General features: G+C 62.3%; 108 protein-coding genes, 3 tRNA genes, 1 other RNA gene and 1 pseudogene (2 of these 113 cut by a window edge). 46 read left to right on the top strand and 67 right to left on the bottom strand.

Annotated elements, in window-relative coordinates; translation table 11 throughout:
• The 4 genes from recG to sciP all read right to left on the bottom strand — a co-directional run.
• Positions 1-771, bottom strand: the start of a protein-coding gene (gene recG / locus AC2FNS_RS05090) for an ATP-dependent DNA helicase RecG (RefSeq protein ID WP_496711171.1). It extends 1,320 nt beyond the left edge of the window; the window shows 771 of its 2,091 coding nt (coding positions 1-771); it begins with the start codon at positions 769-771; the stop codon falls past the left edge of the window.
• Positions 768-2,894 carry an NAD-dependent DNA ligase LigA gene (gene ligA / locus AC2FNS_RS05085; RefSeq protein ID WP_496797599.1) on the bottom strand — a complete coding sequence of 709 codons (2,127 nt, stop codon included), beginning with the start codon at positions 2,892-2,894 and terminating at the stop codon, positions 768-770. The genes recG and ligA overlap by 4 nt, the downstream gene beginning before the upstream one ends.
• Before the next feature lie 121 nt (positions 2,895-3,015).
• Positions 3,016-3,732, bottom strand: coding sequence for a response regulator transcription factor CtrA (gene ctrA, locus AC2FNS_RS05080; RefSeq protein ID WP_496711123.1), 717 nt, complete (start codon positions 3,730-3,732; stop codon positions 3,016-3,018).
• Between the two features lie 85 nt (positions 3,733-3,817).
• Positions 3,818-4,111: a CtrA inhibitor SciP gene (gene sciP / locus AC2FNS_RS05075; protein WP_496711124.1), complete on the bottom strand. Its 294-nt coding sequence runs from the start codon at positions 4,109-4,111 to the stop codon at positions 3,818-3,820.
• 130 nt (positions 4,112-4,241) lie between these two features.
• On the opposite strand from sciP, the gene mnmA reads away from it, so the two are divergent.
• Positions 4,242-5,387 (top strand): tRNA 2-thiouridine(34) synthase MnmA, encoded by a 1,146-nt coding sequence (mnmA, locus tag AC2FNS_RS05070; protein ID WP_496711125.1) that lies wholly within the window; start codon positions 4,242-4,244, stop codon positions 5,385-5,387.
• Here the strand turns inward: mnmA and AC2FNS_RS05065 are convergent.
• From AC2FNS_RS05065 to AC2FNS_RS04980, 18 genes are all read right to left on the bottom strand, one after another.
• Positions 5,381-5,965, bottom strand: coding sequence for a hypothetical protein (locus AC2FNS_RS05065; RefSeq protein ID WP_496679958.1), 585 nt, complete (start codon positions 5,963-5,965; stop codon positions 5,381-5,383). The genes mnmA and AC2FNS_RS05065 overlap by 7 nt on opposite strands.
• Entirely contained in the window at positions 5,965-7,122 is a 1,158-nt protein-coding gene (gene lpxB / locus AC2FNS_RS05060; protein WP_496711127.1) for a lipid-A-disaccharide synthase, read from the bottom strand. The genes AC2FNS_RS05065 and lpxB overlap by 1 nt, the downstream gene beginning before the upstream one ends.
• Entirely contained in the window at positions 7,122-7,916 is a 795-nt protein-coding gene (locus AC2FNS_RS05055) for an LpxI family protein (RefSeq protein ID WP_496803789.1), read from the bottom strand. The genes lpxB and AC2FNS_RS05055 overlap by 1 nt, the downstream gene beginning before the upstream one ends.
• 4 nt (positions 7,917-7,920) lie before the next feature.
• Positions 7,921-8,706 carry an acyl-ACP--UDP-N-acetylglucosamine O-acyltransferase gene (lpxA, locus tag AC2FNS_RS05050; RefSeq protein WP_496679955.1) on the bottom strand — a complete coding sequence of 262 codons (786 nt, stop codon included), beginning with the start codon at positions 8,704-8,706 and terminating at the stop codon, positions 7,921-7,923.
• On the bottom strand, positions 8,703-9,176 hold the full coding sequence (fabZ, locus tag AC2FNS_RS05045) for a 3-hydroxyacyl-ACP dehydratase FabZ (protein ID WP_496679954.1): 474 nt from the start codon (positions 9,174-9,176) through the stop codon (positions 8,703-8,705). Before fabZ ends, lpxA begins: the two co-directional genes overlap by 4 nt.
• Before the next feature lie 72 nt (positions 9,177-9,248).
• Entirely contained in the window at positions 9,249-9,833 is a 585-nt protein-coding gene (locus tag AC2FNS_RS05040; protein WP_496679953.1) for an OmpH/Skp family outer membrane protein, read from the bottom strand.
• Between the two features lie 5 nt (positions 9,834-9,838).
• Positions 9,839-12,199 (bottom strand): outer membrane protein assembly factor BamA, encoded by a 2,361-nt coding sequence (bamA, locus tag AC2FNS_RS05035; RefSeq protein ID WP_496711129.1) that lies wholly within the window; start codon positions 12,197-12,199, stop codon positions 9,839-9,841.
• 124 nt (positions 12,200-12,323) lie between these two features.
• Positions 12,324-12,452 carry a hypothetical protein gene (locus AC2FNS_RS05030; protein ID WP_496688350.1) on the bottom strand — a complete coding sequence of 43 codons (129 nt, stop codon included), beginning with the start codon at positions 12,450-12,452 and terminating at the stop codon, positions 12,324-12,326.
• Positions 12,453-12,540: 88 nt separating this feature from the next.
• Complete coding sequence (gene rseP / locus AC2FNS_RS05025; RefSeq protein WP_496711130.1) at positions 12,541-13,893, bottom strand: RIP metalloprotease RseP; 1,353 nt, start codon at positions 13,891-13,893, stop codon at positions 12,541-12,543.
• A gap of 4 nt (positions 13,894-13,897) precedes the next feature.
• The gene (gene dxr / locus AC2FNS_RS05020) at positions 13,898-15,070 is read right to left on the bottom strand and encodes a 1-deoxy-D-xylulose-5-phosphate reductoisomerase (RefSeq protein ID WP_496711131.1); all 1,173 of its coding nucleotides are present in this window, start codon (positions 15,068-15,070) and stop codon (positions 13,898-13,900) included.
• Complete coding sequence (locus AC2FNS_RS05015) at positions 15,070-15,852, bottom strand: phosphatidate cytidylyltransferase (RefSeq protein WP_496688344.1); 783 nt, start codon at positions 15,850-15,852, stop codon at positions 15,070-15,072. Before AC2FNS_RS05015 ends, dxr begins: the two co-directional genes overlap by 1 nt.
• The gene (uppS, locus tag AC2FNS_RS05010) at positions 15,849-16,580 is read right to left on the bottom strand and encodes a polyprenyl diphosphate synthase (protein WP_496688342.1); all 732 of its coding nucleotides are present in this window, start codon (positions 16,578-16,580) and stop codon (positions 15,849-15,851) included. The genes AC2FNS_RS05015 and uppS overlap by 4 nt, the downstream gene beginning before the upstream one ends.
• 9 nt (positions 16,581-16,589) lie before the next feature.
• Positions 16,590-17,153: a ribosome recycling factor gene (gene frr, locus AC2FNS_RS05005; RefSeq protein WP_496688340.1), complete on the bottom strand. Its 564-nt coding sequence runs from the start codon at positions 17,151-17,153 to the stop codon at positions 16,590-16,592.
• A gap of 180 nt (positions 17,154-17,333) precedes the next feature.
• Positions 17,334-18,329, bottom strand: a complete 996-nt coding sequence (acuI, locus tag AC2FNS_RS05000) for an acryloyl-CoA reductase (protein ID WP_496711132.1) — start codon at positions 18,327-18,329, stop codon at positions 17,334-17,336.
• Between the two features lie 102 nt (positions 18,330-18,431).
• Positions 18,432-19,535, bottom strand: coding sequence for a dimethylsulfoniopropionate demethylase (locus tag AC2FNS_RS04995; RefSeq protein WP_496679940.1), 1,104 nt, complete (start codon positions 19,533-19,535; stop codon positions 18,432-18,434).
• Positions 19,536-20,063 carry a DinB family protein gene (locus AC2FNS_RS04990; protein ID WP_496711133.1) on the bottom strand — a complete coding sequence of 176 codons (528 nt, stop codon included), beginning with the start codon at positions 20,061-20,063 and terminating at the stop codon, positions 19,536-19,538.
• Positions 20,063-20,692 carry a DUF1326 domain-containing protein gene (locus AC2FNS_RS04985; RefSeq protein WP_496711134.1) on the bottom strand — a complete coding sequence of 210 codons (630 nt, stop codon included), beginning with the start codon at positions 20,690-20,692 and terminating at the stop codon, positions 20,063-20,065. The genes AC2FNS_RS04990 and AC2FNS_RS04985 overlap by 1 nt, the downstream gene beginning before the upstream one ends.
• 17 nt (positions 20,693-20,709) lie before the next feature.
• Positions 20,710-21,447, bottom strand: coding sequence for a DUF2182 domain-containing protein (locus AC2FNS_RS04980; protein WP_496711135.1), 738 nt, complete (start codon positions 21,445-21,447; stop codon positions 20,710-20,712).
• A 111-nt stretch (positions 21,448-21,558) separates the two neighbouring features.
• Here AC2FNS_RS04980 and AC2FNS_RS04975 point away from each other — a divergent pair, with 111 nt between their 5' ends.
• The 8 genes from AC2FNS_RS04975 to AC2FNS_RS04940 all read left to right on the top strand — a co-directional run bounded on the left by AC2FNS_RS04975 (position 21,559) and on the right by AC2FNS_RS04940 (position 27,880).
• Positions 21,559-22,290 carry a FadR/GntR family transcriptional regulator gene (locus AC2FNS_RS04975; RefSeq protein ID WP_496688332.1) on the top strand — a complete coding sequence of 244 codons (732 nt, stop codon included), beginning with the start codon at positions 21,559-21,561 and terminating at the stop codon, positions 22,288-22,290.
• Positions 22,291-22,418: 128 nt separating this feature from the next.
• Positions 22,419-23,819 (top strand): selenium-binding protein SBP56-related protein, encoded by a 1,401-nt coding sequence (locus tag AC2FNS_RS04970; protein WP_496711136.1) that lies wholly within the window; start codon positions 22,419-22,421, stop codon positions 23,817-23,819.
• A 13-nt stretch (positions 23,820-23,832) separates the two neighbouring features.
• Positions 23,833-24,483: a hypothetical protein gene (locus AC2FNS_RS04965; protein ID WP_496711137.1), complete on the top strand. Its 651-nt coding sequence runs from the start codon at positions 23,833-23,835 to the stop codon at positions 24,481-24,483.
• Positions 24,484-24,547: 64 nt separating this feature from the next.
• A complete protein-coding gene (locus AC2FNS_RS04960) occupies positions 24,548-24,910 on the top strand; it encodes a DUF4345 family protein (protein WP_496711138.1) in 363 nt (120 codons plus the stop codon).
• Positions 24,911-24,945: 35 nt separating this feature from the next.
• Positions 24,946-25,293, top strand: a transfer-messenger RNA (tmRNA) gene (gene ssrA / locus AC2FNS_RS04955).
• A gap of 102 nt (positions 25,294-25,395) precedes the next feature.
• Positions 25,396-25,827, top strand: coding sequence for an ester cyclase (locus AC2FNS_RS04950; RefSeq protein WP_496711139.1), 432 nt, complete (start codon positions 25,396-25,398; stop codon positions 25,825-25,827).
• Between the two features lie 252 nt (positions 25,828-26,079).
• Entirely contained in the window at positions 26,080-27,333 is a 1,254-nt protein-coding gene (gene chrA / locus AC2FNS_RS04945) for a chromate efflux transporter (protein ID WP_496803788.1), read from the top strand.
• Between the two features lie 76 nt (positions 27,334-27,409).
• Entirely contained in the window at positions 27,410-27,880 is a 471-nt protein-coding gene (locus tag AC2FNS_RS04940; RefSeq protein WP_496797597.1) for an SspB family protein, read from the top strand.
• 24 nt (positions 27,881-27,904) lie between these two features.
• Here the strand turns inward: AC2FNS_RS04940 and AC2FNS_RS04935 are convergent, their stop codons facing one another.
• Positions 27,905-28,426: a hypothetical protein gene (locus AC2FNS_RS04935; RefSeq protein ID WP_496679923.1), complete on the bottom strand. Its 522-nt coding sequence runs from the start codon at positions 28,424-28,426 to the stop codon at positions 27,905-27,907.
• A 249-nt stretch (positions 28,427-28,675) separates the two neighbouring features.
• On the opposite strand from AC2FNS_RS04935, the gene fumC reads away from it, so the two are divergent.
• Genes fumC through AC2FNS_RS04915 form a run of 4 tightly spaced genes read left to right on the top strand, consistent with a single transcriptional unit; the run spans position 28,676 to position 31,127 of the window.
• A complete protein-coding gene (fumC, locus tag AC2FNS_RS04930) occupies positions 28,676-30,070 on the top strand; it encodes a class II fumarate hydratase (RefSeq protein ID WP_496711142.1) in 1,395 nt (464 codons plus the stop codon).
• Positions 30,070-30,246, top strand: a complete 177-nt coding sequence (locus AC2FNS_RS04925; RefSeq protein WP_496679919.1) for a DUF4169 family protein — start codon at positions 30,070-30,072, stop codon at positions 30,244-30,246. The genes fumC and AC2FNS_RS04925 overlap by 1 nt, the downstream gene beginning before the upstream one ends.
• Positions 30,243-30,473, top strand: a complete 231-nt coding sequence (locus tag AC2FNS_RS04920) for a ribbon-helix-helix domain-containing protein (RefSeq protein ID WP_496711143.1) — start codon at positions 30,243-30,245, stop codon at positions 30,471-30,473. The genes AC2FNS_RS04925 and AC2FNS_RS04920 overlap by 4 nt, the downstream gene beginning before the upstream one ends.
• Before the next feature lie 51 nt (positions 30,474-30,524).
• Positions 30,525-31,127: a DNA-3-methyladenine glycosylase I gene (locus tag AC2FNS_RS04915; protein ID WP_496711144.1), complete on the top strand. Its 603-nt coding sequence runs from the start codon at positions 30,525-30,527 to the stop codon at positions 31,125-31,127.
• Between the two features lie 2 nt (positions 31,128-31,129).
• Here AC2FNS_RS04915 and AC2FNS_RS04910 read toward each other — a convergent pair whose 3' ends face one another.
• From AC2FNS_RS04910 to AC2FNS_RS04895, 4 genes are all read right to left on the bottom strand, one after another.
• Positions 31,130-32,011: a fructose bisphosphate aldolase gene (locus AC2FNS_RS04910; RefSeq protein ID WP_496711145.1), complete on the bottom strand. Its 882-nt coding sequence runs from the start codon at positions 32,009-32,011 to the stop codon at positions 31,130-31,132.
• A 72-nt stretch (positions 32,012-32,083) separates the two neighbouring features.
• A complete protein-coding gene (locus AC2FNS_RS04905; protein WP_496803787.1) occupies positions 32,084-33,433 on the bottom strand; it encodes a cytochrome P450 in 1,350 nt (449 codons plus the stop codon).
• The gene (locus AC2FNS_RS04900) at positions 33,430-34,644 is read right to left on the bottom strand and encodes a hypothetical protein (protein ID WP_496711147.1); all 1,215 of its coding nucleotides are present in this window, start codon (positions 34,642-34,644) and stop codon (positions 33,430-33,432) included. Before AC2FNS_RS04900 ends, AC2FNS_RS04905 begins: the two co-directional genes overlap by 4 nt.
• Before the next feature lie 78 nt (positions 34,645-34,722).
• The gene (locus AC2FNS_RS04895; protein ID WP_496679909.1) at positions 34,723-35,475 is read right to left on the bottom strand and encodes a cytochrome c biogenesis CcdA family protein; all 753 of its coding nucleotides are present in this window, start codon (positions 35,473-35,475) and stop codon (positions 34,723-34,725) included.
• 105 nt (positions 35,476-35,580) lie between these two features.
• Between AC2FNS_RS04895 and AC2FNS_RS04890 the strand changes: the two genes are divergently transcribed.
• A complete protein-coding gene (locus AC2FNS_RS04890; RefSeq protein WP_496679907.1) occupies positions 35,581-35,814 on the top strand; it encodes a sulfurtransferase TusA family protein in 234 nt (77 codons plus the stop codon).
• Positions 35,815-35,858: 44 nt separating this feature from the next.
• Here AC2FNS_RS04890 and AC2FNS_RS04885 read toward each other — a convergent pair whose 3' ends face one another.
• The 6 genes from AC2FNS_RS04885 to purC all read right to left on the bottom strand — a co-directional run bounded on the left by AC2FNS_RS04885 (position 35,859) and on the right by purC (position 44,052).
• Positions 35,859-38,615 carry an Rne/Rng family ribonuclease gene (locus AC2FNS_RS04885; protein ID WP_496711148.1) on the bottom strand — a complete coding sequence of 919 codons (2,757 nt, stop codon included), beginning with the start codon at positions 38,613-38,615 and terminating at the stop codon, positions 35,859-35,861.
• A gap of 502 nt (positions 38,616-39,117) precedes the next feature.
• On the bottom strand, positions 39,118-40,452 hold the full coding sequence (locus AC2FNS_RS04880; RefSeq protein WP_093961984.1) for a sigma-54-dependent transcriptional regulator: 1,335 nt from the start codon (positions 40,450-40,452) through the stop codon (positions 39,118-39,120).
• A 13-nt stretch (positions 40,453-40,465) separates the two neighbouring features.
• A complete protein-coding gene (locus AC2FNS_RS04875) occupies positions 40,466-42,238 on the bottom strand; it encodes a sensor histidine kinase (RefSeq protein ID WP_496711149.1) in 1,773 nt (590 codons plus the stop codon).
• Between the two features lie 36 nt (positions 42,239-42,274).
• Positions 42,275-42,943 carry a phosphoribosylformylglycinamidine synthase subunit PurQ gene (gene purQ, locus AC2FNS_RS04870; RefSeq protein ID WP_496711150.1) on the bottom strand — a complete coding sequence of 223 codons (669 nt, stop codon included), beginning with the start codon at positions 42,941-42,943 and terminating at the stop codon, positions 42,275-42,277.
• Between the two features lie 33 nt (positions 42,944-42,976).
• Complete coding sequence (gene purS, locus AC2FNS_RS04865; protein WP_149775174.1) at positions 42,977-43,207, bottom strand: phosphoribosylformylglycinamidine synthase subunit PurS; 231 nt, start codon at positions 43,205-43,207, stop codon at positions 42,977-42,979.
• A gap of 89 nt (positions 43,208-43,296) precedes the next feature.
• Positions 43,297-44,052 (bottom strand): phosphoribosylaminoimidazolesuccinocarboxamide synthase, encoded by a 756-nt coding sequence (gene purC, locus AC2FNS_RS04860; protein WP_496679897.1) that lies wholly within the window; start codon positions 44,050-44,052, stop codon positions 43,297-43,299.
• A 188-nt stretch (positions 44,053-44,240) separates the two neighbouring features.
• Here purC and AC2FNS_RS04855 point away from each other — a divergent pair, with 188 nt between their 5' ends.
• Positions 44,241-44,558 carry a DUF1476 domain-containing protein gene (locus tag AC2FNS_RS04855; protein WP_496711172.1) on the top strand — a complete coding sequence of 106 codons (318 nt, stop codon included), beginning with the start codon at positions 44,241-44,243 and terminating at the stop codon, positions 44,556-44,558.
• 118 nt (positions 44,559-44,676) lie between these two features.
• Entirely contained in the window at positions 44,677-45,690 is a 1,014-nt protein-coding gene (gene bmt, locus AC2FNS_RS04850) for a betaine--homocysteine S-methyltransferase (protein ID WP_496679895.1), read from the top strand.
• A 3-nt stretch (positions 45,691-45,693) separates the two neighbouring features.
• On the opposite strand, the gene AC2FNS_RS04845 is transcribed toward bmt, so the two are convergent.
• The 10 genes from AC2FNS_RS04845 to AC2FNS_RS04800 form a co-directional block, all read right to left on the bottom strand.
• Entirely contained in the window at positions 45,694-46,470 is a 777-nt protein-coding gene (locus AC2FNS_RS04845) for an enoyl-CoA hydratase-related protein (RefSeq protein ID WP_496711151.1), read from the bottom strand.
• Positions 46,471-46,542: 72 nt separating this feature from the next.
• A complete protein-coding gene (locus AC2FNS_RS04840) occupies positions 46,543-46,998 on the bottom strand; it encodes a cytochrome c-type biogenesis protein (protein WP_496688303.1) in 456 nt (151 codons plus the stop codon).
• Complete coding sequence (locus AC2FNS_RS04835; protein ID WP_496711152.1) at positions 46,995-48,959, bottom strand: heme lyase CcmF/NrfE family subunit; 1,965 nt, start codon at positions 48,957-48,959, stop codon at positions 46,995-46,997. The genes AC2FNS_RS04840 and AC2FNS_RS04835 overlap by 4 nt, the downstream gene beginning before the upstream one ends.
• A 74-nt stretch (positions 48,960-49,033) precedes the next feature.
• Positions 49,034-49,609, bottom strand: coding sequence for a holin family protein (locus AC2FNS_RS04830; RefSeq protein WP_496688301.1), 576 nt, complete (start codon positions 49,607-49,609; stop codon positions 49,034-49,036).
• Positions 49,600-50,211 carry a holin-associated N-acetylmuramidase gene (locus AC2FNS_RS04825; RefSeq protein WP_496711153.1) on the bottom strand — a complete coding sequence of 204 codons (612 nt, stop codon included), beginning with the start codon at positions 50,209-50,211 and terminating at the stop codon, positions 49,600-49,602. Before AC2FNS_RS04825 ends, AC2FNS_RS04830 begins: the two co-directional genes overlap by 10 nt.
• A gap of 129 nt (positions 50,212-50,340) precedes the next feature.
• Positions 50,341-50,787, bottom strand: coding sequence for a cytochrome c maturation protein CcmE (gene ccmE, locus AC2FNS_RS04820; RefSeq protein ID WP_496679880.1), 447 nt, complete (start codon positions 50,785-50,787; stop codon positions 50,341-50,343).
• Positions 50,788-50,794: 7 nt separating this feature from the next.
• Complete coding sequence (gene argC / locus AC2FNS_RS04815; RefSeq protein WP_496711154.1) at positions 50,795-51,823, bottom strand: N-acetyl-gamma-glutamyl-phosphate reductase; 1,029 nt, start codon at positions 51,821-51,823, stop codon at positions 50,795-50,797.
• A 95-nt stretch (positions 51,824-51,918) separates the two neighbouring features.
• The gene (locus AC2FNS_RS04810) at positions 51,919-52,728 is read right to left on the bottom strand and encodes a glutamate racemase (RefSeq protein WP_496711155.1); all 810 of its coding nucleotides are present in this window, start codon (positions 52,726-52,728) and stop codon (positions 51,919-51,921) included.
• 8 nt (positions 52,729-52,736) lie between these two features.
• Positions 52,737-53,615 carry a lysophospholipid acyltransferase family protein gene (locus tag AC2FNS_RS04805; protein WP_496711156.1) on the bottom strand — a complete coding sequence of 293 codons (879 nt, stop codon included), beginning with the start codon at positions 53,613-53,615 and terminating at the stop codon, positions 52,737-52,739.
• A 76-nt stretch (positions 53,616-53,691) separates the two neighbouring features.
• Positions 53,692-57,111 carry an indolepyruvate ferredoxin oxidoreductase family protein gene (locus AC2FNS_RS04800; RefSeq protein ID WP_496803786.1) on the bottom strand — a complete coding sequence of 1,140 codons (3,420 nt, stop codon included), beginning with the start codon at positions 57,109-57,111 and terminating at the stop codon, positions 53,692-53,694.
• A 169-nt stretch (positions 57,112-57,280) separates the two neighbouring features.
• Here AC2FNS_RS04800 and AC2FNS_RS04795 point away from each other — a divergent pair, with 169 nt between their 5' ends.
• The 6 genes from AC2FNS_RS04795 to grxD all read left to right on the top strand — a co-directional run bounded on the left by AC2FNS_RS04795 (position 57,281) and on the right by grxD (position 65,069).
• The gene (locus tag AC2FNS_RS04795) at positions 57,281-58,189 is read left to right on the top strand and encodes a LysR family transcriptional regulator (protein WP_496679870.1); all 909 of its coding nucleotides are present in this window, start codon (positions 57,281-57,283) and stop codon (positions 58,187-58,189) included.
• Between the two features lie 260 nt (positions 58,190-58,449).
• Positions 58,450-60,723 (top strand): mechanosensitive ion channel domain-containing protein, encoded by a 2,274-nt coding sequence (locus tag AC2FNS_RS04790; RefSeq protein WP_496679867.1) that lies wholly within the window; start codon positions 58,450-58,452, stop codon positions 60,721-60,723.
• A gap of 84 nt (positions 60,724-60,807) precedes the next feature.
• Positions 60,808-61,881: a BamA/TamA family outer membrane protein gene (locus AC2FNS_RS04785; RefSeq protein WP_496711158.1), complete on the top strand. Its 1,074-nt coding sequence runs from the start codon at positions 60,808-60,810 to the stop codon at positions 61,879-61,881.
• An 88-nt stretch (positions 61,882-61,969) separates the two neighbouring features.
• Positions 61,970-64,129, top strand: a complete 2,160-nt coding sequence (gene purL / locus AC2FNS_RS04780) for a phosphoribosylformylglycinamidine synthase subunit PurL (protein ID WP_496803785.1) — start codon at positions 61,970-61,972, stop codon at positions 64,127-64,129.
• 138 nt (positions 64,130-64,267) lie between these two features.
• On the top strand, positions 64,268-64,504 hold the full coding sequence (locus tag AC2FNS_RS04775) for a BolA/IbaG family iron-sulfur metabolism protein (protein WP_149775191.1): 237 nt from the start codon (positions 64,268-64,270) through the stop codon (positions 64,502-64,504).
• 202 nt (positions 64,505-64,706) lie between these two features.
• Complete coding sequence (gene grxD, locus AC2FNS_RS04770) at positions 64,707-65,069, top strand: Grx4 family monothiol glutaredoxin (RefSeq protein WP_496711160.1); 363 nt, start codon at positions 64,707-64,709, stop codon at positions 65,067-65,069.
• 9 nt (positions 65,070-65,078) lie between these two features.
• Here the strand turns inward: grxD and AC2FNS_RS04765 are convergent, their stop codons facing one another.
• From AC2FNS_RS04765 to AC2FNS_RS04755, 3 genes are read right to left on the bottom strand one after another with little or no spacing between them, the layout of a single operon-like run.
• Complete coding sequence (locus AC2FNS_RS04765) at positions 65,079-65,420, bottom strand: MliC family protein (protein ID WP_496711161.1); 342 nt, start codon at positions 65,418-65,420, stop codon at positions 65,079-65,081.
• A gap of 2 nt (positions 65,421-65,422) precedes the next feature.
• Positions 65,423-65,818 carry a cell division protein ZapA gene (locus tag AC2FNS_RS04760; protein WP_496679855.1) on the bottom strand — a complete coding sequence of 132 codons (396 nt, stop codon included), beginning with the start codon at positions 65,816-65,818 and terminating at the stop codon, positions 65,423-65,425.
• Entirely contained in the window at positions 65,818-66,606 is a 789-nt protein-coding gene (locus tag AC2FNS_RS04755; RefSeq protein ID WP_496688286.1) for a hypothetical protein, read from the bottom strand. The genes AC2FNS_RS04760 and AC2FNS_RS04755 overlap by 1 nt, the downstream gene beginning before the upstream one ends.
• Positions 66,607-66,841: 235 nt before the next feature.
• Between AC2FNS_RS04755 and tkt the strand changes: the two genes are divergently transcribed.
• Entirely contained in the window at positions 66,842-68,863 is a 2,022-nt protein-coding gene (gene tkt, locus AC2FNS_RS04750; RefSeq protein ID WP_496679851.1) for a transketolase, read from the top strand.
• A 57-nt stretch (positions 68,864-68,920) separates the two neighbouring features.
• Here the strand turns inward: tkt and AC2FNS_RS04745 are convergent, their stop codons facing one another.
• A complete protein-coding gene (locus AC2FNS_RS04745; RefSeq protein WP_496711162.1) occupies positions 68,921-69,892 on the bottom strand; it encodes a DUF808 domain-containing protein in 972 nt (323 codons plus the stop codon).
• A 182-nt stretch (positions 69,893-70,074) separates the two neighbouring features.
• On the opposite strand from AC2FNS_RS04745, the gene gap (AC2FNS_RS04740) reads away from it, so the two are divergent.
• The 3 genes from gap (AC2FNS_RS04740) (at position 70,075) to gap (AC2FNS_RS04730) (ending at position 72,388) form a co-directional block, all read left to right on the top strand.
• Positions 70,075-71,076, top strand: a complete 1,002-nt coding sequence (gene gap, locus AC2FNS_RS04740) for a type I glyceraldehyde-3-phosphate dehydrogenase (RefSeq protein ID WP_496711163.1) — start codon at positions 70,075-70,077, stop codon at positions 71,074-71,076.
• Between the two features lie 71 nt (positions 71,077-71,147).
• Positions 71,148-71,291, top strand: a complete 144-nt coding sequence (locus AC2FNS_RS04735) for a hypothetical protein (RefSeq protein WP_005983416.1) — start codon at positions 71,148-71,150, stop codon at positions 71,289-71,291.
• Between the two features lie 92 nt (positions 71,292-71,383).
• On the top strand, positions 71,384-72,388 hold the full coding sequence (gene gap, locus AC2FNS_RS04730; RefSeq protein WP_496711164.1) for a type I glyceraldehyde-3-phosphate dehydrogenase: 1,005 nt from the start codon (positions 71,384-71,386) through the stop codon (positions 72,386-72,388).
• Here gap (AC2FNS_RS04730) and coaD read toward each other — a convergent pair.
• The 3 genes from coaD to AC2FNS_RS04715 all read right to left on the bottom strand — a co-directional run bounded on the left by coaD (position 72,380) and on the right by AC2FNS_RS04715 (position 74,357).
• On the bottom strand, positions 72,380-72,871 hold the full coding sequence (gene coaD / locus AC2FNS_RS04725) for a pantetheine-phosphate adenylyltransferase (RefSeq protein WP_496679842.1): 492 nt from the start codon (positions 72,869-72,871) through the stop codon (positions 72,380-72,382). The genes gap (AC2FNS_RS04730) and coaD overlap by 9 nt on opposite strands.
• Positions 72,872-72,954: 83 nt before the next feature.
• On the bottom strand, positions 72,955-73,392 hold the full coding sequence (locus AC2FNS_RS04720) for a CBS domain-containing protein (RefSeq protein ID WP_496679841.1): 438 nt from the start codon (positions 73,390-73,392) through the stop codon (positions 72,955-72,957).
• Between the two features lie 62 nt (positions 73,393-73,454).
• On the bottom strand, positions 73,455-74,357 hold the full coding sequence (locus tag AC2FNS_RS04715; RefSeq protein ID WP_496688282.1) for a LysR family transcriptional regulator: 903 nt from the start codon (positions 74,355-74,357) through the stop codon (positions 73,455-73,457).
• Between the two features lie 102 nt (positions 74,358-74,459).
• Here AC2FNS_RS04715 and AC2FNS_RS04710 point away from each other — a divergent pair, with 102 nt between their 5' ends.
• The gene (locus tag AC2FNS_RS04710) at positions 74,460-75,959 is read left to right on the top strand and encodes a CoA-acylating methylmalonate-semialdehyde dehydrogenase (protein ID WP_496803784.1); all 1,500 of its coding nucleotides are present in this window, start codon (positions 74,460-74,462) and stop codon (positions 75,957-75,959) included.
• A 192-nt stretch (positions 75,960-76,151) separates the two neighbouring features.
• Positions 76,152-76,748: a L,D-transpeptidase gene (locus tag AC2FNS_RS04705; RefSeq protein ID WP_496711165.1), complete on the top strand. Its 597-nt coding sequence runs from the start codon at positions 76,152-76,154 to the stop codon at positions 76,746-76,748.
• A 60-nt stretch (positions 76,749-76,808) separates the two neighbouring features.
• Here AC2FNS_RS04705 and AC2FNS_RS04700 read toward each other — a convergent pair whose 3' ends face one another.
• Complete coding sequence (locus AC2FNS_RS04700; RefSeq protein WP_490360983.1) at positions 76,809-77,285, bottom strand: fasciclin domain-containing protein; 477 nt, start codon at positions 77,283-77,285, stop codon at positions 76,809-76,811.
• A 72-nt stretch (positions 77,286-77,357) separates the two neighbouring features.
• Positions 77,358-78,209: a class I SAM-dependent methyltransferase gene (locus AC2FNS_RS04695; protein ID WP_496711166.1), complete on the bottom strand. Its 852-nt coding sequence runs from the start codon at positions 78,207-78,209 to the stop codon at positions 77,358-77,360.
• A 141-nt stretch (positions 78,210-78,350) separates the two neighbouring features.
• Here AC2FNS_RS04695 and AC2FNS_RS04690 point away from each other — a divergent pair, with 141 nt between their 5' ends.
• Positions 78,351-79,466, top strand: coding sequence for a carboxylate-amine ligase (locus AC2FNS_RS04690; RefSeq protein ID WP_496797415.1), 1,116 nt, complete (start codon positions 78,351-78,353; stop codon positions 79,464-79,466).
• Positions 79,467-79,469: 3 nt separating this feature from the next.
• Here the strand turns inward: AC2FNS_RS04690 and AC2FNS_RS04685 are convergent, their stop codons facing one another.
• Complete coding sequence (locus tag AC2FNS_RS04685; protein ID WP_496711168.1) at positions 79,470-80,327, bottom strand: hypothetical protein; 858 nt, start codon at positions 80,325-80,327, stop codon at positions 79,470-79,472.
• 176 nt (positions 80,328-80,503) lie between these two features.
• Between AC2FNS_RS04685 and AC2FNS_RS04680 the strand changes: the two genes are divergently transcribed.
• From AC2FNS_RS04680 to AC2FNS_RS04665, 4 genes are all read left to right on the top strand, one after another.
• Positions 80,504-81,646 carry an acyl-CoA dehydrogenase family protein gene (locus AC2FNS_RS04680; RefSeq protein ID WP_170338796.1) on the top strand — a complete coding sequence of 381 codons (1,143 nt, stop codon included), beginning with the start codon at positions 80,504-80,506 and terminating at the stop codon, positions 81,644-81,646.
• A 7-nt stretch (positions 81,647-81,653) separates the two neighbouring features.
• Entirely contained in the window at positions 81,654-82,688 is a 1,035-nt protein-coding gene (locus AC2FNS_RS04675) for an enoyl-CoA hydratase/isomerase family protein (RefSeq protein WP_496711169.1), read from the top strand.
• A gap of 3 nt (positions 82,689-82,691) precedes the next feature.
• Positions 82,692-83,564 carry a 3-hydroxyisobutyrate dehydrogenase gene (gene mmsB, locus AC2FNS_RS04670; protein ID WP_496727571.1) on the top strand — a complete coding sequence of 291 codons (873 nt, stop codon included), beginning with the start codon at positions 82,692-82,694 and terminating at the stop codon, positions 83,562-83,564.
• A 102-nt stretch (positions 83,565-83,666) separates the two neighbouring features.
• Entirely contained in the window at positions 83,667-84,056 is a 390-nt protein-coding gene (locus tag AC2FNS_RS04665) for a hypothetical protein (protein WP_496797416.1), read from the top strand.
• A 12-nt stretch (positions 84,057-84,068) separates the two neighbouring features.
• Here the strand turns inward: AC2FNS_RS04665 and uvrA are convergent, their stop codons facing one another.
• The 3 genes from uvrA to AC2FNS_RS04650 form a co-directional block, all read right to left on the bottom strand.
• The gene (uvrA, locus tag AC2FNS_RS04660; RefSeq protein ID WP_496797417.1) at positions 84,069-86,927 is read right to left on the bottom strand and encodes an excinuclease ABC subunit UvrA; all 2,859 of its coding nucleotides are present in this window, start codon (positions 86,925-86,927) and stop codon (positions 84,069-84,071) included.
• Between the two features lie 179 nt (positions 86,928-87,106).
• Positions 87,107-87,183: transfer RNA gene (locus tag AC2FNS_RS04655), tRNA-Asp, on the bottom strand.
• Between the two features lie 50 nt (positions 87,184-87,233).
• Positions 87,234-87,310 (bottom strand) — tRNA-Asp (locus AC2FNS_RS04650).
• 447 nt (positions 87,311-87,757) lie between these two features.
• Here AC2FNS_RS04650 and AC2FNS_RS04645 point away from each other — a divergent pair.
• Positions 87,758-89,608: a M10 family metallopeptidase C-terminal domain-containing protein gene (locus AC2FNS_RS04645; protein WP_496797418.1), complete on the top strand. Its 1,851-nt coding sequence runs from the start codon at positions 87,758-87,760 to the stop codon at positions 89,606-89,608.
• A gap of 222 nt (positions 89,609-89,830) precedes the next feature.
• Positions 89,831-89,905: transfer RNA gene (locus AC2FNS_RS04640), tRNA-Val, on the top strand.
• Between the two features lie 141 nt (positions 89,906-90,046).
• Here the strand turns inward: AC2FNS_RS04640 and lon are convergent.
• The 3 genes from lon to AC2FNS_RS04625 all read right to left on the bottom strand — a co-directional run bounded on the left by lon (position 90,047) and on the right by AC2FNS_RS04625 (position 94,772).
• Positions 90,047-92,455: an endopeptidase La gene (gene lon / locus AC2FNS_RS04635; protein WP_496803783.1), complete on the bottom strand. Its 2,409-nt coding sequence runs from the start codon at positions 92,453-92,455 to the stop codon at positions 90,047-90,049.
• Positions 92,456-92,666: 211 nt separating this feature from the next.
• Complete coding sequence (gene tgt / locus AC2FNS_RS04630) at positions 92,667-93,797, bottom strand: tRNA guanosine(34) transglycosylase Tgt (protein WP_496713149.1); 1,131 nt, start codon at positions 93,795-93,797, stop codon at positions 92,667-92,669.
• 63 nt (positions 93,798-93,860) lie between these two features.
• Positions 93,861-94,772 carry a nucleoside hydrolase gene (locus AC2FNS_RS04625; RefSeq protein WP_496713151.1) on the bottom strand — a complete coding sequence of 304 codons (912 nt, stop codon included), beginning with the start codon at positions 94,770-94,772 and terminating at the stop codon, positions 93,861-93,863.
• Between the two features lie 175 nt (positions 94,773-94,947).
• Between AC2FNS_RS04625 and AC2FNS_RS04620 the strand changes: the two genes are divergently transcribed.
• The 3 genes from AC2FNS_RS04620 (at position 94,948) to AC2FNS_RS04610 (ending at position 96,573) form a co-directional block, all read left to right on the top strand.
• Positions 94,948-95,838, top strand: coding sequence for an SPFH domain-containing protein (locus tag AC2FNS_RS04620; RefSeq protein ID WP_496679807.1), 891 nt, complete (start codon positions 94,948-94,950; stop codon positions 95,836-95,838).
• Entirely contained in the window at positions 95,838-96,116 is a 279-nt protein-coding gene (locus AC2FNS_RS04615; protein ID WP_496713153.1) for an NfeD family protein, read from the top strand. The genes AC2FNS_RS04620 and AC2FNS_RS04615 overlap by 1 nt, the downstream gene beginning before the upstream one ends.
• A gap of 94 nt (positions 96,117-96,210) precedes the next feature.
• Positions 96,211-96,573, top strand: a complete 363-nt coding sequence (locus AC2FNS_RS04610; RefSeq protein ID WP_005983465.1) for an SUF system Fe-S cluster assembly protein — start codon at positions 96,211-96,213, stop codon at positions 96,571-96,573.
• A 204-nt stretch (positions 96,574-96,777) separates the two neighbouring features.
• Here AC2FNS_RS04610 and AC2FNS_RS04605 read toward each other — a convergent pair whose 3' ends face one another.
• Complete coding sequence (locus tag AC2FNS_RS04605; protein ID WP_496713155.1) at positions 96,778-96,945, bottom strand: hypothetical protein; 168 nt, start codon at positions 96,943-96,945, stop codon at positions 96,778-96,780.
• A gap of 194 nt (positions 96,946-97,139) precedes the next feature.
• Here AC2FNS_RS04605 and AC2FNS_RS04600 point away from each other — a divergent pair, with 194 nt between their 5' ends.
• Positions 97,140-97,505 carry a HesB/IscA family protein gene (locus tag AC2FNS_RS04600; RefSeq protein WP_149775221.1) on the top strand — a complete coding sequence of 122 codons (366 nt, stop codon included), beginning with the start codon at positions 97,140-97,142 and terminating at the stop codon, positions 97,503-97,505.
• Here AC2FNS_RS04600 and AC2FNS_RS04595 read toward each other — a convergent pair.
• Positions 97,502-98,416: an isopenicillin N synthase family dioxygenase gene (locus AC2FNS_RS04595; RefSeq protein ID WP_496713169.1), complete on the bottom strand. Its 915-nt coding sequence runs from the start codon at positions 98,414-98,416 to the stop codon at positions 97,502-97,504. The two genes, AC2FNS_RS04600 and AC2FNS_RS04595, sit on opposite strands and share 4 nt — an antisense overlap.
• Before the next feature lie 133 nt (positions 98,417-98,549).
• On the opposite strand from AC2FNS_RS04595, the gene tpiA reads away from it, so the two are divergent.
• Both tpiA and AC2FNS_RS04585 read left to right on the top strand, forming a co-directional pair.
• Positions 98,550-99,296: a triose-phosphate isomerase gene (gene tpiA / locus AC2FNS_RS04590; protein WP_496713159.1), complete on the top strand. Its 747-nt coding sequence runs from the start codon at positions 98,550-98,552 to the stop codon at positions 99,294-99,296.
• A gap of 64 nt (positions 99,297-99,360) precedes the next feature.
• Positions 99,361-100,167 (top strand): hypothetical protein, encoded by an 807-nt coding sequence (locus tag AC2FNS_RS04585; RefSeq protein WP_496713161.1) that lies wholly within the window; start codon positions 99,361-99,363, stop codon positions 100,165-100,167.
• Between the two features lie 42 nt (positions 100,168-100,209).
• Here AC2FNS_RS04585 and AC2FNS_RS04580 read toward each other — a convergent pair whose 3' ends face one another.
• From AC2FNS_RS04580 to AC2FNS_RS04560, 5 genes are all read right to left on the bottom strand, one after another.
• Positions 100,210-101,586, bottom strand: a complete 1,377-nt coding sequence (locus AC2FNS_RS04580; protein WP_496688260.1) for a TRAP transporter large permease — start codon at positions 101,584-101,586, stop codon at positions 100,210-100,212.
• On the bottom strand, positions 101,586-102,263 hold the full coding sequence (locus tag AC2FNS_RS04575) for a TRAP transporter small permease (RefSeq protein WP_496679794.1): 678 nt from the start codon (positions 102,261-102,263) through the stop codon (positions 101,586-101,588). Before AC2FNS_RS04575 ends, AC2FNS_RS04580 begins: the two co-directional genes overlap by 1 nt.
• A gap of 110 nt (positions 102,264-102,373) precedes the next feature.
• A complete protein-coding gene (locus AC2FNS_RS04570) occupies positions 102,374-103,375 on the bottom strand; it encodes a DctP family TRAP transporter solute-binding subunit (RefSeq protein WP_496713163.1) in 1,002 nt (333 codons plus the stop codon).
• Positions 103,376-103,646: 271 nt separating this feature from the next.
• On the bottom strand, positions 103,647-104,876 hold the full coding sequence (locus AC2FNS_RS04565) for a sigma-54-dependent transcriptional regulator (protein WP_496794998.1): 1,230 nt from the start codon (positions 104,874-104,876) through the stop codon (positions 103,647-103,649).
• Positions 104,873-106,606, bottom strand: coding sequence for a sensor histidine kinase (locus AC2FNS_RS04560; RefSeq protein WP_496713167.1), 1,734 nt, complete (start codon positions 106,604-106,606; stop codon positions 104,873-104,875). The genes AC2FNS_RS04565 and AC2FNS_RS04560 overlap by 4 nt, the downstream gene beginning before the upstream one ends.
• 47 nt (positions 106,607-106,653) lie before the next feature.
• Between AC2FNS_RS04560 and AC2FNS_RS04555 the strand changes: the two genes are divergently transcribed.
• Positions 106,654-107,835 (top strand): cytochrome P450, encoded by a 1,182-nt coding sequence (locus AC2FNS_RS04555; protein ID WP_496713170.1) that lies wholly within the window; start codon positions 106,654-106,656, stop codon positions 107,833-107,835.
• Here AC2FNS_RS04555 and AC2FNS_RS04550 read toward each other — a convergent pair whose 3' ends face one another.
• Positions 107,836-108,315 (bottom strand): Lrp/AsnC family transcriptional regulator, encoded by a 480-nt coding sequence (locus AC2FNS_RS04550; RefSeq protein ID WP_149775231.1) that lies wholly within the window; start codon positions 108,313-108,315, stop codon positions 107,836-107,838.
• Positions 108,316-108,477: 162 nt separating this feature from the next.
• On the opposite strand from AC2FNS_RS04550, the pseudogene cobA reads away from it, so the two are divergent.
• The 4 genes and pseudogenes from cobA to AC2FNS_RS04530 all read left to right on the top strand — a co-directional run.
• Positions 108,478-109,236: pseudogene (gene cobA / locus AC2FNS_RS04545) on the top strand (uroporphyrinogen-III C-methyltransferase); the annotation flags it as partial.
• Positions 109,236-109,550: a DUF2849 domain-containing protein gene (locus AC2FNS_RS04540; RefSeq protein WP_005983495.1), complete on the top strand. Its 315-nt coding sequence runs from the start codon at positions 109,236-109,238 to the stop codon at positions 109,548-109,550. The pseudogene cobA and the gene AC2FNS_RS04540, both read left to right, overlap by 1 nt.
• 66 nt (positions 109,551-109,616) lie before the next feature.
• Positions 109,617-111,281 carry a nitrite/sulfite reductase gene (locus tag AC2FNS_RS04535; protein ID WP_496713144.1) on the top strand — a complete coding sequence of 555 codons (1,665 nt, stop codon included), beginning with the start codon at positions 109,617-109,619 and terminating at the stop codon, positions 111,279-111,281.
• Positions 111,271-111,985: the 5' portion of a phosphoadenylyl-sulfate reductase gene (locus tag AC2FNS_RS04530; RefSeq protein ID WP_496803782.1), read on the top strand. The gene runs 47 nt beyond the window's last position; only the first 715 of its 762 coding nucleotides appear in the window; its start codon is at positions 111,271-111,273; the stop codon falls past the right edge of the window. Before AC2FNS_RS04535 ends, AC2FNS_RS04530 begins: the two co-directional genes overlap by 11 nt.

Raw genomic sequence — 111,985 nt, 5'->3', positions numbered from 1 at the left:
CTGCAAAGCGCCGGTGCCGACGCTGACGATCCCGCGCGACTTGCGCTCACGCTGCCGCGCCAGGGCAAGGGTCAGTTGGTGGGCGAAAAGCTCATCATAGGCCAGACGCTCGCGTGCGGGTGCGAATGGGGCAACGTCATCGGCACCGCGTGGATTGTGGGCGTCGCGGATCGCTTCGGGCCATCCCGGCCATCCCCGGCGCTGAACCAAGGCCGGGTCCGCCCATTCTGCAAGATCCGGCACCCGGGCCAGCGCGCTTTGCGCCGCCTTGAAGGCGGTTTTCTGCGTCACCCCCTGGGTCAAGTGATAGATCGGCTCGAATTCCGGGATGGACCCGGCCTGATCGATCGGCACGACATGATCGGGGTGAACCATTTGGGCCGTACCGTCAAACAGTTCCAGCTTTCCCGAAATCACCCGCCGCGCCCCTTCCGGCAGGATTTTCTTCAGGTAGTCGCCGCGCGCATGAAAGAACACGAGTTGGAAATCACTCTGGCTGTCCTGCACAAACACCCGATAGGCGCCGCCCCGGTTGCGCGGCGGACGATGGGCGCCCACGGTCGCCTCAACGGTCAGGGTCGCCGGCAGGTCAACGCCGTGGATCGTGTCACGTCTGCGCCTGTCGATCACCGCATAAGGCAAGGCGAACAGCAGGTCGCGCGGCGTCTCAAGCCCAATCTGCCCCAACAGACGGGCCGTCTTGGGCCCGACGCCGTCCAGCGTCTCGAGTCCCGCAAACAGCGGGAAGAGCTGCTCGGGGCGCCCGCTCATGCGTCCCCGATCAGGTGCAGCCATTCGTCTTCATCCAGGACCTTGACTCCAAGTTCGGCCGCCTTTCTGGCCTTGGACCCGGCACCCGGACCCGCAACCACGATATCGGTTTTCTTGCTCACCGAGCCGGACACCTTGGCCGCCAATGCCTCGGCCCGGGCCTTGGCCTCGGCGCGGGTCATTTTCTCGAGCGTTCCGGTAAACACGATGGTCTTTCCCGCGACCGGGCTGTTGCTGGTATCGGGCCGGACCGCATCCAGCACGTTCAACTGCGCCACCAGGTCGTCAATGGTTTTCCGCTCGGCCTCTTGCGCGAATGTCGAAACCAGGGTGCGGGCCATTACCTCGCCCACGCCATCGATACTTAGCAGTTCCTGCCATTCGGGGCCCTCAAAATCGGCGGCGGCGGTCATCGCTTTTTCAAACGCCTCCCACGAGCCATAGTGGTTGGCCAGCAGGTTCGACGCAGCCTCGCCCACATGCCGGATCCCCAGTGCAAACAGCAGCCGGGCCAGCGCAACGGTGCGCTTTTCGTCGATCGCGGCCCACAATTTTGCAACGCTCTGCCGGCCCCAGCCCTTGCGGTTGGCCAGTTTGTTCAGGTTCTTCGCGTCGCGTTGCTGCAGCGTGAAGATGTCCACCGGAGTTTTCACGGGCAGATCAGGATCTTCATAGAACATCTCGATCTGCTTGGCACCCAAACCTTCGATGTCGAAAGCCTTGCGCGAAACGAAATGTTTCAGCTTTTCAACGGCCTGCGCCGGGCAGATGACCCCACCTGTGCAGCGGCGCACTGCGTCGCCCTCCTCTCGGATGGCATCGCTGCCGCATTCGGGGCACTTGGTCGGAAACTCGAAAGGCACGGCCCAGTCGGGGCGTTTGCTCAGATCGACGTCGGCGATCTTTGGAATCACGTCACCGGCACGATAGACCTGCACCCAGTCGCCGACGCGGATATCCTTGCCATCGCGGATCACGTTACTCTTGGCGTCACGCCCGGCGATATAGTCTTCGTTGTGCAGCGTGGCGTTCGATACAACCACGCCCCCCACGGTCACCGGGTGCAGGCGCGCAACCGGGCTGAGCGCGCCAGTTCGGCCGACCTGAATGTCGATTGCTTCGAGCCCGGTCCAGGCCGTTTCGGCCGGAAACTTGTGCGCGATCGCCCAACGCGGCGTTGTCGAGCGAAAGCCCAACCGCGCCTGCAGCGCCAGGTCGTTAACCTTGTAGACCACGCCATCGATGTCATGGCCCAGTGTCGCGCGCTGCTCTTCGATCGCCCGGTAGTGGGCCAGCATCTCATCAACCGAGCGGCACAGTTGCGTCAATTCATTGGTGGCAAACCCCAAGGCGGCCAGCCGGGACAGGCCATCGACCTGGGTACGCCCCAGCGGTTCGGACAGCTCGCCCCAAGCATAGGCGAAGAACCGAAGTGGGCGCGAACGGGTGACTTCGGGGTTCAACTGGCGCAGCGATCCCGCCGCCGCGTTTCGGGGGTTTGCAAACAGCTTGCCCCCGATTTCAGTTTGTTTCTGGTTCAGCCGGGCGAAATCCTCATGCGACATGTAGACCTCGCCCCGGACCTCCAGGATCTCGGGCGCATCGGTGAGAGTTTTCGGAATGTCGCGAACGGTCATCGCGTTGGCAGTGACGTTCTCGCCTACCTCACCGTCACCGCGGGTCGCGGCCTGAACCAACGTGCCGTTTTCATAGCGCAGGGACAGGGACAACCCGTCAATTTTCGGCTCGGCGGTAAATTCAGGCACTTTGTCTTCTTGGAGCCCCAGGTATTTCTGGACCGACCGAACGAAGTCCCGCACATCCGCCTCGTCGAAAGCGTTGCCCAGCGACATCATCCGAACCGCGTGACGAACCTTTTCGAACCCGTCCGACGGGCGAGCCCCGACCTGTTCGCTCGGGCTGTCCGGGCGTTTCAGATGCGGAAACCGCGCCTCGATTTCCTGATTTCGGCGCTTCAGCGCATCATATTCCGCGTCGGAAATCTCTGGAGCGTCCTCACCGTGATACAAATCATTCGCCCGCGTCAACTCGGACGCCAGGCGCGCCAGCTCCTCCTTGGCCTGGTCTTCGGTCAGGTCTTGCACGGGAATCGGATTGCTCATGGCCTCGCCCTGTCATGTCTGGTTGGCACCAGTGATAGGGCGAGGCCATGGCCAGGTCCAGACGTGCTGAGCCGTGAGTGGAATTGCCGCCCTGGACCTCCGGCGGCGTGTTTGAGGCCGATCAGGCGCCGACGGCCAGGCGGTTTTCCTCGATGCCGTCCTTCTGGGGGTCGCGCAGCACGTATCCCCGCCCCCAGACCGTCTCGATATAGTTGTCGCCACCGGTGGCATTGCTGAGCTTCTTGCGAAGCTTGCAGATGAAGACGTCGATGATCTTCAGTTCCGGCTCGTCCATCCCGCCGTAGAGGTGGTTGAGGAACATCTCCTTGGTCAGGGTCGTGCCCTTGCGCAGGCTGAGCAGTTCTAGCATCTGATATTCCTTGCCGGTCAAATGAACCGCCTGCCCGTCCACCTCGACGGTCTTGGCATCCAGGTTCATCGCGATCTTGCCGGTGCGGATAATCGACTGCGAATGCCCCTTCGACCGTCGGATGATTGCGTGGATCCTGGCCACCAGTTCTTCGCGGTGGAACGGTTTCGTCAGGTAATCATCGGCCCCGAAACCGAACCCTTTGATCTTGCTTTCGGTATCATCGGCCCCCGACAGGATCAGGATCGGCGTTTCAACTCGGGCGATGCGCAGCTGGCGAAGCACTTCATGACCGTTCATATCCGGCAGATTCAGGTCCAGAAGGATCAGATCATAGTCATACAGTTTCGCCAGATCGATCCCTTCCTCGCCCAGATCCGTCGCATAGACGTTCAGGTTGGCGTGTGTCAGCATCAGTTCGATGCTTTTCGACGTTGTGGGATCATCCTCGACAAGAAGTATGCGCATTCTGCTGCTCCAGTTCAGGTCTGTTCATTCCGGTTTGATCCGAGCCTGACCACAAATGGTTAATCTGACGTTACCGTTGATTCATTTATTCGCTTTCGCCTTTAGGTTGTCTATATTTTTTTAAGGCCGTCACCTTCAGCGCATCGATTCCGTGTTCGGCCACCGCCGCAACCCAGCTGTTGAACTCCTCGTCGCTCAGCCCATAGCGTTTCTTGGCGTCCGACAACGTGATCAGGCCATACAGTACGCCGCGCACTACCATGGCCTTCCTAGAGGCGACCCACCGACTGGTATCGGGCGGCGGCAGATCGGCCCGCGACAGAACCGTTCCATCCGGCAGGGTTATCGACCTTGGTCCCTCAACTTTGTGCAAATACATCCTGCGACCCTTTTTCTTTTGTCACAAAGCTGGCGTCAGTCTACTTAATGCGGCGTGAAACCGCCTCTTGAGAGTGCGTAGAATTTTCTTATATTCTGCCGGTCTTTCTTAACCCGGACTGGAACAGCCCATGGCCCTCGACACCGAGACTCCTCTGAACTCGCTTGGCTTTGCCAAACCCCCGTCGGAAACGCGGGTGGTCGTTGCCATGTCGGGCGGTGTCGACAGCTCGGTCGTGGCGGCTTATCTGGCGGATCAGGGCTATGACGTGGTCGGTGTGACGCTGCAACTGTATGACCACGGGGCGGCGCTGGCCAAAAAGGGCGCTTGTTGCGCCGGGATCGACATCCACGACGCCCGCCGCGTGGCCGAGGAGCGCGGCTTTCCGCACTACGTTCTGGATTATGAAAACATCTTCAAGGACGCCGTGATCGACGAGTTCGCCGACAGCTATCTGGCCGGCGCGACTCCGGTGCCCTGCATCCGCTGCAATGAGCGCGTCAAGTTCAAGGATCTGCTGGAAACGGCCAAGGATCTCGAGGCCGACTGCATGGCCACCGGCCACTACATCCAGCGCAAGATGGGCCCCAATGGCCCCGAATTGCACTGCGCCGAAGATGCCAACCGCGACCAGTCCTATTTCCTGTTCTCGACCACGCCCGAGCAGCTGGAATTCCTTCGCTTTCCGCTGGGGCACTTGCCGTCCAAGGACGCGACCCGGCAAATGGCTGCGCAATACGGGCTGAGCGTGGCGGACAAGCCCGACAGCCAGGACATCTGCTTCGTGCCCAACGGCAACTATGCCAGCGTGATCGAGAAACTGCGTCCCGGCGCGGCCGAACCCGGCGAGATCGTTCACGCCGACGGTCGCGTTCTGGGTCAGCATGAGGGCGTGATCCACTACACGATCGGCCAGCGACGCGGCCTTGGCATCGGCGGGCTCTGTGAGCCGCTCTATGTCGTCAAGCTGGACGTGGACCGCAAACAGGTCGTCGTCGGCCCCAAGGAGATGCTGGCCACCCGCACCATCCCCGTGCGCGAGATCAACTGGCTGGGCGACGAACCCTTTACTTCGCAAAAGGAATGGCATGTCTCGGTCAAGGTACGTTCGACCCGCCCCCCGCGCGAGGCGATCATTCGCCCTCTGTCGAACACTACTGCCGAGGTCGAATTGCTGACGCCAGAGGAAGGTGTTTCTCCTGGGCAGGCCTGCGTGTTTTATGAAACCGGGGGCAGCCGCATTTTTGGCGGTGGCTGGATCTGGCGCGGTTACTGAACCGCGTCGGTCCACGAGTTGCTGAGGATATAAAGCCCGGCGCAGATCATGACATAGGGCACAAAGTATTCCAGGCGTTGTGCCAGACGTCCCGTCATGATCTGGGCGCGCCCACCGATCAGCCCCACAACCGCAAGAAAGAGAGCGGCCAGGCCGGCCCCTAGCACACCTGCCAGCCGGAAATCGGGGGTCGAGTCGGCCAGCAAGGGGGCGAGGACCGCAAACGTGTCCATCGAAAGACTTGTGAACACCAGCATGGTCACCAGTGCCGAGGCGCTGCCCGGCACAGCGGGGGCGGCCTGCGCCTTTGCACCGCGAAGCTGTCGAAAGGCTCCGAAAAGCCCCAAGGCCAGAGGGATGGTGCCGAGGTAGCCAGCCCGGTGCGGCACCACATCCTCGACCCCCAGTGCCAGCAGGAAGGCCACGCCGATCACCAGCCCCTGTGCCAGCAGGAACCCCAGAACGGCGCGCTGCGGACCGGTGACGATCATCAGGGCGACCAGAGCCATGAGGTTGTCGAGATTGGTCAGAACCTGTGCCATGAAGGCCGAGGCCGCAAAGACCACATGGTCCAGCATCACGGCTTCATCCGCTCCAACACCGCGCGTGCAGCTCGAAGACCGGGCGCTTCGCCACCGCGGCCGAGACGTTCCATCGTGACGGCCATTGCCTGCTCCTGCGCGCCCGGCGCGGCCGACACGGCGCCAAGCGCGGCGGCGATGGTTTCGGGCGTGCAATCATCCAGCAGGCATTCCGGCACCGTTCGGGTCTCGGATACGAGGTTGACCAGTGTGACCGTATCCAGCTTGACCATGCGCTCGGCGATCTTCTGGGTCAGCCAGGTCAGCTTGTAGGCAATCACCATCGGCGTAGATTGGGCCGCCAGTTCCAGCGAGACCGTGCCGGACGCGGCCAAGGCGATCTCGGCTGCGGCAAAGGCCGCGCGCTTGCTGGCCACCGCCTGATCCGTGTCGATGTTGCGGGGGTCCACCACGACCGGTTGACCCGGCCAGGACCTGACATAGGCGGCCACGGTATCGGCCACATGCGCGACCGCAGGAACCACCACCCGCATGTCGGGGCGGTCTTTCATGTATAGATCAAGCGCCGCGCCAAATACGGGCGCCAGCCGATCGACCTCGCCCCGGCGCGAGCCGGGCAAGGCCAGCAGGATCGGCGCGTCGCCAAGACCGTGATCGGCGCGGAACTGCGCGATCTGCGCGTCGGTTGCAACCGGCTCGCTGGCCACTGGGTGGCCGACGAAGTCGCACTCCATTCCGGCGTTTTCCATATAGGGCGGCTCGAACGGCAGCAGGGCCAGAACATGGTCGATGACCTTGGCCATCTTGTCCGCCCTCTTGGGGCGCCAGGCCCAGACGCTAGGCGCGACATAGTGCACGGTCCGTATGCTGCTGCGCGCCTTGACCTGCTTGGCCACGCGCAGCGAAAAGTCGGGGCTGTCGATGGTGATCAGAACGTCGGGCTGGGTGTCCAGAACGGCCTGAGCGGTTTCGGAGATGCGGCGCTTGAGGTGAAAGAACTTGGGCAGAACCTCGACCAGGCCCATCACGCTGAGCTCGGACATCGGAAAGCGGCTGACCAGACCCTGGGCCTGCATCAGCGGCCCGCCGACCCCGTCGAATTCGACATCCGGAACAAGGGTCTTCACCCCCTCCATCAGCGCACCGCCCAGACGGTCGCCCGACGGCTCACCGGCGACCAGAAACACCCGCATCACATTGCCCGCTCGTGCACGTGGAGAAACAAGCCCAGGCGGTCGCATTCCGCGATCACTTGGGGCCGGTCCAACACGATCACCCCGCCCTTTTCGACGACGATACCGGTCAGGCCAGCCGCAACCGCGCCGGTCACCGTGTCTGGCCCGATGGCGGGCAGATCGGCGCGCCGGTCCTGACCGGGTTTGGGCCCCTTGAACAGAATGCCGCCGCCGGCATCGGGGCGCGCAGCCAGCGACTGCAGCATCCACGCCGTACCGAATGCGCCCTCGACCGCCAGAACCTGCCCTTGATGCACCACGCAGGCCTGCCCGATATCGGCGGCCCCCATCGCCCGCAACACGCCGACGGCCCGGTTGGCATCGGCCAGCTCGGCCTCGGTCGGTTGCGCCTGGGTCAGGCATCCCAGAGGGGGCAGCAGGTCGGGCGCGATCTGGTGCGCGGCCTGCACCTGCAGACCGGCATCCTCGAGAACACCGATCACCGCCCGCAACGCGCCATCATCGCCCGACACCAGCGCCTGCTGGATGATCGGAACCAGCGGCGCGGTCTGCGCGTCGATGCGGCCCGGGTCGATTTTTGGGCGGCGCACCGCACCGGCCATGCAGATATTGGTCACGCCGCGCGCCTTCAGCTCGGCAATGAAACTGCCGAGATGCTCCAGGGGAAAGGTGATGTCGGGGCGCAACCTGTCGGGCTGGAACCCCTCAAGGGCGCAGATCAGCGGACGTTCGGCCAGATGCGAGACCAGTTCATCCGGCAAAACGCCCGTTCCCGCGATCAAGGCCAGCATCGGCTCATTTCCTCGGCGTCAGGAACGACCGGTCGGACTCGCCGGTCACGAATTCCACGATCCGGCGGACATAGTCGCTGTCGGTGTCGTCCCCCAGCCGCTTGACGCGGTCCAGGAACGTTCCGTCGCCTTGCGCCATCTCGCGGAACGCGGCACGCAGGGCCGAGATGTCCGCCCGCGGTACCCCGCGCCGCTTGAGGCCCACCAGGTTCAGACCTTCCAACTCGCCCCGCGGAGCTTGAACCAAGCCATAGGGGATGACATCGTTGGGCACCATGGTCAACGCGCCGATGATGGCGCCGCGGCCCACGCGCACCCATTGATGCAAGCCGGAAATGCCACCGATGATCACGTCATCCTCGATGATGCAGTGACCGGCGGCGCCGGAATGGTTCACCATGATCACCCGGTTACCGATCTGTACGTCATGGGCCACATGAACCCCGGCCATCAGCAAGCAGTCATCGCCGATACGGGTCACGCCGCCGCCGCCCTCGGTGCCGGTGTTGATCGTCACGTGCTCGCGGATGCGGTTGCGTTTGCCGATCTCCAGCCGCGTGTCCTCTCCGCCGAATTTCAGATCCTGTGGGATTTCACCGATTACGGCGAAGTTGAAGATTACGCAGTCCTCACCGATCGAGGTGTCGCCGGTCACGACCACGTGCGATTTCAACTCGACCCGGTCGCCCAGCCGGACCTTGGGGCCGATATGGCAGAACGGACCGATCACGCAATCCTGACCGATCTGCGCACCGTCTTCGATGATGGCACTGGGATGAATGCGGCTCATGCTGTCTTTTCCATGTCCCAATCGACATAGGCCGAGAACTCGGCTTCGGCCGCCACTTCACCGTCCACGGTCGCGCGGCCGCTGAACTTGAAGATCTTGCCGCCTTTCTTGCCGCGCACGGTTTCCACATGCATCTTCAGCACGTCGCCCGGCACTACCTTGCGGCGGAATTTGCACTTGTCGATGTTCATGAAATAGATCAGCAACTCGCTGTCGATCACGTCCATGCCGACACCCAGCATCACGCCAGCGGTCTGGGCCATCGCCTCGACGATTGTCACGCCGGGCATGATCGGCGTTCCGGGGAAATGACCCTGGAAATGCGGCTCGTTCATGGTGACGTTCTTGATGCCGACCGCCGACTGATAGCCGTTGATCTCGACAACCTTGTCAACCAGCAGGAACGGATAGCGATGCGGCAGGATCCGTTGGATCAGCTGGATGTCGGCGCTCTTGGTGTCCGTGGTCATGTTCCGGGTGTCCTGTTTTCGAGGTGTGGTTTCCGCGTGGTTAGCAATACCACCGTGCGAGAGCAAGCCGCGCTAGGGTTCGTCACGCTCTTCCAGCCCGGCACCGTCGCCGATGGCCGCGTCGATCCGCCGGATGGCCACATCGGTGATATCCGAGGCATCCGAGCTGAGAAAGACGTTCGCGCGTTCGATGATGATCGACGCCCCCGTATCGCGCAGCAGATCGATCAGAACAGGGCGTGACAGTTCGACAAACCTGACCCGCGCCTCTTCGCTGCGTCGCGACAGCGCATCCAGTTTGGCACGCTGGCTTTCGCGGTGCGACTGCACTTTCTGGTCGAACGCTTCGGCCAACGGTTGAAACTCGTCCGGGGTCAAGACGCTGCGTTTGTCGGTCAGCTCCTTTTCCTCGCGGCTCAGCTCGGCCACGATGCGTTCGTTCTCCTCGGCCAGTGCACGGCTTTCCGCCTCGATCTCGGCCCGGATCCGCTTGCCGAAGGCCGACTCGGCGAACATCCGGTCACTGGATATGGTCAGCACCCCCGATTGCGGAATGCCCAACTGCTGAGCCGATGCGGGGCCCGCCGCCAAAGCGAATGCCAAAATGCACAGGGCCCGAAGAGGGCCCTGCACTGTTCTGGATATGTGTTTCAGCATGAACGTCAGAACCGCGCCTGAATGGTGAAGTCAAAGTTCTGTTCTTTGTCGAAGTCTTCCTTGACCAACGCTTTCGAGAAGTTGAAGCGCAAGGGGCCAAACGGCGTATCCCACAACAGCGACACGCCTATGACATGGCGGAGCGACCCGTCGGCGCCGACGATATTGGCCCCGGTCGTGTCGACATTGTCGATGTCCCAAAGGTTGCCGACGTCATAGAAGACACCGCCGCGTAGGCCCAGTTCCTCGGGCAGGCCCAGCGGGAAATCGGACTCGAAGCGCGCCACCCAGTAAAGGTTGCCGCCGATCGCGTCGTCCTGGCCGTTCGACAGATCCCGTGGGCCCAGACCGGCCGGTTCGAACCCGCGGAAGATGTTGGGCCCCAGAACATAGCGGTCGAGGGTTCGGCTGAAGTCGTCTCCCTGCCAATGCAGGGCGCCGGCCTCGAACGAAGCGCGCAGGGTCATCTCCTCGTTCAGCACCTTGGTCTGGGCGATGGCGCGGGCGGAGGTCTTGAGGAACTTGTTGTCCCCGCCCAAACCGGCGGCATCCACGCCGACTTCGAACAACGCACCCGCGTTGGGGTTCAACCCGCCGATCCGACTGTCATAGACATAGGACAGGCCGAGCGAGCTGGTCGACCGCTTGCCCTGGGCGATTTCCGAAGCGATCACCGCCCCGTTCACCTGGCTGTCCTGCTGCGTCATCTCGCTGTCGTTCCAGTTGTAGCGCAGCTTCAGCGCCGACAGCTCTCCGATCGCATAGCTCAGCTGCGGGTTGAAGAACACGGTCTTGGTGTCATAGCTGGCAAAGCTCGAGTTCGTGGAGGACAAACCAAGCCCCAGATCGAAGCGCAGTTTGCGGCCCAGAAGATAGGGTTCGGTGAAATTCAGGATATACTGTTCTGAATCCTGCGCCGTCGACAGCGTCACACCCAAAGCCTGCCCTCGGCCCAAGAAGTTCCGTTCTTCGAGCCCGATCGCGATGCCGAACCCGTCCGAAACCGAATAGCTGCCGCCCAGGCTCAGCGAGCCGGTGGGTTGCTCCTCGACATCGACATCCACGATGACCTGACTGGGGCTGGACCCTTCGCGCGTATCCACATCGGCGACCGCAAAGAAGCCCAGCGCACGAATACGCTCGGCGCTCTGGCGGATTTCACGCGGGTTGAACGGATCACCCTCGACCGTGTCGAACTGGCGCCGGATCACCCGATCCAGCGTTGTTGTGTTACCTTCGATGTCGATGCGTTCGACGAAGATGCGCGGCCCCTTGGTCAGGACAAACTCGACATCCAGCGTCAGGTCGCGGTTGTTGCGGGTCACCCGCGGCTCGACCCGTAGGAAATCGACGCCGTTTTTCAGGCCCAACCGCTCCTGGCGGGTGATCGAATTCTCGATCAGCGTGGGCGAATAGGTCACGCCGGGCTTGATCTTCAACGCGGCTTGATAGGGCGCTGCGTCGACACCGGGAATCTCGCTGACGGTCGTCACCTTGCCGAACGAAAATTTCTGTCCTTCGGTGATATTCATCACCAGATAGAACGCATCCCGTTCGCGGGTAAATTCGACATTGGCGCTGTTGACGCGAAAATCTATGTAGCCGCGCGACAGGTAGAAATCACGCAGCACCTGCTTGTCGAACTCGATACGGTCGGCGATGAACGTATCGCCGCGCAGGAAGGTCCGAAGGATGTTGGCCTGTTTGGTTTCCAGCACGCGCCGAAGGCGGCGGTCGGAATAGGCGCGGTTGCCCACGAAGCTGACGCGTTCGATCTCGATCGTGGTGCCTTCGGCGACCTCGAACACCAGATCAACGCGGTTGTCGCTGCGACGGATGATGCGCGGAATGACGGTGGCGGATACCCTGCCCTGCGCCGAGTAGATCTCCGCGATCACATCGGCATCAGCCTCGGCCACCTGCGGGGTGAACACTCGGCGCGGCTGCGACGAAATCGCATCCAGCAGGACGTCATCCTTGACCCGCCGGTTGCCCTCGATGCTGATGCGGTTGATCGTCGGGTATTCCTGGACCTTGATCGCAAGCGTGCTGCCGCGCGGGGTTAGCTCGACTGTCTCAAAAACACCACTGTCAAGCAAACGCTGATAAGCGTCGTTCAGCTGGCCCGCCGTTACGGTCTGACCGGGCGTGATTCCCGTCCGGCTGATGATCGTCGAAGTTTCAATACGCCGGTTGCCTTCGACATCAAACGAATTGAACGTGTACGACTGTGCCCAGGCGGATTGCGAAAATACCGCAAGCCAAAGCGCTGAAACGAGGAAAAAACCCGATAGAAGCTGCCACAAAATGTTGGTTTCGGGCTCGACTGCACCGCAGGATATGCCCGCGTCTTCCCTGTATGCCATGTTTATCTCTGCCTGGTTCTGGGACTTTGAATTTGAGTACCGTTAATGGCACATCTTGTCAAAAGCCCAAAAGCAAAACGCGGCCGCAAGGGGCCGCGCAGCTAGAACCGGTGCTGGTAAAGAATCACAAAGAGGCCAGAAATGCCCCGCCCGCCAAGGCCAGCGCGGTGATGCCAAAGCTGAGCAGAAAATCCCAGTTCAGGACGAACAGGAAGTTGACCCCCTGATATGATTTTCGCAATGCACCTGTCATGATCTTCAGCCCGCTTCGTTGGAAACGAGTATCACCTACGTCGCAATTGAGGCGAATTTGCGGCGCCCGGAAGGCGCCGCTGCCTCAATCAGCAAAACAGATCGTTGCCGAGCGCGAAGATCATCAGGGTCAGGATCACTGTCACGCCGATGCCCATCATGATCTGGAATACCCGCTCGCTGGGCGGCTTACCCGAAACCGCCTCGTAGGCGTAGAACATCAGGTGGCCACCATCCAGCGCGGGGATCGGGAACAGGTTCAACAGGCCCACGGCGGTGGACAGCACCGCGATGAACGACACGAAATTCTGCGCCCCCTGGCTGGCCATGTCGCCCGAAGTTTCGGCAATGCCGATCGGCCCCGACATGTTGCAAGTGCTGATGGCCCCGGTGATCATGTGCCAGATGCCCGAAAGCGAGCCCTCGATGATTCGCCAAGTCTGTTGCAGGCCGGCACCTGCAGCCTCGAACAGCCCCGCCGGTTCGGTGGCCGGCTCCAGCATCAACCCGCCGACGATCCCGATCCGCCAATGGGTCTTGAAACCACCATCGGGCTGCGGTTCGTCGGTCCGGCGCGGGGCCAGCGCGAATTCAAGCTCGGCCCCATCGCGCCAGACATCCAGCAACAGCACCTTGCCGTTCGAGCTTTCGACCTTGTCCTTCAACTGATCGAAAGCAAAAATCGGCTCTCCGTCCACTGCGGTGATCACGTCGCCGGGCGCAAGCTGGATATCCATCGCCGCGCTTCGCGGTGCGACCCGGCTGATCAGCGGCGGAAACAGGTATGGCGCCTCGACATCGATGGTCTGTCCGTCGCGCTGAACGGTGTAGGTCAGCACGGGCTCTTCGGGCAGTGCATCGGTGAAATCGGTCCAGGCGTCCTCGGCGTCGAAATCCGGCACCGGGATTCCCTCGATCGCCAGGATCTCATCCCCTTCGCGCAGCTCTTGCACGGTTCCCGGCAGCGGTTTCAGCGTGCCCGCGGTCAAAGGTTCGCGGGTCACCCCCTGCGACCAGAAGATCGCCGCGAATACCAAAATCGACATGACAAAGTTAAACACCGGTCCGGCCGCCACCGTTGCCGTGCGCGCCCACAGCGGCGCACCGTGCATCGTATGACGCAGTTCTTCGGGGCTTTTACTGGCGATCTCGTCCATTGCCGCCGAATCCTTGCCCGACGCCGCGTTTGAATCGCCCAGGAATTTGACGTAGCCCCCAAACGGCAGCACCGCGATCTGCCAGCGCGTGCCGCGCTTGTCCACGCGGCTCCACAGAACCGGGCCGAACCCGATCGAGAACACCTCGGCATGGATCCCCGACCAGCGCCCGACGATATAGTGGCCGTATTCATGCACGGCGACGATCACCGACAGGGCCACGACGAAGGCAGCGATCGTGTAGATCAATCCACCAAATTGCGGGATCAGCGAGAGTATGTCCAAAAGTCTATCCTGCTCTTCTCAGTACGGCGTCATCCACCCATTGACGTGCCAGATGGTCCGCTTTCAACACGTTATCAAGGGTCATCGGGGCATCAATGAGGCCGCCTGCGTCCTCGAACCGGTCCAGAACCGCCGCCACCGCGTCGGACATGTCGAGAAATCCAATGCGCTGGCCTATGAAGTGATCCAGTGCACGTTCCTTGGCGGCGTTGAACACTGCACCAGACAGACCTCCGCGCGCCATGACCTCGCGCGCTAACCGCAGCGCCGGATAGCGCGCCGGGTCGGGGTCACGGAACCGCAACTGTCCCAGACGGGCCAGATCCAGCCGGGGTACCGGCAGCTCGCGCCGCTCGGGCCAGTGCAGCGCATAGCCGATCGCGTGGCGCATGTCGGGCGCGCCCAGATGCGCCATCACCGCCCCGTCGCGAAACCCGACCAACGCGTGAACGATCGATTCGGGGTGGATCACGACCTCGATCCGGTCGGGCGCGATACCGAAGAATTCCTTTGTTTCAATGACCTCCAGCGCCTTGTTGAACATCGACGCGCTGTCGATGGTAATACGCTGACCCATGTCCCAGTTCGGGTGGCTCGACGCCTGCTCGACCGTCGCCTGCGCCAGCCGCTCGACCGGCCAGTCGCGAAACGCCCCACCGCTAGCGGTTATGATGATGCGCTCGACCGCGGCCATGTCCTCGCCCACCAGCGCCTGGAACACGGCGGAATGCTCGCTGTCCACCGGCAGCAGGCGCGCACCATGCCGCCTTGCTGTCTCAAGCACCAGAGACCCGGCACAGACCAGTGTTTCCTTGTTGGCCAGCGCCAGCGTCGCCCCCTGTTCCAGTGCCGCCAGCCCGGGCGCCAGCCCCGCCGCGCCGACGATGGCCGACATCACCCAGTCGGCCGGACGCGCCGCGGCCTCGACCAGCGCGGTCGCCCCGGCCGCTGCTTCGATACCGCTGCCTTCCAACGCGGCGCGCAGGTCTTCCAACCTGTCGTCGAACGCGGTCACGGCGACCTGCGCGCGCAGGCGCCGGGCATCCTCGGCCAGTTGCCGGATATTCTCGCCACCGGTCACGGCCACAACGTCATAGACGGTCGGGTCCCGCGCGATCAGGTCGATGGTGTTCTGCCCGATGGAACCGGTGGCGCCAAAGATGGAGACCTTGCGCATCACATCTCTCCGGGGGCGTAGAACAGACTTGCAATCAGAACCAGCAGCGATGCCCCCATCATGCCGTCGAACCGGTCCAGAAACCCGCCGTGGCCCGGAATCAGGTCCGAACTGTCCTTGACTCCGAATTTCCGTTTGGTCGCGCTTTCCACGATGTCTCCCGCCTGGCTGGCCATCGAGGCCAGAACCGAGATCAGAACCAGCCCGGGCCCGAGGCTTGCATAAACCGCGAACGCGGCGCCCACCAAAGCAGCGGCCACCCAGCCGCCCACCGTACCCGACCAGGTTTTCTTGGGGCTGACCTTGGGCCAGAATTTCGGCCCGCCGATGGCCTTGCCCGCGAAATAGCCCGCCACGTCGGTGGCGACGACGACCGCGATCAGCCAGATCATCCAGCCAAAGCCCATGTTCTCGCGGATCGAGATGAATCCGAAACCCGCCGCCGCGATCCAGATCGCAAACAGAGCATAGATCCCGCGCGCGCGCCCCACCTGCCCGGCTCCGACCAGCGCCGGCGCGATCAGAACCGGCAAAGTGGCCACCGGCGGCAGATAGGTGGCCAAAAGAACCGCCACGGCGGTCAGCACGGATAATTGCACCGCAACTCCGGCCCGCTGCGGGTCAACCATGCGGACCAGTTCCCAGATCATGATACCGCAGGCCGCGGCGATGAAGGTCTCGAACCACAGCCCGCCCAGCCAAACCTCGACCGCGCCGATTGCCACCAGAACCACCGCCGACAGAACGCGGACGGTCAGATCGGACCAACGCCCGTCACTCATGCGGGGACGGCTCCGAACCGGCGTTCACGCGATCCGTAGCTTTTGCACAATCGCTCAAGCTCCGAGGCAGTGAAATCCGGCCACAGCGTTTCGATGAACTCGTATTCCGAATAGGCCGACTGCCACAGAAGGAAATTCGAGATCCGCGCCTCGCCACTGGTCCGGATCACCAGATCAGGATCGGGCAGAACCCGCGTATCCAGGTATTTCGGCAGCGTCTCCTCGTCCACGTCATCGGGGCACAGCTTGCCTTCGGCGACATCCCTGGCCAACCGTTTGGTTGCGCGAGCTACCTCGTCCCGGCCTCCGTAGTTCAGCGCCACGGTCAGATGCACCAGGTCGTTGTCGGCAGTTTCCCGTTCCAGCTGGTCCATCAGCTCGATCAGCTTGGCATCCAGCCGGACCCGGTCTCCAATGAACCGGACCCTGACACCGCTTTCGGCAAGCGTCCGGGTTTCCTTTATGATGTACCGTTTGAACAGGCTCATCAGGCCCGCAACTTCAACTTGAGTCCGCTTCCAGTTCTCGGTCGAAAAGGCAAAGATCGTCAGGTATTTGATCCCCAGCCCCGGGCAGGCTTCGACAACTTCGCGCACGCGCCGCGCCCCGGCATGATGCCCGTACAGACGCGGACGGCCACGGGCCTGAGCCCACCGCCCGTTGCCATCCATGATGATGGCCACATGGCGCGGCCCGCACAACTCGCCGATCAGGGGATCCTTGGGCATCTCCGCGTCTCAGACCTGCATGATTTCCGCCTGTTTCGCCTCAAGCGCGGCGTCAACGGCCTTGATCATCTGATCCGTCAGTTCCTGCACCTCGCTCTCCCAGAATTTCTGGTCATCCTCGGACAGGCCGTCAGCCTTGGCCTTTTTGATCTGGTCCATCCCGTCACGGCGCACATTGCGAATGGCCACGCGGGCATGTTCGGCATACTGGCCGGCCACCTTGCCCAGTTCGCGCCGGCGTTCCTCGTTCAGCTCGGGGATCGGCAGCATGATGATGGTGCCGTTCAGTTGCGGGTTGATGCCCAGACCGCTCTCGCGGATTGCCTTTTCCACCTTGCCGACCAGCGACTTGTCCCACACGTTGATGGTGACCATGCGCGGTTCGGGGACGTTAACGGTGCCCACCTGGTTGATCGGAGTCATCGACCCATAGGCGTCAACCATGATCGGATCCAGCATCGAAGCCGAGGCCCGGCCGGTGCGCAGCGACGCAAACTCGGTGCGCAGATTGGCCATGGCGCCCTCCATGCGGCGCTTCAGATCGTCGGTATCCAGTTCGAAGTCATCAGACATGCTGCTCACTCCCCTTATTCAGGTCTGTTTGCTAGGGTCATAAGCCATCGCAAATGGGATGTATAGCAATGATGATCGTCAAATGCCTCGACAGCAGGACACCGTTTGCCCCCGTACGTCGATACGTGAACAAAAACCGGCCCCAATGAGGCCGGTTCCGATTTGACGACAATCCGCCCGTCAGGCATTCACGTCCAGCACGACGCGACCCTTGACCCGGCCTTTCAGAATGTCTTCGCCCAGTTTTGGCAGATCCTTCAGCGTTGCCGGCTGGATCATCGAATCCAGCTTGTCCATCGGCAGGTCCGTCGCGATCCGTTTCCACGCGCGTACGCGATTGTCGTAGGGCTGCATCACGCTGTCGATTCCCAGCAGGTTCACCCCCCGCAGCAGGAACGGAATCACCGTTGCCGGCAAAGCCGCGCCCCCCGCCAACCCGACGGCGGCGACCGAGCAGCCATATTTCATCTGTCCCAGCACACGCGCCAGCATCGAACCACCCACTGCATCGACACACCCGGCCCATGTCTCGCTCTCGAGCGGGCGTTTGGTGGTCTCATTCAACTCCTCGCGCGGCACGATGGTCGCAGCGCCCAGAGATTTCAGATAATCCCCGGCCTCCGGGCGCCCTGTCACGGCCGCGACTTCGTAACCCAGATTCGCCAGGATCGCGGTCGCGACCGAGCCCACGCCACCGGCCGCACCGGTCACCAGAACCGGACCTCGATCCGGCGTCAGACCATGATCTTCCAGCGCCATGACCGCCAGCATCGCGGTAAAACCGGCGGTTCCCACCGCCATTGCCTGGCGCGTGCTCAACCCCTGCGGCAGAGGCACAAGCCAATCGGCCAGCGCGCTGGCTTTCTGGGCATACCCGCCCCAATGTGCCTCACCCACGCGCCACCCGGTCAACACCACCTTGTCGCCGGGTTTGTACCTGTCGTTCGAGGAGTCTTCTACCGTTCCCGCATAGTCGATCCCCGGCACATGCGGATAGTTGCGAACCAGACCACCGCCTTTGGGTGACATGCACAAACCATCCTTGTAGTTGACGGTCGAGTACTCCACGGCCACCCGCACATCCCCATGCGGCAGATCGTCTTCCGAAATCTGCTTGATCACCGGGGTTGCCAGCCCGCTTTCTTCGTCCTTCTCCATCACCAAAGCGTTGAACATGCTCACATTCCTTTCCTTCCTCTCGGCCAGACGACTTCTTCATCTGGCCCCAAATATCCCGGGGGAGTCGCGCAGCGACGGGGGCAGAGCCCCCTTCCCGACTCAAATCCAGAACTTCGCCTGCACGACTGCATCCCGCATGCCGTCCGGTGTCTCGACCTCAATCCGTGTTCCCGGATCCCAGTGGCTCAGCCGCAGCATACCGATCGACACGTTGGTTTGGAAATCCGGCGACCAGGTGGCCGAAGTCACCTGACCCACGCGCTTGCCGCCACCATATACCGGCCACGGCCGATCACATGGTGGCACCGCTTCACCCTCGATCGCGATCGGGCGGATTTGCTGAACCGGCCCCTCCTTGGCCACCCGCAAAAGCGCATCCCGCCCGATACAGCCAATGGCCGTATGCGTGTTGCAGAACTTGCCCAACCCGCACTCATGGGGCGTGTTGTCGTCAGTCATGTCATTGCCGTAAGACAGCAACCCGCCTTCGATCCGCTCGATCAGGTTGGGGCAACCCGCCCGAACCTGCAGGTCCTCTCCGGCGGCAAACAGGGCGTTCCACAAGGGCATGCCGATGTCGCCGCCCTCGACATAGATCTCGAACCCGCCCTGTTTGGAATAGCCCGACCGCGCAATCGCCAGATCACGCCCCTCGAACTGGAACATGTCGAACTTGAAGAACCGGATATCGCGCACCCGGTCGCCGAAGACCCGCGCCATCAGGTCATCCGACTTGGGTCCCTGCACTGCCAAGGGCGACACGTCCGGCTCGTCCACCAGAACATCCAGTCTATACCCGTTGGCCAGGCCCTTGACCCACAAAAGCAAGTCGCTGTCTGCGATCGAGATCCACCAGCGGTCATCCGCCAGTTTCACCGCCACGGGATCGTTCAGCATGCCCCCTGTTTCGTCCACGATCGGCACATAGTAGCATTGACCCGGCAACATGCCGCGCAGGTCGCGCGGGGTCAGCATCTGCATCAGCCGCGCCGCATCGGGGCCGCGCAGTTCGACCTGCCGCTCGCAGGCCACATCCCAGACCTGCACATGGGTCTTGAGATGCCGATAGTCGGCCTCCACGCTTTCAAACACCGTCGGCAGCAACATCCGGTTGTAGACGGTATAGCCTTTGACACCGGCCGCCTCGACCCCGTCAGAGAACGGCGTGCGCCGCAGCCGGCGCGACAAAGAAATCTGTGGCACTTAGACCTCCTCGGGCAAGAAAACGAGATCACTGACCGGCGCCTCAGAACCGGCCTCGGTCAGCATTTTGTGGATTTGTCCCCGGCGATGAGTTTGATGATTGAAAAAATGCATCACGCACACGGCGTAAGGCATTGTAATATTTTTCTCCTTCACCCCGGAATACCAGGTGAGCGACCCACTGATCGGCTCATCTCCCTGGGTGTCCGCCCAGACGCCTATCCGCGCGTCGATCGTTTCGCGCAGCGGCAGCCAGTGAGCCAGATCGGAGCACAGATGGCCGCTTTCTTGGATGCCGCCGCCTTTGCGGTGCGGGGGGCTGTCCGGGCTAGGACCCGTGCCAAACCGCGACATCCAGATCCAGTCGCCCCAAAGCAGATGGTTCGCCGTGCCCAGGATCGACCCAAAAAACGCGCCGCACTCCCGGGTCAATTCCACGGGCGAAAGCTTATGAAGAAAGCCCGCCAACTGGCTGTTTTGCCAACGGTTATAGCGGGCCATTCGCCGGGCAAAGGCGCCGGTGATCATTACCGGGGCCCGTGCCAGTCGATCTGACAGATCTCGGCGGAGCGGCCGTCGAAATCCCAGACCCGCCCAAAGGCGCGCACCTTGCCCTTTGTCGCGGTCGCCACTGTGATGTCCGGGCCCATCCAGTATTCGGTATTGGTGACGACGATCTCCTTGCCGTCCTTGCCCTCGACCGGGACCACCGCGCCCTGGATCTTCTTGCCGACCATCAGGCGGCGTTCCTTGCCTTCGGTTTCGAAATGCACCGGCGACCGCTCGGCCCCCAGGAACTCGCTGACCAGTACCGAGAACAGGCCTGTCGTACCGCGCGCCGCGCCCGAGAAGATGTTGACCAGCCCCTCATAGGCCGCCTCGGACGCGCGGTCGTCGATGAAGGCCGCAGCCTTCCAGTTGCCGCGCCCCATGTTGCCGGGGATTTCCAGGAACAGGCCCACGTTCAGACCCGACAGGTCCGCGTCGCCATATTGGCCCTCATCGATGCGGATGCCCGCCCAGGCCTGGCAGTAGCCCTCGGTCGGCGGATGCTTCCCAAGGCTGACCACGCAGGGGCAGAACACCGTGCAGTTGCAGTTCAGGATCAACTCGCCCTTGATGGTCCAGGGCACCGTGCCCACCGTATCCAAAGCCATGTCTGTCTCTCCTCTTGTCAGACTGTCGTAAACGCGACCCAGGCGGCCCCGATCAGCAACGCCACGCCCAGCGGGCGGGTCACCAGTCGGCCCAGGTCGGGCAATTTTTCGAAAACCATCAGCATCGTGGCCAGCCCCATGAAGGCCAGGTTCATCACGCCACCCACGAAGGCCAGCAGCATCAGCGCCCAGCAGCAGCCCAGGCACACCAGCCCCAGCCGCAGGCCATTGCGCCACGGGCCCTCGTCCCAATGCTGGATGAAGAAGGTCAGCGGATGACGGCACTTGCTCAGGCAGGCCTCTTTGATGGCTGAAAACTGGTACAGGCCGGCGACGGCCAGAAGGCCTGCGGACAGCAGCCCCGAAACGCTTTCGCCCAGCCCGTTCAGCGCGCCCGCCCGGTACAGCGCCATTTGCGCCAGCGCCGCCAGAACGGAAAAGCCCAGCCAGACCGTCAGATACCCTGCCAACAGATGCCCGAACCGAGTGCCGGGCGCGGCATGGGACAGGTCGTCATAGGTGGCAAAGGCCGGCAAAGCCGTCGGCGCCATCATCGCCGCCGACATCAACGCCCACATGGCCACCATCTTCAGCAGCCCTGCCGCATCAGGGGTTACCGTGCACAGGCTGCGCCAGAAATCCTCGCCGTATACCGCACCAAGGGCGCGCATCTCGGCCGGCACCGCCATCAGGTACAGCGCCCCCCAGGCCAACAGGATCGCGGCGAACAGGGCCAGCCAATGCGGTGCAGTCATGGCTCTTATCCGGTCCACGGTCACGGCCCTCCCTGCGACTCACTCCTTGCTTTTCAAATGTCAGACTTTTAAATGTCAGACAAATAAATTTTTCACGGTGACCCCAAGAAGATGAAAATCGACCCGCAGAAAAGCACCGACCTATCTGCGCAGATCGCCCAGGCCATCCGCGATGCGATCGTATCAGGAGAGCTGATCGTGGACGAGCGCCTGCCCTCGGAATCCGAGCTGGCGGATCAGTTCCAAGTGTCGCGTCCCACCGTGCGTGAGGCGCTTAAGCGGCTGGCGGCACAGTCGTTGATCCGCACACAGCGCGGCGCGACCGGAGGTGCGTTCGTCAACCGGTTGAGTTTCCAGGACGCCTATTCCCAACAGATCACGACTTCGACGCTGCTGCTGTCGATGAACGAGGTCAGCTTCGACACCGCCTGCGAGGCCCGCTATGCGTTGGAACGGGCCTGCGCGCCCCTGTCGGCGCAGCGGCGCACCGCAGATCAACTGGCCACCATGCGCGCGGAAATTTTCCGCCAGGCGCAACCCGGTTTGACGGATGAGGCCTTCTGCGCCTCGGACGTGGCTTTTCACCGGGCGCTGGTCGATGGTGCGGGCAACCCTGTCCTGTCCTATCAACTGGCCGGCGCGGTCGAGGCGATGCAGCCCCTGATGAACATGATCACCTTTACCGCCCGCTCGCGCGAGGAGATCATCCGCCTGCACAGCAAGATCGCCGACGCGCTGGAGGCGCAAGACGCCGAGACCGTCGACGCTGCGCTGGTCGAGCTGGAAACCTACACGCGCCACCTTGCCCATGACGTGGCTGAACGTCGGCGGAAACCGGCCTGAGCGCCGCTTGAATAATTCTTGACGCATCACATCAACGGAAAGGACACTCGGGCAGGCAGACCATCATCCGGCGGGAAGACCGGCACTCTCAATAAAAATTGATTTTCAATGACTTACGGGAGGACGTTATGAATAAAAGACCGGATCCGACATTTTATCCATCCGCCAAACTGGCCATGGAGGCCCCGCCCGAGACCCTGGCCTTCACGCTGATGCTCAGCCCTGATTTCTCGCAGCCCGACGGCTTGGCCGTGGTAAACGTCGACCCAACTTCGGGCGACTACGGCAAGATCGTTCACAAGGTGATGATGCCCAACAAGGGCGACGAGTTTCACCATTTCGGATGGAACGCCTGTTCCTCGGCCCTGTCGCCGCTGACCGGCCACGCCTTCCTTGAGCGCCGGTACCTGATCATCCCCGGTATCCGATCGAGCCGGATCTATGTCATCGACGTGAAGGACCCGCTTCAGGCCTATATCCACAAGATCATCGAACCCGAGGAAGTCTTTGCAAAAACTGGATATTCCCGCCCGCACACGATTCACTGCGGCCCCGAAGGCATCTATGTCAGCACCCTGGGCGGCGGCGGCGAGAAGGGCACTGACGGTCCACCGGGCATCTTCATCATGGACTGTGAAACCTTCGACATCATCGGGCGTTACGAGATCGAACGCGGCGTGCAGGACAAGCACTATGATTTCTGGTGGAACCTGCCGCGTGACTACATGGTCAGTTCCGAATGGGGCCTGCCGCCGCAATTCGAGAACGGCCTGCTACCCGAGGACCTTCTGTCGAACAAATATGGCCACCGGATCCATTTCTGGAACCTGCGCGACCGCACCAACATCCAGACCATCGACCTGGGCGAGAACCACCAGATGGCGCTGGAAATCCGGCCTGCGCACGATCCTGTCAAGGAATACGGGTTCTGCGGCGTGGTGGTCGACACCACCAACCTGCAGGGCGCGATCTTTACGTGGTGGCGCGACAAGAAAGGCAAGTTCCACGCCAAAAAAACCATTACGATCGACCCCCAACCCGCTGATCCTGCTGATCTTCCCGAACTTCTTAAAGGGTTCTCGGCGGTGCCGCCGCTGGTCACCGACATCGACCTGAGCCTGGATGACAAATACCTTTACGTCGCGTGCTGGGGTACCGGTGAAATGCACCAGTACGATGTCTCGGACCCGATGAAGCCCAAACTGGCCGACAAGGTCGAGATCGGCGGAATCGTCAAGAAGACCAAGCACCCCAACGGCAAGGACTTTGGCTATGGCCCGCAAATGGTCGAGATCAGTCGTGACGGGAAACGCGTCTATTGGACCAATTCGCTCTATTCCACCTGGGATGATCAGTTCTACCCCGGCGAGCGCGGCGCGGCGATGGTCAAGGCGGATGTCGGCAAAAAAGGCGGCCTGAAGCTCGACAGGAACTTCTGGGTCGAATTCCCCAAAGGTTATCGCGCCCATCAGATCCGGCTTGAGGGGGGAGACTGCTCCACCGACAGTTTCTGCTACCCTTCGGTCTGAATTGGACGTCTTGATGACATCGACGGCCGGCCTCTGGCTGGCCGTTTTGCTGAGCGGCGCCTATCACGGGCTGAACCCCGGCATGGGCTGGCCGCTGGCCGTGTCGGCTGCATTGATGGAGCAACGTCAATCCGCCTTGTGGCGCGCGTTAGCAGCCTTGGCGGGCGGGCATTTCTTGGCGATGCTGGGCGTACTGCTGCCCTTTGCGGTGATGACCATCCTCGTAGACTATCAGCGCGAAATCCGGATCGGAGCAGCCCTGATCGTGATCGCCATAGGCCTCTACATCGCGATCACCCGTCGGCATCCACGGTTCCTGGCGCGCGTGCCGCCCAGTAGGCTGGCACTGTGGTCGTTTCTGGTGGCGCTAGCGCATGGTGCGGCGCTTATGCTTGTGCCGATCTATCTGGGCCTGTGCGGACTGGACGAGCTGGATACCGGCCACAGAGCCGTGTCAGAGATCATGGGCACCAATGGCCTGCTGGTTCTGACGGTGGCCGCGGTCCATACCGGCGCGATGATGCTGGGTGGCGGCGCGCTGGCGTTCGCGGTCTATCGCTGGCTGGGCCTGCAATTCCTTTCGCGCAGCTGGTTCAACCTGGAAATGGTCTGGGCGCTCAGTCTGATCCTCGTGGGCGTGCTCGGCCTGTGGGCCGCAATCTGAGGTCTTCCCCCTGCCCCAAAACAGATTAGGTTCGATTGGCAGGCATTTGAAACGCGAGGCCCCCATGACCGGAACACTCAACATCATCGCAGCCCTTCTGACCATCGGCTTTGGCCTGTTCGGCTTTCTGGCTCCGGCCTGGACGGCAGCCTCGCTGGATCTTGCGCCCACCAACAGCACGATGGGCCTCAGTGAAATGCGCGCCTCGGTCGGCGGACTGTTCGTCGTGACCGGAATCGCGGTATTGTGGCTGAACCACCCGATGGCCTACGCGATGTTGGGCGTGATCTATGCGGGCGCGGCGCTGGGTCGGTTCGTGTCCGTTCTGCTGGACAATCCGCCCTTGGCCAAGGCGTTGACCTTCGGTGGTATCGAGCTGGTGCTGGCAATCTGGCTGATCGCCGCCAACCTGGCGAAGCCCGCGTGATCGGTTGAAAAAATCGCCATGATCCCGCGCCTTGGGGGTTTGCATCCGCAAAAATCCTCACCTATATAAGTCCTGTCCTTCGGGACTATGGACATAAACGCGCTCGTAATAAGCGGATCGGACCCGGGGGCGGTACCCGGCGGCTCCACCATATATCCTTCATTTGGGGATCATGGGGCCGAAACAGGATCGACGAACGTCTAAAGGGGTTAGCTTTGTCCCGGCTGTCTGCCACCGTTACCGGCGAAAACAGTACAATTGCAAATGACAATCGTGCTCCGGTTGCCGTTGCTGCGTAAGCAGTAACCAGACCGAAACTTAAGTCCTTGCGCCTAGCCGCGTAAGGCGGGGTTCGCAGGTGCCTGGCAACAGAAACCTGCACTTTCCCAACCATTTGTCTGCGGTTTTTGCGCTGATCCTAACGGTGTTCAGGGTTTCTTCACCTCTATGCGCAAGTCTCTCATAAGCTAGACAGGAAAGCTGGGATGACTCATGCAGAGATTCTTCGGGCCTGGTACTCGGAGGTTTGGGAAAAAGGCAATGTCAACGCGATCGACGAATATTTCGCGCCCGAAACGATGGCCGAAGGGCTGATACCGGAAATGCAGGTCGGCGTGGACGATTTCCGCGATCTGGTGATGGCCTTCCGTCATGTGCTGGGCGACATTCAGGTGGACCTGCCGAAAATCATCGAGAGCGGCGACTGGGCCTCGGCGGTCCTGCATGTAAGGACATCGCGTGCCGACAATGGTGCGCCGCTTGAGGTCACCGGACAGGTCATGGCGCGGTTCAAGGGTGACAAGATGGTCGAAGCCTACAATCAGTTCGATTTCGTGTCGCTGTTCGAACAACTAGGCCAGTTTCCGCAGGACACGCTGCCCGTATGCATGACCGGACAACGTCTCGATTGGGCCTGACCGGTTCTTGACCGCACAGGCAAAGCCCGCATAGCAAGGACCGAGACCGGCAACTCGCCCGCCCAGGCAGGGCGCGGATTGCCACATCTCGAAATGCGGAAGGGCGTGTTCCATGGCGGGGCCGGTGTTTGGGGATTACTATCAAATGCAGTGTCGAATTCCCCCGCCGAGCATGCGGCCTCTACTTGAGCACACGCGCCTGCGCACGCCGACCCTCGGCACTCCGGCAGTCGCCTCGGTCATGGCCTGCGGATGAGCCCCTCGGTCGCGGATCTTATCCGGGTGTTCGGCCGTATCGGAGTGTTGTCCTTTGGTGGGCCGGCCGCCCAGATCTCGCTGATGCACCGGGAACTGGTGGATCGCCGTGCCTGGCTGGATGAGCCGACATTTCTGCGCGCCCTGTCGCTGTGCATGCTGCTGCCCGGCCCCGAGGCGATGCAACTGGCCACATATGCCGGCTGGCGCCTGCGCGGCGTGCCCGGCGGGCTGATCGCGGGCGCGCTTTTCGTTTTGCCCGGCGCAATCGTGATCGCTGCGCTGGTGATGCTCTATGCCACCTATGGCGACCTGCCGCCTGTCCAGGCGGCTTTTCTGGGTGTCAAGGCGACCGTCATTGCAGTCGTGCTGCAGGCCGTGATCAACCTGTCGCGCAAGACCCTCTCGGGGCTGCAGTCTCGCGTTATCGCGGGGCTGGCTTTTCTGGCCATTTTTGCACTAAACCTGCCCTTCCCGCTGATCGTCGTATCGGCCGGTTGTTGGGGGTACTTTATGTCCCGCACGACACATCCGCCGTCCGATCCGGGTCGGCTCCCAGCGGAAAGACACGCACTGCGCACCGCCTTGGTCTGGATGACGCTTTGGCTTTTGCCGCTGGCTCTGCTGACGGCGTCGGGTCAGACGCTGCTGGCCGATCTGGGCTGGTTCTTTGCCAAACTAGCGGTTGTCAGCTTTGGGGGCGCCTACGCGGTGCTGTCCTACATGACCCAGACGGTGGTGGCGCAGCATGGCTGGATCTCGGCCGACCAGATGATCGATGCGCTGGGCCTGGCCGAGACAACTCCGGGGCCTCTGATCCTGGTGACGCAATTCGTGGCCATGCTGACCGGTCAGATCGCCGGTGGCCCCGGTTTGGCCCTGGCCGCAGGCGCGGTCGCACTTTGGGCGACTTTCGTCCCCTGCTTTCTTTGGATCTTCCTGTCGGCCCCATATCTGGATCACATCGCCCGGAACCCGCGCTTGTCCGGCGCCTTGAGCGCAATCTCGGCGGCTGTCGTCGGGGTGATTCTCAACCTTTCGGTGTGGTTCGCGCTGAACGTGATTTTTGCAGACGTGGCCCGATACGGCCTTGGCCCCATCTCAATCCCGATACCCGTTCCATCCAGCCTGAATTTTCAGGCGCTTGCACTGACAGTTTCCGCTGGGCTGTTGATATTCCGACTGAAATCTGGTTTCGGGGTCGCGTTGGCCGCCATGGCCGCAGCAGGTTTGGCCCTGCATTATCTTTGAACAATCCGGCGCTGCCGGGCCTTTCGTTTCCGCCCGAATCCCTTATGCTTGGGGCAACCACTTTCGAGGACAAGACATGTCGCAAGGCATCGACTACGGCAACCTAATGCACACCGCCATGCGCGGCCTGATCAAGACCGTTCTGCAACGGGTCTCGGAGTCGGGGCTGCCCGGGGCGCATCATTTCTTCATCACATTCGACACCCGCACACCCGGTGTTGAAATTGCCGACTGGTTGCGCCAGCGCTACCCGGATGAAATGACGATCGTGGTGCAGCATTGGTTCGAAAACCTGAGCGTCGATGACGACGGCTTTGCCATCACGCTGAATTTCGGAGATTCGCCCGAACCGCTGTATATCCCCTTTGCGGCAATCCAGACCTTCGTGGACCCGTCGGTCGAATTCGGGCTGCGCTTCGAGGGCCCCGAAGAAGACGAAGAGGAAATCGCGGCGACCGAAGAGGACTCGATCGAAGTCGAGGCCGAGGACAAGCCGCACCACGACGCCGACATCGTATCGCTGGACAGTTTCCGCAAACAGCCCTGATCGGCCGATTGTAGGGCTGAAACGCTATTTCCTGCGCAGGAACGTATCCACTGACCGCGCCTCGCGCCCGTCGCTGAAGCGCGAGAAGGACAGGTTCAGCCCGCCTTCGGCCAGCGTTCGGTCATATTGCTGCAGTTCATAGTCGCCTTCGTGGTCGATAAACAGGGAAAACACGGTCAGCGTGTCGCCGACTATGCGGCCCCATACGAAGGGTTCACCCTTCATTGGATCCAGCGGCACTTCGTGGCCGAACACGTTGCGTTTCATCGCCGCCGAATAGATCTGAGGGCGGTCCGACGGCCGGAAGTCAACCGAGAACGACTGCTCTTTCACCCGGCCATCCGCCTTATATGTCACTGTTGTCCAACTGACATTGAACCCGTCATCGGTTTCGGAGATGCGCACGCTCATGTCGCGCGGGGTCGCGGTTCCGTCCGCATCCACGACCTGGGCCGACCCGACATAGTCACCGACAAAGGGCCCGATATCCGCTGCGCCGGCCTGAACTCCGATCAGCATCGCCACGACAGCCGCCCAAACCCGCATCTGCGCAAACTGTGATTTTTTCAGCCCCAAACGAAACATCCCGACCTCTCCGTTTCCCGCCCTTCGCATTCTAGACACGCGGGCCACCGGCACAATGGCAGATGGGACGACCACCCGAAAGAAAAATGACGCACCTCGCCCGGCTATACCTTTTCTGCCCATCAGATTAAGGTGCGCGCAACTGGCCGATTGCGCCGCGGCGTGGCTGCGGCTAAACGGCATGCGACTGCATACCAGACGGAGTGACAGATGTCTCAGACCCGCACCGAATCCGACAGTTTTGGCCCGCTCGAGGTTCCGGCCGACAAGTACTGGGGAGCGCAGACGCAGCGCTCGATCATGAACTTCCCCATCGGCTGGGAGAAACAGCCCGTCGCCATCATCCGCGCGCTGGGCGTGGTCAAGAAGGCCTGCGCCATGCAGAACAAGGCAACGGGCAAGCTGGACGCACGCATCGCCGACGCCATCATCGAGGCCGCCGGAGAGGTGATCGAGGGCAAGTTCGACGACAATTTCCCTCTGGTCGTCTGGCAGACCGGTTCGGGTACCCAGTCGAACATGAACGCCAACGAGGTCATCGCGAACCGCGCGATCGAGATTCTAGGCGGCGTGATCGGTTCGAAGGACCCGGTGCACCCGAACGATCACTGCAACATGGGCCAGTCGTCGAATGACACCTTCCCAACCGCCATGCACATCGCCACCGCGATGAGCGTGCGTGACGTTCTGCTGCCGGGGCTGGAGAAGCTGGCCGCCGGGCTAGAGCAGAAGTCGGCAGAATTCAAAGATATCATCAAGATCGGCCGCACCCATACCCAGGACGCGACCCCGCTGACCCTGGGCCAGGAATTCAGCGGCTATGCCCACCAGATCCGTCAGGGCATCGCCCGTGTGAACGCAGCCATGCCCGGCATCTACGAGCTGGCGCAGGGCGGCACCGCCGTGGGCACCGGGCTGAACACCCAGAAAGGCTGGGCCGAGGCCGTTGCGGCCAACATGGCCGAAATCACCGGCCTGCCCTTCGTCACCGCGCCGAACAAGTTCGAGGCGTTGGCCGCCCATGATGCGATGGTATTCCTGTCGGGTACTTTGGCCACGGTCGCGGGCAGCTGCTACAAGATCGCCAACGACATCCGCTTCCTTGGCTCGGGGCCGCGCTCGGGTCTGGGCGAATTGATCCTGCCGGAAAACGAGCCCGGTTCGTCGATCATGCCGGGCAAGGTCAACCCGACCCAAGCCGAGGCGCTGACCCAGGTCGCGGCCCACGTCATGGGCAACGACGCCGCGATCAAGTTCGCCGGCAGCCAGGGCCATTTCGAGCTGAACGTCTACAACCCGATGATGGCCTACAACCTGCTGCAGTCGATCCAGCTGCTGGGCGACGCGACCGACAGCTTCACCGAGCGCATGCTGCTGGGTATCAAGGCCAACGAGGCGCGCATCGACAAGCTGATGAAGGAATCGCTGATGCTGGTGACCGCCTTGGCCCCCACCATCGGCTATGACAACGCCACCACGGTCGCCAAAACCGCGCACAAGAACGGCACCACGCTGAAGGAAGAGGCCATCAAGCTGGGCTTTGTCGATGAAGCGACCTTTGACGCCGTCGTGCGCCCCGAGCAGATGATCGGGCCCAAGGACTGATGGGCAAGCCGGTCAATCTGAACCGGTATCGCAAGGAAAAGGCGCGGGCCGAGAAAAAGGCCCGCGCCGACCGGAACGCGGCGGCGTTCGGGCGCAGTAAAGCGGAAAAGCAGCTGGACAAGGCCCGTACGGACAAAGCTCGCCGAGATCTGGAAAATCACGAGCTGGATGAATGAGCGGCCGGCCCGTCAAACGCTCGCTGACCCTCCAGGGGCACCGTACCTCGGTCTCGCTCGAGGATGAGTTCTGGCAGGCGTTTCGGGACATCGCCAAAGCAAAAGGTTTGCCGATCAATGTTTTGGCCTCGGAAATTGATGCCGTGCGCGACCCTGAGACCGGCCTGGCGTCGGCCATTCGTGTCTTTGTTCTAAACTGGTACCGGTCATCCGATCGCACCCCTTGATCTGATCCCCGTCGGTGTCTAGGCTGATTGTGAACAAAAAGGGTACACTTGATGCGCGATCTCGTGACCGGCCCGGATGGCCAACCGCGATGCGGCTGGTGTCAGGCCGCGCCGGAGTTTTTCGACTATCACGACAAAGAATGGGGCTATCCGGTGGATGACGACCAGCGCCTGTTCGAAAAGCTCTGCCTTGAAAGCTTCCAATCCGGCCTCAGCTGGCGCATCATTCTGGCCAAGCGCGAAAACTTCTGCAAAGCCTTTTCCGGATTTGATTTCAACGTGATGGCCGGCTTTTCTGAAGCGGATGTCGAGCGCCTGCTGCAAGATGCCGGCATCATCCGCCATCGCGGCAAGATCGAGGCGGTAATCAACAACGCCTGCCGCGCGCAGGAGCTGGTGGCCGAAACCGGCTCACTGGCGGCCTATGTCTGGAGGTTCGAGCCCGAGACTCCTCCTGCGCCGCAGACGGCGTCGACTTCGCCCGAGTCGGTCGCCATGTCCAAGGATCTGAAAAAGCGCGGGTGGAAATTTGTCGGCCCCACTACGGTGTTTGCCTTCATGCAGGCGATGGGGCTGGTGAATGACCACGCCAGCGGCTGCGCCATGCGCGAAAAAGCGGCGCAGATGCGCCGCTCATTCACCAAACCGGTCTGACCTCAGACCGAGGCGCGGTAGATCTTGTCGATATTGCTGCCCAGGGCCGCGTTGAACTCGGCATCCGACTGCTGTTTCGACAGCCCCTCGGTCAGCGCACGCGAGAAAGAGGCGATCATCTTGCCGTTCTGCGCCAGCAGGTCACAGGCCTCGTCGGTCGAATAACCGCCCGACAGCGCCACTACACGCAGAACACGCGGATGATCGGCGGCCTCGTCATACAGATTGGCCTTGCTGGGCAGTGTCAGCTTCAGCATGACGTCCTGCCCCTCGACCAACTCGTCGAGGTTCTTGAGGATTTCGGCTTGCAGGATCTCTTCGGCTTCGGCCTTGGTGTCCGACTTGATGTTCACCTCGGGCTCGATGATCGGGACCATGCCGGCCGCGATCACCTCGCGAGCCACGTCGAATTGCTGTTTCACCACGGCGGCGATGCCCTCGGCATTGGCCTCGTGGATGACCGAACGTTCCTTGGTGCCGAACACGCCTTCGGCCTTGGCCAGCGTCTCGGCCAGGCCCGGGATGGGCTTCATCAGCTGCACACCGTTGGCGGTGTCCTCTAGCCCTTTGTCAATCTTGAGGAACGGCACGATGCCTTTGATCGACCACAGGTAATCGGCCACCTTGCGGCCCTCGATTTCCTCGCCCAGCGTGCGTTCGAACAGGATCGCGCCGATCACCTTGTCGCGGGTGAAGTCATCGGCCAGGATGATCCTGGCGCGCATCTTCTGGATCTCGGCAAACATTTCCTCGTCCGAGCCATAGTCGGACGGCTGCACCCCGTACAGCGCCAGCGCCTTGGGCGTCGAGCCGCCGCTCTGATCCAGAGCCGCGATGAAGCCCGCACCGTTGATCATCTGTTCGCGCTGTTCAGCCTTGGACATAACACTTTCCCGTTCAGTAATGATTCCGCCTTTCCAATCGCATACAGCATGGCGCGGGGCGATGATAGTTTGTTAGCGCTCAACCACGCGCAGCCAGATTCCGTCGCGCGACCGGACCGTCAGATGCGCCGCCGGTACCGGGGTGCGGCCCTCAACAGGTTCGAACCGGTACCGGCGCAGCAGGATCGACAGGATCAACGGCCCCTCAACCATCGCAAACCCCGCCCCGGTGCAGACGCGCGGCCCGGCCGAAAACGGGATGAACGCCGCACGCTGGCAGGCTTTGCCGTTTTCGGTCGCCCAGCGGGCCGGGTCAAAGCCGTCGGGGTCTTCCCACAGCCGCTCATGGCGGTGCAGATGCCATGGGCTGAGTACGATCTGCGCGCCCTTGGGCACGTCGCGGTCGCGGAAGCGTTCGGGGCATGTGGCCTCGCGCACCATCATCGGCACCGGGGGATAGAGCCGCAGCGCCTCGCGGAACACATCGCGGCTGATGCGCAGTATGGACATGCTGGCAAAGCTGATTTTGTCCTGCGCGCCAGCTTCCTCGGCCACGCGTTCCTGCCAGTCGGGATAGGCGGCCATCAGGTACAGCGCCCACGCCAAGGCCGAAGCGCTGGTTTCGTGCCCGGCCAGAAAGAAAATGGCGACCTGGTCGATCATCTCGTCGGTGTTGAAACACTGTCCGGTTAGGGGGTCGGGCGTGGTCATGATCTTGGTGGCCAGATCGTCGGGCGCAGTGCCGGCGGCGATCTGCGCGGCCCGCTCGCGGGTCAGGCGGGCGATCAAGGCGCGGATTTCGGCCGCCGCACCGCGGGTCTTGCGCGCGTGGAACCGGGGCACCCAGTCGGGCAGCGGCACGAAAGCCGCAAGGTTCAGCAGCGGTTGCTGCCGCTGATAAGCGCGGAATTTCTCGAACACCTGTGCGGCGATCTCGTGCTCGATCGGCACTGAGAACAGGGTCCGAAAGATCACATCGGCGGCGGCATGGCTGGTGACCTCCTCGATCTCGACCGGTACGCCTGTCTTGTCGCGCAGGCGTTCGGCGCAAGCCTCGGCCGAGGCCAGCATCGCGGGAAAGGTCTGTTTCAGCCGTCCGCCCTCGAAGGCCGGGTCGATGATGCGGCGCTGGCGCTCCCAGGTCGCACCATTGGTCAGGAATACCGATTGGCCTAACAAGGGTCGCAGGCCTTCGCTGATCCGGCCGGATTTCGGGAAATCCTGGGGGCGGTGTTTCAGAACCCGGTCGATCAGTTCGGGCTGGTTGATCAGATAGGACCGGAAGAATGGGGTCCGGAACTCGGCCATCCAGGCGCGGTACAGGCGTTGCGGCTGGGCCGACAGGATGTCACGCCGGAACAGACGCAGGTATTGCCACAGCGATACCTTGTCAGGTCTGACGGGCGGCTTGGGCGGGGTCATGCGCGCACCGTTCGGTATTTGGACACCGCCCGCTCGATCCGCGACTTCGACGGGGCACGCTCGGCGAACCGCGCGCCCAATGTCTGCGGCCCGGCGGTGATGCGGAAATAATCATAATCGCCCGGCCGGTCGAACGCGCAAAGATACTGGAAATGTAGACGGAAGAACCGCCAGCGCAAAGCTCCCCAGCGTTCGGGCGACAGGGTTTGCGTGAAAGCGGCTGACAAAACCAGCGGCCAGCGTTTGCCCGGCCCGGCAACGCCGCTGACCGCAACCGGATCACACAAGGCAAACGCGCAGCCATCCCCGGGCGCCGAGACATCGACCCATGTCAACTGCTCGGTCTGCGACAGCAGCTGCAGGTCGGCCCGCAACCGATCGGCCCGCGGCAGGAATGACACCATCGGCACCACCTGCCCCAATGTCAGGAAGGACAGGACGGGGCCATCCGGCGGCACATCGCCCCGCCGCAGCATGTCGGCCAGAACCGAAACCCCCAGATGCGCGCCGGAACTGTGGCCTACCACCAGAACCTCATCGACCGGCGAATGCAGAGCCGCCGCGATAGTGGCACGGAATTCGTCCAACCGGGCCTGCGACTCGGGCGGCGTTTCCCCGCGCAGCCGCGCTGAATAGGCATAGTCGTGCATTAGGTAATAGGCGAACAGACGGTTGTCGATCTTGCGAAACCAGCGCAGGACCACCACCAAAAGCGCCAGCGCTGGCGGAAGCGCCAAAACCCCGACCCACGGGAACAGTAACGCCACGAGGCCCCATCCCAGTGCCACTGCCGCCGCCAGTTGCACCAGCAACATCCCCACTGGATACAGCGCAGCGATCACCGGGCCCTTGCGCAAGCCCATCAGCCGCCACAGCGTGCCGGTCGAAATGTAGACCCACGCCGTGCGCAGCAATTGCCAATAGGTCGCCGGGATCGAGCTGTCCATGCTGTCGCGTACGATGTCGGACCAGACCAGAACCTCGACATCCGTCTGCACCTCGGCCCCGTCCTGCACCGACCGGACAAGCCACCCATAGGGGCCATCGCCCGTCTTGGCCGAGACCTCCAACTGATACCCAGAAATCCCTGATTGCGTGCGCCCTTCTTTCCGATAGAGTTCGCGATAGCGGCGGGGATGGATCGGATCATAGCCGGGGATATAGAACACCCGGCGTCGTTGTACCCCAGATTGCGGAACCTGACTGCTCATGCCTCTGCCCTTGTTGCAGGCAGGTTAGCGCAGCGGTGTGGCCAAGGTAAGGCCCGATCATCGCGGCCGGGCGCCGCGTCAGCCCAGAGTGGCCAGCGCCGGGAATGTTTCCAGCAGCCACCAACTGAACTGGCTGAACAGGCCCGTCACCAGCATGATGCCGACCACCAGCAACAGGCCACCCATGACCTTTTCGATCGTGCCCATATGCGGCTTCAGCTTGTTCATCACCGACATCGACCGGTTCAGGAACATCGCCGCCAGCAGGAACGGAATGCCCAGGCCTGCGGCGTAGACGCCCAGCAGCAGCGTACCCCGCGCTACCGAGGCCTCGGACGCGGCCAGCGACAGGATCGCGCCCAGCTGGGGACCGATGCACGGGGTCCAGCCGAATGCGAAGGCCAGCCCCAGGATGTAAGCCCCGAAGACCGATCCGCCTGCGTCCCCGGTCTCGACCCGCGCCTCACGGTCCAGGATCGGAATGCGGAACACGTTCAGGAAATGCAGGCCGAAAACGATCACCACCAGACCCGAGGCCTTAGCGAACAGCTCCTGGTTCTGCAGCACGAAGGCGCCAAAGGCCGAGGCCGTGAAGCCTAGCAGCAGGAACACCGTCGACAGCCCCAGCACGAAGAACAGCGCAGACAGGGTCGCCTTGCGCCGGGCCTGCGCCTGATCCTGCATCTCGTGGATGGTCACGCCGCTCATATAGGCCAGATAGGGCGGCACGATCGGCAACACGCAGGGCGACAGAAAGCTGATCAACCCGCCGACCAGCGCGATGAACATGGCGGGCAGCAGCCCCGCGTCGATGATATCGATTCCGAACATGACACTGCAGATAGGGTATCCGAACGGCCGCGTCACGGGGCCATTCGGTCACATCCTCGTGGCTGCATGCTGGACAGAGCGCTTCGCGGCAAATATCTGAGGCACATGACTCATGAAGCCGAAACCCTTGACGCGCTGGGCCTTTTGTGTCCCCTGCCCGTTCTGAAAGCCCGCAAAAGGCTGAAATCCATGCCGGCGGGGTCTATTCTGCGCCTGCTGGCCGATGATCCGGCCGCCGTCGTCGATGTTCCGCATTTCTGCGCGGAATCCGGTCACGAACTTGTTGGGCGACAGGACATGCCCGATCACCAAGTCTATCTGATCCGAAAAAACGCGTGATGCCCCAAGAAAAAAATGGCGGGCCGATTGGCCCGCCTTTTCGTTCAGCTTCCCAGCGACCACCACCCGCGTTTTTTGGGCTTGGCCGGGGCGGGCGCGGGTTGTTCCGTAGCCACTTCAAGGACCGCGCCGCTGTGCGCCTCCTCTGCGGGCTCAGCGGGTGTTTCGGTCGCGTCAACGCCTTGGTCCGCAGGTGATGCATCCGCTTCGGCGGGCGACAGGGCGACGGTTTCGACAGCCTCAACCTGGCTTTCCTCCGAAACGACCGGCTCACTCGGTGCCTCCGCTACTGCGGTATCGGTCTCGTGCTGAACCTCAGCAGTCGGCGTCTCGTTTGACGCCCCCTCATCGGTTACAGCCGGTTCGGACAGAGCCTCCTGCGCCGCCGGAGCATTCTCTCCGGCTTCACTCTCATCGGTCGGCTCAGTGGCTGCCACCTCGGCCTCGGCGGTCTTCTTCCGCCGCGGTGCCCGGCGCCGTTTCGGCTTGGCGGATTTTTCCTCCTCGGCCTTCTCCACCTCGGCTGCTTGTTCCGTCTCGGCAGTCTCGTCCCCTGTACCGTCCTCAGATGCGGTCACGGCGTCCTTCGACTCTTCCGCCGCAGAATCTTCCGTCACGGTGTCGGATTTGTTCTCCGCCTGGGCGCCCTCGGGCTGCTCGGCATTTCCGCCGTTCTTCTTGCGACGCCGACGACGACGCTTGCGCTTGGGCTTTGCCTCCTCCTCGGACGTCTCCTGAGCGTCGGCATCGTCCGCGACCTCCTCCTCGGAGTCGACCAGATCCATCAACGACGCCGAGGCCGAAACCACCGGCGCCGAGACCTCGGGCACCGCCCGGGTCGCGGTCTTGAACTTCTCCATCGAGAAATCGGGGCTGACCAGATGAACGTCGCCCTCGACCCGGACCGACAAGCCATAGCGGGACTCAATCTGGGCGATGTGCTCGCGTTTCTGGTTCATCAGATAGTTGGCGATGCTGACCGGGCAGCGCACCAGAACCTCGCGCGAGCGGCGGCGGGTGCCTTCTTCCTCGATCTGGCGCAGGATGGCCAGCGCCATGTTGTCGTCCGAGCGGATCAGCCCGGTGCCGTGGCACGACGGGCAAGGCTGCGTGGTTGCCTCGAGCATGCCGGGGCGCAGGCGCTGTCGGCTCATCTCAAGCAGACCAAAGCCCGAAATCCGCCCTACCTGGATGCGCGCACGGTCCGTCTTCAACTTGTCCTTCAGGCGTTTCTCGACGGCCAGGTTGTTCTTGCGCTCGTCCATGTCGATGAAATCGATGACGATCAGACCGGCCAGATCGCGAAGGCGCAGCTGGCGTGCCACTTCCTCGGCGGCCTCGAGGTTGGTCTTGAGCGCGGTTTCCTCGATCGAGCCTTCCTTGGTGGCCCGGCCCGAGTTCACGTCGATGGCCACCAGCGCCTCGGTCACGCCGATCACGATATAGCCGCCCGACTTCAACTGTACCGTCGGGTTAAACATCGAACTCAGGTAGCTTTCCACCTGATAACGCGCGAACAGCGGCAGCTGGTCCTCGTACCGTTTCACGTTCTTGGCGTGCGACGGCATGATCATCTTCATGAAGTCCTTGGCGATGCGGTACCCGGCCTCGCCCTCGACCAGAACCTCGTCGATCTCCCGGTTGTACAGATCCCGGATCGACCGCTTTATCAGGTCCCCTTCCTCGTAGATCTTCGCCGGCGCGATCGACTTGAGTGTCAGCTCGCGGATTTGCTCCCACAACCGCTGCAGGTACTCATAGTCGCGCTTGATCTCGGATTTGGTGCGTTTGGCACCCGCGGTCCGGATGATCAGGCCCGCGCCGCTGGGCACGTCGATCTCCGACGCGATCTCCTTCAGCTTCTTGCGATCCGCGGCGTTGGTGATCTTGCGGCTGATGCCGCCGCCACGCGCGGTATTGGGCATCAGCACGCAGTAGCGGCCCGCCAGCGATAGATATGTCGTCAGCGCCGCGCCCTTGTTGCCGCGCTCTTCCTTGACGACCTGCACCAGCAGGATCTGGCGCACCTTGATGACTTCCTGGATCTTGTAGCGACGCGGACGCGGCTTGCGCGGCGGCCGTATATCCTCGCTGTCGTCGTCATCGGCCACCGACTCGATCGACTCGTCCTTGGCGGCTGCGTCAGGCTTGGCGGGCGCTTCGTCATCCGCGCCGTTCTCACCATCGTCAGCTTCCACCTGACTCGCAGGCGCGTCGGTCTCGGCTTCTGTGTCACCAACCGCGACGGGTTCATCCACCGCCGGTTCATCCGGCTCCTCAACGGGCGTCTCTGCCACCGTCTCCATCGGCGAGGTGCCCTCGGGCACAGGCAGGTCCGCAATGCTCCCATCCACGTCGAGGTCGATGGTTTCCATGCCGGTCGGCTCGCTGGAAACCTCGAGGGTTTCCACCGGGTCATCCGACTTGGCCGACGCCGCCTTGGACCGCGACCGCGAACGGCGCTTCTTCGGACCGCTTTCGTCCGCCTCGTCACGCGCCTTCAGCGCCTCGACATAGGCCCGTTCCTCTTCCATCAGCGCTTCGCGGTCGGCGACCGGGATCTGGTAGTAATCCGGGTGGATCTCGGAAAACGCCAAGAATCCGTGGCGATTTCCACCATAATCCACGAAGGCTGCCTGCAGCGAAGGCTCGACTCGCGTGACTTTTGCTAGATAGATATTGCCGGCAAGCTGGCGTTTGTTCTCGGACTCAAAATCAAATTCCTCGACCTTGTTTCCGTCCACCACCACGACGCGGGTCTCTTCCGCGTGGGTGGCATCGATAAGCATTTTCTTTGCCATGTGTCCTTGATGCACCGCACCAAACGCGCTGTCCTGACCTGTCCAGGCGGACAGGCGCATCTGGGGTGGTGTCTTGTCTGGGCGATTTCGGACGGCGCGCGGCAGGGATCGGCAACTCGCCACCCTGCTCGTACACTCAATCGTTGCGCGCGCGTCATCGCGGTTCTTCTCCGACAGGCGCGACCATGCCGCTGCCTGCCCATTATTCCTTTTGCCCGATGAAAGGGCTCAGGTGCTCTACTGCCCATTGCTGGGCACAATCTGCATGCTTCACCCGGAGAGATGGGTCACCATCCGCGGCCAAGCAGCGAAACTCAATGATCCGGGACACGTCAGCCCCAATTCAGGCCGGGTCCGTCCTGACACATTAAAAGCAGTCCTGTGGAAAACACAATGGGCAAACTGCACGGCCCATGTTCAATTGTCGCCTGATCTTCATTTGGCCGCAAATATCCCGGGGGAGAATTGGCCATAAAGGCCAAGAGGGTGCTGGCCCCCTCCCTCACAAATAATCTGCCCGTTGCAGCCCGTATTTGGCCATCTTCTCGTTCAGCGTCCGGCGCGGCAGGCACAATTCCTCCATCACCGAGGCGATCGACCCCTTGTGCCGCCGCATGGTGTTGTCGATCAGCATCCGTTCGAACGCCTCAACGTATTCCTTCAGCGGCTTGCCCTCGGTGGTCATTACCGGCTGCATCTCTTCATGATCGGACATCAACAACGACGCGATGGTGCCCGAACCGCGCCGCGACTGCAGAACCGCGCGTTCGGCGATGTTGATCAACTGGCGCACGTTGCCCGGCCATGGGGCCTGCAACAGCTGCGCGGCCTCCTGGGCGCTGACTTGCGGCGCCTCACAACCGTATTCTTCGGCAAACTGCTCGCTTAGCCGGGTGAACAGGGTCAGGATATCCTCGCCCCGCTGCCGCAGCGGCGGCATGGTGATCCGCAGCGCCGCCAGACGATAGAACAGATCGGGCCGCAGCACGTCCTCGCTGGTCTTGCCCGCTTCCTGCAGGTTCGAGATCGCAACGATCCGGGTTTCGGCCGGTGTTCCCTGCTCGTTCATCACGCTCAGCAACCGCGCCTGCAGCGTGTCGCTTAGCGCCTCTATATCTTCCAGCACCAGAGTGCCGCCCCGGGCTTCCTCGATGGCGGGCAGTTGCGTGTCCTCGGGCATCATGGGTCCGAACAGCCGCTTGGCCAGCGCCTCTTCCTCGAGCGCGGCACAGGAGACCAGAACGAATTTCTTGCCCGCCCGGCTTCCCACTGCATGCAGCGCGTGCGCCACGAGGGTCTTGCCGGTGCCGGTTTCGCCGTCGATCAGCACATGCCCGTCGGCCTGGCCCAGGTCCAGAATATCCTCGCGCAGGCGCTCCATCACCGGGCTGGCGCCGATCAGCTTGTTCATGATCTGGGTGCCGCCCGACAGCTCGCGCCGCAGCGCCCGGTTGTCCAGAGTCAGCCGTCGCGCGTTACTGGCGCGTTTGGCCAGTTCCGACATCCGATCGGGGTTGAACGGCTTTTCCAGAAAGTCGAACGCCCCCACCCGCATCGCCTCGACGGCCATCGGCACATCCCCGTGCCCGGTAATCATGATCACCGGCAAGGTGCTGTCGGCGCCCATCAGCTTTTTCAACAGCTGAATGCCATCCATGCCGGGCATCTTGATGTCCGAGATCACGATCCCCGGATAATCCGGCCCCAGAACCTTCAACGCATCTTCGGCGCTGGCGAAGGTCTCGGTGTCGTACCCGGACAGCGCTAACCACTGGCTGATCGACTGGCGCATGTCCTGTTCGTCATCCACGATGGCAATCTTCATGGCCTGTGCCATAGCTAGATCCTCGTCATTCTGCGGCCTCCAGGCCGTCTTGCCCCAAGATGGGCAGTTGCATCTCGAACACCGCGCCGCCGTTCTGGCCGTTGCGCGCGGTCAGCCGTCCGCCATGGTCGTTCACGATACCCGACGAGATGGCAAGCCCCAAGCCGACCCCGTCACCGGCGCGTTTCGTGGTGTAGAAGGGTTCGAACAGGTTCTCGATATTCTCGATCCCATGGCCGTTGTCGCGTACCGCCAGCACGGCGGTTTCGCCCGCGGCCAGTATGATCTCCACCTCGGGCTCCACCACTGATTTGGTGGCGTCCAGCGCATTGCGCAAGAGGTTCACCATGACCTGCTCCAGCCGCATCCGATCGCCCATCACGATCACCGGCTCTTCAGGCAGGATCTGGCTGATCTTGACGTGGCGCTGACGCAGTTGCGGCTCCATCATCGACAGCGACGAAGCCAGCGCCTCGCCAAGATTCACGGGCGAAAACGCATCCGCCCCTTTGCGAGCGTAAGACTTGAGCTGCCGCGTGATCGCGCCCATCCGCTCGATCAGACCGTCGATGCGGCCAAAGCTGGCCAACGCCTCTTCTGGGCGGTTGCGGCGCAGCAGCAGCCGTGCGCCCGCCAAATAGGTCTTCATCGCCGCCAGCGGCTGGTTCAGCTCGTGACTCACCGCCGCCGACATCTCGCCCAAAGCGGCCAGCTTCGAGCTTTGCGCCAGCGTCTGTTCCGCCACTTCCAGCGTCTTTTCAACCCGTTCCCGCTCGGCGATTTCGCGCTGCAGGCGGGCATTCAATGCGCGAAGCTCCGCCGACTCGCGCTGGAACAGCGCCATGCGAAAAGTCGCCCTGCGGCTAAGCGCATAGAAGGCCAGCGCCAGCAGAATCGCAAAGCCCATGATCTCGAGCGCCAGAACGCTGTTCACTTTTTCGCGGATCGAGGAATAGGTCGTGAACGAGGTCATCTTCCAGCCGCGGAACGGAATCCGCGTCTCCATTCGCATGACCGCTTCGCCCTGCAGGTAGGCGTCGGGCGGCAGTGCCGTCCAGTCGGCGGTGGCCCGTATGGCGCGCTCGATGGCCCCCTGCGGGTGCTGCCGCAACAGCGCCTCCTGCTCGTTCAACCCACGCCACTGAGGTTCGGTCGACAAGATGATCGTGCCAGTGCTGTTGGTCACCATCACGGCATCCGAAATCCCGGCCCACGCGCTTTCGAATTTCTGCAGGTCCACCTCGACGACGATCACGCCCAGAATCTCGGCGCCGGCTTCAAGCCGCCGCGAATAAACGAAGTGATAGCCCCCGGCCTCACGCGGGATGACCGAGAAAATCGTTGAATTGGACCGGATCGCCTCCACAAAATAGGCCGCGCTGCGGTGCCCTTCGCCCAACCGGTTGCGGTCGGTCGCGGCGACCGCCCGGCCGTCGCGGTCCAACAGCATCAGCGACGCCGCGCCGATTTCCTCGACGAAGGACAGCAGGCGTTGCGTCGACAACGAGAAATCGCCCGACTGCAAGGCCGAGATCAACGTCGGATCCCGCGCCAGCAACTGCGGCACGATGGCGTTGCGGCGCAGCTCGCTCAGCAGGTTGCCGGAATACAGCGTCAGCCGCAGTTCAGCCCGATTGCGGGTGGATTCGGTGAACCGGTCGGTCAGCAGGCTGTTGGTGACCCACACGGTCGCGGCCGCGGCCAGCAACAGGCCGAATACCGCCAGCCGCAACCGCCACCCCAGCGGGGCGACGCTGCCGAAGATCGATTTCCAGCCTTTTTGCGCGTCGGATGTCATGAGCCGAGGCTACGCGCCGATGCACCTGACCTCAAGTCACGCAGGCGTCAGCACCCCCGACAATGCGCGGAAGAGCGCCACCCCGTCGGTGCCGCCATGCGCAGGATCCGCCGCGCGCTCGGGATGGGGCATCATACCCAGCACGCGCCGGTTGTGCGACAGGACGCCGGCAATATTCCCGCGCGAGCCGTTCGGGTTGTCGACATAGGTAAACGCGATTCGGTCCTCGTCTCGCAGGCGGCTGATGGTGTCGTCATCGGCAAAATAGTTGCCGTCGTGATGCGCGATCGGAATGCGGATCACGTCGCCGGCGTCATAGCCCTGGGTAAAGGCGCTGTCGGCGGTCTCGACCTTCAACTCCACGGTGCGGCAGATGTATTTCAACCCGGCATTTCGCAGCAGCGCGCCTGGCAGAATGCCGGTCTCGGTCAGAATCTGGAACCCGTTGCAGATGCCGACGGCATAGCCGCCGCGTTCGGTATGTTCGACCACGGCCTTGCAGATCGGCGATTGCGCGGCGATCGCGCCGCAGCGCAGGTAGTCGCCATAGGAAAAACCGCCCGGAACGCCCACGATGTCCACGCCCTGCGGCAGTTGGGCATCCTTGTGCCAGACCATGTCGACCTGAAACCCGACCTGTTCGAAGGCAACGGCAAGATCCCGGTCACAGTTGGACCCGGGAAACACGACAACGGCAGCGCGCATGGCAAACCCTCCTTGGGGAAACGGCTGGAAAACTCAGACCAGTTCGATCTCGTAACGTTCGATGACCGTGTTGGCCAACAGCTTTTCGCACATCTCGGCCACGTCGGCCTCGGTTGCGCCCTCGGCCAGTTCAAGGTCGATCACCTTGCCCTGACGCACGCCTTCGACCTTGTCGAACCCCAGGGCGCCCAGGGCATGGCGCACGGCCTCGCCCTGCGGGTCCAGAACCCCGTTCTTCAGCATAACGTGCACTCGTGCCTTCATCTCAGGTCGTCCTCTGGTTCACTTGCGAAACCGTGTAGCCTCGCCATTTCCAAATCCTTGTTGCCGCTGCCCCTGGTTGGGCCTCGGCGTCAGTTGATCAGCGTGGGTTTTGTCACGTTGCTTTTGGGCAGAACGCCCAGCCGCCGCGCAACTTCTGAATAGGCGTCGGTCAGGCTGCCCAGATCGCGGCGGAACACGTCCTTGTCCAGCTTTTGCCCTGTCTCGATGTCCCACAGGCGGCAGCTGTCGGGGCTGATCTCATCCGCGACGATCAGGCGCTGGAAGTCACCCTCGTAGACACGACCGATCTCGATCTTGAAGTCGACCAGTCGGATGCCCACGGCCAGCATCACGCCGCTCATGAAGTCGTTCACCCGCAGCGCCAGGCTGAGAATGTCGTCCATGTCCTGCTGGCTGGCCCAGCCAAAGGCGGCGATGTGTTCCTCGGTCACCAGCGGATCACCCAGCGAATCGTCCTTGTAGCAATACTCGACGATCGGACGCGGCAGCTGCGTGCCCTCGGCAATACCCAGCCTTTTCGACAACGACCCGGCGGCATAGTTGCGGACGATCACCTCCAGCGGGATGATCTCGCAGCTGCGCACCAGTTGTTCGCGCATGTTCAGGCGGCGGATAAAGTGGGTCGGCACGCCGATCTGGTTCAGGCCGGACATGAAGAATTCGCTCAGGCGGTTGTTCAGGACCCCTTTGCCGTCGATCACGTCCTTCTTTTCGGCGTTGAACGCGGTGGCATCATCCTTGAAATACTGCACGATCGTGCCCGGTTCGGGGCCTTCATACAGGATTTTGGCCTTGCCTTCGTAAATCTTCTTGCGACGCGCCATGTGCGACCTTTCCAGCGTGGGGCGAGGGAATGAGTCCCTGCGCTCTGGCGCTCTCATAGTGCAAGCCCCCCTTTCCCGCAAGTTCATGCATCCGAGAGGCTTTGATGCAGCGCAAATACCTTGCACCCGACCGCGCGTATGGTCATATCATCATCAAACGCAACACTACCCGAAGAGGCCCGACACCGATGACTACGTTCGACGACCGCGAAAACGCCTTTGAAGCAAAATTCGCCCATGACGAAGAAATGCAGTTCAAGGCGCAAGCCCGTTGCAACAAAATGCTGGGCCTGTGGGCTGCTGAAAAACTGGGCAAAAGTGGCGATGAGGCTGCTGAGTACGCAAAATCCGTGGTAATCGCCGATTTCGAAGAAGCCGGCCACGAAGACGTGGTGCGCAAAGTCGCCGCCGATCTGGGCGATCTGTCCAGCCCCGAGGAAATCCGCGCCAAGATGGCGGAACTGCTGCCAGTGGCAAAAGCTCAGGTGATGAGCGAAGCCAACTGAGGCACGCCGTCCACCTCATGATCTTCATGAGTATTATGAATTTGATTTGACGTCCCGGTCATGCGACACGGGGCGTCTAAATTTTTGGCCCTCGGGGCCACAACTCCGGACATCTCCAATGACCAATGCGCTGACCAGACTGCTGGAAACGAAGGACGCCATTCTTGCTGACGGCGCCACCGGAACGAACCTGTTCAACATGGGGCTGCAATCGGGTGACGCGCCCGAGCTGTGGAACACCGACCAGCCCGACAAGATCCGCGCCTTGTATCAGGGGTCGGTGGATGCGGGCAGTGACCTGTTCCTAACCAATACATTCGGCGGAACCGCTGCACGTCTGAAATTGCATGATGCGCATACCCGCGTGGCCGAGCTGAACCGCATCGGCGCCGAACTGGCGCGCGAGGTGGCGGATTCCGCCGGGCGTCCGGTGGTGGTTGCAGGATCGGTCGGCCCGACCGGCGAAATCCTGGAACCAGTGGGCAGCCTGACCCATGCCGAGGCGGTTGAGATGTTCCATGAACAGGCCGAGGCGTTGAAAGCCGGCGGCGTCGACGTGCTGTGGCTCGAGACCATCAGCGCCCCCGAGGAATTCCGCGCCGCGGCCGAGGCCTTTGCCCTGGCCGACATGCCTTGGTGTGGCACCATGAGCTTTGACACCGCCGGGCGCACCATGATGGGCGTCACCTCGGCCGATCTGGCGCAGCTGGTCGAAACCTTGCCCAACCCGCCGATCGCCTTTGGCGCAAACTGCGGAACCGGCGCTTCAGACATTCTACGCACAGTTTTGGGTTTTGTTGCTCAGGGAACCGAACGCCCCCTGATCTCCAAGGGCAATGCGGGCATTCCGAAATATGTCGATGGCCACATCCACTATGACGGCACGCCCGAGCTGATGGGCCGTTACGCCGCAATGGCGCGCGATGCCGGGGCTACCATCATTGGCGGCTGCTGCGGGACCATGCCCGAACACCTGCGCGAAATGCGCAAGGCGCTGGACACCACGCCAGGCGGCGCGCGTCCGACACTGGACCAGATCACCGATGCGCTGGGACCGTTCTCGTCCGCCAGTGACGGAACCGGCGACGAGGCGACGCCCGAACGGCGCACACGCCGGCGCCGCCGGGCCTGAAGGTCAGCGTCCCTCGAACCGGGGGACGCGTTTTTCCAAAAAAGCCACCACGCCTTCGGCAAAGTCCCGTGTGCGCCCGCATTCGCCCTGCAGATGGGCCTCGACCTGCAGCTGCTGTTCCAGCGAATTTTCCCACGTGCCGCGGATCGCCTTCTTGATCGCGCCGAAACCTGCGGTCGGACCCTTGGCCAGATACTCGGCGCGCTTGCGCCAATGGGCCTCGAATGCGTCATCTGCCACGGCTTCGTAGATCAGGCCCCAGTCATCGGCCTGACGGGCGCTGATCTTGTCAGCGAACAGTGCCCCCCCCATCGCTTTGGCCATCCCCATCTGGCGCGGCATGAACCAGGTACCGCCGGCATCGGGCAACAGGCCGATCTTGGCGAATGCCTGCAGAAAATAAGCGCTTTCGGTCGCGATCGTCACATCGGCACACAGCGCCAGGTTGGCCCCGGCCCCGGCAGCCGGACCGTTGACGGCGGCGATCGTCGGGACCGGGCAATCCCAGATTGCCTTCAGCATCGGCTCGTATTCGTCCCGCAGCGTGCCTTCCAGGTCGATCTTGCCGGTGCTCGAGGCATCGCCCAGATCCTGGCCGGAACAAAAGGCCTGCCCCGCCCCGGTCACGACCACGGCCCGCGCGTCATGGGCGGCCTGTTTCATCGCGTGGGTGATCTCTGCCCGCATCTGGGTTGTCAGCGCGTTCATCTTGTCGGGCCGGTTCAGCGTCAGCACCGCCAGACCGTCCGTGATGTTCAAAAGCACCGTTTCGTATTCCATGAAGTCCTCACCTGGCACAGATTTTCCCGAACCCTGACGCAATTGCCCGGCAAGGGAAAGTCAAACCACGCGTCAGTCTTCCAGAATACGGCGCAGCCGCTCCTGCTCTTCCTCGCTCAGAGCGTCGGTTTCGGCCGTTGCGGCGCTGCGGGCGCGACCGCGCAGGAAACTCCACCCCATGATCGCCGCGATCAGCAACATGATCGGCCCGGCCAGCCACAGCAGCAGGTTCACCCCCGTGGTCTTGGGCTTGAGCAGAACATATTCGCCATAGCGGTCCACAATGAAGTCAACCGCCTCTTCGTCCGTATCGCCGGCCACCAATCGTTCCCGAACCAGCAGGCGCAGGTCGCGCGCCAGGTCGGCGTTGCTTTCGTCGATGCTTTCGTTGCGGCAGACCAGACACCGCAGCCCGGCGCTGATCTCACGCGCGCGCTGTTCCAGAACCGGGTCGTCCAGCACTTCGTCCGGCTGCACCGCCAGCACGGGCGAGGCCAGCAACATCAGAACAAGGATCAGGCGTTTCATTCCGCTGCAACTCCTGCGGGCATGTTTTTGCGCGCCCCCGCCGCCACGCGGAACCGGCGGTCGGACAGGCTGAGCAGCCCACCCAAGGCCATCAGGATGCAGCCCCCCCAGATCCAATTTGCCAGAGGCTTGATATACGTCCGAATGACCCAGCCGCCGTCATCCTGCTGGTCGCCGATCACAACATAGACGTCACGCAGAAAGCGGTAGTCGATCGCCGCTTCAGTGGTGGGCATCGCCGCCACCGGATAAGTGCGTTTTTCGGGGTTCAGGGTTGCGACGGTTCGGCCATCTTTTTCCACGAGGACATCCGCCATGGTCGAAAAATAGTTCGGACCCTCGACCTCGCGCACCCCCTGCAGGGTGAAGGCAAACCCTCCGACCTCGAAAGTCTCGCCCACACGGGCGACGCGGATGTCTTCGACCTCCCAAGCGGTCAGGCCGGCGATGGCGAACATCGTTACGCCCAGCCCGGTGTGGGCCACCGCCTTACCCCAATCTGCCCCCGGCAGACGCATCAGGCGCGCCACACTGCCCTTGCGGCCCGTTCGGCTCCACAGGTCAACGATGGCGCCAAAGGTGATCCAGGCGCCCAGGAACAGCCCCACAGGCCCCAGCGCGCTGCGCCCCGTCTGTACCACCCAGACGAGGATCGCCAGCGACACAGCCAGAACGAAGGCATAGCGCAACTGCCACGCAACCCGGCCCAGCTTGCCCCGCTTCCACGGCAGCATAGCGCCCAGGGGCAGCACGATCCCCAATACCACCATGAACGGCGTAAACGCGGCGTCAAAGAACGGCGGCCCCACCGACAGTTTACGATCGAACATCATCTCGGCCAGCATCGGCCACATGGTGCCAACGAACACGACAAAGCTGCTAACGGCCAGCAGGATGTTGTTCAGCACCAGCGCGCTTTCGCGGCTGACCATGCCGAACACCCCTTTGGCCTCCATCGCCTGCGCCCGCGCGGCGAACAAGGTCAGCGCGCCGCCGACGAAGACCACAAGGATCAAGAGGATGAACACCCCGCGCTCGGGGTCATTGGCGAAGGCATGGACCGACGTTAGAAGGCCCGAGCGCACTATGAAGGTTCCGATAAGCGAGAAACCAAAGGCGATGATGGCCAGCAGGATGGTCCAGCTTTTCAGCGCCTCGCGCTTTTCGACCACGATAGCCGAATGCAGCAGCGCGGCGGCCAGCAGCCAGGGCATGAACGAGGCATTCTCGACCGGGTCCCAGAACCAGAACCCCCCCCAACCCAGCTCGTAATAGGCCCACCAGGACCCCAGCGCGATGCCAATGGTCAGGAAGATCCACGCCGCCAGCGTCCACGGCCGCACCCAACGGCCCCACGCGGCGTCGATGCGCCCCTCGATCAGGGCCGCGACCGCAAAGCTGAACGCCATGCTTAGCCCCACATAGCCCAAGTACAGGAATGGCGGATGGAAGGCCAACCCCGGATCCTGCAGCAGCGGGTTCAGGTCGCGCCCGTCAAACGGGGCCACGGGCAGCCGGTCGAACGGGTTCGAAGTGAACAGGATGAAGGCATAGAATGCCACGCCGATGGCCCCCTGCACCGCCAACACCCGCGCCTTCAGCGTAGGCGGCAGGCCGCCGCCAAAAAAGGCCGCCATGGCGCCAAAGATCGCAACGATCAGCACCCACAACAGCATCGAGCCCTCATGGTTGCCCCAAGTGCCGCTGAGTTTGTACAGCATCGGTTTGGCCGAATGGCTGTTCTCGACCACGATCCGCAATGAAAAGTCCGACGTCGCGAAGGCCCAGACCAACGCGCCGAAGGCGAACCCGGCCAGCAGAAATTGCGACACCGCGGCCGGTTCGGCGAAAAACATCCACGAAGGCCACCGCTTTGCCGCGCCGATCAACGGCACGACACTTTGCGCAATGGCCACCAGAAAGGCGAGGATAAGGGCGAAATGTCCAAGCTCGGTAATCATGCGCCCGGTATACCCTCGCCCCGTGCCGAGCGCCAATCACTTTCGCCGCACTTACGCGCACATAGTGTCGCGCCTCAGGCCCGCAGACGCCGCCAGTCGTCCAGCGCCGGGTTGGGGTCCGGGGCGGTCAGTTGGGCCGTCAGTTCCGCATCCGTGCCCGGGTCGGCTGCGCCGGGGCTGTCCGCCCGCATCTGGCGCAGCGTCTGCAGGTTGGCCATCACCTGCGGCGCGCGCATCATCGTGACCGAGATGTCGCGTTGCAGATCCTGCACCTTGGCCTGATGCCGCGCCCCGAAATAGAAGGACACGATCACGCCCAGTAGCCACCAAAGCGGCTCGGGCACCAGCGCGATGCCCTGCATCCGCGCCGCAAACCACAACGGATCGACCATCGCCGCAACGAACAGCCCCAGCGTGCCCAGGGCCAGCGCCGGGCGTGGAAGCCGGTTCAGCCCGTCCATGAACCGGTCGAATCCGCCTTTGCGCGGCACCGCAAATTCGGCGCCGAACTGGCTCATGGCCTGCCCGCGCATCTCGACGTCGCGCACGGCGCCGGCCTCGGCATTTTCTCGGAAAACTTCGGCTGTTTCGCGCACCACGTTGCGTCCGCCCCCGAACAGCAGATCGAAAATTCCCGCAATCAACCCCATACTGCGACCCTTTCGTGAAACTCCGATTCACTCAGATGGTAGGACGGAGACAGAAACGCCTCGGCCCGACGGATCCATCCGCCCTTGCCGCCGGTCCGGCTACGCACATATTTGCGCGAGGCCGGTCGCCGGTCGGCCAAGCGGAAATAATAGTTCCGCCGCGCCACCCCGTAGGCATCGCGCAGCGCCATCGGATCGGGTACGGCGGCCTGCGCGCAAGCCGCGGCGGTCTGTAGCCCCATCACCCCGTCAACGATCACCGCGAACCCCATCTGCACCAGCAGGCGCTGCAGAATGCGTACGGACTGGGCCCCAGCGTTGACATACATGTCGAACAGCGACGGCTGCAGCGCCTCGGGGGCAAGCCCAAGCCGGGGTTTCCGGAAAAAATGCGCGATGAATATCTCGACCGCCTGTTCCCGGCTCAGCGCCATCACGTCGCGCCGGTCAACCACGCCATCATCCGTCAGGTCGACCCCAAGGCGGCGCATCGTGTGGATGGTGACGCCGTATTTCGTGGCCCCGCCCGGGTCATCCGGGTCATCGACGAACCCACCTTCGCGGGCCACGATCTCCCACGCGATCTGCCGAACCGTCTGCATGCTGCACCTCTGTGTTCTCGTGCAGCCAAAACTCGGCCAAAAGATTTAATGGCTCGAAACGACAGCGAGCGCTGTCCGGCCCGACCGCGCAACGCCCGCCTAAATCAACAACCTTGGGCAGTGCCAGGATCAGCTCTCGCCGGCCTCCTTGTAGACACCCTGCTCTTTCAGGGCGTCCATGACCTCTTTAGGCATGTAAGTCTCGTCGTGTTTCGCGAGGATTTCGGTAGCCTGGAAAACGCCGTCGACATAGCTGCCGGTGCCGACCATGCCCTGGCCCTCGGAGAACAGGTCAGGCAGCACACCGGTGAACGACACGGGAACGCTTTCACCGCCATCGGTCACGACAAAGCGCACCGTCTCGCCCTGCCCGCGCACGATTGACCCTTCTTCGACCAGCCCGCCGATTCGGAACACCTCGTTCGGCGCCGGCGGTTCGGCGATCACCTGGCTGGGCGAGCGGAAATAGTTGATCCCGTCTCGCATTGCATAACCGATTAGGCCCGTCGCTAGGGCCAAGGCGACGAAAGCCAACAGAATGATCTGTACACGACGACGTTTCTTCAGCGTCTTCATCTCGCCCTCATGGGAACAGTGGGGCCATCATCAGCCCCGTCGTTTCAGGTTCACCTAACATCAGGTTTGCGTTCTGCAAGGCCTGCCCACTGCTACCTTTTGTCAGGTTATCCAGCGCCGCGATCACGATGGCACGGCGTTCGATCCTGTCAGCAACGACGCCGATATGGCAGAAGTTCGACCCGCGCACATGGTGGGTCGAAGGCGTCTCGCTAAAAGGCAGCATGTGGATGAAGGGCTCGTCCGCATAAGTCGCACACAGCGTTTCATATACGCTCTGCGGGTCGCCCTTTACATACGAGGTCGCCAGAATGCCCCGGTTCGCGGGGATCAGGTGCGGCGTAAACTGGATGTGAACCGCACGGCCGGCCAGCTTCGAGAACTCCTGATCGAACTCGCCCAGATGCCTGTGGGTCCCGCCGACGGCATAGGCGTTGGTGCCTTCGCTCAGCTCGGCGTGCAGAATGTTCTCTTTCAACGCCCGCCCTGCCCCTGAGACAGCGCATTTCAGATCAAGAATGATGTCATCCAAATCGATCACCCCGGCCGAGATCAGCGGCCGCAGCACATATTGCCCCGTCGCCGCGTTGCACCCGGTGCCTGCAACCAGCCGGGCGGTGCGGATCTCGTCGCGGTAGAACTCTGTCAGGCCGTAGACAGCCTCGGCCTGCTGTTCCAACGCGACATGCGGGTTGCCATACCATTTCTCGTATTCCGCCGGATCGCTCAGCCGGAAATCTGCCGACAAATCAACGACTTTCAGGTCAGAGGGCAACTCGCGGATCACTTCCTGGCTGGTCTTGTGCGGCAGCGCGCAAAAGCACAGGTCGATCTGGCCAAAGTCTATTTCCGAGATCTTGCACAGGCGCGGCAGGTCCAGATGGCGCAGATGCGGAAACACCTCGGCCATGGTCTGCCCGGCCTTGCGCTCGGCCGCCAGAGCGGTGATTTCCATGTTCGGGTGTTCGGCGATCAGCCGCACCAGTTCGGCACCGGTATAGCCCGAAGCGCCCAGGATTGCGATTTTGTGGGTCATGTCAGACCTCGTTCCTTAATGTGTCACGACTGGCAACCATCGCATGGACGGTTCCCCCGAATAAATCCGCGCGCCGCCCCGGTCCTTGACCGAAGTCAGGCGGCCTGAAAGGTGATTTGTCGTCGCAGAAACTGCGTTGCCCGGTCGCTGACCTTCTTGGGATCGCCCGTGGTCAGGAACCCGGCCTCACCGGTGCCCAGCATGCCGGGGTGCCGCTTCAGATAGTCGGCAAGGCTTTCGGCAACCAGGTCACCCTGGCTGAACACCTGCACGTCCGGCCCCAAGGCCGCCTGAAAGGCCTCGGCCATCAGCGGGTAGTGCGTGCAGCCCAGAATCGCAGCCTGCGGATGGGGCATCTTTCGCTTCAGCGCGTCCACATGGCTCCGCACCAGGGCCTCGGCCAGGATCATGTCGCCTTCTTCGATGGCATCGACCACGCCACCACAGGCCTGCGCCTCGACATCCACGCCGATGGCGCGGAACGCAAGTTCACGCTGGAACGCACGGCTGGCCACGGTCGCCGGCGTGGCGAACAGGGCCACGTGCTTGACCGCCACTTCGCGCGGGGGGCTGTTGTCGCCCCACTGGCGCTCGGTCAGCGCCTCGATCAGCGGGACGAACACACCCAGAACGCGCTTGCCCTGGGGCACGCCCTCTTCCTGCATCCGCCGCAGCGCCGCAGCGCTTGCCGTGTTGCAGGCCAGAATCACCAGATCGCAGCCGCGCGACCACAGGTCCTGCACCGCGTTTCGGGTCAGGTTGTAGATATCCTCGGCGTCGCGCACGCCATAAGGCGCGTGCGCGCTGTCTGCGTAATATAGGAAATCCACCTCCGGCAGACGTGTCTGCGCGGCGTTCAGGACGGTCAGCCCGCCCAATCCGGAATCAAAGATGCCTACTGCCATTTGCCCCTTCAGGCGCGATGCCGTTCCTCGAATTCATAGCCATAGTCATACGACTTCAGCGGCTTCGGAGACAGCTCATACGTGGCTTTGCGCAAGAAATCCATCATCTTGCGCGTATCGCCGGCCAATGGGTCCAGAACGTCGCGGCCGATGGGCTGCCCCACGACCACATCAACCGGGGTATCGACGCGCTTTCTAAACTCTTTGATCAGCAAACCCATGCGCAGCGTCACATGCAGATGGCTGGCAATCTGAAACAGCCGCGAGGTGTGCCCATCGAAGAACAAAGGCACCACGTTGGCGTTTGATTTGGCCACCATCCGCGCGGTGAAACCGCGCCAGCCCGGGTCCATCGGGTGCGCGAACGGCCGGGCCGCCGTACTGACCGTGCCACCGGGAAAAATTCCGATTGCGCCACCCTGCCCCAGATAATCCAAGGCGGTTTTGCGAGTCTGCAGGTTCAGCCGCATCGCCTCTTTGGTCTGATCGAAGGATATCGGCAGGATAATGCGGTTCAGGTCCTCGGCCTTGTGGAACACATGATTGGCCAGAATCCGGAAATCTCCACGGGTCTGGGACAGCACATGCCCCATCATCAATCCATCCAGGATCCCGTAAGGATGGTTGGCGATCAGGATCAGCGGGCCGTCCTTGGGGATGTTGGACAGCGCCCCGCCCACCACATTCAGGCTCAGCCCGTAGCGTTCGACCATGACCGACCAGAAATCGCGGCCATTGGCGACCTCTCGCTCGTAACCATCCGCGCGCCGGATCAGGCGCAGCCGACCGGTCGTGTTCTCCATCAGTTTGATGACCATGCGCCCACCCCGCGTTTCAGCAGAATGGGCGTAGGAAATATCCCGAGCGACTTGGCGACGTGATTTCATCACGGGTCTCCGGCGAGGCCGTCATCGGACGGCGCGGACACTGATCCTACCGCGCCTCCGTGACACCGATGTGACGTTACTCGGCCGCAGCCCGCGTCTCGGTCCCTCCCTGCCGGATCACGGCCAGAAGTTCCTCACGCCGCTTGGCGGCCTTGGCTTCGTTGGCGGCCAATACCGGACCGAAACCGCGGATGTCCAGCGGCAACCGCGCCAGCGCGACAATCGCATCGCGGGTGTTGTCATCCAGCTTGGGCAGGACCTCTTTCATGTCCTTCTCGTACTGACGGATCAAGGCCCGCTCCATCCGGCGCTCCGCGGTATAACCGAAGACGTCCAGCGGCGTGCCACGTAGCCCCTTCAGCTTGGCCAGAACCTTCATCGACCACAGAAGCCATTCGCCGAATTGCCGTTTGCGCGGACGCCCGTCCGGCCCTTTGCCTCCCAGGATCGGCGGAGCAAGGTGGAAGGTCATCTTGATGTCGCCGTCAAATTCGGCGGCGGCCTTGTCGCGGCTGTCCAGCAGCAGGCGGGCCACTTCATATTCGTCCTTGTAGGACAATAGCTTGTGATAGCCACGCGCGACGGCATCCCGGACCTTCGGGTCTTCGATCGACTCGACCAGCTTGAGATAGCGTTTGGACAACCGTTTGCCCTGATAGGCCACCAGATGATCGGCGCGGAACGCGATGGCCTGCTCGGGCGTCTTGGGCAACTCGGTCACCGTGGGGGCCACGATGCGCGCCACTTCCTCGGGGTGAAGAACCGCCCAGCGGCCGACCTCGAAGGCGCGCTTGTTGCGCTCGACCGCGGCGCCGTTCAGCTCGATCGCGGTCATAATCGCCTCATGGCTGACCGGCAGCAGACCGCGCTGCCACGCCGCCCCGAACACCATCATGTTGGAATAGATCGAGTCGCCCATCACCGCGCGTGCCAGCTCGGTCGCGTCGAACAGGGCCAGCCCGTCCTTCAGCCGCGCCTCGAGCGCTAATTCCAGCCGGTCGACCGGAATGTGGAACTCGGTGTTGCGGGTGAAATCGCCGGTGATGATCTCGTGACTGTTGACCACCGCGCCGGTCTGACCAGTGCGCGTCAGCCCCAGCGTCTTGGCCCCGGCCGACACCACGAGGTCGCCGCCGATCAGCGCATGCGCCTCGCCGGTGGCCACGCGAATGGCGCTGATGTCCTCGGGCTTGTTGGCCAGGCGACAGTGGATGTGCACCGCGCCCCCCTTCTGCGCCAACCCGGCCATTTCCATCATGCCCGCGCCTTTGCCGTCGATCTGCGCGGCCTGCGCCAGAACCGCCCCGATGGTCACGACTCCGGTGCCGCCGACGCCCGTGATGACCACGTTATGCGTGCCCTCGATCTGCGGCAGAACCGGCTGCGGCAGATGGGGGATGTCGATTTCGGTGGTGGCTTCCTTGCGGATCTTGGCACCTTCCAGCGTGACGAAGGACGGACAGAACCCGTTGAGGCACGAGAAATCCTTATTGCAGCTGGACTGGTCGATCGCCCGCTTGCGTCCCAGCTCGGTTTCCTTGGGCACGATCGAGACACAGTTCGACTGCACCCCGCAATCGCCGCAGCCTTCGCAGATGTCCGAGTTGATGAAGACGCGCTTGTCCGGGTCCGGGAAGGTGCCGCGCTTGCGGCGGCGGCGTTTCTCGGCGGCGCAGGTCTGGACGTAGACGATGACCGACACGCCTTCGATCTCGCGGAACTTGTTCTGAACCGCCATCAGCTCGGCCCGTTCGTGGATTTCCACGTCGCCGGGCAGCGCCTTGAAGTTCACGTCTTCCTTCTCGTCATAGACGACGGCCACATGCTGGACGCCCATGGCCTTGACCTCGCGCACAATGCGCTCGGCGGTCAAATGGCCCTCGTTCTCCTGCCCGCCGGTCATGGCGACCGCATCGTTGAACAGGATCTTGAAGGTGATGTTGGTTCCGGCCGCCAGCGCCGCCCGGATCGCCTGAACGCCCGAATGGTTGTAGGTGCCATCGCCCAGGTTCTGGAACACGTGTTTCGTAGTCGAGAACGGCGCCTCACCGATCCAGTTGGCGCCTTCGCCGCCCATCTGGGTAAAGCCGGTGGTCTCTCGATCCATCCACTGCACCATGTAGTGACAGCCGATCCCGGCGTAGGCCCGGCTACCTTCGGGCACCTTGGTCGAGCTATTGTGCGGACAGCCCGAGCAGAAATAGGGCAGCCGCGTCGCGATCTCCTGCGCGTTGTCGTTGCGGCGGGCCTCGTGCAGGCTGGCCAGCCCTGCGTGGATTCCGTCGGTTTCGCGACCTTCCTCGATTAGGATCTCGCCCAGCTTCTCGGCGATCATGATCGGATCAAGCGCCCCACGGGTCGGGAACAGCTCTTCGCGGTGCAGCGTGCCTGCCCCGCCCTTGTACCAGCCGTACACGCGACGTCCGCGACGGTCATCAAAGATCGCCTCTTTGACCTGCACTTCGATCAGCTTGCGCTTTTCTTCGACGATGATGATCAGGTCCAGCCCCTCGGCCCAATCATGGAACCCCTTCATGTCCAACGGGAAGGTCTGGCCGATCTTGTAGGTGGTGATACCCAGCCGTTCGGCCTCGGCCTCGTCGATGTTCAGCAGCGACATGGCGTGCACCAGGTCCAGCCAGTTCTTGCCCGCCGCGGCAATGCCGATCTTGGCCCCGGGCTTGCCCCAGACCCGCCGGTCCATCCGGTTGGCGTGCGAGAACACTTCGGCCGCGAACCGCTTGTAGTCGATGATCCGCGCCTCCTGCAGGTGCGGCGTGTCGCCCAGACGGATGTTCAGCCCGCCCTCGGGCATGTCGAATTCCGGCGTCACCAGCTGCATCCTATCGGGCCGGCCATCCACGACCGAGGTCACCTCGATCGTATCCTTCATCGTCTTGAGCCCGACCCAGACCCCGGCAAACCGGCTGAGCGCAAAGCCGTAGATTCCATAGTCGAGGATTTCCTGCACCCCGGCCGGGCTGACCACGGGCATGTACATGTCGACCATCGACCATTCAGATTGGTGCAGCACGGTCGAGCTTTCGCCGGTGTGGTCGTCGCCCATCGCCATCAGAACGCCGCCGTGCTTGGCGGTTCCGGCCATGTTGGCGTGACGCATGACGTCGCCCGACCGGTCCACACCCGGCCCCTTGCCGTACCACAGGCCAAACACGCCGTCATACTTTCCATCGCCGCGCAGACCCGCCTGCTGGCTGCCCCACAGCGCCGTCGCGGCCAGGTCCTCGTTCAGGCCGTACTGGAACACCACGTCGTTTTCGGCCAGCTGCTTCTGCGCACGCGACATCTGCAGGTCGACCGCCCCCAAAGGCGAACCCCGGTAACCAGTGACCAGACCGGCAGTATTGAGGCCCGCCGCCCGGTCGCGTTCCTTCTGCATCAGCATCAGGCGCACCAGCGCCTGCGTGCCGTTCAGCAGAACCGGGCTTTTGGTCAGATCGAAACGGTCGTTGAGCGAAATCTTTGGCTGACTCATCAGACGCCTCCCCACGTCGGAACAGTGTGCTGCATTTGCCGTCATTTTAGGTCACAATTTCTGACCTGTATAGGAAAATCCCCCTGCAGCGTAACGATTTCCGCCTTTGAATGTGGAACTTGCTACCTGTTTCATATAGTTCTGCGAAAACATAACGAAAGTTGCGACGATGAATTGGGACAAGCTCAGAATCTTTCACGCGGTGGCGGATGCCGGCAGCCTCACGCATGCCGGCGACAAGCTGAACCTGTCCCAATCCGCCGTCAGCCGCCAGATTCGTGCCTTGGAAGAGGCGTTGGGCGCCACGCTGTTTCATCGCCACGCGCGCGGCCTGATTCTGACCGAACAGGGCGAGCTTTTGTTCGATGCCACCACCGCCATGTCCAAGCGGCTGGAAACTGCCGCCGCCCGCATCCGCGACAGCGAAGAAGAGGTGTTTGGCGTCCTGCGCGTCACCACCACATTCGGCTTCGGCACGCTGTGGCTCGCCCCACGCCTGCCGAAACTGTACGAACAATACCCCGATCTCAACATCGATTTGATGCTGGAAGAGCGCGTCCTCGACCTGCCCATGCGCGAGGCCGATGTCGCGATCCGCATGAAGGAACCCAGCCAGGCCGATCTGGTGCGCAAACGCCTGATGACCGTTCGGATGATGCTCTATGCAACGCCTGAATACCTCGAGATGCACGGCGGAGCGCCACAAACGCTGGAAGACATTTCCAAGCACCGTCTGATTTGCCAGACACCCTCGGCCCCGCAAGTTGGCGTCGGAGCCACGATGGTCAGCCATCTTATGACGTATGAGCCCAGTTCGTTGCTGACCGTAAACAACTATTTCGGCGTCCTTCAAGGTGTGCTGAACAACCTTGGCATTGGTGTTTTGCCTGACTACGTAACCGAAGATTTTCCCAACTTGGTTCCAATTCTGTCGGATATCGAAACCGCCGAGGTGCCTGTCTACCTGGCGTATCCCGAGGAACTACGTCACTCGAAACGGGTCGCAGCTTTCCGTGACTTCGTGCAGGAGGAGATCATCGCGCACCGCAAGCATCTGAAAGAGCTGGGAAAGCTTTAGCCATGCACGAATCGCATAGCGGCCATGAAGACTCACGTGCAAAAAATTCTTGATCGTTCAAAAACTGATCCCTAAATGACCACTCGAAGGCGATGATGCTGAAACGCTCATCATCTTCATACCTCCCTGTTGGACTACGGCCGAGCTTAGTGCTCGGCCTTTTTTTTCATCAACGCCGCATCCGGTCGCGTTTTGTTTGTAAAATGCGCTCTGCGCTGCCTATGATCGCGAAAAACAATCATTTTGTGATCGAGGGAATAATGGCAACACATTTCTTGCGTATTCTGATGGCGGCGGTTTCGGCCCTCATGCTGACCCTACCCGCAGCGGCCCAAGAGACCGGCAGTTCCGCCGCCCCGGTGTCGATTCCCGAAGATCTGACTCCCGAACAAGTCGATGACTTGGTCGCCCGTATGTCCGACGACCAGGTGCGCGCCATCCTGCTGGAACGGTTGGACGCGGTCGCAAGGCAGCAAGCCGAACAGCAGAGCACAAAGCGCGGCCTGATTCAGACCATTTCGGACTCAGCCAGCCAGATGGCGGCATCATGGATGGACGTGATCCGCAAGGTCCCGGTTCTGATATCGGCCCAGGTCGAGGCCTTCTCCAATTTCGGCAACAAATTCGGCGCAAACGGCCTCATGACCCTGTTCGGGTTCACCTTTCTGGCGCTTGCGATCGGGTATGCGGCTGAAAAGCTGTTCGGCCTGTGGACCCGCCGCTGGATCCGGCTGATCCCCGAAGACGCGTCCTCGGACCTCAAGGGCGCAGTGCTTTACCTGTTCAAACGCTTCTGCGGCGAGTTTTTGGGCCTGCTGGTCTTTTACTACACGCTGGTTTTCGTTGGCCGCCGATTTCTGGACGATGCGCAAATCGAACAGGCGGGGCCCTTCGTGTTCTATCTGATCTGGTTCCCGCGGCTGGGGGCGGCGATCTCGCGGTTCATCCTTGCCCCACAGCAGCCCCGGCTGCGGCTGGTCAGTATCGACGACAAATGGGCCAAGTACCTGCATCGCAACCTGATCGGTCTATTTCTGCTGATCGGCTTCACCATGTTCATCCTGGATTTCAACATGATGAACGGCGTGCAGCCGGGCGAGTCGCGGCTGGGGTTCTGGCTGAACACCTCGATCCACATCTACATCGCCGTAATGGCCTGGACGGCCCGCGAAGGGCTGACCGAAATGATGCGCGGCTCGGACCCAGATCGCACACAGTTCGACGAAGAGGTGGCGCGTTACTATCCCTATTTCGCCATTGCCGTTTCCATCGGCACCTGGCTGCTGGTCGAATTCCTCGCCGCGCAACGCGACCCGCGGGTATTCGCCCTGCTGGCGGGGGGCGCGCATTACGTCACCATGTTCTGGCTGCTGATCGCGCCGGCGCTCGATACCTTCATCCGCGGACTGACCCGCCATCTGTTGCCGCCGATGATCGGTGACGGGCCGGTCGCCGAACGCGCGTACAGGGCAACCAAGCGCAGCTATATCCGCATCGGGCGCGTTCTGGCCGGCGTTTTGGTCGTCTTGATGATCGCCAACGCATGGGATCTGGACCTGCAGGAAATCGCGGGCGGAGATTCTGAAACGGGCAGCAAGCTGGTTCAGTTCTTCATCATCATCGCGGTCGGCTACATCCTGAACGAGGTGGTCTCGCTCTGGATCAACCGCCGCCTGGCCAAGGAGCAGACAGCCTCGGAGCAGAGCCCCGACGAGGAAGCCGGCGAAGGCGGCGGTGCCGGCGGCTCGCGCCTGGCCACGGTTCTGCCTTTGCTGCGCGTGACAGCTCAGGTCGCGATCTCGGTGATCTTCGCCCTGCTGGCGCTGGGCGCGCTGGGCCTGGACATCACGCCGCTTCTGGCCGGTGCCGGCATTTTGGGCCTGGCCATCGGTTTTGGCGCGCAGAAACTGGTCTCGGACATCGTGGGCGGCATCTTCTTTCTGATCGACGATGCTTTCCGAGTCGGTGAATATGTCGACGTGGGCGGTACCACCGGCACGGTCGAAAAGATCTCGATCCGCTCGATGCAACTGCGCCACCATCGCGGCCCGGTGCACACCATTCCCTATGGCGAGATCCAGAAACTAACGAACTACAGCCGCGACTGGGTCATCATGAAGCTGAAGTTTACCGTGCCCTTCGACACCGATCCGAACAAGGTCAAGAAGATCTTCAAGAAGATCGGTGCCGAGATGATGGAGGACCCGGTTCACAAGGACGGTTTCCTGCAGCCCTTCAAATCGCAGGGCGTGTTCGATTTCGACGATGTCGGAATGATCATCCGCGGCAAGTTCATGGCCAAGCCAGGCAAGCAGTTCACCCTGCGCAAAGAGATCTTCAATCGGGTGAAGGCCGCCTTCAACGAAAACGGCATCGAGTTCGCCCGCCGCGAGGTCCGCGTTGCGATCCCGGGCCTAGAGGAGACGGAACATCTTTCAGATGAACAGAAAGCGGCCATCAGTGCGGCTGCCGGTGAAATCGCAACTCAGCAGGCCGAACAACAGGCCGAGCAGCAACAGCAGGGAAAGAAATAGGACTGTGTGCCCAAGCGCAAAGACAGTGGTGTCCGCGTGTTGCGATCGCTAGTCAGGCCGCTTCTCGCAAGCGCAGGCGTCGCCTTGGCAAGTGCAGCGGCGGCGCAGGACGCCAATAGTGTCCTCGAAAAGAACCTCGGAGTTCTGGACGACTACACCGAAGACGAAATCGTCGGATTTCAGCGAGGATCGATCGTCGTCGCCCCAATTCCTTTTTCGAACCCTACAATCGGTTCCGGCCTCATTCTGGGCGCTGGGTATCTTTTCCAGATGGACGAAGGATCCAACCCTTCGGTGATAGGTGCCGGTGGATTGCGCTCCGGCAATGGCAGCATGGCCGCAGCCGGTGCATTCAAACTCAATATGGACAACAACCGTTGGATCATCGAGGCACTCTACGGGACAGCAGACGTCCAATACGACCTTTTCACCGGGGTTGGTGTGATCCCCATCCGTCAGGACGGTTTTCTGGGTAGGCTCGGGCTGTCCTATGGGGTAACGCCTGACCTGTCCTTCGGCGTGACCTTCCGGTATCTCGACACGACCATCACCCCCGCCTTTGCGGGACTGCCGCCGATCCCACCTCCCTTCGACCAGTTTCTGAATGTCGAGGTTGGGAATTTGGGCCTGGTGTCCGACTGGGATACACGGGATGACACGATTTACCCGACCAGCGGCCAAGTCCTGCATTTCGAAGCATCACAGGGCTACGGGCTCAGCGGGCTGGTGCAGGATTATTCCAAGTCCTACCTCAACTACACGTTTTACCTGAGCCCCTGGGCCGACGGTGTCATCGCCAGCCGGCTATCTGTGTGCGCCGCTTCGTCCGAGACACCGTTCTTCGATCAATGCGGCATCGGAACGGTGGATGCCTTCCGCGGGTTTTCGGCAACCCAGCTTCTCGATCTGCGCTCGGCTTCTCTGCAGGTCGAGCTTCGCCAGCGGGTGGGCGAGCGCATCGGCCTCATCGCCTTTGCTGGCGTGGGACAAACCGGCCAGAGTTTCAGCGATCTGAGCGACAACGGCACCAATTCGGCCTACGGGATCGGCGCGCGTTACCGGGTTTCCAAGAAATTTCCGCTCGATTTCTCGATAGATGTAAGCCGCAACGACCAGCAGGAGGACAACCTCTACATCTATGTCGGACAGCGGTTCTGACACGGCTGCGCGTTCTTGGCCCTTTCCCCCGGCGCGCCCTTGCCCTAAAAGGCGCGCAATATCGGCCAGCTTGGGGACAGGACAGACAATGCAAGAGCCCGCCATCACACCGGAACTGATTGCCGCGCACGGGTTGAAGCCCGAAGAATACGACATGATCCTCGAGATTATCGGGCGCGAGCCGACCTTTACCGAGCTGGGGATTTTCTCGGCCATGTGGAACGAGCACTGTTCCTACAAGTCCTCGAAGAAATGGCTACGCACCCTCCCTACCTCGGGCCCCCAGGTGATCTGCGGCCCGGGTGAAAACGCCGGTGTGGTCGATATCGGCGACGGGCAGGCCGTGGTCTTCAAGATGGAAAGCCACAACCACCCCTCGTACATCGAACCTTATCAGGGCGCGGCAACCGGCGTGGGCGGCATCCTGCGCGACGTGTTCACCATGGGCGCACGGCCCATCGCGGCGATGAACGCGCTGTCCTTCGGTGAACCCGACCACCCCAAGACCCGCCAGCTGGTCAACGGCGTGGTGGAAGGCATCGGTGGCTACGGCAACTGTTTCGGCGTACCGACCGTAGGCGGCGAGGTGCGGTTCCACCAGGCCTATAACGGCAACTGCCTCGTGAACGCCTTTGCCGCCGGGCTGGCCGATGCCGACAAGATCTTCTACTCGGCCGCGTCGGGCTTGGGCATGCCCGTTGTCTATCTGGGCGCCAAAACCGGCCGCGACGGCGTGGGCGGCGCCACGATGGCCTCAGCCGAATTTGACGACACGATCGAGGAAAAGCGCCCGACCGTGCAGGTCGGTGACCCCTTCACCGAAAAACGCCTGATGGAGGCGACGCTGGAACTGATGCAGACCGGCGCCGTGATTTCGATTCAGGACATGGGCGCGGCTGGCCTGACCTGTTCCGCGGTGGAAATGGGCGACAAGGGCAAGCTGGGCATCAAGCTCGACCTCGACCGCGTGCCCCAGCGCGAAGAGAACATGACCGCCTACGAGATGATGCTGTCCGAGTCCCAGGAACGCATGCTGATGGTGCTGAAGCCCGAGCTCGAGGCCGAGGCTCGGGCCGTATTCGAGAAATGGGACCTGGATTTTGCCATCGTTGGCGAAACAATCGCCGAGGACCGTTTCCTGATCATGCACGGAAACGAGGTCAAAGCCGACCTGCCGCTTTCGCCGCTGTCGGGCCGTGCGCCGGAATACGACCGTCCATGGGTTCCGACCCCTGTCGCCGAAGAGATGGCCGAAGTGCCGCAGATCGACCCGATCGACGGGTTGCGCGCACTCATCTCCTCGCCCAACTACGCGGCCAAGCAGTGGGTCTATGAGCAATACGACACGATGGTCATGGCCGACACCCTCCGAACCCCCGGCCTGGGCGCCGGCATGGTCCGCGTGCACGGCACGGACAAGGTGCTGGCCTTCACCTCGGACGTGACCCCTCGATACGTGCGCGCCAACCCCGAGGAAGGCGGCAAACAGGCTGTGGCCGAAGCCTATCGCAACCTGACCGCCGTGGGCGCCAAGCCGCTGGCCACCACCGACAACCTGAACTTCGGCAATCCCGAAAAGCCCGAGATCATGGGCCAGTTCGTCGGCGCCATCAAGGGCATCGGAGCGGCCTGTTCGGCGCTCGACATGCCGATCGTGTCCGGAAACGTGTCGCTCTACAACGAAACAGACGGTCAGGCGATCCTGCCCACACCGACCATTGGTGCCGTCGGGCTCTTGCAGCACACCGACGAGATCATCGGCAGCGAAGTGCGCGAAGGCCACGTAGCGCTGGTGATCGGCGAAACCAAGGGCCACCTGGGCCAGTCGGCGCTGCTGGCCGAGGTCTTCAACCGCGAGGACGGCGACGCCCCGCATGTGGATCTGGACGCCGAGAAACGCAACGGCGATTTCATCCGCGCCAACCGTCACCTGATCAAGGCCTGCACCGACCTCAGCGATGGCGGGCTGGCGCTTGCCGCTTTCGAACTGGCCGAAGGGTCCGGCGTCGGCGTGCATCTTGAGGACGCTTCGACAGAATTCCTGTTTGGAGAGGATCAGGGCCGGTACCTTGTGGCCTGCAATTTCGATCAGGCCGAAGCTCTGATGATCGCCGCAGGCCAGGCCGGTGTGCCCATCACCAGCGTCGGCCGCTTTTCCGGCGACACCGTGCGCATCGGCTCGTCCGAGGCCCCTCTGGCCGAGTTGTCGACGATCTATCGCACCAGCTTTGCCGAGGCCGTAGCCTGAGCCTCGTTCACACCCTTTACGCACCGAACCTGCGCCTGCCGAACTGGCGCAGGGTGCTTGTTTCGCCTTTGCCCGCGCCCCCTTGCACGGGCTTTGGCATCGCTCTACATCTTGGGAAAGACCTTCAGGAGAACCTACATGCCGATGAGCGCTCATGAAATCGAAACCCTGCTGCGCGAGGCCTTTCCGAACGCGGACATCAAGGTCGGGGGAAGTGACGGCGTGCACATGTCCGCGATGGTCGTGGACGAGAGCTTTCGCGGCAAGAACCGGGTGCAGCAGCAGCGCGCCGTCTATGCGGCGCTTAAGGGCAAGATGGATGGCCCTGACGGAGAACTTCACGCGCTGGCCCTGACCACCCGCGCACCGGAGTAACCCGGAGCAAACGCAACAAGACCCGTCGACTGGTCTGATGCAGAAAGTACCGAGAAACCTTCCCGGGAATCGGGCGAAATGACGAAAGCCAATGAACCGAACCGGGAGCCCGTCAAGAACCTGAAAGCCGACAAACGGTGGAGCGACCACCACGTAAAATGACTGCCCGCCGCCGCGGCGGGCCCAGCCTAGGAAACGCGAAATGACCGACGTGAAGACCCAGATCGATGAAACCGTCAAGAACAACGACGTGGTGCTGTACATGAAGGGCACCAAGGAGATCCCGCAGTGTGGGTTCTCCTCGCGCGTGGCAGGCGTTCTGAACTACATGGGCGTGGATTATGTAGATGTGAACGTTCTGGCCGACGAGAACATTCGTCAGGGCATCAAGGACTATTCAGACTGGCCGACCGTTCCGCAGCTGTATGTCAAAGGCGAATTCGTCGGCGGATGCGACATCGTCACCGAGATGACCCTTTCGGGCGAGTTGGACACCCTTTTCGATGAAAACGGCGTGGCTTACAACAAGGAAGCCGCCGACAAGATCCGCGAAGCCAACGCCTGAGCCTGCGGCTTAGCGGCTTGTACAGCCCTTCAGAACATCGGTTTCGCTGCCGGCCCCGGCCGCGGCGAAACTGATAACCGCATCCCAGCCTTTGGACCGCAGAACATAGGTCCCCTGCCCGCCGACCGACTCGTATCGGATACCCGATCCACTCGGAACCTGCCGCAAGGCGATCAACTGACCGTCCACCACCATGGCCGCTGCCCCGTCACCCTCGGGTGGGTTGAAATACGTGAGCGCAAGCTCAACCCCACCTTCGCAGGTGAAGGTGACCGGCAAGATGTCGATCTGAGCCTGCGCCATGGACGCGCACAGTGTAGCCATACCGGCCAAAACAGTCAGACGGCCCATTTTCATTTCCCTGACTTCTCGGCAACCATTTCCGCCAGTGACTCGGCACGCGCCGCCAACTCGGCAAGCGTGTCCGTCACCGAGGGCGGCACAACGGCCACTTCGACCCGCTCGGGTTCGGGCGGCGGTGCGTTGCGCAGACTGTCCAGTTCCGCCTGCGCCTCGGCCAGTTGCGCCTCCAGCGCCTTGATCCTGTCATCGGACGCCGCAGCCTTGTCGGCCAGCATCAGCCCCGCCATCAACAGCATGCGGGATTCCGGCATGCGTCCGATCTGGTCGGTCAGAACCTGCGCTTCATCATCCAGCAGCTTGGCTGCGGCATGCAGGAACGGCTCTTCCCCGTCCCGGCACGAGACTTCGAAACCGCGCCCGCCGATATGAATGGTCACTTCCGGCATTACTCCACCTCTCCTTCGGCAAGGTTGGCATGGGTCAGCAGCGGCTCGAGCCGGGCCAGAACCGCGTGGGCCTCTGCCGCATCCGTGGCCCGCGCGGCGCGGATTGCTTCAAGCTCGGCCTCGGTCGCGCGGTTCAGCAGCTCGGCATCGGGCAACCCGTCCGCGACTGCTTTGCGCAGCTCTTCTACGGTTTCCTGCAACTGGGCGTTGGCCTTGCGCAGACGCTGAAGATCGTCATCGAGGCGCGACATCGCCGCGCCGTGGCTCACCCGTTCGGCGCGCAGCATCTCGAGCTCGGCGTTCAGCTCGGCCACACGTTCGCCGTCGGCCAATTCCGCCTTGAGCCGGGCGATCTCGCTCCGCATCACCTCGACCTTTTCTTCTGATGGCTTCAAGCGCTCGACCTCGGCGCGTAGCTGGGCAAGTTCCTCGCTGTCATCCGGGCGGGTCCGCAGGCTCTCGATCTCGGATTTCAACGCCGCCAATTCATCCTGGTTTTCCAGCGCGGCCTTGGCCTCGGCCAGTTCGGCCCGCGCGGCTTCGACCGCCGCAAGCTGGGACTTGGCCTCGCCCAGTTGCCCGCGCAAGGCGTCGATTTCCTGCTCATAGCGCTCCTTGACGGATTTCAGGCGTTCCTCCAACTGCGCGTTGGCCAGACGCTCTTCGTCCAGCGCGACCCGCAATTTGCCGTCGCCGCCATCCCCTCCGGCCTGCATCGCCTCGATCCCGGCACCGATCCGGTCCATCGCGGCGGTGATGCGTCTGTGAAGGTCTTCGATCTGACTCATTGCCCCTGTTGCCCTTTTGCCAAGGTTCGCTCTCTTCTTACGCCGGCCGAATCAAGCCGTCCCGATCTCATTCATAGTCTAGCGGAATGTGCGCCAAAATACCCAGTGTTTGCTTTCAAACACTTGGACAACACAGTTCAACCGCGCCCCCGGCGCCACGGCCGGTTCCGCTTGCACTTTGAGGGGTGAATGGTATTCAGCGCGCAATCTGCCCGTAACCCAAAGGAAAACATCCGTGGACCTGACAGCGCTGCGCAATGCCAACCCTGAACACTGGGCCAAGGCTGCGGCCATCCGCACCCTGACCCTCGATGCCGTCGCGGCCGCCAATTCCGGCCATTCGGGAATGCCCATGGGCATGGCCGATGTCGCGACCGTTCTGTTTGAAAAGCATCTGAAATTCGACGCATCCGCCCCCAAATGGCCCGACCGCGACCGGTTCATCCTGTCGGCCGGCCACGGCTCGATGCTGATCTATTCGCTGCTGTATCTGACGGGCTACGAACAAGTCACGCTGGACGAGATCAAGAACTTCCGCCAGTTGGGCGCCAAGACGGCCGGCCACCCGGAAAACTTCCTTTTAGACGGCGTTGAAACCACCACCGGCCCGCTTGGGCAAGGGATCGCCAATGCCGTGGGCTTCGCCATGGCCGAAGAGATCCAGCGCGCGCATTACGGCAAGAAGGTCGTCGATCACTATACCTATGTGATCGCCGGGGACGGCTGCCTGATGGAAGGCGTCAGCCAGGAGGCGATCACCCTGGCCGGTCGGCACGAGCTAAGCAAGCTGATCGTGTTCTGGGACAACAACAATATCACCATCGACGGCACCGTGGACATCGCCGACCGCACCGACCAGGTGCGCCGGTTTGCGGCCTCGGGCTGGAATGTAATCGAGATCGACGGTCACGACCCCGAGGCCATTGACGCGGCCATCACCGAGGCGAAGGCGTCGAAAAAGCCGTCGATGATCGCCTGCAAGACCCATATCGCCTTGGGCCATGCCGCGCAGGACACCTCGAAAGGTCACGGTGCTCTGACCGATGCCGAACAGCTGAAAGCCGCAAAAGAGGCCTATGGCTGGCCCTACGGTCCGTTCGAAATCCCGGCCGAGGTCAAAGCGGCCTGGGAAGCGATCGGTGCTCGCGGCGCTGCGGACCGCGCGGCCTGGGAAGAGCGTTTCGCCCAACTGTCCGAGCGCAAGCAGGCCGAGTTCAACCGTGCCTATGCGTTCGAGGTGCCGAAGAAGCTGGCCGGCGCGATCCGCGCACTGAAAAAGCAGATCTCTGAAGACCAGCCCAAGCTGGCCACCCGCGCCTCGTCGGAGAAGGTGCTGAACGTCGTGAACCCGATCATGACCGAGACGGTTGGCGGCTCGGCGGACCTGACCGGGTCGAACAACACCAAATCGGCCGATATGGGTGTGTTCCTGCCGGAAAACCGCAAGGGCCGCTATATCCACTACGGCATCCGTGAACACGGCATGGCCGCGGCGATGAACGGCATGGCGCTGCATGGTGGCATCCGCCCCTATGGCGGCACATTCATGGCCTTCACCGACTATGCGCGTCCGTCGATGCGCCTGGCCGCGTTGATGAAGATCCCCAGCGTTTTCGTGATGACCCATGACTCGATCGGTCTGGGCGAAGACGGCCCGACGCACCAGCCGGTCGAGCATCTGGCGATCTCGCGCGCGACGCCGAACACCTATGTGTTCCGTCCCGCCGACACCGTCGAGACTGCCGAGGCCTGGGAACTGGCGCTGACCTTCAAAGACAGCCCCTCGGTTCTGTCGCTGACCCGCCAGGGCGTGCCGACCGTGCGCACCCAGCACAAGGCCAAGAACCTGACCGCCCAGGGCGCCTATGTTCTGGCCGAGGCCGAGGGCAAGCGTCAGGCGATCCTGATCGCCACCGGGTCCGAGGTGTCGCTGGCCATGGAGGCAAAAGCGATGCTCGAGGCCGAAGGGATCGGCACCCGGGTCGTTTCGATGCCCTGCATGGAGCTGTTCGCCGAGCAGGACGAAGCCTATCGCAAGAAGGTCCTGCCTGCCGGGCCCGTCCGCGTCGGCATCGAGGCCGCCGTCCGTGCCGGCGGCTGGGACCGCTGGCTGCTAGGCGAGCGTGGCCGCGAGGCCAAGGCCGGTTTCATCGGTATGTCGGGCTTTGGCGCGTCTGCTCCCGCCGGCGAACTGTACAAGCATTTCGGCATCACCGCCGAGGCAACGGTTGCAAAGGTCAAGGAATTGCTGGGCTGATCCAGCCGAACCAAGCATTCAAGGGGCGGCCATCGTGCCGCCCTTTTCTTTTGGGCTTCAATGGTCCGCTTTCTGCTCTGGCTTATTGGGCCACAGCGGCGCGATGACCTTGGTCGCCAACGGTATCAGAACGAACCCCCAGGCCAGCCCGAACACGCCATCCATCGCGGCCTTGCTGATCCACTCCATCGCACCGGCCCATTGATCGGGCACGGCATGACCGGCCGCATAAGCCCAATCGTGGATATGGTGTGCCAACCAGCCAAAGCCCAGCACCTCGAACCCATGGATCATGATCGAGCCGCCAACCCATAGCATCGCCGCCGTACCCACGACCGACAGCGTCTTCATGACCTTTGGCATCGCCTTGACCAGCCCGCGGCCCAACCCGCGGCCGACCGACGTCAGCGCGTTCTTGGCCAGATAAAGCCCGACATCGTCCATTTTGACGATCAATGCGACCGAGCCATAGACGGCCACCGTGACACCGATCCCCACAACCGCCAGCGTCGTCGCCTGCATCCAGACATTTGGCGCCTCAATGGCAGAAAGCGCGATGGTCATGATTTCGGCCGACAGGATGAAATCAGTCTTGATGGCACCCTTGATCTTCTGCTCCTCCAGATGACCCGGATCACGGACGTTCATGTCTTCTTCGATGACGTGGCTGCCATGCGGGAATAGCACGTGGAAGATCTTTTCGGCCCCCTCGAAGCACAGGTATGACCCACCAATCATCAGCAAGGGCGTGATAATCCATGGTGCGAAATTCGCAAGCAGCAAGGCCACCGGCAGCAGCAGAATGACCTTGTTGAAAATCGACCCCCGTGCGATGCGCCAGATGATCGGCAACTCTCGCGCGGGGGCAAAGCCCTGGACGTATTTCGGCGTGACGGCCGCGTCGTCGATGATCACGCCCGCGGTCTTGGCCCCCGCCTTGCCGGCGGCCGCCGCCACATCGTCGACCGAGGCCGCCGCCACTTTGGCGATTCCCGCCACATCGTCCAACAGGGCCAGCAAACCGCTCATGCCGCATCCTTTCCGTTCATCCGTCGCACTTTGGACCCTAACCGATCCGACAGCTAGCGCAAGCGTTAGCGCAACCACGCCAAGTTTGCGCTAACACATTGCAAATATGATATTTTCTACCTTTTTTGATGAACCGATCATCGCTATATCGCCCAGAACACAAGCGGATTTGGAGACGTCACATGACCATCAAGGTCGGCATCAATGGTTTTGGCCGCATCGGCCGCTGTACCCTGTCGCACATCGCCGCGTCAGGCCGCAACGACATCGAAGTGATCAAGGTTAACGCCACCGGACCGCTTGAAACCTCAGCGCATCTGCTGAAATACGACAGCATCCACGGCCGCTTTCCGCGCGAGATCTCGATCAGCGGCAACACGATGGACCTGGGCCGCGGGCCGATGCAGATGTTCTCGACCTACGACATGAACGAGCTGGACTGGGAAGGCTGCGACGTCGTTCTGGAATGCACCGGCAAGTTCAACGACGGGCTGAAGGCCAAAACGCATCTTGAGCGTGGCGCGCAGAAGGTTCTGCTGTCGGCCCCGGGCAAGAACGTGGACAAGACGATCGTATTTGGCGTCAACCACAACAGCCTTACCGCCAACGATAGGATGGTGTCGAATGGCTCGTGCACCACGAACTGCCTTGCTCCGCTTGCCAAGGTTCTGGACGAAGGTATCGGCATCGAAAACGGCATCATGACCACGATCCATGCCTATACCGGCGACCAGCCGACGCTGGACCGCCGTCACAATGACCTGTACCGCGCCCGCGCCGCCGCCATGTCGATGATCCCCACAAGCACCGGCGCTGCCAAGGCCCTGGGCGAAGTTCTGCCGAACCTCAAGGGGCGTCTGGACGGCTCGGCCATCCGCGTGCCAACGCCGAACGTATCGGCCGTAGACCTGACATTCCGAGCCGCGCGCGATGTGACCGTTGATGAGGTCAACGCCATCGTCGCCGAGGCCGCCAAGGGGCCGATGCAGCGCGTTCTGGGCTATGAACCTGCCCCGCTGGTGTCGACCGATTTCAACCACACCGAAGAAAGCTCGATCTTCGCACCCGACCAGACCCGTGTCGTCGATGGCCGCATGGTCCGCGTGCTGGCTTGGTACGACAACGAGTGGGGCTTCTCGGTGCGCATGGCCGATGTGGCCGTCGCCATGGGGCGCCTTAACTGACATCGCCAAGTAAGCTTGCGCGAAAACGCCCGCTCAGGTTATCTGGGCGGGCGTTTGCGTTCGGAGCGGCAATGACAAACCAAATCGCGATCTGGCTTGGCGTGCTCATTCTGGGTGGACTGATGCTGGATTATGCCCTTGTCGGAACCGAGCATCTCCTATTCCTCGGCAAGAAGTTCTACGACCTTTTGGATTGGGTCGCGTTCTGGCGCTGACAGAGGTTTTGCTTGACATTTTCGCCTGACTGCCTTTGTTAGCGCTAACTAATTTCAATCGCGGCTTAGCGGCCATTCAGACGGAGCGCGACATGACACTCAAACTTGCAATCAACGGATTTGGACGGATCGGGCGCGGCGTCCTGCGCGCCCTGATGGAAAGCGGTCGCACTGATGTGCAGATCGTGGCAATCAACGACCTGGCCAAGCCGGAAATGAACGCGCATCTGTTCGAGTTTGACAGCGTGCATGGCCGCTACGCCAAGCCGGTCACCCTGACCGAGGCCGGGCTGGACGTGGGCGCCGGCCCGATCCGGCTGACCAGCGAGCGTGACCCCGAGGCGCTGGACTGGTCGGACGTGGACGTCGTTCTGGAATGCACCGGCGTATTCCGCACGCGCGAAGCCGCGTCGCGTCATTTCAAGAACGGCGCGAAAAAGGTTCTGATCTCGGCGCCGGCGCGCGGGGATGGCGAGGTGAAGACCGTGGTGTTCGGCGTGAACGAACACGAACTGACCGCCGCCGACACCGTGGTTTCAAACGCATCCTGCACCACCAACTGCCTGTCGCCCGTCGCTGCCGCATTGGATGCGGGCCTGGGTATCGTGCACGGCAACATGACAACAGTGCATGCCTATACTGCCAGCCAGCCAGTGCATGACACCGCCGGCAAGGACCCGTACCTGTCGCGCGCGGCTGCCCTGTCGATGATACCGACCACCACCGGCGCGGCCTCGGCCGTGGGGCTGGTTTTGCCGCAACTGCAGGGCAAGCTGACCGGTCAGGCGATCCGGGTTCCCACCCCGAACGTCTCGGTCGTCGATCTGGTGGTCGAAGTATCGCGCCCCACCACCGAAGACGAGGTCAACGCCCTGTTCACCGAGGCAGCGGCAAAGATCCCGACCGTTCTGGCCGCGGAAACCCGCCCGTTGATCTCGATCGACTTCAACCACGATTCCCACAGCTCGACCGTGTCGCTGGCCGAAACCAAGGTGACCGACGGCACGCTGGTCCGCGTTCTGGCCTGGTATGACAACGAGTGGGGTTTCTCGAACCGGATGCTGGATACGGCCGCCGCGATGGGCGCCCTAGCCTAACCGCTCTTTCAGCGCGATATTGACCTGGGGCGTGACGAATTTCGACACGTCCCCTCCCAGCCGGGCGATTTCCTTGACCAGCTTCGAGGCAATCGCCTGGTGGCGGGCCTCGGCCATCAGAAAGACGGTCTCGATGGAATCATCCATCGCCCGGTTCATCCCCACCATCTGGAATTCATACTCGAAATCCGCCACCGCGCGCAGGCCACGCACAATGATCTGGGCGCCCACGTCCCGGGCGCAGTCGATCAGCAGGTTCTCGAACGGATGCGCGACGATCTCGGTGCCGGTCTGCGCGGTCAGATGGGCGCATTCGGCCTCGATCATGGCCACCCGTTCTTCCAAAGAAAATAAGGGCCCCTTGTCGCGGTTGATTGCAACGCCGATCACCAGCTTGTCGACCAACATCGCCGCCCGACGGATGATGTCGATATGACCCAAGGTGATCGGATCAAAGGTTCCGGGATACAATCCAACCCGCATCTGGGCCTCCTGAGCAAGAAAATTTCTGCGCAAGCAAACACAAGTTTTACGCAGCTGCAAGAGGCCGCATCATTAGCGTAGGGCTAGTGGCCCATGATCATGCCCTGCAGGGCATCCTTTTCCATCGCCAGTTCCGACAATTGCGCCTTGACCACGTCACCCAGCGTCACGATGCCGACCAACTGGCCGTCCTCGACGATCGGCATGTGACGAAAACGGCCTTCGGTCATGCGGGCCAGTACGTCCTGCACCTTGTCCTGTTTGGTGGCGGTAACCAGCTTTTTGGTCATGTAGGCGATGACCGGCTGGGTCAGGCAACCGCTGCCGCTGGCGGCCAGCTCGCGCACGATGTCGCGTTCCGACAAAATCCCAACGGCGGTCTTGCCCCCGTCCTCCGAGACCACGACGGTCCCGATGCGCTTTTCGGCCAGGATCTTGGCTGCGTCGGAAACGGTCGTCGAAGGCGCCACCGTCACGACCCCGTCCGTTGCCTTCGAACTCAGAATGGCCTGAACAAGCATGGGCAAAACCTCCGACAATAATCTTCCCGTATTCCAAAGCGTTGCCGGAATACTCGACCCTGTCAAGCTTGGGCTTCAGCTTCCAGCCGCGCAATCTCGTCGCGGATGCCGCGACTCAGCGCGTCAGCAAAGCGGTTGAGGCGTTCATTGCGCTGATCGCCCTGATGGCGCACTAGGTAGAAGCTGCGGGTCAGACTTACTTGATCCGTCAGGATTTTCCGCAACCCCGGATGGAACGGAAGCGTAAAGTCATGGGCCACGCAGACCCCGGTGCCCAGCGATGCCTGCCGCAACTGGACCGAGACCGAATTCGATGCAAGCGCGACACGGTCAATACCGATGTCGTTGAGGTAGTCCAGCTCGCGATCGAAGATCATGTCCGGGATGTATCCAATCATGCGATGCCCCTGCAGATCCTCGAGAGTGCGGATCGGGGCATGGCGCGCCAGGTAATCCTCTGTCGCGACCATATGCAGGCGATAGTCGCTGACCTTCTGCACCAGCAACTTGCCGGCGGTGGGCGCGCTGACGGTCAGCGCCATGTCGGCCTCGCGCCGCGACAAATTGATAATGCGCGGCAGGGCAAGAATCTGAATGTCCAGATCCGGGTTCGCATCGCTGATGCGGGCACAGACCTGCGGCAGCAGATAGTTCGCACTGCCATCGGGCGCGCCGATGCGGACCTGACCGCTCAGCGCCTTGGTCGACCCGTCCATCGCCCCTGCTGCCGCGCGCATCGCCTCTTCGGCGGATTGGGCGTGTTCGAACAGGCGCTCTCCGGCCGAGGTCAATAGATAGCCTTGGGGCGATTTGGTGAACAGCGGCGCCTTCAGCGCCGTCTCCAGCCGCGCGATCCGGCGCCCCACCGTGGCCGGATCGATCTTCAGCCGCCGCCCTGCCGACGATAGGCTTTCCTCGCGCGCGACGGCCAGAAACACGCGCATGTCGTCCCAATTGGGGGTCATCCCTCACCTTTGCATTTTTGCAAAACTCTTTTGAGACATTGCCCCTGTTCAGGTGATTTATGCAAGCCTATGCTGCGCCCAAATTCTGCGGAGGAGTTTGCAATGCAAGACCTGACCCATTTCATCAACGGCGAATACACCCCCGGCACCTCGGGCCGGTTCGATGATGTCTACAACCCCGCCACCGGCGAAGTTCAGTACAGATGCCCGATGGCCAGTGCCGCCGAGACCACGGCCGCCATCGAACACGCCGCCGCAGCCCAGCCTGCCTGGGGTGCAACCAACCCGCAAAAGCGCGCCCGCGTCATGATGCAGATGGTTCAGCTGATGAACCGCGACATGGACAAACTGGCCGAAGCACTGAGCCGCGAGCACGGCAAGACCCTGCCCGATGCCAAGGGCGATCTGCAGCGCGGGCTCGAGGTGATCGAATACTGCATCGGCGCCCCGCAGATGCTGAAGGGTGAGTTTACCGACAGCGCAGGCCCCGGCATCGACATGTATTCCATGCGCCAGCCGCTGGGTGTTGTCGCCGCCATCATGCCGTTCAACTTCCCGGCCATGATGCCCCTGTGGCATGTCGGCCCGGCGCTGGCCTGCGGCAACGCTGCGGTGCTGAAACCCTCGGAACGTGATCCATCGGTGCCGCTGATGCTGGCCGAACTTTTCGTCGAGGCCGGTCTGCCCAAAGGCGTGTTCCAGGTTGTCAACGGCGACAAGGAAGCCGTGGATACCCTGCTGGACAGCGAGATCATTCAGGGTGTTTCCTTCGTCGGATCGACCCCGATCGCGCAGTACATCTATGCCCGCGCCACAGCGAACGGCAAACGCGCCCAGTGCTTTGGTGGGGCCAAGAACCACATGATCGTTATGCCTGACGCCGACCTGGACCAGGCCGCCGACGCGCTGGTGGGCGCCGGTTTCGGCGCTGCCGGCGAACGCTGCATGGCCGTTTCGGTGGCCGTTCCGGTGGGCGAGGAAACCGCCGACGCGCTGATTGAAAAGCTAGTGCCGCGCATCGAAAAACTGAAGGTCGGACCCTATACCGCAGGCGATGACGTCGATATGGGGCCGGTCGTGACCGCCGCCGCCAAAGAACGCATCTTGGGCCTGATCAACTCGGGCGTTGAACAAGGCGCGAAGCTGGTGGTCGACAACCGCGACTTTAAGCTGCAAGGCTATGAAGACGGTTTCTTTGTCGGCCCGCATCTGTTCGACCATGTCACCCCCGACATGGACATCTACAAGCAGGAGATCTTCGGCCCCGTCCTGTCCACCGTCCGCGCCGGATCCTACGAAGAGGCGTTGAAGCTGGCGATGGACCATGAATACGGCAACGGCACCGCGATCTTCACCCGCGACGGCGACACCGCCCGTGATTTCGCCCACCGGGTCAACATCGGCATGGTCGGCATCAACGTCCCGATCCCGGTCCCGCTGGCCTATCACACATTCGGCGGGTGGAAGAAATCCATGTTCGGCGACCTGAACCAGCACGGCCCCGACAGCTTCAAGTTCTACACCCGCACCAAGACCGTGACGTCGCGCTGGCCGTCGGGCATCAAAGAAGGTGGCGAGTTCAACTTCAAGGCAATGGACTAACTATCCAAAAACAAATTAAAAGGCCGCCCAATCGTTGGCGGCCTTTTCTTTTTCTGAAACCTCCGTTCGGCGACGATGCGCCGGCACGGTCCACTCTCACGAAAAATTCAGCCAAGCCCTCTGGCCCAGCGTCCGCCAACGTCATAGATTGCCGGCCGAAACAAAAGAGCAGTCATTCGTCAGGAGGCTCCGTTGACCAGCAAGATCACCCGCCGCTCGGTCCTTTTGGGCGTCGTGTCTGCCCTGGCCGCTCCGGCGGTGTTGCGCGCTCAAAGCCAGGATGCGTTCCCGCAGTCCGAGGAAGCGATCAGCGTGCAGCCGCCCGTGCGCCGGAACATCTCGTCCTTTTCGCAGCAAAACTGGCAGGACCATTTTGACGAAATCGGCGTCGGCTGCCTGCTGGCCGACATCACCAGCCGCGCGGTGCACTACTGGGGGCCGGACGGGACCTACAAGCTCTATCCCAGCTCGGTTCCGATGAGCGAGGAACTGACCAAGCGCGGCTATACCGAGGTGGTGCGCAAGGCGGAAAATCCCAGCTGGACCCCGACCTCGTCCATGCGCGAGCGCGACCCGACCCTGCCGCAGCGCGTCGAGGGCGGCGACCCAGGCAACCCGCTGGGCACCCGTGCCATGTATCTGTCATGGCCCGCCTATCTAGTTCACGGCACACATGATACGCGCAAGATCGGGCGTCAAAGCTCGTCGGGCTGCATTGGCTTGTACAACCAGCATGTCGAGGAGCTGTATCCGATGGTCCAGATCGGCACTCAGGTGCGGCTTTTGTGAATTGAAAAAGCCCCGGGCCGCGCAGGCACCGGGGCTTGTCTGCCTAGGTGAGTGGTAGCTTTATTCAGGCAGCAGAACCTTGTCGACCACGTGGATCACGCCATTGCTGGCCTCGATGTCGGCCTGCACGACATTTGCGCCGTCAACCTTGACGCCGTTCTTTGCGTTCACGCTCAGGCGGTCGCCCTGAACGGTCAGCACCTTCGCGCGCTTGCCGGCGATGTCCCCGGACATTACCTTGGCCGGGACGACGTGATAGGTCAGGATCGCAACCAGCTGATCCTTGTTCTCGGGTTGCAGCAGGCTCTCGACAGTGCCCTCGGGCAGAGCGGCAAATGCTTCGTCCGTAGGCGCGAACACGGTGAACGGGCCCTTGCCCTTCAGAGTGTCAACCAGACCGGCGGCCTGTACGGCTGCGACCAGCGTGTTGAACGAGCCGGCGGCAACCGCGGTATCCACGATGTCTGCGGCCTTGGCATTGATCGGCAGAGCCAAGGCGATGGCGGCGGCTGCGCCCATGAAAGTGCGACGGAACATGGCTGATGTCTCCTCTCCAGCGTGTTATGGAAAGGGGTACGGCGCTTCCGTGAATCCGGATCACGAAAAATTTCAGGCCCCGGCCCGTTGCACCCAGATGCTCTGCGCCCTGCCTTCCTTAAGAAACGGAAGCGCCTCGACCGCGTCGGGGCGGGCGCGTTGCAGGAAATACCCGGGCCAAAGCATTGAAAACGCACCCGATTGCAGCAGCGCGTGCAGCATGTACTGCTCGCCCCATCCGGGGCAATCATAGAAGAACCGCTTGGGGTATTCGTAGGGCAGAAAAACATCGTGCACATGGATCACCACCCCCGGCTTGAGGGTGGGTATGATCCGGCAGAACAGGTGCGCCACGTCGTTGCTCATCCGCACGACATGGCTGGAATCGATGAACAAGACGTCGCCCGCCTCCAGTTCGGCGAACAGCGACGGGTCGACGTCCTCCAGCCGCTTCTGCTCGAACCGGTCCACCACATGGGCGATGTCGGCGCGGGGATAGGGGTCGATGGCCGTGAGTGTCGTGGCCAGCCCACCGTCGATGATCGCCTGCCGGGTCACGCGGGTCGAGTTGCCGCAGCCGACCTCGATCACGCGCTCGGGGCGAAACCGCCGGATCATCAGATACAGCGCATCCGCGTCCGGGCTGTCATAATAACCGTTGCCGATGCGGTATCCGGTCTGGTTGCGGGCCGGGTCCTTCAGGGCCGCAAGCGCATCCTTGTGCGTGGCGTATTCGGCAACCAAGGTTCTGATGTCGAAATCCTGCATCCCCGGAGACAGGGCATAGGCCGGACGCTCCAGCCCGCCGGCCCGCTCGAAGGACTCGAGCCGCGCGCGCTCATCTCGTTCCGGCGCCTTGTCGATCAGCTTGACACCGAACCGGTCCAGAACGGCGTTCAGCTTGGGAAATTTCCTGGGTTTCACGGTGGCGGCTCCGGCTTGGCATTTGGCTGCGGGCTGCTTACCGCCGCAAGCGGTGTCAGCGCAAGGCGGATCACCACAAACCCTTGGCAAATTAAGAAATTGCGTATTCACTGATCCCGAATGGGAACAGGGAGGCCCCGCATGCAGCAGGATTTCACCGTCGGCATCGAAGAGGAATACCTGCTGGTCGACCGCGACAGCCTGCAACTGATCGAGGCGCCTGCCGCGCTGATGGAGGCATGTCAGGCCGATTTCGAAGGCCAGGTCAGCCCGGAATTCCTGCAATGCCAGATCGAGGTCGGCACCCGCCCCCATGTCACGATCAAATCGGCGCGCGAGGATCTGAAACGCCTGCGGTCCTGCGTGGCCCGGCGCGCCGCCGAACACAACATGGCGCCGATCGCCGTGTCCTGCCACCCGTTCGCGGATTGGAAGGATCAGCACCACACGCGCAAGGAACGCTATGACAACCTGCAGCACGCCCTGGGCGGCGTGGCGCGGCGGATGCTGATCTGCGGCATGCATGTTCATGTGGGCGTCGAGGACAAGGCGCAGCGGGCCGACCTGATGCCGCAGCTCAGCTATTTCCTGCCGCACTTGCTGGCCCTGTCCGCCTCGTCCCCGTATTGGAGCGGGCGCGACACCGGGCTGTCCTCGTACCGGTTGACGGTGTTCGACAACCTGCCCCGCACCGGCCTGCCGCCCGTGTTCGGCAGTTGGGCAGAATATGAACGCACTACTGGGGTGCTGGTCGAGCTGGGGGTGATCGAGGACACCTCGAAGATCTGGTGGGACCTGCGCCCCTCGCACAGCTATCCGACTTTGGAAACGCGGATTATGGACGTGCAGCCGCGGTTGGAACACGCCCTGTCACTGGCGGCGCTGGTGCAGGCGCTGACCCGGATGCTGTGCCGACTGAAGGACCGCAACCTGCGCTGGCGGGTCTATGACAGGTTCCTGATCGGCGAGAACCGATGGCGTGCGCAGCGCTACGGCGTGGGCGAAGGTCTGATTGATTTCGGCGACCGGTCGATCAAGCCGATGCCCGAGCTGATGGGTGAGCTGATGGGCATGCTGGCCGAAGACGCCGAGGCCCTTGGCACGATGGCGGAGTTGGCGCAGTTGCGCCAGATTGCCGAAACGGGCACGTCGGCCACACGTCAACGGCGCGTACACGCCGAAGCCCAGGCCAGGGGCGATGACCCCGGCCAGGCGGTCGTGCGCCACCTGATCGAGGAATTCCACGCCGATCTCTGACCGTCAGACCGCCGCCAGAACCTTCTGGATGCGGACGGCGACCGGCTCGTAAAGGTCGCGGTCTTTCCAGTAGCCGTTGTGCGACAGCGGGTTCCACGAGGTGAAGATCTTGCCCGCGTTGATCGGCAGGTCGCGTATGGCCTTGGATTGCACCAGCTGGGCATAGCTGGGCGCGATCTTGCCCAGCGGAAACCCAAGAACATCGTGCTTGTCGAAATAATTGTGCCACCAGGTACGGAACCGCAGCGCAGCAGGCAGGGCCCGATTGGGCGGCTGGATCGGAAAAATGCCTGCCTCGGGATAGGCGAACAGAAAGATCGGTATGTTGCAGCCGAAGGTGATCAACCCGGCCACGGTTTCCATGTTTTCGATCGGGGTCGCATGTTTGGGCGGGCCGCCGTTGCGCAGGTATCGCTGCGCGTCATAGATGTAGTTCGACATGATGTGACCGCCCAGCGAATGCGCCAGAATCAGAACCGGTGCCCGGTCGCTGATCTGGTGGCGCAGAACCTGCATCACCAGTTCCACCTTCTTGTGGATCTCGTCATAGGTCTTGTCGCTGGCATCCGGCGTCTGCCGGTACGAGGCCGCGTCCGACAGGTTGCACACCACGAACTCGCGGAGTTGATCATAGCCGGTGCTGCGCTTGATCTTGCGCAGATAGTCTTTTTGACGCTCCTGCAGGATCTGCGCCCAGACCACCTCGTGCCAGGCGACCTTGTTCATGTCCGCGCCGACCCGACGCGCCACCCGGCGGTGCAGGTCCTTCGAAAAGGTCGGCACCGAGGACGGCGGATGCGGCTTGCGGTACTGGCTGCCCATGCCGTGAATGACGACAACGGCCATCTTGTAGTTCGGCATAATACGCTCCGTATTAATTCCTGAATGAAAGACCCCATCATATCAGCCTTCGGCGCATGACCCAAATAAAGGTCCAAGCGGGTCATGGGGTTTGCCCCGCGTGAAAAAATTCTGTAAGGATTGAGCAATAAATAAACAGTTGTTCAATTCACGTCGCCACAAGGGGGAGACCGGCCATGGATTTCGCGCTGACCGAGGAACAGACGGCCATTTTCGATATGGCCTATGCGTTCGGGCAAGAACAGATCGCACCTTTCGCCCGCCAGTGGGAGGCCGAGGGCACCATCCCCAAGGATCTTTGGCCCAAGGTCGGCGAACTGGGCTTTGGCGGGCTGTATGTGTCCGAGGAAAGCGGCGGCTCTGGACTGACCCGACTGGACGCCACGTTGGTGTTCGAGGCGCTGTCGATGGCCTGCCCCTCGGTCGCGGCCTTTTTGTCGATCCACAACATGTGCGCCAAGATGCTGGACAGCTTTGCCAGCGACGAATTGAAATCGCGCATCATGCCCGACGTTCTAAGCCTGAACACGGTTCTCAGCTATTGTCTAACCGAACCGGGCTCGGGCTCGGACGCGGCGGCGCTCAAGACGCGGGCCGAGCGCACAAACGAGGGCTATACGCTGAACGGCACCAAGGCCTTCATCTCGGGCGGCGGCTATTCCGATGCCTATGTCTGCATGGTCCGCACCGGCGGCGACGGGCCCAAGGGGATCTCGACCGTCTATGTCGAGGACGGCACACCAGGCCTCAGCTTTGGGGCGCTGGAACAGAAGATGGGCTGGAAAAGCCAGCCCACCGCGCAGGTCCAGTTCGACGACTGCAAGATCCCGGCCGAAAACCTTGTCGGGACCGAGGGCGACGGGTTCAAATACGCGATGATGGGCTTGGACGGCGGGCGCCTGAACATCGCCTCATGCTCGCTGGGTGCGGCGCAGGCGGGGCTGGACATGACGCTGCAGTACATGTCCGAACGCAAGGCCTTCGGCCAGACCATCGACCAGTTTCAGGCCCTGCAATTCCGGCTGGCCGACATGGAGATCGAGCTGCAGGCCGCTCGAACCTTCCTGCGTCAGGCGGCATGGAAGCTGGATCAGGGCGCGCCCGACGCCACCAAATTCTGCGCGATGGCCAAGAAGTTCGTGACCGAGACCGGATCGAAAGTGGTCGATCAGTGCCTGCAATTGCATGGCGGCTACGGCTATCTGGCCGACTACGGCATCGAAAAGCTTGTGCGCGATCTGCGGGTGCATCAAATTCTGGAAGGCACGAACGAGATCATGCGCGTGATCGTTGCCCGCCAACTGCTCGCCCATCGCTGAGGTTTCCATGTCCGATATCGACATCCGCACCACGGGCCGTGCCGGCCGGATCACCCTGACCCGGCCCAAGGCCCTGAATGCGCTGAGCTACGAGATGTGCATGGCCATCGACACCGCCCTGCGCAATTGGCGCGAGGATGACGAGGTCGATTTGGTCATCCTTGATGCCGAGGGCGAAAAGGCCTTTTGCGCGGGCGGAGACATTGCCGAGTTGTACGCAACGGGCACAAAGGGCGACTATGCCTATGGGCAGAAGTTCTGGCGCGATGAATACCGCCTGAACGCGATGATCTTCGAATATCCCAAGCCGGTGGTCAGCTTCCTTCAGGGCTTTACCATGGGCGGCGGCGTGGGCATCGGCTGTCACGGGACGCACCGGATCGTCGGCGAAAGCTCGAAGATCGCGATGCCCGAATGCTCGATCGGGCTGGTGCCGGATGTGGGCGGGTCGCTGCTGCTGGCGCTGGCGCCGGGGCGGTTGGGCGAATATCTGGGCGTCACCGGCGCGCGCTTGGGTCCGGGCGACGCGATCTATGCCGGGTTCGCCGACCACTTCATCCCGCAGGAGCAATGGCCCGACATGATCGAGATGCTCGAGGCCTCGGGCCAGGCCGACCTGTTGGCCGAACACGCCGCCCCTGCCCCTGATCGCACCTTGCCGCAGGACGAGATCGACCGTTTCTTCGGCGGTGAAACCCTGGGCGACGTTCTGACCGACCTGCGCAATGGCGACACCGAATTCACCCGCGGCGCGCTCGAGGCGATGGGCCGCAATTCGCCGCTGTCGATGGCGTGTGCGATCGAGATGCTGCACCGCCTGCGCGGTCCTGCCCTGACCATGCGCAAGGCGCTGGAGCTGGAATACCGCTTTACCTTCCGGTCGATGGAGCATGGCGACTTTCTCGAAGGCATCCGGGCGCAGATCATCGACAAGGACCGCAACCCGAAATGGCGGTTTGCGGACATGAACGTGCCGGCCACGGCGGTATCACGGATGCTGATGCCGCTGGGCGCGGACACGCTGACATTCGAGGAGGAGTGAAACATGAAGATCGGATTCATTGGCCTGGGCAACATGGGTGCGCCGATGGCGGCCAATCTGGCCAAGGCCGGTCACGACGTGACCGGGTTCGACACCGCGGGCGTGTCGGTCGAGGGCGTGACCAAGGCCGAAACGGCCACTGATGCGGTCCGCGGCGCCGAGGCGGTCATCACCATGCTGCCCAATGGCGACATCCTGCGCGCGGTGGCCGATCAGATCATTCCGCATATGGAAAAAGGGACGGTTTTCATCGACTGCTCGACCGTCGATGTGGACAGCGCCCGCGCCGTGGCGGATCAGGCCGAACAGGCCGGGCTTCTGGCCGTGGACGCGCCGGTTTCGGGCGGAATCGGTGGCGCGGCCGCGGGCACGCTGACCTTCATGGCCGGCGGCTCGAACGCGGCCTTTGCCAAGGCGGCCCCGCTGTTCGACATCATGGGCCAGAAGGCGGTGCATTGCGGCGCGGCGGGCGCCGGTCAGGCCGCCAAGATCTGCAACAACATGATCCTGGGCGTCACCATGATCGCCACTTGCGAGGCCTTTGCCTTGGCCGACAAGCTGGGCCTGGACCGGCAGAAGATGTTCGACGTGGTCAGCACCTCGTCGGGCTACAGCTGGACAATGAACGCCTATTGCCCCGCCCCCGGTGTCGGGCCGCAAAGCCCCGCCGACAACGGCTACAAGCCTGGTTTCGCTGCCGAGCTGATGCTCAAGGACCTGCGGCTCAGCCAGCAGGCCGCCGAAAGCGCCGATGCGGACACGCCGATGGGCCAGATCGCCACTGCACTGTACGAACAGTTCGTCGAATCCGAAGACGGCAAGGGCATGGATTTCTCGGCCATGCTGCCTCGGTTCGAAAAGCGCGGCCGCAGCTGAGCTTGGGCGGCATTTCGCCGCCCGAGGCTTGCACTTCGGGCGGGCATTCCAAAATACTGGGAAACGCGGCATGACGGCGCGACGAACCGAGAGGAACCGCCCATGAAGACACTGTTGCATATTGCACTGCTTGCCGGCCTGTCACTGACCCCGGTCGCGACGCTGGCTGACAACGGCAAAGGCAAGGGAAAGAACAAGGACACGCTCTCGGTCGAGCGCGTGACCCCGCAGAAGGGCGCAAAATCCGTTACCGATTGTCCACCCGGGCTCGCCAAGAAGGCCGTGCCCTGCGTCCCGCCCGGACAGGTCAAGAATCGGTACAAGGTCGGCGATCGGATCGACCGCGATTATGTCTGGATCGACGATCCATACCGCTATGGTCTGAAACGCGGCGGCAACTACGTTCGCGCGGGCGACTACGTCTACAGCATCGACCCCGATACGCGCAAAGTGCTGAACCTGATAGGCGCGGTGGCGGATATTCTGTACTGACGCGCAGGCAGCCTATTCGGCCGCCACGCGTTCGGGGTTCAGCATCGGTTTGAGGTATCGCCCGGTGTGGCTGCGCTCGCATTCGGCGACCTCTTCCGGGGTGCCGACGGCCACGATCTCGCCGCCGCCATCGCCACCCTCGGGGCCGATGTCGATGATCCAGTCGGCTGTTTTCACAACGTCCAGATTGTGTTCGATCACCACGACCGTGTTGCCTTGGTCGACCAATTCATGCAGCACTTCCAACAGCTTGCGCACGTCTTCGAAATGCAGGCCGGTGGTGGGCTCGTCCAGAATATACAGCGTGCGCCCGGTGGATCGCTTGGACAATTCCTTCGACAGCTTGACTCGCTGCGCCTCGCCGCCCGACAGGGTCGTGGCCTGCTGGCCGACCTTGATGTAGCCCAGCCCGACCCGCGCCAGAGCATCCATCTTGTCGCGGATCGCCGGTACGGCCTTGAAGAACTCCTGAGCATCTTCGACCGTCATGTCCAGCACGTCGGCGATGGACTTGCCCTTGAACTTGATCTCGAGCGTCTCGCGGTTGTAGCGCGCGCCCTTGCAGGTCTCACAGGTGACATAGACGTCGGGCAGGAAATGCATCTCGATCTTGATGACCCCGTCGCCCTGACAGGCCTCGCAGCGCCCGCCCTTGACGTTAAAGCTGAACCGCCCGGGCTTGTAGCCCCGCGCCTTCGCCTCGGGCATCCCGGCGAACCAGTCGCGGATCGGGGTGAAGGCGCCGGTATAGGTGGCCGGGTTCGACCGTGGCGTGCGTCCGATAGGCCGTTGGTCGATGTCGATCACCTTGTCCAGATGTTCCAGCCCCTTGATCGTTTCGCAGGGCGCAGGCGTTTGACGCGCGCCGTTCAGACGCATCGAGGCAGTCTTGAACAGCGTCTCGATTGTCAGGGTCGACTTGCCGCCGCCCGACACCCCGGTCACGCAGACGAACTTGCCCAGCGGAAACTCGGCCGTCACGTCTTTGAGGTTGTTACCCGAAGCCTTTACAACCGTTACCTTTTTCTTGTTCCCCTTGCGCCGCTCGGCGGGCACCGGAATTTCCCGCACACCCGACAGATACTGACCCGTGATCGAGGCCGCATCGGCCGCGATCTGCTCCGGTGTGCCGTGGCTGACTACCTGTCCGCCATGCACGCCGGCACCGGGGCCGATGTCGAACACATAGTCAGCCTCGCGGATGGCTTCCTCGTCATGTTCGACAACGATCACGGTATTGCCCTGATCGCGCAGGTTCTTCAGCGTGCCCAAAAGGCGGTCATTGTCGCGCTGATGCAGCCCGATCGAGGGTTCGTCCAGCACGTAAAGCACACCGGTCAAGCCCGAGCCAATCTGGCTAGCCAGCCGGATCCGCTGGCTTTCGCCCCCTGACAGGGTGCCACTTGAACGAGACAGCGTAAGGTATTCCAAACCAACGTTATTCAGGAATCCCAACCGTTCGCGGATTTCTTTCAAAATGGCGCGCGCAATCTCGTTTTTCTGGGCGCTCAGATGGTTCGGCGCGTCCTCGACCCAGGCCAGAGCTTCTTTGATCGACATTTCGACCACCTGGCCGACATGCAGCCCAGCGATCTTGACGGCCAACGCCTCGGGGCGCAAGCGGTAGCCCTCGCATGTGTGGCACGGCCGGTTGTTCTGATACCGTTCGAATTCCTCGCGGATCCACGCGCTGTCGGTTTCGCGATAGCGGCGCTCCATGTTCGGGATCACGCCTTCAAAGCTGCGGGTCACCTGATAGACCCGTCCGCCCTCGTCATAGCGAAACTGGATTTCATCATCGCCCGAGCCATACAGAAACACTTGCCGCACATGCGCCGGAAGGTCCTTCCACGGTGTGTTCTTGTCGAACTCATAGTGGCGCGCGATCGCCTCGATCGTCTGCAGGAAATACGGCGATTTGCCCTTGCGCCACGGGGCAAGCGCGCCGTCATACAGTTTCAGCGTCTGATCGGGCACAACAAGCCGTTCGTCAAAAAACAGCTCGACCCCCAGCCCGTCGCAATCCGGGCAGGCACCAAAGGGCGCGTTGAACGAAAACAGGCGCGGTTCGATCTCGGGGATGGTGAACCCACTGACCGGGCAGGCAAAGTTTTCGGAAAACGTAATACGCTCGGGCTCTCCCTCGCGCGGGGCGGTCTCCAGAATCGCGATGCCATCGGCCAGATCCAACGCGGTGCGCAGGCTATCGGCCAGGCGGGTCTCCATCCCCTCGCGCACGACGATGCGGTCAACGACCACGTCGATGTCATGGCGGAACTTCTTGTCCAGCGTCGGCGGCTCGTCCAGCTCGTAGAACTGGCCATCGACCTTGACGCGCTGGAACCCCTGCTTGCGCAGTTCCAGAAACTCTTTCTTGTACTCGCCCTTGCGGTCGCGAACAATGGGCGCCAGCAGATAGCCGCGGGTGCCCTCCTCCATCGCCATGATCCGGTCGACCATGTCCTGCACCTGCTGGGCTTCGATCGGCAAACCGGTAGCGGGGCTGTAGGGCGTTCCTGCGCGCGCGAACAGCAGGCGCAGATAATCATAGATTTCGGTGACGGTTCCCACGGTCGATCGCGGGTTTTTGGACGTGGTCTTCTGCTCGATCGAGATCGCTGGGGACAGGCCGCTGATGTGATCCACATCAGGCTTTTCCATCATGTCCAGAAACTGGCGCGCATAAGCCGACAGGCTTTCGACATAGCGGCGCTGGCCCTCGGCATAGATCGTATCGAACGCCAGAGACGACTTGCCCGACCCAGACAGACCCGTGATGACAACCAGCTGATCGCGCGGAATGTCCACGTCGATGTTTTTCAGGTTGTGCTCGCGCGCGCCGCGCACCTCGATATTCTTCAGCTCAGCCATTCAGGCCCCCAACACACAAGTGCCCTAGAGATAGGCGAGCGATGCCGAGTCTCCAACCAAAAAATCAGAACAAAGTGTGAACGCGCGACTTTTCTCCGATATCCGCATTCATGCCAGCAAGACAAAACGCAAAACCGTTTGTGCTTCAGGGGATATACCTGCGATTTCACTTGAAGAAATGGCGCGGTTGACGGGGCTCGAACCCGCGACCCCCGGCGTGACAGGCCGGTACTCTAACCAACTGAGCTACAACCGCGCATTAGGGTCTATGTCGATCCGTTTGCCCGGATCAAAGGCTAGCAGCGATGGCGCGGTTGACGGGGCTCGAACCCGCGACCCCCGGCGTGACAGGCCGGTACTCTAACCAACTGAGCTACAACCGCCCGCTGCCCGTTCATTGCTGAACGTTGGGGTGTATTATGGCCCCGCCCCGGCGTCGTCAAGCGGGGTTTTGAAGTTTTTTTCGAGAACGAACGATTTTGTTCGATCCACCGCATCGAACGGGCCAAGCGCGCGCAATACGCTCCAACTACACGTATCTAATTGGCGCTCGCGAGGGTTGTTTACGACATCACGTTCATATTTCGCGGTCAAAATTATCGTTATGAATGCAAGAAATGAACGCTCTAGAAAACGCGGCTAAAATGATGCCCCACTTGAAAAAATCATGATTTTGCCTTGCTCCGACTAATCTGACCGTTCATGATTTGTAGTCAGTCGGCAAGCCGGTCTGGGCGATCAGAGCTGCCATATTCGTCTCAACCCCGAGCGTCCTTGATTATTCGTCCAAAGACCAAAACTGTTAGGAACAGAAAGCAGCACTAAAACCAATGGCAATTGCAAGACCAACCACGCCCGGAACGAACCCGACCGGGAATCCATTTCTCGACAGCCTGATCTGGGGCTCATCCTGGGGCGGAAGCACGATTACCTTTTCCTTCGACAATGGAACTGTCGGCGACCGGGGCTTTACCAGCGCCATGAAAAGCGCCGTGCGCATGGCCTTCAATACGATCGAGAAGATCATCCCCGTCACCTTTCTGGAACGGCCGTTCCTGACCCCCGTCGGGCAAGTGGCCGAGGTGAATGTCATTTATGCCCTGACCAGCGTGGATACCTTGGGCGGCGCCGTCGGCTTTCACGAAGTACCTGGTGAGACACCGTATCTTGCCAATTATGGGCTGAACACACTGATCGGTGCCTTCGGGTTCGATTCGCCGATCTTCACGGCACCTGGCTTGAAGAAGGGAGGCGAAGGATTCGCGACCATTCTGCACGAGATCCTGCACGGGCTTGGCCTTGCGCATCCGCATGACAGCGGCGGAGGATCGTCGACTTTTCCCGGCGTTACCGCAGCGTTCGATGACTATGGCAACCACGGCCAAAATCAGGGCATTTATACGATTATGTCCTACAATTCGGGGTATGCGGAAAAGCTGCCGTTGAAAAGCTATGCTTACGGCAGCACCGCTACGCCGATGGCTTTGGACATCGCTGCACTGCAGACGATCTATGGCACCACCGCGCACAAAAACGGCAACAACGTGTACGACCTGCGCGACGTGAACGGCGCCGGCACCTATTGGTCGTGCATCTGGGATACCGGCGGCGTCGACACGATCTCGGCTGCCGGTCTGAATCGGAACACCGTCATCAACCTGAATGATGCGGATCTTTCTGGCTCGGATGCCGGAGGTGTTCCGTCTTATGCCGGCGGAATTCGCGGCGGGTATACCATTGCAAACACGGTCGTGATCGAAAACGCGATCGGCGGCAACAGATCCGACCGAATTCTGGGCAACGAAGCCGCCAACCGCCTGGAAGGCCGAGCGGGTAATGACATTCTCTATGGACGGGGCGGCAGCGACGTTCTGTTCGGTTCGCACGGGAACGACACGCTGTCGGGAGACAATGGATCGGACCGCATGATCGGTGGGAACGGAAACGACAATTTCGTGGCGAAGGTGGGCGACGGCGATGACGTGATCAACGGCGGCAACAACTCGGACTGGATCCGATTTGTCGGATCCGTTGGCGCAACCGTCAATCTGTCGAATTCGACGCGGCAGGATACCGGCTATGGCATGGATACGGTCGTAGATGTTGAGAACGCAAGTGGCACCGGGGCCGCCGATGACTTCACCGGGTCGGCCGACGCCAACGTGCTGAATGGTGGCAGCGGAAACGACTCTCTGTCCGGGCTCGGCGGCAATGATCGGCTGAACGGCGGAAACCACAACGACACGCTGATCGGCGGCGGAGGACGCGACACGTTGAATGGCGGGAACGGTGCCGACGCGATCTTCGGTGGCGCCGGTTTGGACATCATGACCGGCGGCGCCGGAGCCGATACCTTCGTATTCCTGACCGCGCGGGAAAGTACCGCATCGACCCGTCGCACGGACAAGATCAAGGATTTCCGCCCCGGGCAGGACAAGATCGACCTGAGCGCAATCGATGCCAGCACAGTTTTCGACGGCGATGATGTGTTTGTCTTTCGGGGGCAAAAGCCGTTCGGCCTGTCTAACCAAGGCGAGGTCTATTTCGAGAAAGTCAACGCGCCCGGCAGCACAAATGATCGCACCTATGTCTATCTTGACACCGATGGCGACCGGGCGCCTGAAATGGTGATCGAACTGACGGGCTTGCACAATCTGACCGCAGGCGACTTTATTTTGTGATCGCACGCCGCACGGCAGAGGGCCAGTCTTGCCGCCCTTTGCCCTGCGGGAAAATCAGTGGATGTGACGCCCTAAAGACCTGCCCGCGGCCACCGGTGACAGAGGGTCGGTCGCTTGAGGGCCCGACTCTTCTTACCTTTTATCCCCGCTCGGGAAGACCAGAAAATTTTTCCTCGAACCGGCTTGAAGCCGGTTCGCAGACACTGTAGAGAGCGATCCGACGGGTGATTAGCTCAGTGGTAGAGCGCTTCGTTCACATCGAAGATGTCAGGAGTTCGAATCTCTTATCACCCACCATTCTCTCTCTTTTTGTGCGACCATCTGCCTGAACCCTGCTAGCAGGCATGCGCCGCAATGGTTCGACACTGCCGTCGGTGAGCGGCATGAAAAAAAGGGCGGAATGAAACCCGCCCTTTCAAGATTTCGTACGCAGTCCGGTCAGTGCGCCGTGGCGACCGGGGTGCCGCCATCAACGGCCTTGGCTGCGGCTGCCGCGGCCTCCTCGTCGGCCTCGTCCCATTCGATCGGCTCGGGTTTGCGCACCAGCGCACGTTCCAGAACCTCGGACACGTGCTTGACCGGGATGATCTCCAGCCCGTCCTTCACGTTGTTCGGGATGTCGGCCAGATCCTTCTCGTTCTCTTCGGGAATCAGCACCGTCTTGATGCCACCTCTCAGAGCCGCGAGCAGTTTCTCCTTCAACCCGCCGATCGGCATAGCGTTGCCGCGCAGCGAAACCTCGCCGGTCATGGCGATATCCTTGCGGACCGGAATGCCGGTCAGGACCGACACGATCGAGGTCACCATCGCCAGGCCGGCGCTGGGGCCATCCTTTGGCGTCGCGCCGTCAGGCACGTGCACGTGGATGTCGATCTTGTCGAACTGCGGCGGCTTCACACCGATCTCGGGCGCGATCGAGCGCACATAGGACGAAGCGGCGTCGATAGATTCCTTCATCACTTCGCCCAGCTTACCCGTGGTCTTCATGCGGCCCTTGCCTGGCAGCTTCAGCGCCTCGATATGCAGCAGATCGCCGCCGACCGAGGTCCAGGCCAGACCGGTCACCACGCCCACCTGATCGTCCTGTTCAGCCAGACCATAGCGGTACTTGGGCACGCCCAGAAATTCGTGCAGGTTTTCGGCGGTCACGGTCACGGACTCGGATTCCTTCTTGATGATCCGGGTCAGCGCTTTGCGCGCCACCTTGGCGATTTCGCGTTCCAGGTTCCGCACGCCCGCCTCGCGGGTATAGAACCGGATGATCGCAGTCAGCGCCTCGTCCGTCAGTTCGAATTCCTTGGTCTTCAGGCCATGGTTCTTGACCTGCTTTGGGATCAGGTGGCGCTTGGCGATCTCGCGCTTTTCGTCCTCGGTATAGCCGGCCAGCGGAATGATCTCCATCCGGTCCAGCAGCGGCCCGGGCATGTTGTAGCTGTTGGACGTAGTCAGAAACATAACGTTCGACAGGTCATATTCGACCTCAAGGTAGTGGTCCATGAACGTGCTGTTCTGTTCCGGGTCCAGCACCTCGAGCATGGCCGAGGCCGGATCACCACGGAAGTCCTGCCCCATCTTGTCGATTTCATCGAGCAGGATGAGCGGGTTCGTGGTTTTCGCCTTTTTCAGCGCCTGGATGATCTTGCCGGGCATCGAGCCGATATAGGTCCGACGGTGGCCGCGGATCTCGGATTCGTCGCGCACGCCACCCAATGAGATGCGGATGAACTCGCGCCCCGTAGCCTTGGCGACCGATTTGCCCAGCGAGGTCTTGCCTACGCCCGGAGGGCCGACAAGGCACATGATCGGGCCTTTCAGCTTCTTCGAACGTTGTTGCACCGCGAGATATTCGACGATCCGCTCCTTGACCTTTTCGAGGCCATAATGATCGGCGTCCAAGATCTCTTGCGCGCGGCTGAGGTCTTTCTTGACCCGCGACTTGGTGCCCCACGGCAGCGACAGCAACCAGTCGAGATAGTTCCGAACCACCGTCGCTTCGGCCGACATCGGGCTCATGTTGCGCAGCTTCTTAAGCTCGGCCTCAGCCTTTTCGCGGGCTTCCTTCGACAGCTTGGTCTCGGCGATCTTGGCTTCCAGTTCGGCGATCTCGTTCGCGCCGTCCTCGCCATCTCCCAACTCTTTCTGAATGGCCTTCATCTGCTCATTCAGGTAATACTCGCGCTGGGTCTTCTCCATCTGCGACTTGACGCGGGTCTTGATCTTCTTCTCGACTTGAAGAACCGACATCTCGCCCTGCATCAGGCCATAGACCTTCTCGAGCCGCTCGCTGATGCTGAGCGTTTCCAGCAGGTCCTGTTTCTGTTCGACCTCGATGCCCAGATGGCCCGAAACCAGATCGGCCAGCTTGGCTGGGTCGGTGGTGTCGCTGACCGCGGTCAAGGCTTCTTCGGGGATGTTCTTGCGGACTTTGGCGTAACGCTCAAATTCATCCGACACGGTGCGCACCAGTGCCTGGGTCGTGGTCACGTCGCCAGGAATTTCATTCAGGTATTCGGCGCGGGCTTCGAAGAACTCGACGTTGTCCACGAATTCGGTGATCCGCACGCGCGCCTGACCTTCGACCAGAACCTTTACGGTTCCGTCGGGCAGCTTCAACAGCTGCAGCACATTGGCCAGCACACCGGTGCGATAGATTCCATCCGTATCCGGATCATCGACCGCTGGGTCGATCTGGCTGGACAGCAAAATCTGCTTGTCGTCCTGCATCACCTCTTCCAGCGCGCGCACCGATTTTTCACGGCCCACGAACAGCGGCACGATCATGTGCGGAAACACAACGATGTCGCGCAGCGGCAGGACGGGGTATGAGGAATTAAGAGGCTCTTGCATGCTCTATCCTTATCATTGGCAAGACGGCACTGACCCCTGTCGCAGGCAGCCCTTGGCCATCTCCTTCATTCGACGATAAAGGTGGGGCGCGGATCGCCCGGTTTCAACCTTTTCGCCGTACCTGTCCGAACACAATGACCTGACGCTGACGCGACTGCAAGGCATCAGCTGAGGCCCGATGCAGTTTTGGTCGCACGTGCATCAGATCGTATCAGAGCGGCTCGATGTCGCCCTGCGCCCGTTGCGCGTGGAACTCTGCCTGCCACACTTCGAATGAGCCTTCAGCGATCGCGTCCCGCATACCCTGCATGATTTCCTGGAAATAGTGCAGGTTGTGCCAGGTCAGCAGCATGCCCGAAATCATCTCGTTGGCGCGGAACACATGGTGCAGATAGGCACGCGAATAATTCGAGCAGGCCGGGCAAGTGCACTGTTCATCCAGCGGGCGCGGATCGTCGGCGTGGCGGGCATTCTTGATGTTTACCACGCCGCGGCGGGTGAACACCTGGCCCGTCCGCCCCGAGCGCGACGGCAGCACGCAATCCATCATGTCGATCCCGCGCGCCACGGCGCCCACGATGTCATCGGGCTTGCCCACGCCCATCAGATAGCGTGGTTTGTCGGTGGGCAGGAAATCGGGCGCATAATCCAGACAGCCGAACATGGCCTCCTGCCCTTCGCCCACGGCCAGGCCGCCAACGGCATAGCCGTCGAACCCGATGGCCTTCAGGGCCTCGGCGCTTTCCTCGCGCAGGTCCCGCTCCAACCCGCCCTGCATGATGCCGAACAGCGCGTGGCCGGGCCGATCGCCGAACGCCTCGCGGGACCGTTCGGCCCATCGCATCGACAGGCGCATCGACTCGGCGATCCGGTCGCGGTCGGCAGGCAAGGCGGGGCATTCGTCAAAGCACATGACGATGTCCGACCCCAGCAGGCGCTGGATCTCCATCGACCGCTCAGGTGTCAGCTCGTGCTTCGATCCGTCGATATGCGATTTGAAGGTCACGCCCTTTTCGGTGAGCTTGCGCAGGCCGGCCAGCGACATGACCTGAAACCCGCCCGAATCGGTCAGAATCGGCCGGTGCCAGTTCATGAACTTGTGCAGGCCGCCCAAACGGTCGATCCGTTCGGCCGTGGGCCGCAGCATCAGGTGATAGGTGTTGCCCAGCAGGATGTCGGCGCCGGTCGCCCGCACGCTTTCGGGCATCATAGCCTTGACCGTCGCGGCCGTGCCCACGGGCATGAAGGCCGGCGTGCGCACCTCGCCCCGCGGCGTGTGGATCACGCCGGTGCGGGCCTTGCCGTCGGTGGCCTTCAGTTCGAATGAAAAACGCTCGGTCATGTCATCGCCTCGGGTCGCTGAACCGGGCAGGCTTTGCCCGATCGACGCGCGCAATGCAACCCGTCAGGGCAATGCCGCAACCCTTTGCGTGAACAGATCGACGACCTGATCGCCGTTCACGTCGGTGCACACCAGTACCGGCGGCCGCGACGGTTCGGGCCGGGTCGCGCCCCGCGCCTCGCCATCCAGCGCGACCCGCAAACCGGTTTCGTGCAGGCTGAACATCGACCGGTGCGAACAGGCAATGACGGCGGTCGAGTCATGCAGACCGCAACCGTCCAACCCCGCCACCTCGCGGTAGAAGTTCAGGTAGAACCGGGAAATGTCACGCAGGAACCCACCTGTTTCCGGGGCGCTTTGGGCCAGCGTCTCGAAATCATCGGCGCGGTACAGCGTTTTCAGCGTGACATCTAACCCCACCAGAACCGTCGGCGCCGGGGTCGAGAACACCTCGTCCGCCGCCACCGGATCGTGAAAGATGTTGGCCTCGGCATGGGCATTGATGTTGCCGGGGCAGAACACTGCCCCGCCCATGATGACCAACTGCCCGATATTGCCCGCAAATTCCGGGTCTAGCCGCATCGCGTCGGCAATGTTGGTCAACGGCCCCACCGCGCAGACCGTCAGGTCCTTGCCGTGCCGGCGCGCCATCTCCACCAAGAATTCGGCAGCCGGCAGATCGTGGTTTTGCCCGATCTCGGGTATCTGGGTCAGGTCACCAAACCCCTCGTTGCCGTGAACGTGCCGCGATGGCACATGACCGTCGGCGCCACGCGCGACGCCGGCCCCCAAGGCAACCGGAACGTCCAACCTCAGCCGGTGCGCAAGATAGCGGGCGTTGCGGCTGGATTGTTCCACATGCGTGTTGCCGAATACCGTGGTCAACCCCACCAGGTCGAATTCCGGCGCAGCGGCGGCATAGGCGATGGCCATCGCGTCGTCGATGCCCGGGTCGGTGTCGATGATCAGTTTCATCCCGCCCCGATAGCGCAATCAGTTGCGGATGCAAAGCAGTCACAGACCGGAATTTCGGCATTGCCCGGCGAATATCCGGCATGGGATTCCACTGCCGTTCCCGCCATACCAGAGTTGAAATCATGGGACTCAATCCCCAAATGTATACAATTGTACACAATAAATGAGGACAGATATGACCGAAGACCAGATTATCGGACTGCTTTCATCCAACATCATTTACCTTCTGGCGGCCGTTCTGGTCGTCGTCGTCATCCTGAAGGGCATCAAGATCGTTCCGCAATCCGAAAAATATGTGGTCGAACGGTTCGGGCGCCTGCATTCGGTGCTGGGCCCCGGCATCAATTTCATCGTGCCATTCCTGGACGTAGCGCGCCACAAGATCTCGATTCTGGAACGCCAGCTTCCCAACGCCACGCAGGACGCCATCACCAAGGACAACGTTCTGGTGCAGATTGACACATCTGTCTTCTACCGCATTCTGGAACCCGAAAAGACCGTGTACCGCATCCGTGATGTCGATGGCGCCATCGCCACCACTGTGGCGGGCATCGTGCGCGCCGAGATCGGCAAGATGGATCTGGACGAGGTTCAGTCGAACCGCGCGCAGCTGATCGAACGTATCCAGGAAAGCGTGGAAACCGCCGTTGATGACTGGGGCATAGAGGTGACCCGGGCCGAAATTCTGGACGTGAACCTTGATCAGGCCACCCGCGACGCCATGCTGCAGCAGTTGAACGCCGAGCGCGCCCGTCGCGCCCAGGTGACCGAGGCCGAGGGCCAGAAACGCGCCGTTGAGCTGCAGGCCGACGCCGAGCTTTATGCCGCCGAGCAGGCCGCCAAGGCGCGCCGTGTGCAGGCCGAAGCCGAGGCCTTTGCCACCGAGGTGGTCGCCAAAGCGATTCAGGCCAACGGTCTGGAAGCGGCCCAGTACCAGGTTGCCCTGAAACAGGTCGAAGCCCTGAACGCCCTGGGCAAAGGCAGTGGCAGCCAGACGATCGTGGTGCCTGCCAATGCGCTCGAGGCCTTCGGCAATGCCTTCAACATGTTGAAAGGGGGGAAATGATGGCTGACCCGTTCTGGCTGACCTGGTGGCTCTGGCTGGCGGCGGCGCTGGTTCTGGGCATCCTCGAAGTCGCCCTGCCCGGTTTCATCTTCCTGGGTTTCGCGATCGGCGCCGCCATCACGGGACTGCTTCTGGCGATCCCCGGCATTGCGCCGGACCTGGCCGTGCTGCTGCTGATCTTTGCGGTGCTGTCGCTGATCGCGTGGCTGATCCTGCGGCGCATGTTCGCTCTGCCGCACGGACAAGTGAAGACCTTTGAAAAGGATATCAACGAATGACCACGATGGCGCCCGTTTCCCGGGCGCCTTCCGCCTCTGGACGCTGGCGGCGGCTTTCCCTATATAATCGCTCAGGTAACAACCCGAGGCATCCATGACCCACCCAAGCGAACAGTTGGAAGGCACCCCTTTGATCGCGCCTTCTACGGTCGAGCACCCTCTGTACGAGTCCGTGGTCGAGGCCTGCCGGACCGTCTATGACCCTGAAATTCCCGTGAACATCTATGATCTGGGTCTGATCTACACGATCGAGATCAGCGATGACAACGCGGTCAAGGTCATCATGACACTGACCGCTCCGGGGTGCCCCGTGGCGGGCGACATGCCGGGCTGGGTAGTCGAGGCAATCGAGCCGGTGGCCGGGGTCAAGGAGGTGGACGTCGAACTGACCTGGGAGCCGCCCTGGGGCATGGAAATGATGTCGGACGAGGCCCGCCTGGAATTGGGCTTCATGTAACGCCGCAAGTCCGGGGTCGTCCCGGCACCCGGCATCGCGATCGCTCTTTGCCTGCGCTCATTTCAGGTCACAGGTTGCCTTGATCTCGGCGGCACGGGCGTCCAATTTATCGACATCTTCGCCCGACAACATCTTCAGCCTTTTCTGCTCGGCCCCCGCGACCAACCCGTGCAACGCGCCGGCCGGCGTGATGGCCAGAATGCTTTAGGCCTGCTGCACCCGGGCATGTTTCCGTTCGGCGGCAATGGCTATCAGATCGCCCTCGGCGCTGGTGCAATCGACCGGATGCTTGGCCGGATCACCCATGGCCGGCGAGGCGGACAGGGCAGCGACGACGCCGCACAGGATCGGTTTGAATGAGGATCGTATCATTCCCAGGCCTCCTGTCCAGAAGCGGTGGCGCGATCACACCGGACCACCTTCAGCACATAGGGATGCTCGCCACGGGCAATCTCGGTCATGGGCGAGGCGCGCCCGGCAGAAAAAGACACGAAACCACTGGGACGGCTTGAGCCTTGCCCTCGGCCACCCTAGATTATGAACAACGCGCGAATACGGAGAGCATGATGTTTGGCATTCCCGGCAAGCAAGCCGTGACGATGACCCCGAAAGCGGCCGAGCAGATCGTTCGGCTGATGAAGTCGGGCGGCCATGCCGGCCTGCGCATCGGCGTCAAAAAGGGCGGATGCGCCGGCATGGAATACACAATGGAATATGTCGATCAGGCCGACCCGAATGACGAGGTCGTCGAACAGGACGGCGCCCGGGTAATGATTGCCCCCATGGCCCAGATGTTCCTGTTCGGCACGGAAATCGACTATGAAACCTCGCTGCTGGAATCGGGGTTTAAATTCAAGAATCCTAACGTGGTCGATGCCTGCGGCTGCGGCGAATCGATCAAGTTCGACGAGTCGCTGGCCCAGCAGGGCTAAGGTTTCTGTTTCAGGTGCAGATAGGTTTCCTGAAAGCGCCGGGTCAGATGTTCCCCGGCGCTGATCGTCCGGCCTGAACCGGGCGGTGCGACATTGGTGTCGTAGGACGGGTTGAAGAACAGCGGAACCGAGATCCGCTCGTCCCGGCCGCCCCTGACACGGTGCATGGTGGCCTTGACGCGCCCGGCGGTCCAGAATTCCAGCATTTCCCCGAAATTGATGATGAAGGTGCCGGGGTCAGCCTGCACCGGTTGCCATTCGCCCCCGGGCATCTGAACCTCGAGCCCGGGCTGGCCGTCGGTGGCCAGAAGGGTCAGACAGCCATAGTCGGTATGCGCGGCGATTCCGAAATCCTTGTCACCCGCCCAGTCCGGGCGCCGGGGATAGTAGTTGCCGCGCAGCAAGGCCATCGGCGTATCGAATGCTCGGTCGAAGCTGTTTGCATCCCGCCCCAGGGCACAGGCAATGGCCCGAAGGATCCGCATCGCCACGGCACAGGCGTCCGCGTAATAGGCCTGGATGACGGCGCGAAACTCGGGCGGCTGCACGGGCCACAAGTTCGGCGCATAGACGCTCAGCCCCCGGCCCTGATACGTGTTTCCCGGCGGCAATTCGAACCCGCAATCGAACACTTCCTTGTAATCGGGGTTGGCATCCGGGTCGACCTGCTCGGACCCGGGCGCGCCCCAGCCGCGGTTCGCGCCCGTCCGCGCCATGTCGACGGCCCGCTTGTCGGCGCGCGGCAGGTGAAAGAACACGCGGTAGGTCTCGATGACAGAACGCACGCGATCTGCGGTCAATCCGGTATTAGAGACGGTCAGAAACCCGACCCGCTGCGCAGCATCGGCAAGGCGCGTCAGGTCCTCGGGCGCGCGGTGGTCCAGTTTCGCAAGATCCAGGTCGTCGATCATCATGTTACCGTTCGAATTGACCTCTTCAGAGTGGCGGCGAACCCGGTGCTCTGCAACCGGAATTGTCACGCCCCTCCAGCGGTGCTAACTGGGATGCGACCATATTTGCATCAACGACCGCGGAGGACCCGACATGCGACGCAAGCTGGCGGCAGGCAACTGGAAGATGAACGGAACCGGGGCCGCGCTGTCCGAGTTGCAAACGCTGAAGCAAAGCCACCCCGCGCCCACGGTCGACATCCTGATCTGCCCACCGGCCACCCTGATCCACCGCGCGGCGCAGACGGTCGGGGGTGGCATCGCCATCGGCGGTCAGGACTGCCATGCCGAACGCTCTGGCGCGCATACGGGCGACATCAGCGCCGAGATGCTGAAGGACGCGGGTGCGACCCATGTAATACTGGGGCATTCCGAGCGGCGCGAGGACCATGGCGAGCAGGACGAGGACGTGCGCGCCAAGGCCCGCGCGGCCATGGATGCCGGACTGATCGCCATCATCTGCGTCGGCGAAAGCCTCGAGCAGCGCGAGGCAGCCAATACGCTGGACATCATCGGCGGGCAACTGTCGGGGTCGGTGCCCGACCAGTCGACCGGCGAAAACCTGATGATCGCCTACGAGCCGATCTGGGCCATCGGCACCGGCAAGGTCCCGACGATTGACGAGATCGGCGAGGTTCATGACTTTATCCGCGCCCGGCTTGAACGGCGGTTCGGCGAGGGCGTGGGGCGGTCGGTGCGGTTGCTGTACGGCGGCTCGGTAAAACCGGCCAATGCGGCCGAGATCTTCGGCGTGTCGAACGTGGATGGCGCGCTGGTCGGCGGGGCCAGCCTGAAGGCCCGCGATTTCTCGGGCATCATCTCGGCGCTCGAACAGGCCTGACCCGTCCAATGCCACATGGATGCCGGCCTGGCCGTGCGATCACCTGAAACCCGGGACCGGAACCATGAAAGTCTGTGTCATCTGCATGAAATGGGGCGATGTCTATGGCCCCGAATACGTCAACCTGTTGTACCGGTCGGTTCAGGACAACCTGTCGATCGAGCATGACTTCATCTGCATTTCCGATGATTTCACGGGGCTCGAGCCCGGCATCAAACGGCAGCCCTTTGCCTTTCCCCAGTTGGACCGCCCGCTGTGGACGCATGGAAAATGGCCCAAGCTGCAGATGTTCGACCGCCGGATCGTCGGCCAGTACGATGCGGCGCTGTTTCTGGACCTCGACCTGCTGATCACCGGCGATCTCGATCCGCTGTTTCAGATCACGCTGGACAAGGGCGGGCTGTATCTGATGCCCAAATTCCGCGGCTTCGTCTGGCGGATGATTCCGGCTAGTGTCTGGGATCTTGTGCCGTGGCTGATGAACAAGGTCACCCGTGGCAATTCATCCGTGGTGGGCTATGTCCCGTCCCAGCAATATCACCTGTTCGACGACTTTGACGGCGACACCCATCTGCCGAAATACGAAAACGACCAGAACTATATCTCGGCCCTAGCCTACAAGCGTCGGTGTTTCCCCAAGAACTGGTGCATCGGACTGATTCATCTGGTGCCCTACTGGCCGTTCGGCCTGGTCTACAAACCCTACAGAAACCTGCCGCAGCGCCCCAAGATCGTGATCTTCAATGGCCGACCCAATCCCGATGAACTTGTCAACGATGACATCGGATCTTGGGGCGCACGGCGGCGGCGGGGCTACGGGGGCATCCGGTGGGTCGCGGACTATCTGGCGAAATACGGCGACCCGGCCTGAGGGACCCGAACCGGCGCACCGGTTCGGATCGGATCTTTCCCGCTAGTTCGTTATGATCTCGGGGCCCATGAAGGTGTTCGGTAACACCGTCGAGATCCACGGGATGTAGGTGACCATGATCAGGAACACGAACAGCACCGCCAAGAAGGGCAGCGCGGCGCGGACCACGCTCATCATCGGCATGCCTGCGACGCCCGAGGTGACGAACAGGTTCAGACCGACGGGCGGCGTAATCATCCCGATCTCCATGTTGACCACCATGATGATCCCTAGGTGAATCGGGTCGATGCCCAGTTCGATGGCGATCGGGAACACCAGCGGCGCCACGATGACCAGCAGCCCCGAGGGCTCCATAAACTGACCGCCGATCAGCAGGATCACGTTCACCACGATCAGGAAGGTCACCGGCCCCAGCCCCGCTGACAACATCGCGTTGGCGATATGCTGCGGCACCTGCTCGTCGGTCAGAACATGCTTGAGGATCAGTGCGTTGGCGATCACGAACAGCAGCGTCACCGTCAGCTTGCCGGCCTCGAACAACGTGTGCTTGGTGTCCGCATGGAAGAACGCGGTGATCAAGGCATGGGGCTTTTTCAGCAGCGACATATTCTGTTCGCCATCGGCCGTGCGCAGCGGTCCCATGTCCTTGTAGACGAAGCTGGCGATGAAGAAGGCGTAAACAGCCGCCACCGCCGCGGCTTCGGTCGGGGTAAAAATCCCGCCGTAGATACCGCCCAGGATAATGACGATCAGGAACAGCCCCCAGGCCGCCTCGCGCGCCGATTCAAAGATCTCGCCCCAGCCCAGCCAATCGCCCTTGGGCAGGTTCTTGACCTTGGCCATGACATAGATCGTCACCATCAGCATCAGTCCTGCCATCAAACCCGGGATCACGCCGGCCAGGAACATCCGGCCCACCGACACTTCGACGGCGGCGGCATAGACGACCATCACGATCGACGGCGGGATCAGGATGCCCAGCGTACCCGCGTTGCAGATGACCCCCGCGGCGAATTCTTTCGAATAGCCCACCTGCCGCATCCCGGCGATGACGATCGAGCCGATGGCGACCACCGTCGCCGGGCTGGAGCCCGACAGGGCCGCGAACAGCATACAGGCGAACACGCCAGCAATCGCCAGACCGCCCGGCAGGTGTCCGACGCAGGCGATGGAAAAACGGATGATCCGCCGCGCCACCCCGCCCGTCGTCATGAAGGACGAGGCCAGGATAAAGAACGGGATCGCCAGCAGGGTGAAATGCCCCTCGAAGGCTTCGAACAGCGTTGCGGCGACCGAGGCCAGCGAGCTGTCGGAATAGATCAGCAGGAACAGGGTCGAGCTGAGGCCGAGCGCCACCGCGATCGGAACGCCGATCAGCAGCAGCCCCACGACCATCGAGAAAAGAAAGACAACGTCCATCAGTCATGCTCTCCCTGCTGGGCCCGGACTTCTTCGATTTCGTCCTCGACTTCGTGACTGGCTACAAGACGGTCGGTTTCACCGCGCCAGATCTGCACGCCCACCTGGGCGAAGCGGATCACCAACAGCAGCATGGAAACCGGCAGCACCAGATAAGGCACGACTTTGGGAAGTTTTTCGTAATGTTCGCCATAGTTTATGAGGTCTTCCAGGAAGCGCAGCGGCGCGACCATGGGGATGTCGTCGACCTCATAGAAACTCTGGCTGCGGGCCGAAAAGTCGAAGCCTGTGGGGAACCAGCGCCCCGAGGTCGGCGGCAGGTCGGCGAACACCGCCCAATAGTCGTAGGCCCCTTTCAGCATCAGCAGCGAGAAGATCAAACAGAAGCCAACGGATACCAGCGCCATGATCCGGCGCGGCCCAGGCGCCAGCATGTTCAGGATCGCATCCACACCCAGATGGGCGTGCTTCTTGACCGCGTACGACGCTCCCAGCAGAACCAGCCATCCAAAGGCGAACACGGTCAGTTCCAGCGCCCACAGGATGTTGGAATTGAAGACGAAGCGCGCGATTACGTTGGCGAAGGTCACCACGGTCATCAAACCAAGCAACGCCGCGATAAGGGTTTCTTCGATATGGTCGACCAGCCCGGTCGGGCCGGATTTCGCACCAGACATCTTTCTGTCCCCACGTTTTTTTCATTGAGAGAATTAGTAGCGGGCCGTCGGGCCCGCCCTGCCCGTCCCTCGGCAACGCGCAGGTTGCCAAGGGGTCGGGCGCGGCCGGATCAGAACCCGGCGTTGATGGCCTGCGCCGCGTCGATCTTGTCCTGACCAACGTCGCCGGCGAACTTCTCCCAGACCGGCTTCATCGCGTCGACCCAGGCCTGACGCTGTTCTGGCGTCAGCTGGCGGATGGTGCCGCCGGCGTCGATGATCGCCTGCTTGGCCTGTTCGTTGACCGCGAACGACTCTTTGTTTCGCTGCTCGGTCACCTCGGCAAGGATCGTCAGGAACTGCTCACGCACGTCCGGTTCCAGGCTGTCAAGCCAGTCCACCGAGGTCACGACCAGATAGTCGATGATGCCGTGGTTGGTTTCGGTGATGCCGTCCTGCACCTCGAAGAACTTCTTGCCGTAGATGTTCGACCAGGTGTTCTCCTGCCCGTCGACAACGCCCTGCTGCAGAGCGCCATAGACTTCCGAGAAGGCCATTTTCTGCGGGCTGCCGCCGATGGCTTCCATCTGTGCCACCAGCACGTCAGACGACTGCACGCGGAATTTCAGTCCGTTTGCGTCACTGGGCAGCGTCAGCGGCTTATTGGCCGACATCTGCTTCATGCCGTTATGCCAGAAGGCAAGGCCCTGCAGGCCGCGGCGCTGCATGCTGTCCTTCATCGCCTGACCGGCCTCGGAGGCCTGGAAGGCATCCACCGCGTCGATGTTCTTAAACATGAACGGCAGATCGAACAGGCGGAACTGCTTGGTGAACTTTTCGAATTTCGACAGCGAGGGCGCGGCTAGTTGCACGTCACCCTGCAGCATCGCCTCCAGCACCTTGTCGTCGTTGTAGAGCGTAGAGTTCGGATAGACCTCCATGCACATCTTGCCGTTCATTTCCTCGTTCACGCGCTTTTCCAGCAGAGAGGCGGCGATGCCCTTGGGGTGCTTGTCGGTGTTGGTCACATGCGCGAATTTGACGACGATCTCGCCCTCATCGCACTGGGCGAAGCCGGCCGTAGCGGTCACGGACAGGGCCAGAGCGGTCGCAGCTGTTGCAAGGAATTTCATGTTGGTGTCCTCCCAGACGTTTTGAAACCTCCGTTGGCGCCTACCAAGGCGCCAGATGCGAAGAAGTGAAGCGAATCGGAGGTAGCCAATCAACGTTTCGGAGATTTTGCGCGAATTTTGATTTTTTCTGTTTATTATCTGATTGTTAAAAAGCGTATTCAACATGCTTGTCTGATCGCCGGGGGCGCGATGTGCGAAAATCCGCACACCAAGGTGGCCACCCGTGCGAAAAACCGCACACCTGTCGAATCGCCTGCGAATCGCCAACAGCCTAGCGGCGATAGTCCTCCGGGCGGATGCCATAGCGCGCCAGCTTGTCATAGAAGGTTTTGCGCGGCAGCTTCAGCGACCGAGCAGCCTCCGAGGCCTTGCCGTTGTGCCGCCCCAGCGCTGCGATCAAGAGCGACCGCTCGACCCGGGCCATCTGCTCGGCCAGTCCCAGATCGGCCGCCGTCGCCACCTCCTCCGGCATACCCAGGACAAAGCGCATGGCCGCCGACATCAGCGACCGGGCGTTGCCCGGCCAGTCGCGCGCCATCAGGCTGGCCAGGTGTTCGGGCGTGACCTCGGGCGCGGCGATCCCGGCCTGTTCTGCCGCCTGAGCCACATAGTGGCGAAAGATCACGGGGATGTCTTCGGGGCGTTCCGCCAAGGACGGCACCCGAACCCGCATCACGTCCAGCCGATAGAACAGATCGGCGTTGAACTGACCCTCGGCCACCAGCGCGGCAAGATCCGCGGTCGTGCCGGCGATGATGCGCACCCCTGCGCCCGCCTCGATCAGGTCGAGCGTGGCGTACTGTGTGGCCTCGGGCATCGCCGACACCTCGTCCAGAAACAGAGAGCCACCAGCCGCATCCCCAGCCACCTGACGCAGATCCTGCGCCGTCAGCCCGGCCGCCGGGCGCTTGACGAACGGTCCCTGCGCCCGCGGCGACATCAGGTGGACCACCTCGGCGACCTTCGAGATGCCGCTGCCCGGCGGACCGGTCACCAGAACCTCGGCTTGGGTCGGGGCCACGCTGCGCACGCGGGCGCGCAGGTCCTCGGCCTGGGGGGAGTGTCCGAACAGCAGCCGCGCGGCCGGGTCGCCCTTTTCCAACTCGCGTTTTGCCCGGCGTTCGGCCAGCACCTCGGCCCGGTTGGCGAAGGCCCGATCGAGCACTGCCAACAGATCCGCGGCCGCGCAGGGTTTTTCAAGAAAGTCGAAAGCTCCCTGCCCCATGGCCTGCACCGCCATGGGTATGTCGCCCTCGCCCGTCAGCAGGACTACCGGCAGGTCGGGATCGGCCGACCGGGCATACGACAGCAGATGAAACCCGTCGCGCCCCGGCATGCGGATGTCTGACAGGATCACGCCGGGAAAGCCGGCGTGGATATGATCCTTGGCGGCCACGAACGACCCCGCCGGAATGACCGTCAGTTCGGCCAGTTCCAGCGTCTGGGCCAGGGCCTCGCGCACGGCGGCGTCATCATCTACCAACAGGACCGAGCGGATCATGCGGCGACTTCCTTTTCGAACGGTTCCAGTTCGACGGTGAATACGGCACCATCCTCCGTGTTGGCGCCGCGTATTTCGCCGCCGAAGCTTTGCACCAGACCGTACGAGATGGACAGGCCCAACCCCATGCCCTCGGACGAGCCGACCGTCTTGGTGGTATAGAACGGCTCGAACACGCGGTCGGGGTCGGCGATGCCGGGACCGGTGTCGCGGATGCCGACCCGGATGCGCTCGGCCCGGTCAAGGGTGATGGTCAGCTGCCGCCGGTCGCGGCCCTCCATGGCGTCTGCGGCATTGTTGATGAGATTCACGAAAACCTGCACCAGCCGCACCTCGCCGCCCCACGCCGGAACGGGTGTATTGGGCGGTTGCCAGTCCACGGCGATGCCATCGGATTTCAGGCGGCTTTCGGTCAGTTCGACGGCGGTGTTCAGCACTTGAACCAGATCGACCTTGCCCATCGGCTCGCTCTCATTGCGCGCAAAGGCCCGCAAGTTCTTGATGATACGCGCCATCCGCGCGGCCATGTCCGAGATACGACCCAGGTTTTCGCGCGCCTTTTCGGTGTTGTCCCGAGCCAGAAAGGCGGCGCCGTTGTCGGCGAATTGGCGGATTGCCATCAGCGGCTGGTTCAATTCGTGGCTGATGCCGGCCGACATCTTGCCAAGCGCGCTGAGCTTGCCCGCTTGGACCAGATCGGCCTGCGCGCGTTTCAGCGCGGCTTCGGCCTCCTGCCGTTCGGCCACCTCGCGGCGCAGGGCGGCGTTCGCGGCCGTCAGCGCACGGGTGCGCTGGAGCACGCGGCTTTCCAGGACCGCGTTGGCCTGCGCCAGGGTGCGCCGACGTTCGGTGGCCAGAAATAGCAAGGCCCCGAAGGCCAGGCAGATCGCCGCGACCGCCGCCGCCTGCAAGGCGGCAAGCCGGCGGGCGGGCGCGACATCCATCAGCACTTCTCCGGTCATGCCGATCACAGGCAGATCCCGGGTCAGGTGCAAGGCCCGCCGGGGCAGATACGGGCCCCAGCCGATGGTCCACACTTCATGCGGACCGATCCGGGTGGACCGGAAGTCCCCCGCCGGCTGACCGGGTGGCCGCAGGCCCACCACGCCGGGTGGTCGGGACCAGAACAGCAGCTCGGACCGGTTGGTGATGAAGACCTGCCCCGACCGGTCGACGAAGAACACCGCCTCGGTGCTGCCGCGCCAGGTGCGTTCGACATCTTCGACATCGGCAATCACCATCAACACGCCTCTGACCCGTCCGTCGGGCGCAAAGGACGGCGCGGCGTAGGAATAGATCCGGTTCCCAGTTTCCCCCAGCACGCCATGCGCGCTGCCCAGGGCGCCCTGCATCGCGCGCCGAAACGCCGAGAGGCCGGCCACATTGCCGCCCACCACGTCCAGCGCCGCGGCCAGCACGCGACCCGAAGTATCCGCAAAAATCACATCCACCGCCGAGGACTTGTCGGCGACCTCCAGCAGCAGCGCCCGCGCGGCGGCCCGGTCGGCCTCGGTCTCCAGATCGCGCAGCGCCGGATGCTCGGACATCAGAACCGCCAGTTCCTGATACACCTGCAACTGCGAGCTCAGCCGGTCCGAAGCCAGTTCCAGATCGGCCTGTGCCTTTTCGCTCAGCTGAAACAGGGCCTGACGATAGCCGTAAGACCACACCCCGGCCGCCAACAGCGCGACCGCCAACAGAAAACCGACCGGAACAAGAAGCCTTTGCATGTTACAGGGTCTTGCATTCACGAAGGCTCATGGCAAGTCTGTCGGCCATGATCATTCTGTCGCAAGCCCCCACCGACCAAACCTTCGTGCAGAACCCCTATGCGTTCTATCACACCGCGCGACAGCATAGCGATCTGGTGTACTGGCCCGAATATGACATGCCCGCCGCAGTGTCTCTTGCCGCCGTGCAGGCCCTGCTGCGCGACCGGCGGTTCGGGCGCGAGGTGCCGCCCGAGCAGGCGACCGCGGGCCCAGACCACCTGGCGCCCTGGCTTACTGTCGAGGCGCATTCGCTGCTTGAGACCGAACCGCCCCGCCATACCCGCTTGCGGTCACTGGTGCTGCGCGCCTTCACCTCGCGGGCGATCACCGCGCTGGCGCCCGATATCGAACGCTTGTGCCATGACCTGATCGACGCCTTCCCGGACGAGCGCTTCGACCTGCTGGATGCCTATTGCACCCAGGTTCCGGTAATCACGATCTGCCGCCTGCTGGGTGTGCCCGAATCCATGGCGCCGCAACTGCTGGACTGGTCGCACGCGATGGTGGCCATGTATCAGGCCAGCCGCACGCGCCAGACCGAGGACGATGCCGCCCGTGCATCCGCCGCGTTCACCGCGTTTCTGAACGACTACGTCGATCAACGCCGCTCGGACCCGCGCGACGACCTGATCACCCGGCTGATCGCCGCCGAGGAGGACGGCGAGAAACTTTCGCGCGATGAACTGATCGCCACCTGCATCCTGCTGCTGAATGCCGGTCACGAGGCGACGGTGCATTCCCTCGGCAACGGCGTGAAAACCCTGCTAGAGACGGGAACCGGGGCCGAGGCGCTGACAGCCGACCGCATCGACGCCACGGTCGAGGAGATCCTGCGCTATGACCCACCACTGCACATGTTCACCCGGTACGCCTACGAGGAGGCCGAGGTATTCGGTCACAGCTTTGCCCGCGGCGACCAGGTGGCGCTGCTGCTGGGGGCGGCCAATCGCGACCCTTCGGTATGGGCCGACCCCGACCGGTTCGACCCGACGCGCGAGATCCAGACCAACACCAGCTTTGGCGGCGGCCTGCATTTCTGCGTCGGCGCGCCGCTGGCGCGGCTGGAAATGCGCATCGCCCTGCCCATCCTGTTCGACCGCTGCCCAGGCCTGCACATTGCCGAGCCGCCGGTCTACTCCAACAGCTACCACTTCCACGGGTTGCGACGGCTGATGGTGCGGGTCTGATCAGGCCTCGGCCAGCGCGTTAAGGGGCAGCATGGTGGTCGACTTGATCTCTTCCATCGACAGCAGGGCGGTCACGTTGTAGACCCGCACCTCGGAAATCAGCGCCTGATAGAAGGCATCATAAGCCCGCGCGTTCCTGACGCGCACCTTGAGGATGTAATCGATATCGCCCGCCAGCCGGTGCGCCTCCTGCACTTCGGGACGATCACGCAGGGCCTTGAGGAACTTACGCTGCCAGTCGGCCTCGTGTTCCGAGGTACGGATCAGTACGAAGAACGTGGCCTCGAACCCCAGCGCCTCGGCATCCAGCAGAACGGTCTGCTGCCCGATGATCCCGGCTCCCTTCATCTTGCGGATGCGATTCCAGACCGGCGTCTTCGAACTGCCGACGCGGGCCGCGATTTCGTCCAGCGACTGGCTGGCGTCGCGCTGCAGCTCGGCCAGAATTTTCCGATCCATGTCGTCAATGCGCACCGACATTCCAATTTTCCTTTCGTTTAGAAACTCACGTCCTGAATGGTGGATCCATTGGAACTTTCGTTCTTATTTGTCGCGCAATCTGGCGCATAATGGGGAATATTTCCTATATTGCAGATCAAGTCAAACAACCGGCGGACCGCCCAGATGCAACAAACGCACACAGCCCAAAAGACCTACCATGTCGATTTCGTCGGCGCGGGTCCCGGTGATCCGGACCTGCTGACGGTCAAGGCTCTGACCGCGTTCGACAGGGCCGACGTGGTGCTGCACGACCGGTTGATCAGCGACGCCATCCTGCAGATCGCCGGCCGGTCGGCCCGGCTAATCGACGTGGGCAAGGCCGGTTTCGGCCCCTCGTGGCGGCAAGAGGACATCGACGCACTGCTGGTACGGTTAGCCTTGGAAGGGCAGCGCGTGGTGCGCCTGAAATCCGGAGACGCCACCGTCTTTGGCCGCCTAGACGAAGAAATCGAAGCGCTGGATGCGGCGGGCATTTCCTGGGCCATCATTCCCGGAATCACCGCCGCCTCGGCCGCGGCCGCCAGCATCGGGCAAAGCCTGACGCGCCGAGGCCGCAATTCGTCGGTCCGGTTCCTGACCGGGCACGACATGCAAGGCTTTGCCGATCACGACTGGGCCGGGCTGGCGCGTCCGGGGTCGGTGGCCGCGATCTACATGGGCAAGAAATCCGCCCGTTTCATCCAGGGTCGCCTGCTCATGCACGGCGCCGACCGGGCCACGCCCGTTACCCTGATCGAAAACGCCTCGCGCCCCGACCAGCGGATTTTGGAAACCACCCTAGACCGGTTGGCGTCCGACCTGTCGCAAGCCGACATGACCGGCCCTGCGCTGATGTTCTACGGCCTTGCCCCGCGCGCCGCGGTCCGGACCGCAACCGAATTGAAGAAGGAGCACGCCTGATGGCCCGCGCTTTTACACCGAAAGTCGTTACCGCCAACGATCTGCTGGAAGGCGACGTGATCTATCTGACCGCCGATGACCGCTGGTCGCGCGATCTGCGCGAGGCCGAGTTGATCACCGACGAAGCGCACGCGCAGCTGCGCCTGCTGGACGCGCAGCGGCAGGTGGACAAGATCGTCGGCGCCTATCTGGCCGATGCCGTCGCCGGGGAAAACGGCCCCGAACCCACCCATTTCCGGGAAGACTTCCGTCGGACTGGCCCGTCCAACTATGCCCACGGCAAACAGGAAACTTCCCCGCAGCCCCGGGCCTGACCTTAGGCCCCTCTCTCCCCGTAAAAAGGCCCCGGGCTCCGGGGCTGCAAAAAGGACAGCCAGACCATGTATCGCTACTCCGAGTTTGACAAAGCCTTTCTGACCGAACGCAACAAGCAGTTCCGCGCCCAGGTCGAGCGCCGCATCGACGGTTCGCTGACCGAGGACGAGTTCAAGCCCCTGCGCCTGATGAACGGCCTGTATCTGCAACTACACGCCTACATGCTGCGGGTGGCGATCCCCTATGGCACGCTCAACAGCGCCCAGATGCGGCAACTGGCCCTGCTGGCCGAGAAGTGGGACAAGGGTTACGGCCATTTCACCACGCGCCAGAACATCCAGTACAACTGGCCCAAGCTGCGTGACGTGCCCGACATGCTGGACGCGCTGGCCGAGGTCGGCCTGCACGCGATCCAGACCAGCGGCAACACCATCCGCAACGTGACCGCCGACCATTTCGCCGGAGCGGCCGCGGATGAGATCGCCGACCCGCGCCCCTATGCCGAGCTGCTGCGCCAGTGGTCCACAGACCACCCGGAATTCCAGTTCATGCCGCGCAAGTTCAAGATCGCCATCACCGGGTCCGAGCACGACCGTGCCGTGATCAAGGCCCATGACATCGGCCTCCAACTTGTCGAGCGCGACGGTGTTCTGGGTGCCCGCGTTTTGGTGGGTGGCGGCTTGGGCCGCACGCCGATGATCGGCAAGGAGTTGTCTGATTTCGTCGCCTTCGACGACCTTCTGGCATACTTGGAGGCCACCGTTTCCGTCTGGAACCAGATCGGCCGGCGCGACAACAAGTACAAGGCCCGCATCAAGATCACCGTGCATGAACACGGCATCGACGCCATCCGGGCCAAGGTGAACGAGCGCTTCCTGCAGGTGCGCCCACGGTTTAAGGGCGCCGACATGGCGCTGCTGGATCAGATCAAGGCGCATTTCGCGCCGCCCGCCTTCCGCGAAGGCTCGGTCGCAGCGTTCGAGAGCGCCTATTCGAACGACCCGGTGTTCCGGTCGTGGATCGACACCAACATTGCACCGCACAAGCAGGCGGATCACGCGATCGTCACGATCTCGCTCAAGAAGCACGGGGCAACGCCGGGTGATGCGACCGCCGAGCAGATGCGCGTGATGGCCGATCTGGCCGAGCAATACGCCTATGACGAGCTGCGCATCAGCCACGAGCAGAACGTGATCCTGCCGCATGTCCACAAATCGGACCTGCCCGCGATCCACGCCAAGCTGAAAGAGCACGGTCTGGCCACCGCGAATATCGGCCTGATCAGCGACATCATCGCCTGCCCCGGCATGGACTATTGCGCGCTGGCGACGGCCCGCTCGATCCCTGTCGCGCAGCAGATCGCGACCCGGTTCGACGAGCTGAAGCTGGAGCACGACATCGGCCACCTGAAGATCAAGATTTCGGGCTGCATCAACGCCTGCGGGCACCACCATGTGGGCCATATCGGCATCCTGGGCCTGGATCGCGCCGGAGTGGAGAACTACCAGATCACGCTGGGCGGAGACGCCACCGAAACGGCCGCCATCGGCGACCGCACCGGTCCGGGCTTTGCCTATGACGAGATCGTTCCGGCCATCGAGCGGATCATCGAGACCTATCTGGACCAGCGCGAAAGCCCCGAGGAGACCTTTCTGGAGACCTATCGCCGGATTGGAATGGCCCCGTTCAAGGCGGCCCTCTACCCCGAGGCCCGGGCCAATGCCGCTTGACGAAATCCAGACCGAGCTGGGCAAGGAGCGCCAGGCGCTGACCGAGAAGGTCGAGGCGCTCAACGCCCGCTACCGGCATCACAGCGCCCATGACGTGATGCATGGGGCGCTGGAAAATGCCGGCAAGACCGCTCTGGTTTCCAGCTTTGGTGCCGAGTCTGTGGTGTTGCTGCACATGGCTGCGGTGATCGACAAGAACACCCCGGTGCTGTTCGTGGACACCCAGATGCTGTTCGCCGAGACGCTGATCTATCAGCAGGAGGTGAGCGAGCGCCTTGGGCTGAAGAACGTGCGGGTCATCCGCGCCGACGAAGATGACCTGCAGCGGGACGACCCCTATGGCGCGCTACGGCTGAAGGACCCGGATGCCTGCTGCACCCTACGCAAGACGATCCCGCTGCAGCGGGCGCTGGCGGGTTATGACGGCTGGATCACCGGGCGCAAGCGGTTCCAGTCGGGCACCCGCGCCGCACTCGAATTCTTTGAGGTCGAGGACGGCACCGGCCGGATCAAGGTCAACCCGCTGGCCCACTGGGCGCCCGAGGACGTGCGCGCCTATATGGAAGAAAACCGGCTGCCGCGGCACCCGCTGGTGGCCAAGGGATACCCTTCGATCGGCTGTGCGCCCTGCACCTCGCCGGTGAAGGAAGGCGAAGACCCCCGCGCCGGGCGCTGGCGCGATCAGAACAAGGAAGAATGCGGCA

This window comes from Ruegeria sp. BHSA191 (genome assembly GCF_059613325.1).
Note: the sequence above shows the minus strand (reverse complement) of the source record. Positions and strands in the feature narration are given on the sequence as shown.

Bases quoted from the DNA above. Each gene is read 5' to 3' on its own strand.
- ligA (WP_496797599.1), bottom strand. From the start codon at position 2,894: ATGAGCAATCCGATTCCCGTGCAAGACCTGACCGAAGACCAGGCCAAG.
- ctrA (WP_496711123.1), bottom strand. From the start codon at position 3,732: ATGCGCATACTTCTTGTCGAGGATGATCCCACAACGTCGAAAAGCATC.
- sciP (WP_496711124.1), bottom strand. From the start codon at position 4,111: ATGTATTTGCACAAAGTTGAGGGACCAAGGTCGATAACCCTGCCGGAT.
- mnmA (WP_496711125.1), top strand. From the start codon at position 4,242: ATGGCCCTCGACACCGAGACTCCTCTGAACTCGCTTGGCTTTGCCAAA.
- AC2FNS_RS05065 (WP_496679958.1), bottom strand. From the start codon at position 5,965: ATGCTGGACCATGTGGTCTTTGCGGCCTCGGCCTTCATGGCACAGGTT.
- lpxB (WP_496711127.1), bottom strand. From the start codon at position 7,122: ATGCGGGTGTTTCTGGTCGCCGGTGAGCCGTCGGGCGACCGTCTGGGC.
- AC2FNS_RS05055 (WP_496803789.1), bottom strand. From the start codon at position 7,916: ATGCTGGCCTTGATCGCGGGAACGGGCGTTTTGCCGGATGAACTGGTC.
- lpxA (WP_496679955.1), bottom strand. From the start codon at position 8,706: ATGAGCCGCATTCATCCCAGTGCCATCATCGAAGACGGTGCGCAGATC.
- fabZ (WP_496679954.1), bottom strand. From the start codon at position 9,176: ATGACCACGGACACCAAGAGCGCCGACATCCAGCTGATCCAACGGATC.
- AC2FNS_RS05040 (WP_496679953.1), bottom strand. From the start codon at position 9,833: ATGCTGAAACACATATCCAGAACAGTGCAGGGCCCTCTTCGGGCCCTG.
- bamA (WP_496711129.1), bottom strand. From the start codon at position 12,199: ATGGCATACAGGGAAGACGCGGGCATATCCTGCGGTGCAGTCGAGCCC.
- AC2FNS_RS05030 (WP_496688350.1), bottom strand. From the start codon at position 12,452: ATGACAGGTGCATTGCGAAAATCATATCAGGGGGTCAACTTCCTGTTC.
- dxr (WP_496711131.1), bottom strand. From the start codon at position 15,070: ATGCGCAAGGTCTCCATCTTTGGCGCCACCGGTTCCATCGGGCAGAAC.
- AC2FNS_RS05015 (WP_496688344.1), bottom strand. From the start codon at position 15,852: ATGAGTGACGGGCGTTGGTCCGATCTGACCGTCCGCGTTCTGTCGGCG.
- uppS (WP_496688342.1), bottom strand. From the start codon at position 16,580: ATGCCCAAGGATCCCCTGATCGGCGAGTTGTGCGGGCCGCGCCATGTG.
- frr (WP_496688340.1), bottom strand. From the start codon at position 17,153: ATGTCTGATGACTTCGAACTGGATACCGACGATCTGAAGCGCCGCATG.
- acuI (WP_496711132.1), bottom strand. From the start codon at position 18,329: ATGTTCAACGCTTTGGTGATGGAGAAGGACGAAGAAAGCGGGCTGGCA.
- AC2FNS_RS04990 (WP_496711133.1), bottom strand. From the start codon at position 20,063: ATGATCACCGGCGCCTTTGCCCGGCGAATGGCCCGCTATAACCGTTGG.
- AC2FNS_RS04985 (WP_496711134.1), bottom strand. From the start codon at position 20,692: ATGGCTTTGGATACGGTGGGCACGGTGCCCTGGACCATCAAGGGCGAG.
- AC2FNS_RS04980 (WP_496711135.1), bottom strand. From the start codon at position 21,447: ATGACTGCACCGCATTGGCTGGCCCTGTTCGCCGCGATCCTGTTGGCC.
- AC2FNS_RS04975 (WP_496688332.1), top strand. From the start codon at position 21,559: ATGAAAATCGACCCGCAGAAAAGCACCGACCTATCTGCGCAGATCGCC.
- AC2FNS_RS04970 (WP_496711136.1), top strand. From the start codon at position 22,419: ATGAATAAAAGACCGGATCCGACATTTTATCCATCCGCCAAACTGGCC.
- AC2FNS_RS04965 (WP_496711137.1), top strand. From the start codon at position 23,833: ATGACATCGACGGCCGGCCTCTGGCTGGCCGTTTTGCTGAGCGGCGCC.
- AC2FNS_RS04960 (WP_496711138.1), top strand. From the start codon at position 24,548: ATGACCGGAACACTCAACATCATCGCAGCCCTTCTGACCATCGGCTTT.
- AC2FNS_RS04950 (WP_496711139.1), top strand. From the start codon at position 25,396: ATGACTCATGCAGAGATTCTTCGGGCCTGGTACTCGGAGGTTTGGGAA.
- chrA (WP_496803788.1), top strand. From the start codon at position 26,080: ATGAGCCCCTCGGTCGCGGATCTTATCCGGGTGTTCGGCCGTATCGGA.
- AC2FNS_RS04940 (WP_496797597.1), top strand. From the start codon at position 27,410: ATGTCGCAAGGCATCGACTACGGCAACCTAATGCACACCGCCATGCGC.
- AC2FNS_RS04935 (WP_496679923.1), bottom strand. From the start codon at position 28,426: ATGCGGGTTTGGGCGGCTGTCGTGGCGATGCTGATCGGAGTTCAGGCC.
- fumC (WP_496711142.1), top strand. From the start codon at position 28,676: ATGTCTCAGACCCGCACCGAATCCGACAGTTTTGGCCCGCTCGAGGTT.
- AC2FNS_RS04925 (WP_496679919.1), top strand. From the start codon at position 30,070: ATGGGCAAGCCGGTCAATCTGAACCGGTATCGCAAGGAAAAGGCGCGG.
- AC2FNS_RS04920 (WP_496711143.1), top strand. From the start codon at position 30,243: ATGAGCGGCCGGCCCGTCAAACGCTCGCTGACCCTCCAGGGGCACCGT.
- AC2FNS_RS04915 (WP_496711144.1), top strand. From the start codon at position 30,525: ATGCGCGATCTCGTGACCGGCCCGGATGGCCAACCGCGATGCGGCTGG.
- AC2FNS_RS04910 (WP_496711145.1), bottom strand. From the start codon at position 32,011: ATGTCCAAGGCTGAACAGCGCGAACAGATGATCAACGGTGCGGGCTTC.
- AC2FNS_RS04905 (WP_496803787.1), bottom strand. From the start codon at position 33,433: ATGACCCCGCCCAAGCCGCCCGTCAGACCTGACAAGGTATCGCTGTGG.
- AC2FNS_RS04900 (WP_496711147.1), bottom strand. From the start codon at position 34,644: ATGAGCAGTCAGGTTCCGCAATCTGGGGTACAACGACGCCGGGTGTTC.
- AC2FNS_RS04895 (WP_496679909.1), bottom strand. From the start codon at position 35,475: ATGTTCGGAATCGATATCATCGACGCGGGGCTGCTGCCCGCCATGTTC.
- AC2FNS_RS04890 (WP_496679907.1), top strand. From the start codon at position 35,581: ATGACTCATGAAGCCGAAACCCTTGACGCGCTGGGCCTTTTGTGTCCC.
- AC2FNS_RS04885 (WP_496711148.1), bottom strand. From the start codon at position 38,615: ATGGCAAAGAAAATGCTTATCGATGCCACCCACGCGGAAGAGACCCGC.
- AC2FNS_RS04880 (WP_093961984.1), bottom strand. From the start codon at position 40,452: ATGGCACAGGCCATGAAGATTGCCATCGTGGATGACGAACAGGACATG.
- AC2FNS_RS04875 (WP_496711149.1), bottom strand. From the start codon at position 42,238: ATGACATCCGACGCGCAAAAAGGCTGGAAATCGATCTTCGGCAGCGTC.
- purQ (WP_496711150.1), bottom strand. From the start codon at position 42,943: ATGCGCGCTGCCGTTGTCGTGTTTCCCGGGTCCAACTGTGACCGGGAT.
- purS (WP_149775174.1), bottom strand. From the start codon at position 43,207: ATGAAGGCACGAGTGCACGTTATGCTGAAGAACGGGGTTCTGGACCCG.
- purC (WP_496679897.1), bottom strand. From the start codon at position 44,052: ATGGCGCGTCGCAAGAAGATTTACGAAGGCAAGGCCAAAATCCTGTAT.
- AC2FNS_RS04855 (WP_496711172.1), top strand. From the start codon at position 44,241: ATGACTACGTTCGACGACCGCGAAAACGCCTTTGAAGCAAAATTCGCC.
- bmt (WP_496679895.1), top strand. From the start codon at position 44,677: ATGACCAATGCGCTGACCAGACTGCTGGAAACGAAGGACGCCATTCTT.
- AC2FNS_RS04845 (WP_496711151.1), bottom strand. From the start codon at position 46,470: ATGGAATACGAAACGGTGCTTTTGAACATCACGGACGGTCTGGCGGTG.
- AC2FNS_RS04840 (WP_496688303.1), bottom strand. From the start codon at position 46,998: ATGAAACGCCTGATCCTTGTTCTGATGTTGCTGGCCTCGCCCGTGCTG.
- AC2FNS_RS04835 (WP_496711152.1), bottom strand. From the start codon at position 48,959: ATGATTACCGAGCTTGGACATTTCGCCCTTATCCTCGCCTTTCTGGTG.
- AC2FNS_RS04830 (WP_496688301.1), bottom strand. From the start codon at position 49,609: ATGGGGTTGATTGCGGGAATTTTCGATCTGCTGTTCGGGGGCGGACGC.
- AC2FNS_RS04825 (WP_496711153.1), bottom strand. From the start codon at position 50,211: ATGCAGACGGTTCGGCAGATCGCGTGGGAGATCGTGGCCCGCGAAGGT.
- ccmE (WP_496679880.1), bottom strand. From the start codon at position 50,787: ATGAAGACGCTGAAGAAACGTCGTCGTGTACAGATCATTCTGTTGGCT.
- argC (WP_496711154.1), bottom strand. From the start codon at position 51,823: ATGACCCACAAAATCGCAATCCTGGGCGCTTCGGGCTATACCGGTGCC.
- AC2FNS_RS04810 (WP_496711155.1), bottom strand. From the start codon at position 52,728: ATGGCAGTAGGCATCTTTGATTCCGGATTGGGCGGGCTGACCGTCCTG.
- AC2FNS_RS04805 (WP_496711156.1), bottom strand. From the start codon at position 53,615: ATGAAATCACGTCGCCAAGTCGCTCGGGATATTTCCTACGCCCATTCT.
- AC2FNS_RS04800 (WP_496803786.1), bottom strand. From the start codon at position 57,111: ATGAGTCAGCCAAAGATTTCGCTCAACGACCGTTTCGATCTGACCAAA.
- AC2FNS_RS04795 (WP_496679870.1), top strand. From the start codon at position 57,281: ATGAATTGGGACAAGCTCAGAATCTTTCACGCGGTGGCGGATGCCGGC.
- AC2FNS_RS04790 (WP_496679867.1), top strand. From the start codon at position 58,450: ATGGCAACACATTTCTTGCGTATTCTGATGGCGGCGGTTTCGGCCCTC.
- purL (WP_496803785.1), top strand. From the start codon at position 61,970: ATGCAAGAGCCCGCCATCACACCGGAACTGATTGCCGCGCACGGGTTG.
- AC2FNS_RS04775 (WP_149775191.1), top strand. From the start codon at position 64,268: ATGCCGATGAGCGCTCATGAAATCGAAACCCTGCTGCGCGAGGCCTTT.
- grxD (WP_496711160.1), top strand. From the start codon at position 64,707: ATGACCGACGTGAAGACCCAGATCGATGAAACCGTCAAGAACAACGAC.
- AC2FNS_RS04765 (WP_496711161.1), bottom strand. From the start codon at position 65,420: ATGGGCCGTCTGACTGTTTTGGCCGGTATGGCTACACTGTGCGCGTCC.
- AC2FNS_RS04760 (WP_496679855.1), bottom strand. From the start codon at position 65,818: ATGCCGGAAGTGACCATTCATATCGGCGGGCGCGGTTTCGAAGTCTCG.
- AC2FNS_RS04755 (WP_496688286.1), bottom strand. From the start codon at position 66,606: ATGAGTCAGATCGAAGACCTTCACAGACGCATCACCGCCGCGATGGAC.
- AC2FNS_RS04745 (WP_496711162.1), bottom strand. From the start codon at position 69,892: ATGAGCGGTTTGCTGGCCCTGTTGGACGATGTGGCGGGAATCGCCAAA.
- gap (WP_496711163.1), top strand. From the start codon at position 70,075: ATGACCATCAAGGTCGGCATCAATGGTTTTGGCCGCATCGGCCGCTGT.
- AC2FNS_RS04735 (WP_005983416.1), top strand. From the start codon at position 71,148: ATGACAAACCAAATCGCGATCTGGCTTGGCGTGCTCATTCTGGGTGGA.
- gap (WP_496711164.1), top strand. From the start codon at position 71,384: ATGACACTCAAACTTGCAATCAACGGATTTGGACGGATCGGGCGCGGC.
- coaD (WP_496679842.1), bottom strand. From the start codon at position 72,871: ATGCGGGTTGGATTGTATCCCGGAACCTTTGATCCGATCACCTTGGGT.
- AC2FNS_RS04720 (WP_496679841.1), bottom strand. From the start codon at position 73,392: ATGCTTGTTCAGGCCATTCTGAGTTCGAAGGCAACGGACGGGGTCGTG.
- AC2FNS_RS04715 (WP_496688282.1), bottom strand. From the start codon at position 74,357: ATGACCCCCAATTGGGACGACATGCGCGTGTTTCTGGCCGTCGCGCGC.
- AC2FNS_RS04710 (WP_496803784.1), top strand. From the start codon at position 74,460: ATGCAAGACCTGACCCATTTCATCAACGGCGAATACACCCCCGGCACC.
- AC2FNS_RS04700 (WP_490360983.1), bottom strand. From the start codon at position 77,285: ATGTTCCGTCGCACTTTCATGGGCGCAGCCGCCGCCATCGCCTTGGCT.
- AC2FNS_RS04690 (WP_496797415.1), top strand. From the start codon at position 78,351: ATGCAGCAGGATTTCACCGTCGGCATCGAAGAGGAATACCTGCTGGTC.
- AC2FNS_RS04685 (WP_496711168.1), bottom strand. From the start codon at position 80,327: ATGCCGAACTACAAGATGGCCGTTGTCGTCATTCACGGCATGGGCAGC.
- AC2FNS_RS04680 (WP_170338796.1), top strand. From the start codon at position 80,504: ATGGATTTCGCGCTGACCGAGGAACAGACGGCCATTTTCGATATGGCC.
- AC2FNS_RS04675 (WP_496711169.1), top strand. From the start codon at position 81,654: ATGTCCGATATCGACATCCGCACCACGGGCCGTGCCGGCCGGATCACC.
- mmsB (WP_496727571.1), top strand. From the start codon at position 82,692: ATGAAGATCGGATTCATTGGCCTGGGCAACATGGGTGCGCCGATGGCG.
- AC2FNS_RS04665 (WP_496797416.1), top strand. From the start codon at position 83,667: ATGAAGACACTGTTGCATATTGCACTGCTTGCCGGCCTGTCACTGACC.
- uvrA (WP_496797417.1), bottom strand. From the start codon at position 86,927: ATGGCTGAGCTGAAGAATATCGAGGTGCGCGGCGCGCGCGAGCACAAC.
- AC2FNS_RS04645 (WP_496797418.1), top strand. From the start codon at position 87,758: ATGGCAATTGCAAGACCAACCACGCCCGGAACGAACCCGACCGGGAAT.
- lon (WP_496803783.1), bottom strand. From the start codon at position 92,455: ATGCAAGAGCCTCTTAATTCCTCATACCCCGTCCTGCCGCTGCGCGAC.
- tgt (WP_496713149.1), bottom strand. From the start codon at position 93,797: ATGACCGAGCGTTTTTCATTCGAACTGAAGGCCACCGACGGCAAGGCC.
- AC2FNS_RS04625 (WP_496713151.1), bottom strand. From the start codon at position 94,772: ATGAAACTGATCATCGACACCGACCCGGGCATCGACGACGCGATGGCC.
- AC2FNS_RS04620 (WP_496679807.1), top strand. From the start codon at position 94,948: ATGACCGAAGACCAGATTATCGGACTGCTTTCATCCAACATCATTTAC.
- AC2FNS_RS04615 (WP_496713153.1), top strand. From the start codon at position 95,838: ATGGCTGACCCGTTCTGGCTGACCTGGTGGCTCTGGCTGGCGGCGGCG.
- AC2FNS_RS04610 (WP_005983465.1), top strand. From the start codon at position 96,211: ATGACCCACCCAAGCGAACAGTTGGAAGGCACCCCTTTGATCGCGCCT.
- AC2FNS_RS04605 (WP_496713155.1), bottom strand. From the start codon at position 96,945: ATGATACGATCCTCATTCAAACCGATCCTGTGCGGCGTCGTCGCTGCC.
- AC2FNS_RS04600 (WP_149775221.1), top strand. From the start codon at position 97,140: ATGTTTGGCATTCCCGGCAAGCAAGCCGTGACGATGACCCCGAAAGCG.
- AC2FNS_RS04595 (WP_496713169.1), bottom strand. From the start codon at position 98,416: ATGATCGACGACCTGGATCTTGCGAAACTGGACCACCGCGCGCCCGAG.
- tpiA (WP_496713159.1), top strand. From the start codon at position 98,550: ATGCGACGCAAGCTGGCGGCAGGCAACTGGAAGATGAACGGAACCGGG.
- AC2FNS_RS04585 (WP_496713161.1), top strand. From the start codon at position 99,361: ATGAAAGTCTGTGTCATCTGCATGAAATGGGGCGATGTCTATGGCCCC.
- AC2FNS_RS04580 (WP_496688260.1), bottom strand. From the start codon at position 101,586: ATGGACGTTGTCTTTCTTTTCTCGATGGTCGTGGGGCTGCTGCTGATC.
- AC2FNS_RS04575 (WP_496679794.1), bottom strand. From the start codon at position 102,263: ATGTCTGGTGCGAAATCCGGCCCGACCGGGCTGGTCGACCATATCGAA.
- AC2FNS_RS04570 (WP_496713163.1), bottom strand. From the start codon at position 103,375: ATGAAATTCCTTGCAACAGCTGCGACCGCTCTGGCCCTGTCCGTGACC.
- AC2FNS_RS04565 (WP_496794998.1), bottom strand. From the start codon at position 104,876: ATGATCCGCTCGGTCCTGTTGGTAGATGATGACGCCGCCGTGCGCGAG.
- AC2FNS_RS04560 (WP_496713167.1), bottom strand. From the start codon at position 106,606: ATGCAAAGGCTTCTTGTTCCGGTCGGTTTTCTGTTGGCGGTCGCGCTG.
- AC2FNS_RS04555 (WP_496713170.1), top strand. From the start codon at position 106,654: ATGATCATTCTGTCGCAAGCCCCCACCGACCAAACCTTCGTGCAGAAC.
- AC2FNS_RS04550 (WP_149775231.1), bottom strand. From the start codon at position 108,315: ATGTCGGTGCGCATTGACGACATGGATCGGAAAATTCTGGCCGAGCTG.
- AC2FNS_RS04540 (WP_005983495.1), top strand. From the start codon at position 109,236: ATGGCCCGCGCTTTTACACCGAAAGTCGTTACCGCCAACGATCTGCTG.
- AC2FNS_RS04535 (WP_496713144.1), top strand. From the start codon at position 109,617: ATGTATCGCTACTCCGAGTTTGACAAAGCCTTTCTGACCGAACGCAAC.